Genomic DNA, 111132 nt, shown 5'->3' with positions numbered 1-111132 from the left:
AGAGCGCGTTGAGCTCTTCGAGCGCGCGCGCCTGTTGCTCCACCTGCAGCACGGCCACGGCACAGGCGGGCGGCGATTTTTCGCTCGCCAGGAAGACGAAGCGGCGCGGCGCGGAGGCTTCCCCGGGCCAGTCGATCAGCACGCCCATGCTCTCGGGGCGGCTGGGCGGTGCGTCGGTGTCGAGCATGAGCACGGTGTGGGCCTCCAGCCCTTTGGCGCCGTGGATGGTGAGCAGGCGCACGGCGCCTTTCGTATTGACCGGCGTGGCCTTGATGCCGCCGGCCTTGAGCGCGCGCACCAGGCGGTAAGGCGTGAGGAAACGCCCGCCGTCCTGCGCCAGCGACTGCGCGAGCAGATCGCGCAGCTGCGCCAGCACGCCGCTGCGCTGGCTGGCGGGCACCGCCTGCGCGAAACGCGCCAGCACGTCGCCGTGGTCGTAGAGGGCCGAGAGCGCGTCGTGCGGCGGCAGGCTTCGCACCCAGCCCTGGTACAGCGCCAAGCGCGCGGCGGTGTCGCGCAGCAGGCCCGCCTGTTCCGGCGCGGGCGCCTGCCCGGGCAACTGCAGCAGATCAACCTGTTCGGCCGACGGCAGGCCGGCGAGGCGCTGGAGCACGTCCCACCACGAGGGGCGCACCGGCGCGGTCGCGGCATCGGTGGAGGTGTCGGCCCGCAGCGTCCAGCGCTGGCGCAGACGCGCCAGCTGGGCCAGCGCGTCGTCGCTCCAGCCGAACAGCGGTGACTTGAGGGCGCGCGCCAGGCTCAGGTCGTGGCGCGGCGAGACCAGCGCGTCCAGCAGCGCCACCACGTCCTGCACCGCGGGCGCTTCGCACAGGTCGAGCTTTTCGGGCTGCTCGCTGGCGATGCCGCGCTCGCGCAGCGCCTCGAACATCCAGGCCAGGCGCTCGCGCCGGCGCGAGAGCACCATCACCTGTTCGGGTTTCAGATGCCCCGCTTCAATCTCAGCCACCACCCAGTCAGCCGCCTGGCGCGCTTCCAGCGCGGACATGGTGTCTTCGGGCAAGACACGCGGCGTGGTGAGGCTGTCGCGCCAGGCCGGCTCGTTGCCCCCTGCGGCGTCGCGCTCGCGCAGACTGCGTGGCAGCTGGGGCAGCGCCAGCACGGCGCCCGCCTCGTGGCTTTCGGTGGTGTGGGCGCGGTAGTCGCTGCCGTATTCACCGGCTTGCACGGCCGACAGCATGGCGCTGTTGAGCGCCTGCACCACGCCCTGCGCACAGCGGCGCGTGTGATCGCAACTGAGCAGCGCACCCGCGAGGCCCTGCACCACAAAAGCCTGCGCCGCCTTGAACACCTGCGGCTCGGCGCGGCGGAAGCGGTAGATCGACTGTTTGGGGTCGCCGACCAGGAACACGCAGGGCGCCTCGCCCGACCCGGCGCCGGCGTAGGCCGAAAGCCAGCCGTAGAGCGCCTGCCATTGCAGCGGGTTGGTGTCCTGGAATTCGTCGATCAGCACGTGGCGCACGCGGGCGTCGAGCCGCTGCTGCAGCCAGCCCGAGAGCTCGGCGTCGCCCAGCAGGCGCTGCGCGGCGCCTTCGACGTCGTTCATGTCGACCCAGCCGCGCTCGCGCTTGAGATCGGCGTACGCGGCCAGCAGCACGCGGTTGAGGCGCGCCAGGCGCTGGTGGTGCAACCACGCAGCGTGCTGGCGGCGTGCATTGCACAGGTCCTGCAGCTCGGGCTCGGCTTCCTGTGCGGCGGCGAACTTGGTGAGGTTGGTGTTGAGTCGGTCTTCGCTGGCGACGAAAAAGCCCTTGCGCAGCAGGGCCAGGCGGCGGGCCATCAGCGCTGGTTCGTCGGCGAGTTCAAACGCATCCACCACCGCGTTGGCCGCCGTCTTGGGCGTCTTGTTGGCCTCGCCGCCGAGCAGCTTCGCCCAAGCCAGCCAGCGCTCGCGGGTGCCGGGCTGCAGCAGGGCCAGTTCGGGGACAGCCAAGCCGGTCCAGCCGGGGTACAGGGCCGCAAACGGCTGCACCGATGCTTCGACCACCCCTGCAGCGTCCGCCAGCTTGAACTCCACACGTTTCTGCAACGCCTTTTCCAGCGCCTTGAGGGTCTGGTGGCGGCCGTGTTCGGCCACCGCGTCGAGGAAGTCCTGTTTGTCCTCGGCGCTGGCGGCCAGCGCGGCGTAAAAGCGCGGCCAGACCAGGGCCACGGCGGGCGCATCGTCTTCCAGCAGCTCGTACTGGGCCGGCAGCTGCAGTTCCTGCAGCACCGCCAGCGGCGCGCCGCGCAGCAGCGCCGCGAACCAGCTGTGAAAGGTGCGCACCTGCACCGGCCGGCCCAGCGCCGTCATCCGCGCGTGCAGGCTCCGTGCCTCGGGCAGGCGGCGCAACGCTTCGGTGTCCGACAGCCCGCGCGCGCGCAGTTCGCCGGCCAGTTCGCCGTCGGGCAGGCGGCTCCAGCGGCGCAGCTCGGCGTTGAGCCGGTCGCGCATTTCACCGGCGGCTTTCTTGGTGAAGGTGATGGCGAGGATGTCCTGCGGTGCGCAGCCGTCGAGCAGCGCGCGCAGGATGCGCGAGACCAGCATCCAGGTCTTGCCGGCGCCGGCACAGGCTTCCACCGCGATGCTGCGCGCGGGGTCGCAGGCCAGCGCGTAGAAGGCCTCGCGCGCCACCTGGCTGCCGTTGATGCGGTAGGCGGCTTCGGTCATGCAGCGCTCCAGAAGTCCTTGCGGCACAGGCCGCGCACAGCGCAGAAGTCGCACACCCGGCCCTCTCCCAGCGCGGGCATGGGCTGGCCGGCGGCCACGCGCGCCATGTCGTGCGCCAGGCCTTCGCGCAGCTGCTCGCGCGCCATCAGCACCTCGGGCTGCTCAATCAGCATGGTGGGTGCGTCCCTGGCCGTATCGCCGCGTTTGTCGGTGATGCTGAGGTAGGCGGCACGCAGGTTTTCGTCGGGCAGCAGCGCGGCATAGAACGCGAGCTGGGTGTCTTCCAGCGGCTCTTTCACACGCTCCAGCGTGCCGGGGCGGCCCTCGGTCTTGTAGTCGATCACGAAGGGAATCGCGCCTTCGGGGCTGTCCTGCACATCGACACGGTCGAGCTTGCCGTAGAGCTTCCAGGGCCCGGCCTGGGCGGTCAGCGCGGCCTCGGCTTGCTGGAAGCGCGGCCCTGCGCGATCAGGCGTTCCTTCAAAGCCGGCCAGCCAGTCCAGGTATCCCTCGCGCAGCGCTGGCCAGACCGCCTGGTAGGGCAGGAACCCGGCGCCGCCTTCGCCCGCGTTGAGGCCCATGCTATCGGCCGTGGCGTCGCCCAGTCGGTTCAGTTCGGCGCGGTCGGTCTCGCGGCCGGGCCGGCTGTCGCCGCGCTGTTCGTGAAAGGCCCGCAACACGGCGTGCAGCCAGTTGCCCATGTCGCGCTGGTCGGGTTCGGCTTCCAGCTCGGGCGCATCCACCAGCCGCAGCTGGCGCAATGCAAAGAAACGGTAGGGGCAGTCGCGCAGGTCCTGGTAGGCGCTGGCCGAGAGCGACTCGGGCAGCACGTCGCCCGCGGCCGGCTGGGGCCGTTGTTGCACCAGCGGCTGGAGCGTGCGCTGGCGGCGCGGATCGGCGCCGGCGTCCGCCCCGAAGCCGGGCAGCGCCTGCACCCAGGGGCTGGCCTGCAGGGTTTCGCCGCGCTCCTGCGTGCGCCACATCAGGTCGAGTTGCGGCAGCGCCAGCGTGGCCTGCCAGGCCTGTGCGGCGGCCAAGGCCAGGACTTCGCGCGTGGGCAAACCCAGGGCCTCGCGCTGAGCGGCCGCCCACTGGCCAGGCGGATCCGGACTGGGGTTGAGATGCAGTTCGTCGCAACCGGGCACGACGGTGGCGGCGAAAGCGCGGCCCAGCAGCTGCGCCATGGGCAGGATGACCACATCCGGCTCGCCCTCCCCGCGCGACATGAAGCTCGCGCCCTCGAGCACATCGCGCACCCAGGCGGTGAACCCCGACAACGACAGCTTGCTGCCAGAGCGCGCGGCGGTCCGGGCCGGGGTGGCGTCATCTGCTGCTGCGGTCGCGGCCAGCGCATCGGTCACCCGCACCAGTTCCTGCGCGGCACCTTCGCCCAGCCGCAAGGCCTGGATCATCTGCTGCCCCGCCGGGTCGCTGGTGAGGCTGTCCCACAGACCACATTGCGCCAGCGCAAGCGCCAGACCCTCCAGCCAGGCCACCAGCGGGCGCGCCGGCTGAAGCCCTTCGAGCAGGGCCGGCAGGCCCTCGGGCAAGGCGGGCATCAGGCGCGGCGACTGCAGCGCCGAGCGCCAGAGCGACACACCGGCTTCGCGCGCCAGCTGCTCCAGCGCCTGCACCTGGGCTTCGGGCCAGGCCGGACATTGTTTGAGCAGGTCGAGCACATCGTCCATGCGGGCACGTGCATCGGCCGCGCGCAGCAGGCTCATGAGCCGGGCGGCGGCGTGCGTGGTGGAGAGCTTCCAGCCGGTTTCGTCGCGCACGCCCAGGCCGGCGTGGTAGAGCATGGCGCTCACGCGGCGGGTGATCAGGCGGTCGTTGGCCACCAAGGCCACCGGCCGCTGCGCGGCGTTGACCCGCGCGATCACGCAGGCGGCCGCGCGCTGGGCTTCGTCTTCGGCATCGCCGCAGGCGTGCAGGACCGCGGACGGCATGGCCGGGTCCGCTTCGCCCAGGGGCAATGGCAGTTCGGCGCCCTGAGCACCCCAGTGCCGCGCCAGCGCCGAGGCCAGTGGGTCCTGCTGAAAACCCTGCAGCACGATCAACATCTGCGCACCCGACACCGAGCGGGCCAGCGGGCTCCACAGCACGTCGGTGGCGTAGGCGGACGTGCTGGCCCAGACCAGGGCCAGCGAACCCAGCATTGACTCCCAGTGCAGCGTCTGCACACCGGTTGCCAGCGCTTCGCGCAAAGGTTCGGCCCAGGCCGCGCGCTGGTCTGGTGGCACCGCAGCGGCGAGGGGTGCCAGCTGGCGCGCCGCCTCCACCAGCCGCGCCACCATCACGGCTCGCATCGAGGCATCGGGCCGTCCCTGCGCCACCCGGTCGATGAACGCGGCGGCCACCAGGCTGTCGCGGGCCATGTCCAGGCTCAGATCGGTGGGGCCGGGCAAGAATGGTTGCAACGACGCGGCCCAGTTGCGGGTGGATTCAAAGCGCGGCGAAAAACCACTGGGACAGGCCTCGGCCCAGGCGCGTCGCCCTGCGTCCATGAGCTGCGCGTAGGGCACCAGGACCAGTGCCCGTGACGGGTCGATACCCGTCTGGCGGATCAGGGCATCGATGCCATCGATCCAGACCCGCCATTGGTGGCGGGTCGGGTGTTCGCCTGCACCTGTGGGCTCCTGTGGACCCGGCCCCGGCTGCGCCCCTTGCGCCAGTCGGGCAGGCGCTGGTGGTGGTGTTCGGTTCGATGGCATCGGGTCGGGGGCGTTTCTGTCACAATTGAATGCTTGCAGCTGACGGCCAGTGCGCCAGCGCTTTGACTTTAACTCCCCCGTTCAACGTTCCTTAGGATGGACCATGGCCAGTGACCTGATCAAACACGTTTCTGACGCAACTTTCCAGGCCGATGTGCTTGAAGCCCAGGCACCGGTGCTGGTGGATTTCTGGGCCGAATGGTGCGGCCCCTGCAAGATGATCGCCCCGATCCTGGACGAAGTCGCAGGCTCCTACGACGGCAAGCTCAAGGTCGCCAAGATGAACGTCGACGACAACCGCGACGTGCCCGCCAAGTTCGGCATCCGTGGCATCCCCACGCTGATGCTGTTCAAGGATGGCCAGCTGGCCGCCACCAAAGTCGGTGCCATGAGCAAGGCCCAGCTCACCGCCTTCATCGACCAGCAACTCGCCTGATCGGTCAGCCGGAAGGACCGGCCCGGGTGCAACGCCCGGGCCCTGTTCTCAAGCGGCTTTTTTTCCTGTCATAATCCGGCCCAACAGCAGGCCCGACACAGCCCAGCCCCTCTCGACAGCGCCAGTCCGAATCCGGACGCCAGCGCCCCCTCCCCCGGTTTTTGACTCGACTCCCTCCCGGAGTGAATTCCATGCACCTCAACGAACTCAAGGCACTGCATGTGTCTGAAGTCCTCAAGCAGGCCGAAGCGCTTGAGATCGAAAACACCGGCCGCATGCGCAAGCAGGAGCTGATGTTCGCCATCATCAAGAAGCGCGCCAAGGGCGGCGAACTGGTGAACGCGGACGGCGTGCTCGAAGTCCTGCCCGACGGCTTCGGCTTCCTGCGCAACATGGACACGAGCTTCACCGCGTCCACCGACGACATCTACATCTCGCCGAGCCAGATCCGCCGCTTCAACCTGCACACCGGCGACATGATCGAGGGCGAGGTCCGCATCCCCAAGGATGGCGAGCGCTACTTCGCGCTGAACAAGCTCGACAAGATCAACGGCCTGCCTCCCGAGGACAACAAGCACAAGATCATGTTCGAGAACCTGACGCCGCTGTTCCCCAAGGAACAGATGCGCCTGGAACGCGACATCAAGACCGAAGAGAACATCACCGGCCGTGTCATCGACATCATCGCCCCCATCGGCCGCGGCCAGCGCGCGCTGATCGTGGCGCCGCCCAAGAGCGGCAAGACGGTGATGATGCAGCACATCTGCCACGCCATCACCGCCAACCACCCCGAGGTGGAGCTGCTGGTGCTGCTGGTGGACGAGCGACCGGAAGAAGTGACCGAAATGCAGCGCACGGTGCGCGGCGACGTGATCGCTTCGACGTTCGACGAACCGGCCGCGCGCCACGTGCACGTGGCCGAGATGGTGATCGAACGCGCCAAGCGCCTGGTCGAGCTGAAAAAAGACGTGGTGATCCTGCTCGACTCGATCACCCGCCTGGCCCGCGCCTACAACAACGTGCTGCCCTCCTCGGGCAAGGTGTTGAGCGGCGGCGTGGACTCCAACGCCCTGCAACGCCCCAAGCGTTTCTTCGGCGCGGCGCGCAAGATCGAAGAAGGTGGCTCGCTGACCATCATCGCCACCGCCCTGGTGGACACCGGCAGCCGCATGGACGAGGTGATCTTTGAAGAATTCAAGGGCACCGGCAACTGCGAAATCCACCTGGATCGCCGCCTGTACGAAAAGCGCGTGTTCCCCTCGATCCAGCTCAACCGCAGCGGCACCCGTCGCGAGGAGCTGCTGCTGGCGCCGGAGATCCTGCAGAAGACCCGCATCCTGCGCCAGTTCATGTACAACATGGACGAGATCGAAGCCATGGAAATGGTCTTGAAGAGCATGAAGGCGACGAAGAACAACTCGGAGTTCTTTGACATGATGCGACGGGGTGGATAACACCCCCCTGCGCCGCTGACGCGGCTTCCCCCCTCTGTTGCGCGCCTTCGGCGCTTCGAGGAGGGGACAACACCAGAGGCTCGGCAAAGCCGGTTCCTCGGTGTTCCTGGCTTAAGGCACTTCGCGCCGGCGGATTGGTTGGCTTTCCCGGCTATAATCGCAGGCTTTGCAACTTGCTGGCAAGTACGGGGAAATGGTTTTCCCGCGGCTGCCGCACCTGAACTCAAGGAAACGTCATGAAAGACGGCATTCACCCCAACTACCGCGAAATCTGTTTCGTGGACCTGTCCAACAACTTCCAGTTCGTGACGCGCTCCTGCGCCAACACGAAGGAAATGATCAAGCTGGAAGACGGCCGCGAACTGCCGCTGTTCAAGCTCGATACCTCCAGCGAGTCGCACCCCTTCTACACCGGAACGCAAAAGAGCGTGGACAACATGGGTGGCCGCGTCGAGCGCTTCCGCAACCGTTACGCCAAGCCCGCTGCCAAGTAAAGCTGGCTATGGACCGGACCTCAAGGTGTCCGGCCCCTGCCTCAGATTCTGCAAAAAAAGCAGCCGGTGAACCGGCTGCTTTTTTTTGCCCCGGATCTTTCGATACGTGACCCTGTTGCGACAAGCCCTCTGCCCTGACGGCCCTGTATATTCCCCGCAGTGAATCCAACAACCCCTGCCATTGTCACCCAGTCGGCCGTGCGTCGTCTGCCCAGGCTCGCACTCATCCTGTTCTGCCTCGCCTATGTGCTGCCGGGGTTTCTGGGACGTGAGCCCTGGAAAAATGCCGACGTTTCCGCGCTGGGCGCCATGCTGGAGATGGCTTCTGGAAACAGCAGTTGGTGGCAACCTCAGGTGCTGGGTGTGGCCGCCGATGTGGCCGGCCCCCTGCCTTACTGGCTCGGCGCGGTGTTCATCCGGTTCCTGCCCTTCCTGAACGCCGACAGCGCAGCCCGCATCCCGTTCGCCCTGCTCCTGGCCCTCACCCTGGTCTGCACCTGGTACGCGGTGTATCACCTGGCGCGCCAGAAGTCGGCTCAGCCGATTGCCTTTGCCTTCGGGGGTGAGGCCAACCCGGTCGACTATGCCCGCTCACTGGCCGATGCCGGCTTGCTGGCTCTCGTGGCCTGTCTGGGTCTGGCCCAGATGTCCCATGAAACCACACCCGATCTGGCCCGACTGGCCATGGTCAGTGCGCTGCTGATGGCCGCTGCGCGGCTGGCCCATGCGGATGACCGTCACCCCTGGCGCAGCATGTTGCTCTGGAGCCTCTCTGCGCTGGCACTGGTGCTCAGCGGTGCACCCTGGGTGGCGCTGAGCCTGGGTTCTGGTTTGCTGCTGGCCTTGCTGGTCATGGGCAGCCGACCCGGCGAAGCCCTTCACCCGCTGCTGCCCTCGGCTGCGGCTTTGCTGATCATGGCCGTCGGGCTGGGGGCGCTCACAGGCCAGATGAACTGGCCCGCACTGGGCCTGCCGGTGGGTTTCGACGACTGGCGCCGCTGGGGACGCCTGCTCGTGTGGTTCACCTGGCCGGCATGGCCCCTGGTGTTGTGGACCCTGTGGGGCTGGCGACGCCAACTGCTCAGTCCGCATGTGGCGCTGCCCCTGTGGGCGATGCTGGTGAGCGTGGTCAACAGCGCGATCAACGCCGATTTTGATCGCGCCTTGCTGCTGGCACTGCCCGCCATGGCCGCACTGGCCGCCTTCGCCCTCCCCACGCTGCGGCGCAGCGTTTCAGCGCTGATCGACTGGTTCACCCTGATCTTCTTCACCATCTGTGCCCTGGCGATCTGGGTGATCTGGCTGGCCATGCAAACCGGCATGCCGGCAAAACCCGCCGCGAACGTGGCGCGTCTCGCGCCCGGCTTCGTGCCCGAGTTTTCCCTGCTGCTTTTTCTGGCGGGCCTGCTGGCCACGGTGGCGTGGGTCTGGCTGGTGGTGTGGCGGGTCGGCAGAAACCGGCAGGCGATCTGGAAGAGCCTGGTGCTGCCCGCGGCGGGCGCCACCCTGTGCTGGTTGTTGCTGATGTCGCTGTGGCTGCCACTGCTGGACTTTGCACGCAGCTACGGACCCGTTTCGCGCAGCATCGCACGCCTGGTACCCACCGGCAGCTGCGTGCTGGCGGATGGGCTGTCCCAGGCACAGATCGCCGCGCTGCAGTACCAGGGGGGCCTCCAGCTGGTGCGCAGCACCGAGGACAGCAGCCGCCCCGCTCGCTGCCGCAGCATGGTGGTGTCGCCGGAGAGCCAACCCACGCTGGACCAGCGTGTGCAACTGACCCATTGGGCGTTCAGGGCCAGCGTCAGCCGCCTGAACGACCGCAAAGAACGCCTGCTGGTCTATCGACGCGTGGCCGACTGAACGGGTGGGTTCAGTTGACCGCGTGCTCGCGAACGCGCACCGGCGGCAGGGCAATGACAAAGGTGGAGCCCTGGCCCACAACACTGTGCACGTCGATCTGCCCGCCGTGGCGCTGGGCCACATGTTTCACGATGGCCAGACCCAGACCGGTGCCTCCCGTCTCGCGCGAGCGGCTGCGGTCCACGCGGTAAAAACGCTCGGTCAGGCGCGGGATGTGCTCGGCAGCGATGCCGGGGCCGGTATCGGTCACAAAGAACTCGCCCCAGCCATCTTCGCGCAAGCGCCAGCCCGCCTCGATCCGCCCGCCACCCGGCGTGTAGCGCACCGCATTGCTCAGCAGGTTGGACATCGCGCTCAGCAGTTCGGTCTTGGCGCCAGACACCCACAAATTGGTCGCCGTTGCCTGAACGATCTCATGGGGGGGGGCGGAAATGACCGCCGTCAGCCCACGCGCTTCCTGCAGCACGTGGCCCAGCAACTCGTCGCCATCGATCCATTCACCTGGCCCGGGCGCCGGGCTGCCCTCCAGGCGCGACAGTGTCAGCAGATCGCTCACCAGCGTCTGCATGCGGTGCGCCTGCTGGCTCATCAGCCCGAGGTAGGTGATGCGCTCGGACTCTTCCAGCGACAGGCTCTGCATGGTCTCGACGAAACCGCTGAGCACCGTCAGGGGGGTGCGGATCTCGTGCGAGACGTTGGCCACAAAGTCGCGGCGCATGGCTTCGGCCAGCTGCACCGCGGTCACATCGCGCGTGATCATGAGCTTGCGTTTTTTGCCGTAGGGGTGAATCTGCAGCGAAATCCGGGTGGGCTGTGACGGCCGGGGGCCCGGGCCGTCGATCTGGATTTCGTGGCCGAAATCACCCTCGGCGAGGTACGACATGAAGGCCGGTGCACGCACCATGTTGCGCACATACTGGCCCAGGTCGCGCTGCGGATCGAAGCCGAGGTGGTTGGCGGCCGTGAGGTTGGACCATTCGATGCGGCCCGCTGAATCGAGCAGCACCACCCCGTTGGGAGATGCCTGGATGGCAGCGAGAAAATCCTCCAGCCGGGCATCGCTGTTGCTGGCCTTCTTCTCCAGCTTCTTGATCAATTTGCGGTTGCGGTCCAGCAATTCGCCCCAGAGGCCCGAGAGGCCCGGTGTGCGGGCCACGTCGGCCTTGTTGAGCCAGTTGAGCAGACGGCGTGCACGCAGGCCATCGAACACGCTCCAGCCCAACGCACCGAGCAAGGCGCCCACGAACGACCAGCCCGCGGCGTCCTGCGTCCAGCCCCAGACCGCCCCCAGCGCCACCAGGAGCAGCAGTTCGACGGAGCGCCGGATCATGCGGCGGAAATGGAGGTGCCTTGCGCCGGACGTCCGGTGTTGTTGATGGCCGTGAGGCGGTAACCGGCGCCACGCACCGTCTCCACCATGCCGGCGGCCTCACCCAGTGATTCCCTCAAACGCTTGACATGCACGTCCACGGTTCGCTCCTCGATAAAGACATGGTCCCCCCATATCTTGTCGAGCAGCGTACCACGCGTGTGCACCCGTTCCGCGTGTTTCATGAGGTAGTGCAACAGCTTGAACTCGGTCGGTCCGACCTTGAGCTCCTGGCCCCGGAAGGTGATGCGGTAGGTGCCGGCGTCCAGCGCGAGTTCGCCCACCTGCACCGAGTCGTTGACGATCTCGGGCGCGCGGCGGCGCAGCACGGCACGGATGCGCGCGAGCAGTTCCTGCGTGGAGAAAGGCTTGGTGATGTAATCGTCCGCGCCCGCGTCGAGACCCTGCACCTTGTCTGACTCGTCGCTGCGCGCGGTGAGCATCAGGATCGGGACCGTCTTGGTTCGCTCATGCTTGCGCCACTGGCGTGCCAGCGTGGCGCCGCTCTCGCCAGGCAGCATCCAGTCGAGCAGGATCACATCGGGCAACACGGCGTCGACCTCACGCTGCGCCGCCGCGCCGTCGAACACAACCGTGGGCGCAAAACCGTTGTGGCGCAGGTTGACGGCGATCAGCTCGGCGATCGCCGGTTCGTCTTCCACGACCAGAACGCGTGGCAGTTTTCTCATGCTGAAGCTCTCGTGTTCATCCGACCACCGACTCCACTTTGTCCATGGGGGTGTGGCGCACGTCCTCGCCCATGACAACGAAGATGATCTGTTCGGCGATGTTCTTCGCATGGTCGCCCACGCGCTCCAGCGACTTGGCCAGGAACAGCAGGTTCAGGCTCGGTGAGATGGTGCGGGGGTCTTCCATCATGTAGGTGATCAGTTTGCGCAGAAAGCCGTCGTACTCCAGGTCGATGGCATTGTCGTCCTTCATGATGGACAGGGCCATGGCCGTATCCAGACGGGCGAAAGAGTCCAGCGTCTTGCGCAGCATGCCGGCGGCAAGATCGGCCGCCAGGCGCAGTTCCGACACGGGCAGGGAGCGCGGCGAGCCGCTTTCGATGATCAATTTGACCATGCGCGCGATGCGGGCCACTTCATCACCCGCACGCTCCAGATTCTGCGTCGTGCGCGAGATCGCCACCAGGAAACGCAGGTCGCGCGCCGTGGGCTGGCGTCGACCGATGGTGGAGATGATCTCGTGATCGATGTTCACTTCCATCTGGTTGATGCGGTTTTCGGCTTCGAGCACCTGCTCGGCCGTCTCCAGGCTCATGTGGATCAGCGCGTACACCGCCTGGTGCAGCTGGGACTCGACCAGACCGCCCATTTCCAGCACGTGGGTGGAGATGGAATTCAGCTCGGCGTCGAACTGGCTGGAGATGTGTTTGTCGCCCATGTAGGTCTCCTGAAAGGCGGCCTTGCGGCCAGCCTGCACCCCCGCAGGGGCAATGAATGAGAGAAAAAAGCGGGACGTTGATCAACCGAACCGGCCGGTGATGTAGTCCTCGGTCTCGGTCTTGGTCGGCTTGAAGAAGATCTGTTCGGTGGAGCCGAATTCGATCAGCTCGCCGAGGTACATGTAGGCGGTGTAGTCGCTGCAGCGCGCGGCCTGCTGCATGTTGTGGGTCACGATGGCGATGGTGTAGTCCTGCTTGAGTTCGTGCACCAGTTCCTCGACCTTGCCGGTCGAGATCGGGTCGAGTGCCGAGGTGGGCTCGTCGAGCAGCAGCACCGAGGGCTTCACCGCCACGCTGCGCGCGATGCACAGGCGCTGCTGCTGCCCGCCGGAGAGCGACAGGCCGCTCTGGTTGAGCTTGTCTTTCACCTCACCCCACAGCGCGGCCTTGGACAGTGCCCATTCGACGCGGTCGTCCATCTCGCTCTTGCTGAGATTTTCGTAGAGCTTCACGCCGAAGGCGATGTTGTCGTAGATCGACATCGGGAACGGCGTGGGCTTCTGGAACACCATGCCGATGCGCGCGCGCAGCAGGTTGATGTCCTGCTTGTCGTCAAGGATGTTCTGGCCGTAGAAGTTGATCTCGCCCTCGGCGCGCTGGCCGGGGTAGAGGCTGTACATGCGGTTCAAGGTGCGCAGCAGCGTGGACTTGCCGCAGCCCGAGGGGCCAATGAAGGCCGTGACCTTGCGTTCTTCAATGTTCATGTTGACCCCCTTGAGGCCCTGGAACTTGCCGTAGAAGAAGTTCAGGTTGCGCAGTTCGAGCGCATTCTTTGCAGATGAAGCGGTGTTCGTCATGGGTCAGATCCGGAATAGATGGAATGTGGCGTCAGGCGAGGCAGCGCCTCAGGTGGGGGTCTTTTCCCGCAGGAAGACGCGCGCCACGATGTTGAGCAGCAGCACCGAGAGCGTGATCAACAGCGCCCCACCCCAGGCGAGGCGGATCCAGTTGTCGTACGGGCTCATGGCGAACTGGAAGATCACCACCGGCAGGTTGGCCATGGGCCGGCTCATGTCGGTGCTGAAGAACTGGTTGTTGAGAGCGGTGAACAGCAGCGGTGCCGTTTCGCCACTGATGCGGGCCACAGCCAGCAGCAGGCCGGTCAGGACACCACTCTTGGCGGCGCGCAGCGTGACCAATGTGGCCACTTTCCAGCGCGGCGCGCCCAGGGCAAAGGCCGCTTCCCGCAGACTGCCAGGCACCAGGCGCAGCATGTTCTCGGTGGTGCGAACGACCACCGGCACCGCGATCAACGACAGCGCGAGGCTGCCCGCCCAGCCCGAAAAGGTGCCCAAGGTGGCCACCGCGATGGCGTACACGAACAGGCCCAGCACGATGGAAGGGGCCGACAGCATGATGTCGGTCACGAAGCGGGTCACCTCGGCGGTCTTGCTGGTGTCGCCGTATTCGGCCAGGTACACGCCGGCAAAGACGCCGATGGGCGTGGAGACCAGTACCGAGAAACCCACCATCAACAGGCTGCCCACGATGGCGTTGGCCAGACCGCCACCTTCGGTGCCCGGTGCGGGCGTGGACTGGGTGAACATGTTCCAGTCCAGCGCTGCAAAGCCGTTGCTGAACAGCACGAACAGGATCCACAGCAGCACCGTCAGGCCCAGGGCCATCGACCCCATCGAAAGGGCGAGGCCCACGTTGTTGGACCAGCGGCGCTGGCGATACAGGGATTGGTTGAAGTCCATGGTTTTGGCTTTCGGTGTGGGGTTCAGAGGCCCTTGGCCTTCTCGGCCCGCACCAGCATCCACTTGGCCAGGCCGAGCACGATGAAGGTGATGACAAACAGCAGGAAGCCCAGCGCGAACAGCGCAGAGATGTGGAAATCGGCGGCTTCACCGAACTCGTTGGCCAGCGTCGAGGCGATCGAGGTGCCGGGTGAGAACAGCGAGGTGGGCATGCGGTTGGCGTTGCCGATCACGAAGGTGACGGCCATGGTCTCGCCCAGCGCGCGCCCCAGGCCCAGCATGACGCCACCGATCACACCCTTCTGGGTGTACGGCAGCACCACCTTGCGCACCACTTCCCAGGTGGTGCAGCCCAGCCCGTAGGCCGATTCGCGCAGGATGGGTGGCACGATCTCGAACACATCGCGCATGACCGCGGCCACGAAGGGCAACACCATGAAGGCCAGCACGATGCCCGCGGCCAGGATGCCGAAGCCGTTGGTGCTGCCACCAAACAGGAAGCCGATCAGGGGCATGCCACCCAATACCTGCTGCATGGGCACCTGGGCGTAGTCGGCAAACAGCGGCGCAAAAACGAACAGACCGAACATGCCGTAGATGATGGACGGCACCGCCGCCAGCAACTCGACCGCCGTGCCCAGTGGGCGGCGCAGCCAGGTCGGGCAGGTTTCGGTCAGAAACAGGGCAATGCCAAAGGCCAGCGGTACGGCGATCAACATGGCGATGCCCGCACTGGCTAGGGTGCCGACGATCGCGATCGCGGCACCAAATTCTTCGTTGATGATGTCCCATTCCACGTACCAGATGAAGTTCGCACCGAACTTCTGGAACGCAGGCCAGGCATTGATGAACAGGGAAACGATGATGCCCATCAGGGCGATCAGCACCAGCAGCGAAAAAGACTGCGTGATGCGATGAAAAAAGACGTCCTGGAGCCGTTGCCGCCGGGCAATCGACACCATGCTGGCACTGCCCGTTTCATGGGACACAGGTTGCGGACTCATGGTAGTTCCCACGCTCATGTTGACTCCCGTCAGGATACTCTGGACACCTTCAATGCAGCATTCGCCGGCGGGCACAGCGCCAGCCGGCGAATGCAGCGAATCAGAAGCGCTTACTTGGCGATCTGGCTCCAGACCTTGCTGCGGATCTGGGCTGTCAGGGTGTCGGGCAGTGCCACGTAGTCGAGGTCGGAAGCCATCTGTTTGCCGCTCTTGAACGCCCAGTCAAAGAACTTGAGCGCTTCGGCCGAAGCCGCCTTGTCAGCGGGCTGCTTGTACATCAGGATGAACGAAGCAGTCGACACAGGCCAGCTCTCGGCACCCTTGGCGTTCACCATGGAGACGCCCATGCCTGGCACGCTGAACCAGTCGGCGCTGGCAGCGGCGGCGGCAAAGGCATTTTCGTCGGGGCTGACGTACTTGCCATCGGCGTTCTGCAGCTGCATGAAGTTCATCTTGTTCTTCTTCACGTAGGCGTATTCCACATAGCCCAGCGCGCCCTTGACGCGGTTCACGTTGGCGGCCACGCCTTCGTTGCCCTTGCCACCCACGGAAGAAGCGGCAGGCCACTTGACCGCGGCACCCTTGCCCACCTTGTCGGCCCAGTCCTTGCTAACAGCGGTCAGGTAGTCGGTCCAGTTGAAGGTGGTGCCCGAACCGTCGGCGCGGTGGACGATGGTGATGGAGGCGTCAGGCAGGGCCTTGCCGGGGTTCAGGGCCACCAGCTTGGCGTCGTTCCACTTGGTGATGTTGCCCAGGAACATGTCGGCCAGCACGGGGCCGGTCACGCGCAGTTCGCCCGGCTTGAAGCCTTCCAGGTTGATCACGGGCACGGTACCACCGATGATGGCCGGGAACTGGATCATGCCGTCCTTGTCCAGCTCTTCACCCTTGACCGGTGCATCCGAGGCACCGAAGGTCACGGTCTTGGCGCGGATCTGCTTCAGACCGCCCGAGGAGCCGATCGACTGGTAGTTCAGGCCGGTACCGGTTTCTTTCTTGTAGGCTTCGGCCCACTTGGCGTAGATCGGGAACGGGAACGTAGCGCCAGCGCCGGTGATGTCGGCAGCAAAGGCGTTGCCCATGGCCATGGTGGCCAGAGCGGCTGCTGCGACGGTCTTGAGAAGGGTGCGTTTCGTGTTCATGTGTGTCCTCAGGGTTGGGGAAAGAAAATCCACAACCGGGACTCTAGGGAGGCAATGTGACAAGCCTGTGACAGTCACAAAACCGTTTTGGAAACAGCACCTTGCCGCGCCACGCCACCGCTGAACGGCCCATCCCGACAGGAGCCGAGCATGGGCAGCGTCACGACGGGGGGTGTCAAAGCCGTTGATCCGCCTCAAACCAGGCTCAATGGCGGGTGACCGTGCGGTGCCAGATGTCGATAATGAATCGGGAACCCACACGAAAGAAGCCTATGGAACTCGTGTTGAAACTGTTGACCGGTGGCGCCGGCAGCCTGGCGGCCTACCTTGCCGCTCACGTGTTGCTGTGCCTGCTGCCCGCGTTCTTCATCGCGGGCGCCATGGCAGCCCTGATCCCCAAGGCCAGCATCACGCGCTGGCTGGGGCGCAGCACGCCTGCCTACGTTTCCTACCCCGCTGCTGCAGCGGCTGGCTCGTTGCTGGCGGTGTGCTCCTGCACCATCGTGCCGCTGTTCGCGGGCATTTACCGCAAGGGCGCCGGCATCGGCCCGGCCATGACCTTTCTCTTCTTTGCGCCGGCCGGCAACATCATGGCGCTGGCCTACACCGGCAGCATCCTCGGGCCCGAGTTTGCCGTTGCACGTGTGGTGTTCTGCCTGATGTTCGGCATCGGCATCGGCATCCTGATGGCGCTGGTGTTCTGGCGCGACGATGCGAGCCACGACGCACAGACCGACACGCTCTTTGCGGCCCAGGCCAGCATCGCCCCCGCGGCGCTGGGGGTGCTGCTGTCGCTGGTGGCCCTGCTGGTTGCAGGCACCTTGAAGCTGTGGCCGCTGACCACCACTGTGGGCACCTTCACTTTGCCTCTGCCCTGGGCCCTCCCATGGCAGGAAACCCTGTTCGGCTGGGTGCCCTTTGACGCCGCCAAAGGCGAAGAAGGTGTGAGCTTCCAGGGTTCGGTATTGATCGGCTTGCTGCTGCTGATCTCGGCCACCGCCTGGAAAGGCATGGAAGACATCATCGAAGGCGCCAACCACTGGACCTGGGTCGCGCTGGGCCTGGCCGCCACCACCCTGCTGGTGGCGGCGCTGCGGCTGACCCCCACGCCGGAAGGTCTGGAGATCGCCCTCACCGGCCGCGCCCTGGGCGTCGCGCTGACGCTCTGGACGGTGTGGTTTTACGCCCGGCAATTGCCCGCCGACGACTGGCGCAGCTGGTTGTGGGAAGCCTGGCGCTTCGTCAAGCAGATCTTCCTCGTGCTGGTGATCGGCGTCTTCGTGGTCGGCATGGTGCGGCAGCTCATTCGCCCCGAATGGATCGAATCGCTGGCCGGCAGCAACACCCTGATGGCCAACATGGTGGCGGTGGGTTTCGGCGTCTTCATGTACTTCCCCACGCTGGTCGAGGTGCCGGTGGCCCGCATGTTCCTGGACCTGGGCATGCACCCCGGCCCGCTGCTGGCCTACCTGATGGCCGACCCGGAACTCAGCCTGCAGAGCATGCTGATGGTGGCCGCGGTGATCGGGCGGACCAAGACAGCGGCCTACGTGGGCTGGGTGGCCTTGTTCAGTGTTTGCGCGGGCCTGATCTTTGGCGCCTGGATCGACGGTGCGGCCTGGACGTCACTGGCGCTCGTGATGGGCGCGTGTCTGGCCGGCCTGGCCGTGGCACTGGGCTGGTTGCGTCGGCGGCAGCGCATGGTTGTCGCCACCTGATCCCTTTCATGTTTTCAAAGGAGAAACACCATGTTGACCGTCAAGATCCTGGGTTCCGGCTGTGCCAACTGCAAGAAGCTCGAAGCCGTGGCCCGCGAAGCCGCCACCGCCAGCCACATCGAGGCCGAGTTCCTCAAGGTCACCGACATGCAGCAGATCATGGCCTACGACCTGCTGTCCACGCCGGGTCTGGTGGTCAATGAAAAGCTGGTCAGCAGCGGCCGCATTCCCACGGTGGCGGAAGTCCAGAAGTGGTTGTCCGCCTGACTTTGCGGTGACTCCAGCCCCTCAATGACGGTGGACGTGGCTCACAGGTCCCTGCTGCGCAGGGGACGTGTCCGACGCCGCATGCCAGTCGCCACAGGGCTCCGTGAACGGCACGTTCACCACCTGCAAGGTGGCATGGGTGATCTCGAAGCGTTCATGCAGCTGCTCCGTGGCCTCCTTCAGAAACCCGTCATCGGCATGCCCATGCGGCATCACCAGATGGGCCGTCATGGCCACCTGCGAGGTGTCCATGGCCCAGATGTGCAGGTCGTGCACGTGGTTGATGCCCGGCAGGGCCGCCAGGTAGTCGTGCACCGCCTGCGGGTCCACGCTGTCCGGCACGCCGTCAAACAGCAGATGCAAAGATTGCCGGAACAGATTCCAGGTGCCGATGAGAATCACGGCGGCGATCAGCAGGCTGACCACTGGGTCGAGCCACACCCAGCCCATCCACAAGGTGAGCGCGCCAGCCACCACCACGCCGGCAGACACCAGGGCATCGGCCGCCATGTGCAGGAAAGCGCCCCGGATGTTCAGGTCGCTCTCGCGTCCCCGCATGAACAGCAAGGCGGTCGCGGTGTTGACCACGATGCCCACGCCCGCCACCACCATGATGGTCACGCCCTGATTGCCGACCAGCGGGTCGGGTGACATCAGGCGCCCCGCAGCTTCCCAGACCAGCGCGCCCATGGCCACGAGCAGCAGCAGAGCATTGGCAAAAGCCGCCAGGATGCTGCCGCGCTTCCATCCATAGGTGTGGCGGGGGTTGGGTCGCAGCTTGCCGGCCAGCGCACCGCCCCAGGCCAGCACCAGTCCGGCGACATCGCTCAGATTGTGTCCGGCATCCGCCAGCAAGGCCAGCGAGTTGATTTTCCAGCCATAAAACGCCTCGATCGCCACAAAGACGATGTTGAGGCCGATGCCGATGGCAAAGGCTTTATTGAAATTGGCGGGGGCGTGGCTGTGGTCGTGTCCGGCGCTCATGGGGTTTTGCTTGCAAGTTTTTTGTTTTTTCAAGCGCGGCGCATCACGCCGCTCAGATCGGTACCCGGCGCCACCGTGTTGAACACCGTCCCGAACTTTTTGACGTTGTCATGCAGCAAATCAATGCGCCTGTCAGATTCATCGGTGTCCACCACGATTTCATAGCGGATGCTTTCCATCCTGGGCGGCACGTCCTGCCGAACCCCGTCAACGATCACCTGCACGCCGCGCAGCTCGAACTTGAGGATCGGCACAACACGCTCGATGCCCTTGATCATGCAGGCCGACAGCGCGGCCAGCAGCAGCTCGGCGGGATTGAAGGCATCCGGATTGCCGGCCATGTCGGTGTCCAGTGCAATTTCGGCGTTCTTGCAGTGCGAAAGGCTGCCGTGGGCATCCACGCGGCGCGAGGTCACGTGAAACGTCATCTTGTTGGAGGTTTCGGTCAAGTCATGCCTCCTGGTGAGCACAATGCCGTGGATGGGTCGGACAACGACCTGGCTTCAAAGCGCCGCCCTTTTCAGAGGGTACCCTTTTTGCATCCACAGAAGAATGCCACCGCGCGTGGGCTTGGCAAGGGAGCACCGCGACAAGTCCTGGCGAAGCTCCCGGCATTCGCCCGCAAGGCGGCGCCGCGCGCCCCTGCGGCTGGCTTCGTCCAGCGGGTTCGACACCCTCAGGCGCTGAACCACTGCTCGATCTTCTCGCGGCTGGGCACGCCACCGGCGTGCACCACCTGGCCATTGATCACCACGCCGGGCGTGCTCATGACGCCGTAGCCCATGATGTCACGCAGCTCTTCGACCTTCTCCAGCTGGACTTCAACGCCCTTGGCTTTCGCCACCTGATCGATCAGCGCGATGGTGTTCCTGCAGTTGGCGCAGCCGGTTCCGAGTACCTTGATGTCCATGATTCACTCCTGTTCCATTTCGAGATAGGTGAGGTTCGCGATCTGGGGCAACCAGACCTCCACGTGCTTGAGGTGCTTGTAGGGCGCAGCGTCGAAGCTCTTGATCGCCGCGCTCATATCGGTGCCCGCCTCCACCGCCTGGCCCATGTGGGCCCGCAGGGCCTTGAGCAGGTGGCCGGTGTCCTTCTGCGCCTGGGCCAGCGTGGTCACGCTGCCGTGGCCCGGCACCACCACCTTCGGGTTCAGCGCCTCCAGCGCTTCGAACGATTCCACCCAGGTTTTGGTCTTGCTCACCGGGTGCAGGCCCAGGATGCGGTCCACATAGACCACGTCGCCGGTGAACACCACACCGCTTTGCGGCAGCCAGACCATGCTGTCGCCCGGCGTGTGGCCGCCCTTGCGGTGCACGACTTCAATGGTGATCCCACCGAGTTCCAGCTTCGTGTTGGCGTCCTTCAGCCAGCGCGTGGGCAGGACCAGCTCGGTGCCGTCCATCTTTTCTTTCAGCACCGGCGCATTGGCCTTCAGGTGCTCGGGGCCGCGCGCCTTCATGTCGGCCTCAGCGTCGGCATGCGCCATGATGTTCGCGCCCTGCGCCTTGAAGTAGCCGTTGCCCAGCCAGCGGTGGTCCTGCCCGCCGGTGTTGATGACCCATTGGATGGGCTGCGCCGTGACCTTCTTCGCGGCTTCGGCGATCTGCTTCGCGCTCTGGAAGCTCGCGCCGCTGTCGATCAGCAGAGCCCCGGCTGGCGTGACCACCAGACCGATGTTGGCGTTGAGCGCTTCGTTTTCGTAGGTGCGGCCCTCGATGTCGCCCACGTGAGCGTACACGCCCGGTGCGACCGGTTTGAAAATCACCTCGACCGCATGGGCCGACCAGGCCAGGGTGGCCGCGAGGCCGGTCAGCAGCGAGCGCTTGAAGTGGTGGGATACGGTGTGGTGCATGTCGTTTTGTCTCCGTCGGGTTGATGAAAGCAGTTTCACAGGATGGCATTGAAAATGAAGCCCACGGCCAGGATGCCGGTGGACACGGTGCCCACAAAGATCGCGATCAGGCGCAGCTTGAGCACCTTGCGCAGGATGATCATCTCGGGCAGCGACAGCGCCACCACGCTCATCATGAAGGCCAGCGCGGTGCCCATGGCGGCACCTTTGGCGGTGAGGGCCTCGATCACGGGCAGGATGCCGGCGGTGTTGGCGTACATGGGCACGCCCATCACCACCGCCAGCGGCACCGACCACCACGAAGCGTCCTTGCCCATGAACGAGGCCAGGAACTCGGCCGGCACGAAGCCATGGATGCCCGCCCCCACCGCGATACCGCCGAGCACATAAGGCCAGACCTTGCCCACGATCTCGCGCACCGAGGCCAGGCCCGCGGCCATGCGGTCGCTCAGGCTCAGTTGCTGGGCCTCCACGTCAGAAGACACATGCGGCATCTCGCGCACCCAGTCTTCCAGGTGGCTTTCCAGCTTCATGGCGCCCATGATCAGCCCGGCCACGATGCCCAGCGCCATGCCGAAACCCAGGTACAGCAAGGCCACCTTCCAGCCAAACAGCGAGAAAAGGATGGTCAGCGCCACGGTGTCCACCATGGGCGCGGTGATCAGGAAGGAAAACGTCACCCCCAGCGGCACACCGGCCTGCACGAAACCGATGAACAGCGGCACCGAGGAGCAGGAACAAAACGGCGTGACCACGCCCAGCGCAGACGCCATGCCGTTGGCCACGCCGTGCGTGCGCCCGGCCAGCAGCGCACGGGTGCGCTCGGGGGTGAAATACGTGTTCACCATGCCCATGACAAACACCACCCCGGTCAGCAGCAACAGCACCTTGGGCGTGTCGTAGAAGAAGAACTGCAGGGCACTGCCCAGGTGGCTGGCCCGGTCCACGGGCAGCGCGGCGACGATGGCCTCGGAAAACGGGATCAGCAACTGGTACAGCCCCCACCAGAGGGCTGCAGCGATCAGCAGGAAAACCAGCGGCTGCCTCTTCGGCCAGCGGATCAGGTTGTTTGTGAGGGTGCTCATGCCTCGGAAGACGAGGCGGGTGCGCAAAAGATGCAGGCCGATGCGGAAAAAATTTTTCGCAACCGCTCAGACCAGCGCGGCGATGGCCTCCACGTCTTCGGCAAACATCTGGCCCTTCTCGGCCAGAATCAGCTTGCCGTCGCGCCCGCGCAGCAAGGTGATGGGCAGGCCCCGGGGTTTGGGGAAGGTCTTGCGCCAGTCCGGGCTGGCCCAGGCGGTCGGGAAGCTGTAACCTTTTTTCTTCAGATAGGCCACGGCGTCCTCGGGTTTTTTGTCGATGGACAGCGCCACCATCTGCAGCCCCCTGGCCTTCTGGCTCTGCCAGAGCTGGTCCATGCTCGGACTCTGCAGCGCGCAGAACGGGCAGGTGCTGGACCACCAGTACACCAGCAGCGGTTTCCCCGCACTGGCGGCTGGTTCATAGACCGAACCGTCCAGCAGGTTGATGCGTGGAAGGTTCAGAAGCGACCCCAGCGCGGGCAATGGCGGCGCCTTGGCCTCTTCTGCTGCCGCCGAAACGGGCTGGGCCAGCGCCGGCAGTCTCATGCCGGCGAGCAAGCTGGCGGCGCTACCGGCGCGCAGCCAATCGCGGCGAGTCCAGCGGCTGTTCGCGGTCACCGGGCTGGTCGAAGGAACGATGGCTTGAGGTTTCATGGGGTGTCGCAGGGTTTGGGTGATGCACACGCGGTGATCGCAGAGACTGGCACCGGACCCATCAAGGGCGCCCGGGGCACAAAATCGTCCACGCGTCCGCTGGGGTCGAACGATACCTGACAGCCCTGTGCCATCCGCTCGCGCATGCGCTGTCGGGCGCGCTGCACACGCGACTTGGCAGCCGGCAACGACAAGCCCTTGAGGCGCGCGAACTCGGCTTGCGACAAGCCCTGCAGGTCGCACAGTTCAATGGCCTCGCGGTCCCTGGCATCGAGTTCCGACAGAACGCGCGGCAAACAGGCCACCAGGGCATCGACCGTCTCCAGCTGCGCCGGCTCGTCCGATATGTCTTCCCAGTCCGGAGGCAAGGGTGCCAGCGGCTTGTGCGCCCTGAGCCGGTCGATCAGGGTGTTGCGGGTGATCTCGAACAGCCAGGCCCGCGGCTGCTCAACGGTCAGCAGGCGATCGCCCTGGCGCAGGGCCTTGATGAAGCTGTCCTGGAGGATGTCTTCCACCTCGCTCGCCACCGGCGAACGCGCGCGCAACCAGCCGCGCAGTTCGGGCTCGTGGCGGGTCCAGACAGACACAAGTTGTTTCATGGCATCGCTGTAAAACCGCTAGGGTACCGGGAAAGGACGCGGGGTTCAAACGGTGGTCGAAGCCCTGGCCATGGCGTCGGCGGTCGCGCCGGTATGCGTCACAATCCCGGCAACTCTACAGAACCCGAACCTCCAGACCCGCCACCTGAGCGGCTCTGACGCAACATGCAAAACGGAACCCTCCTCGCCGCGATCGATCTCGGCTCCAACAGCTTCCGGCTGGAAATCGGCCGTTTCCACTCCGGCCACATCGAACGCGTCGAATACATCAAGGAAACCGTGCGCCAGGGCAGCGGCCTGGACGAAAACAAGGTGTTGAGCGAAGCCGCCATGCAGCGCGGCTGGGACTGCCTGGCCCGCTTTGCCGAGCGCTTGCACGGCTTCAAAAAACAACAGGTCCGGGCCGTCGCCACGCAGACCCTGCGCGAGGCGAGAAACCGCGACGAGTTCATGCGCAAGGCCCAGTCCATCCTGGGCTTCGCCATCGAGGTGGTGTCGGGGCACGAAGAAGCGCGCCTGATCTACCAGGGCGTCTCGCGCCTGCTGCCGCAATCCGAAGAAAAACGCCTGGTGGTGGACATCGGCGGGCGCTCGACCGAGATGATCCTGGGTCAGGGTTACGAGGCACGCAAGATGGAGTCCTACCGGCTGGGCAGCGTTGCCTGGTCGACCAAGTATTTCCCCCGCGGGCAGCTCACGGCGGTGGCGTTCAAGACCGCCGAAGTCGCGGCCAAGGCCGTGCTCGACGAGGCACTCGACACCTTTCCGCCCTCCGAATGGATGGTGTCCTACGGGTCCTCGGGCACCGTGGGCTCGGTCGCCGACATCCTGGCGGCGAACGGATGGGCTTCGGGCGTGATCACCCGTTCCGGTCTGGACTGGCTGGTGGACAAGCTGATCAAGGCCGGCAACGTCGACAACCTGCGCCTCGAGGGCATGAAGGACGACCGCCGGGCCGTGCTCGGTGGCGGCGTGAGCGTGCTGCGCGCGATCTTCGACCTCTTCGACATCCAGCAGATGCTGCCCGCGCAAGGCGCCTTGCGCCAGGGTGCGCTCTACGACCTGATCGACCGCGAGTCCCACGAGGGCGACGTGCGCGAGCGCACGGTGCGCTGGCTGGCCGAGCGTTTCTCGATCGACGAAGCGCAGGCGCAGCGCGTGAGCACGGTGAGCACGGCCTTGTTTTCCCAGATCGCGGCCGCCGACACGCCCAACGAGCGGTATTCGCAAAAGCTCGCCTGGGCAGCCCGCCTGCACGAGATCGGCACGCACATCTCGCACGACCGCTCGTACCACCACGGCGCCTACATCCTGGACAACGTGGACGCACCGGGTTTTTCCTTTCCCGAACTGCACCGCATGAGCCAGCTGGTGCTCGGTCAGCGCGGCAAATTGCGCAAGCTGGAGCAGTCGCTGGAAGACGAGCTGTTCGCCAAGCAGCTCATGAGCCTGCGCCTGGCGGTGCTGCTGTGCCATGCCCGCCAGATGCCGGAGCACCAGTCGGTCAAGCTCAGCTACAAATCGGGCGCCTTCAAGCTGGCGACCAACCCGGGCTGGTCGCGTCGCTACCCGCAGTCGGCCTGGCTGCTGGGCGAAGAGGTGCTGGCCTGGCAGAAAACGGCCTGGAAGTTCAGCGCCGATCTGCGCTGACCCACAGGCCCATGCGCTGAAGCAGCTGCACTCCGTCTCCCCCGGTGCCGCGCAGGCACTGGCCGGATACCTGGCGCCGGGCTGAGGCTGGTGGATCCCGGGGCTCAAAAAAATCGGTCATTTTTTTGGTATAAACGGTATACACCGTTTCAATTTCAAGGAAATTTCATGGCATCCAAGAACACCGGCAAATCCAGCAAACTGGTCCGCGACAGCTTCACCATCCCCAAAGCCGAATACCTCACCATCGACGCGCTCAAGACCCGTGCCATTGCCATGGGCACCAGCGTCAAGAAGAGCGAACTCCTGCGCGCTGGCCTGATGGTGCTCAAAGGCATGAGCGATGCGGCCTACAAGACCGCCATCGCCGCCGTCCCCACCCTGAAGACCGGCCGCCCCAGCGCCGAAGCGCCATTGCCCAAGGCGGCTGACGTGCCGGTGAAAGCCTTGGTCAAAGCCAGACCGGTCGCCAAAGCACCGGTGAAAGCAGCCACGAAATCCGCGGTGAAACCCGTGGCCAAGCCTGCAGCGAAGAGCCCACCGGTTGCAGCGGCTGCGCCCAAAACGGTTGTGAAAAAAGCCACGGCGAAAAAAGCCACTGCGAAACAGGCCACTGCGAAAAAGGCCACAACACCGCCCGCGCGCAAGCCAGCGGTCAAGGCCCCGGTTCAAAAATCGAAGGCAGCTGCTGTGGTCAACACGGCCTCGCCGGCCCAGCCATCTGCTGCCGTTGCGGCCAAGCCGGCCAGCGCTCCCGCCGCCTGATGCGCCTGCGCCTCGGTCGAGGCGCAGTGTTCAGATCAGCTCGGGCGTCTGGACCGTGACCAGGACCGTCTGGAGGGTCCCATGGCGCTCGCGGTGGTGCAGCCACCAGATCGCCCCTTTTTTCATCGGGCAGTACTCTTCCGGCAAACCGAGCAGGCGCGCGATCACGCTGCCCAGCATGGGTTGATGACCCACCACCACCACCGGCGATTTGCCGCTGGGCCACTGCACCAGTTCCAGCAAAGCAAGCGGATCGCCGTCCGGAGCCAGTTCACTGCGCAGTTTGAGCTTGCGCCCCAGCGCAAGCGCGGTCTGTTCCGCGCGCACCGCGGGGCTGGAGTAGATACGGGCACCGTCGGGCAGCTGGCGGTCAAGCCAGGCGGCCATGCGCGCGGCCTGCTTGTCGCCCCTGGGGGTCAGGCGGCGAGCGAGATCGAGTTTGTCTCCCTGCTGGCCATGGACCAGATCCGGGTGTTCGTGGGCTTCAGCATGTCGCCAGAGAATCAGATCCATGCCTTGTGCCCTCCTGTGCTTTCAACCCTTGCTGCCGTAGCGCGTCATCAGGCTGGTCTGCGCTGACAGTGGCACCGCAGCACGGCCTTTGGCCCCGGTGAGTGCAATGGCAGGAATGTAACGACCATCCGGCTGCAGCAGCCAGGCGTCTTTGGTGTCGTGCAGGCAGGCCGAGAGGCACTCGTCCATGACGCGGTGGCGCAGTGCGCTGTCGGTCACGGGCCAGGCCAGCTCCACCCGCCTCAGCATGTTGCGGTTCATCCAGTCTGCGCTGGACAGCCAGAGTTCTTCGACCCCGTCGGTGCGGAAATAGAACACCCGCGAATGCTCCAGCAGCCGGCCAATCACCGAACGAACCCGCACGTTGTCGGTCACGCCCGGCACCTGTGCGGGCAGGATGCAGGCGCCGCGCACGATGAGGTCGATCCTGGCGCCCAGTTGCGAGGCCTGCGCCAGCGCCCGGGCCAGCGGCTCGTCGGTCAGCGCGTTCATCTTCAGGATGATGCGGGCTTCTTTGCCGGCCTTGGCGGCCGCGCCCACAGCCTCCACCTTGTCGATCATCGACTTGTGCAGGTGGAACGGGGCGATCAGCACCTTGTTCAGCTTGGGCAGCCGGTTCTGGCTGGCCAGGTGCAGGAAGACCTGCTCCAGATCGGCGGTGAGCGCGTCGTCGGCGGTGAGGTAGCTCAGGTCGGTGTAGAGCCGGGCGGTGCCGGGGTTGTAGTTGCCGGTGGAGAGGTGGGCGTAGCGTTTGAGCCGGCCGTCTTCCCGCCGCGTGATGAGCATCATCTTGGCGTGGGTCTTCAGGCCCACCACGCCGTACACCACCTGCGCGCCCACGGATTCGAGGCGTTCGGCGTAGTTGATGTTGGCCTCTTCGTCGAAGCGCGCCTTGAGCTCCACCACCGCGGTGACTTCCTTGCCCCGGCGCACCGCCTCGCGCAGCAGGTTCATCAACTCGGACTTGGCGCCCGTGCGGTAGATGGTCTGCTTGATCGCCAGCACGTCCGGATCTTCAACCGCTTCGCGCAGGAAGGCGAGCACCGCATCAAAACTCTCGTAGGGCTGGTGGATCAGCACATCGCCCTGTTGCAGCTGCTCAAAGTACGACTGGCCCGGCACCAGTTGCGCCGGCCAGCCGGCGTTGTAGCGTTCAAAGCGCAGCGCAGGCGCGTCAACCTGGTCGATCAGCTGGTTCAGGCGGACGAGATTCACCGGGCCAGGCACCCGGAACAGCGCCTCCTGCGGCAAGGCGAACTGCGCCAGCAGAAAACTGGCGAGGTATTCGGAGCAGCCGGCCGATATTTCCAGGCGCAGCGCTTCACCATAGTGACGTTGCTGCAGGCCTTTGCGCAGCGCGGTGCGCAGGTTTTTCACCTCTTCCTCGTCCACCGCGAGGTCGGAGTGGCGCGTGACGCGGAACTGCGAAAACTCGGTCACCTGCCGGCCCGGGAACAGGTCGGCCAGGTGCGAGCGGATCAGGCTGGAAATGGAGACAAAGTGGCTCTGCTTCGAGCCCTTGACCGGCGGCATGCGGAAAAACCGCGGCAGGATGCGCGGAACCTTGACGATGGCGATCTCGTTTTCGCGGCCAAAGGCGTCCTTGCCGGTGAGCCGCACGATGAAGTTGAGCGACTTGTTCGCCACCTGGGGAAACGGGTGAGCCGGGTCCAGGCCCACGGGCAACAGCAGGGGCTGCACTTCACGCTGGAAGAACTCCTTGACCCAGCGGCGCTGGCGCGGGTTGCGCTCGCCGTGGGCCACCAGCTTGATGCCCTTCTTCTCCAGCAGGGGCAGCAGCTCGTCGTTGTAGATGGCGTACTGCTGCGCCACGAGGGCGTGCACCTTGGCAGACAACTGCTCGTAGGTTTCAACGGTGTACAGCCCGCGCTGCTCATGGGTCTTGTGCGCGTTGAGCTGGGGCGCCATGCGCACCTCGAAAAATTCGTCGAGGTTGCTGGAGACGATGCTCAGATAGCGAAGGCGTTCCAGCAGGGGCACATCGGTCCGGCGTGCCCAGTCCATCACCCGCTCGTTGAAAGCCAGGATGCTGTGGTCTCGGTCCAGAAAAGTCAGGCGGGTCTGTGGGTTGCTGGCGCTCATGAATACCGTGGGTATCAGGGGATGCGGCAAGGTCCAGCCGGTCTTGGCTGGTGGCCATGCCACTTGATCTTGACGATTATTCAACAGCTGGATGACGTTTGTGTGACAGTCGAACGACATCGATGCCCGGCAAGGACCGCGCGGCAGCGGCGGCGTTCAGCGGCGACGGCCGGGGTTTGCGCTGCCGCGGCGGGAACAGCACCAGAAAAGAGACAAACAGGGCCGTGGCGCGGCCCCAGCCGAACTGCTGGGCGCGGGCGCGCGCCGCATGGCGCTTGACCTTCAGCGCCTCGAACCAGGCCTCGCGCAGATCGTCGCGCATCGCGCCGGCACCGGCCTCTCCCAACACCTGCAGAGGCCCGTCCACCGGATACGCCGCCACCGGCACACCGCAGGCCATGGCTTCGAGCATCACCTGCCCGAAGGTTTCATTGCGGCAGGGAAACACGAACACGTCGGCCGCGGCGTACACCTGCGCGAGTTCCTGGCGCGGCAACACGCCGAGCCAGTGCACATTGGGATAGCGCTCCTGCAGCGCGGTCAGCAACGGCCCCACGCCACACACCACCTTGCTGCCCGGCACGTCGAGCGAGAGGAACGCCTCGATGTTCTTTTCCGCGGCCACGCGCCCCACGAACAGGCTCACCGGCCTCGCCAGATGGCCCAGGGGTGGGCATTCGGTGGCCTCGGGGGCGAGCGCAAACAGGCGCGTGTCGACCCCGTGCGTCCATTCACGCAGGTTGTGAAAACCGCGCTGCGCCAGCATGTCGAGCACACCACGGGTCGGCACCATGACGCCGCTGCTGGGCCGGTGGAAACGGCGCAACAACGCATAGCTCCAGGACAGCGGCACGCGCAGCATCGTGTGCAATATCTCGGGGAACTTGGTGTGGAAGGCGGTGGTGAAAGGCAGTCCGCGTCGCAGGCAGTGGCTTCGCGCCGCCCAGCCCAGCGGGCCTTCGGTGGCGATGTGGATGGCGTCGGGGTTGGCCGCATTCACCATGCGCGCCAGTTGCCGGCCGGGGAACAGCGCCATCGCTATGCCCTGATACCCCGGGCACGGTCGGGTGCGGAACTGCCCGGGCTGGATCACCACCACTTCGTCGCCACGCGCCTGGAGCTGGCGCACCAGCTCCATCAGCGTGCTCACCACGCCATTGACCTGGGGCAACCAGGTGTCTGTCACAAGAACCAGTTTCATTGTTGTCTCCCTGGGTGTCTCTTTCAGGCTGTCTGGCGCAGCTGCGGCTCTGATGGCCGTTCAGCAATGGAAGGAATCCAGTGCACCAACTCCAGCCGGCCGTCCAGGTGCTCGACCAGCGCCGAGAGGCTTTCCACCCAGTCGCCATCGTTGCAGTAGAGCGTGCCGTCGATGTGGCGCATTTCCGGGCGGTGGATGTGCCCGCAGACCACGCCCTGGTAGCCCTTGTGACGCGCTTCGGCGGCCACGGCGCGCTCAAAATCGGTCACGTAGTTCAGCGCGCTCTTGACCTTGTGCTTGAGGTATTGCGAGAGCGACCAGTACGGCAGGCCCAGGCGCGCGCGCAACGAGTTCAGGTGGCGGTTCAGCCGCAGCGTGAACTCATAGAGGTTGTCGCCCACGTAAGCCAGCCACTTGGCGCACTGGATCACGCCGTCAAAGTGGTCTCCGTGCACGACCCACAGGCGCTGCCCGTCGGCCATGGTGTGAACGGCCTCGTTGCTGACCTCGATGCCGCCGAAGTTGTGGCCATGGAACTGGCGCGCGAACTCGTCGTGGTTGCCTGGCACGAACACCACCCGGCAGCCCTTGCGGGCACGCCGCAGCAGCTTCTGCACCACATCGTTGTGCGCCTGCGGCCAGAACCATTTGCGGCGCAGCTGCCAGCCGTCGATGATGTCGCCCACCAGATACAGGGTGTGGCTGGGATGGTGCTTCAGGAACTCCAGCAAGGCGCCGGCCTGACAGCCCGCCGTGCCCAGGTGCAGGTCGGAAATGAAAACGGCCCGGTAACGGGGCCGTTCTCCGCCATCGTTGGGATGCTCGTCGTTGGTTTCGAAGCCTGCAGACAGATTCCCCACCTGCCCCCAACCGCCCAGTGCTTCGAAGGCCGTGCGCATCTCAAGCGCCCAGGAAGTGCTTGCGGTAGCGCGCTGGCAGATCGGCGATGCGCATCATCATCGGCAGGTCGGCGGCGTTGAAGTCGGGATCCCAGGCGGGCGCGCCCAGCACCTTGGCGCCGAGGCGCAGATAACCTTTGATCAGCGCGGGCGGCTCCACGTCGAGCGTGTCGTCGAGCTGTTCGATCGGCAGCGGCAGGCGCGGGCGCACGTGGAATTCGATGGAGGCGAGGTGCTTCTCCTTCACCTGGCGCCAGATGCTGGCCGCCGCGTGGCCACCTCCCACCATGCCATGTTCGCCCTGGTGCTGCATGGGGATGCTGGCGCAACCGATCATGGTGTCGAGCTGGTTGCGCACCATGAATTCGGCCAGCGCACCCCACAGCGCCATGATCACGCCGCCGTGTCGGTGGTCGCGGTGCACGCAGCTGCGGCCCAGCTCCACCATGCGCTCGCGCACATTGCGCAGTCGGGTCAGGTCGAATTCGGTGTCGCTGTAGGTGCTGCCCACGCGCCGGGCCTGGGCCGGCGTGAGCACGCGGTAGGTGCCGATCACCTGGCGCGTCGCGCTGTCGCGAACCAGCAGATGTTCGCAAAAGTCATCGAACAGGTCCACGTCGTGACCGGGCACGGCCTTGGACAGGATGGCCCCCATCTCGACGGCAAACACCGCGTGCCTCAGTCGTTGCGCTTCACGAACCTCGTCCAGGTGGCGGGCCCACGAGACTTCGATACCGCCGGCCGCGGGAATTTCCGCCAACGGGTTGGCCACCAGGGGCCGAGACTGAGCAGGTGAGCCCGGATGAAGCAACCCCCGGGGCCGGCTCACCGGCGAGAGGTTCAGTGTGGGGGTGGGCAGTTCTCTCATGGCAGGCTCCTGGTGGATGCGCCCGTCGCAGGCGCTGTGGTCGGTGTGCTCGTGGTCATGAACCTGCATTCTTGGCATCACGCATGTCCCGTTCGTGGCAGTGGCATGAAGTTTTGATGACAACCCCTGACCCGTGTGGGCATGGAAAAAACAGGCGTCGGTTCCACGTTTCAAGTAATATTGAAATATGGAAATCACATCACCCTTGGAATCCCAGGCCCTGAGCGCGCTGGCCGCGCTCGCCCAGGTGCAGCGCCTGCGCGCCTTCCGTGCGCTGGTCGTGGCCGGCCCCGACGGCCTCACGCCCGGCGTCCTGGCCGAGCAGCTGGGGGTGTCGCCCAGCGCGCTCTCGTTCCACCTCAAGGAACTGGCTCACGCCGATCTGGTGAGTGCCGAGCCGCAGGGCCGCCACCTGATCTACCGCGCCAGCTTCGACCGCATGAACGCCCTGCTCGGATACCTCACCGAACACTGCTGCGCCGGTGAACCCTGCGAAATCCCGCTGGATGCCGGGTGCACCGGTTGCGGGACGGCGCCATGAACCTGGCCGACGCGATCAACCTCGGCTGTGCCTGCCAGACCTTGCAGCCCAACCGATTGCGCGAGCAGCTGGAAACCAGCCCGGCGCTCGGCGGTCTCAGCGCGCGGCTGGCCGAGAGCCACCCGCACCTGTTCTCGGCCAGCGCGGTGTTCCTCGACCCCAGGGTGCAGCAGCAGATCGCGATGGCCGTGCAGACGCTGGAACGTGTGATCGCCCTGCCCGCCTGGCACGCCCAGGCCCTGGCGCGCGCGAACCCGATCGCGGCGCTGGACTGGGGCCCGGCCGGCGTCTTCATGGGTTACGACTTCCACCTGGCATCCGACGGCCCCAAGCTGATCGAGATCAACAGCAACGCCGGCGGCGCCCTGCTCAACGCTGCGCTGGCGCGGGCGCACCGTGCCTGCTGCACAGGCTTCGAGCCCTTGTTTGACCCGGCGGACACGCTGCAACGGCTCGACGACGTGTTCGTTGCCATGTTCCGCGCCGAGTGGCAATCGCAGCGCGGCGACGCACCGCTGCGCAACGTGCTGATCGTGGACGACGCACCCGGCGAGCAGTACCTCGCGCCCGAGTTCGAAATGGTGCGTGCGCTGTTGGCCGCGAAGGGCCTGATCGCCGTGGTGGCCGATGCGCGCGAGCTGCAGTGGCGCGATGGCGCGCTCTGGCACCCGGCCCTGCCGGCCGGCATGCCGGTGGACCTGGTCTACAACCGCCTGACCGACTTCTACCTGCAGGACAGCAGCCACGACGCGCTGCAGCAGGCCTACCGCGCGGGCGCGGCCGTGGTCACGCCGCACCCCCGCACCCACGCGTTGTACGCCGACAAACGCAACCTGATCGCGCTGTCCGATGCCGCACTGCTCGAAGCCTGGGGCGTGAGTGAACCCGATCGCTCCGTGCTGCGCCAGGTGGTGCCCGCCACACAGCGCGTCACGGCCGAGAACGCCGATGACCTCTGGAGCCGGCGGCGCACGCTGTTCTTCAAACCCGCCGCCGGCTTCGGCGCGCGCGCCGCTTACCGCGGCGACAAGCTCACCCGGCGCGTGTGGGGCGAGATCCTGGCGGGGGACTACGTCGCCCAGACCACCGTACCGCCCAGCGAACGGCTGGTGTCTGTTGACGGCGAGACCACGCTGCTCAAGCTGGACCTGCGCGCCTACACCTACCGCGGCCAGGTGCAGCTGCTGGCCGCCCGCACCTGGTCGGGCCAGACCACCAACTTCCGAACCGAAGGCGGCGGCTTCTCACCGGTGGTGGTCCTGCCGGCCGCCACCACGCTCCCCGAAACCCTTCCCTTTCAAGCCTGACTGGAGATTCCGATGAAACGTTTTCACGTCCACCTGCACGTCAACGACCTGGACAAGAACATTGGCTTCTATTCCGCCCTGTTCAACCAGCCGCCCACCCGCACCGAAGGCGATTACGCCAAATGGATGCTGGAAGACCCACCCGTGAACTTCGCCATCTCCACCCGCGGCACCAGCACCGGCGTGGACCACCTGGGCATCCAGGTTTCGTCGGCCGACGAGCTCGGTGCGCTCAAGGCCCAGGCGCAGGCGGCCGACATGGCCCTGCTCGACGAAGGCGACACCACCTGCTGCTACGCGCGCAGCGACAAATACTGGATCACCGACCCGCAAGGCGTGGCCTGGGAGCAGTTCCACACGCTGGGCAACATCCCCGTGTTCAACGAAGCGGGCGCCGTGGTGGCAGCGGCCTGCTGCGCGCCAGCACCCGCAGCGGCCGCGGCCAGCGCCTGCTGCAGCCCGGCCGCGGCTCCGGCGTCAGCCGCCGGCTGCTGCGGGCGCTGATGGCCTGAATGGCCGCTGTGTGACATCCGACCCGATGTCACACATTCGTCATATGGACGCGGGACAATTCAACGTTTTTTGAAGCGTTCACACCCGATCCGATTCCCGATTTTTCCCCTTCACTGGACCTGTCAACATGAAAGTTGGTATCAACGGCATGGGCCGCATGGGCCGTCTGGCCCTGCGCGCCGCCTTCGGCGCGATCGAACGCGAAGCCATCGACCCGCGCAACGGCAACCGTCTGGACGTCGTGCACCTGAACGAAATCAAGGGCGGGTCTGCCGCCACCGCCCACCTTCTGGCCTTTGACACGGTGCAAGGCAAATGGCGCGCGGACATCGCCGCCGAGGGCAGGGATGCCATCCGCATCAACGAAAGGCGCCTGTCGTTCAGCGAACACGCCACCGCCGCCGACATTCCCTGGGGCGACCTGGGCGTGGATCTGGTGCTCGAATGCACCGGCAAGTTCCTCACACCTGAAACGATCCAGGGCCACCTGGAACGGGGCGCCAAGCGCGTGATCGTGGCGGCCCCGGTGAAGGTCGGCGACGTGCTGAACATCGTGGTCGGCGTCAACGAACATCTGTACAACCCGGCGCGCGACCGCATCGTGACCGCCGCCAGCTGCACCACCAACTGTCTGGCCCCGGTGGTCAAGGTGGTGCACGAAGCCATTGGCATCAAGCACGGCCAGATCACCACGCTGCACAACCCGACCAACACCAACCTGGTGGTGGACGCGCCCCACAAAGACCTGCGCCGAGCCCGCAGCGCCATGGTCAACCTCGCGCCCACGACGACAGGCAGCGCCACCGCCATCGCGCTGATCTACCCCGAACTCAAGGGCAAGCTCAACGGCCACGCGGTGCGTGTGCCCGCGCTCAACGCCTCGCTGACCGACTGCGTGTTCGAGCTCAACCGCGCGACCACGGCCGACGAAGTGAACGCCCTGTTCGAAGCCGCCGCCAACGGCCCGCTGGCCGGCATCCTGGGTTACGAGAGCCGCCCGCTGGTGAGCGCCGATTACGCGCGCGACACGCGCAGCTCCATCGTGGACGGCCTCTCGACCATGGTGACCGACGGCACCTTGCTCAAGGTCTATGCCTGGTACGACAACGAGATGGGCTACGCCACCCGCATGGTGGACCTGGCTTGTTACCTCGAAGCCCAGGGCATCTGAAGCCATGCAGGCCCAAGCATCAACACCGTTCGGGCTGAGCCTGTCGAAGCCCTCACCATGACCACCGTCTCTTCGGGCGCCAGCAGCGCCACCCGCAACTACGCCATCGTCACCGCCGCCTACTGGGGTTTCACGCTCACCGACGGCGCGTTGCGCATGCTGGTGCTGCTGCATTTCTACCGCCTGGGTTATTCGCCGTTCACGCTGGCCTTCCTGTTCCTGCTCTACGAAGCGGCGGGCGTGCTGGCCAACCTGATCGGCGGCTGGCTGGCCACGCGCTACGGCATCCAGCGCATGCTGACCGTGGGCCTGGTCACGCAGATCACCGGCTTCACCCTGCTCTCGCTGCTGAACCCGGCCTGGACGGCGGTCATGTCGGTGGCCTGGGTGGTGGTGGCGCAAGGCATCTGCGGCGTGGCGAAGGACCTGACCAAGACCGCCAGCAAGTCGGCCATCAAGATCACCGCCGACCAGGCGAAGAACCAGGGCTCGGGCCAGTTGTTCAAGTGGGTCGCCTGGTTCACCGGCAGCAAGAACGCCATGAAGGGCTTCGGCTTTTTCCTCGGCGGCCTGCTGCTCGATGCGCTGGGCTTCCAGCACGCGCTCTGGGCCATGGCGGGCTTGCTGGTGCTGGTGCTGGCGGGCGTGGTGGGCTTCGTGCCGCCACTGATGGGCAAGAGCAAGGCTTCTAAATCGGCCAAGGAGCTGTTCGCCAAGAACGCCGGCATCAACGCACTGGCCGCGGCGCGCGTGGCGCTGTTCGGCGCGCGCGACGTGTGGTTCGTGGTCGGTGTGCCGGTGTTCCTGTATTCGCAGGGCTGGACCTTCACCATGGTCGGCGGCTTCCTTGCGCTCTGGACCATCGGCTACGGCCTGGTGCAGGCACTCGCGCCCAACATCGTCAGGCGCAGTGCCGACGGCCTGAGCGCCGAGGTGCCGGCAGCACGCTGGTGGTCGCTGGCGCTGGCGCTGATCCCGGTGGGCATCGCTGCGGCCGTGCTGCTGGAAGCGCCGAATTTGCAGTGGTGGGTGGTCGGCGGCCTGGGCCTGTTCGGCTTCGCCTTCGCCGTCAACTCTTCGGTGCACTCCTACCTGATCCTGGCCTACGCCGGCAGCGAGAAAGCGGCCGAGGACGTGGGCTTCTATTACGCCGCCAACGCCCTGGGCCGCTTCTTCGGCACGCTGATGTCGGGCCTGCTCTACCAGTGGGGCGGCCTGCTCTACGCCCTGGTGGGCTCGGCGCTGATGCTGCTGGTGTGCTGGCTGCTGACGCTGGGTTTGCCCACACGCCTGGCGCTCCACGGATCTCCCTCACCCACGCCCTAGTTCCTGCATTCCCTCCATCGAAGGACACCCCCATGAACACCCCCAAGGTCTACAACGTGCTGTTCCTCTGCACCGGCAATTCGGCCCGCAGCATCATGGCCGAAGCCATTCTCAACGCGCAGTCGGCGGGCCGATTCCGCGGCCACAGCGCGGGCAGCCAGGCCGTGGGCAGCGTCAACCCCATGACCATCGATCTGCTGCAGCGCAACCACTACAAGACCGACAGCCTGCGCAGCAAGAACTGGGACGAGTTCGCCGCACCGGGTGCGCCGGTGATGGATTTCGTGTTCACGGTCTGCGACAAAGCCGCCGCAGAGGTCTGCCCGGTCTGGCCGGGCCAGCCGATATCGGCCCACTGGGGCGTGGCGGATCCGGCCGCCGTCACCGGCACCGAAGATCAGCGCCAGCGTGCGTTCAGCGACGCCTTCAGCGTGCTCTCGCGCCGCATCTCGCTCTTCATGTGCCTGCCCATCGAAAAGCTCAGCCGTCTGGCCCTGCAGAAAGAAGTGGCTGACATCGGCCGCGCAACGGACACCGCCCACGCCTGAAACCCATGAGCCTCCAGCATCCTGTTCACGTTCTCTTTCTCTGCAACCACAACACCGCCCGCAGCCTGATGGCCGAAGCGGTGCTCAACCACATGGATGGGCCCACCTTTCGCGCCCACTCGGCCGGTTGCCAACCCAGCCCGGACGGTACTGCGCACCCGCTGACATTGGAAGTGTTGCAAGCGGCCGGCATCCGCACCGATGGTCTGCGCAGCAAAAGCTGGGATCAGTTCGCGCTGCCCGAAGCGCCCCACATGGACCTGATCATCACGCTGTGTGACGACGCGGCAGCGGAAGTCTGCCCGGTCTGGCCAGGCCACCCCGCCACCGCGCACTGGAGCTATGAAGACCCGACGCTACTGACCTGCAGCCACGACGAACAGCTGTATGCCTTCAAGCAGGTCTTGCACGCGCTGCACCAGCGGCTGGAACTGCTCATGAACCTGCCCTTGCCCCAGCTTGACCGCCTGATGCTGGAGACCGAAGCCCGGCGCCTGGCCCAGGCCTGAGCCCTCACAATCACCGCATGGGACTCTTCGAACGCTACCTCACCGTCTGGGTCGGCCTGGGCATCCTCGCGGGTGTCGGCCTGGGCCTGCTGACGCCCGCCAGCTTCGCCGCGATCGCGGCGATTGAATTCGCGCACGTCAACCTGATCGTCGCCGTGCTGATCTGGATCATGATCTACCCGATGATGATCCAGATCGACTTCGCGGCCGTGCGCGACGTCGGCAAAAAGCCTCAGGGCCTGATCCTCACGGTGGTGATCAACTGGCTCATCAAGCCCTTCACCATGGCCGCTCTGGGCGTGCTGTTCTTCAAGTACCTGTTCGCGCCCTTCGTGGACCCGCAGTCCGCCAACGAATACATCGCCGGCATGATCCTGCTGGGTGTGGCGCCCTGCACCGCCATGGTCTTCGTCTGGAGCCAGCTCACCAAAGGCGACCCCAACTACACGCTGGTGCAGGTGTCGGTGAACGACCTCATCATGGTCTTCGCCTTTGCGCCGATTGCCGCTTTCCTGCTCGGCGTGACCGATCTGGCCGTACCCTGGCAGACGCTGCTGCTGTCCACCGTGCTCTATGTCGTGCTGCCGCTGGTGGCCGGCGTGCTCACGCGGCAATGGCTGCGCTCGCGCGGTGGCGAGGCGGCCGTGAGCGCGTTCGTGAAACTGCTCAAGCCCTGGTCCGTGGTGGGCCTGATTGCCACCGTGGTGCTGCTGTTCGGCTTCCAGGCCGAGACCATCGTGGCCCAGCCGCTGGTGATCGGGCTGATCGCCATCCCCCTGCTGATACAGACCTACGGCATCTTTGCCATCGGTTACGTGGGCGCGCGCTGGCTCAAATTGCCGCACAACATCGCTGCACCGGCCTGCCTGATCGGCACCTCGAACTTCTTCGAGCTGGCGGTAGCGGTCGCGATCTCGCTCTTCGGCCTGCACTCGGGCGCCGCGCTGGCCACGGTGGTCGGCGTGCTGGTGGAGGTGCCGGTGATGCTGTCGCTGGTGGCGCTGATCAACCGCACGCGGCACTGGTTCGAGCCCCAGGCGATCTGAGCAGCAGCATCGCGCTGCACCAGCATCCTCACTACAATTTGAACGACCTGCCGGTGGCCGCCTGCCCCGGCGGCCCCTTTCGGTGATGACCGTCTGCTTCGGTCGCTGCGATCACCGTCCAACCAGGAGAACCCCATGCACGCACCGCGCACCCTGCTGGTGACCAGCTTGCTGTCACTGTCCCTCTGGGGTTGCTCCAGCATTTCCCTCGAACCCACCGAGCCGCCAGTGCGCGAGGTGAAGTCCATCGACGGCCAGTCTGAAGGCGAGGTCACGGGCACCGCCGCACCCGGCAGCCGGTTTGCCCAGCTCCGGATCGGCATGGAGGCCCAGTCGGTCCGAAAGCGCATCGGCGAGGCCGACGCGATGTACTCCCACGACACCGGCAAGCGCTGGATCCCGTTTTACCTCGGCAGCGATGCCCGCCGCATCATCACCCACTACAAAGGCGAAGGCTGCCTGACCTTCACCGGCGGCACCGTCTGGGGCGGTGGCAACAACCAGCTGATCCGCATCGACAACGACCCGTCGGGCCGCTGCTACCAGCCGTGAGCGCGACGCGCTGACCACGGCCGGTGCGGCTCCGGCCTGCCAGAATACGGCGCTGTGACTTCCTCCCCCACCCCGATCCAGCCACTGCCCGCGAGGCCGCTGGCGCTGACCTGCCACCCCGCCACGCCCTGCCCGCTCGACCTGCAGCTGAGCGTGTCGCTGGCAGCGGCGGGCTCCGAGACGGGCGCCGGCTGGCTGCTGCACTACCGCATCACGGGCGACACCGCGGGTCTGCTCATCCCGCCCCCCGACACGCCCGGACCGGCCGATGGCCTGTGGCAGCACACCTGCTTTGAGGCCTTCGTCGCACGCACTGGCGAGCCTGCCTACCAGGAGTTCAATTTTTCGCCGTCGGGGCATTGGGCGGCCTACCGCTTCAGCGCCGAACGGGTGCGTGATCTGCCCGCCGAAGCGGCCGCAGCGCCCTTCGCGCCCGAGCTGGTGTTCGTGGAACAACCGCAGTCCCTCGATCTGCAGATCTGGCTGCCGCGGCCGCCAGCCGCGGCCAGCACGCCCCTGGTCCTGGGTCTGAGCGCCGTCCTGGAGACCCGCGACGGCCAGCTCAGCTACTGGGCCCTGCGCCACCCCGCCGCACGCCCCGACTTTCACCACCGCGCCGGTTTCGCGCATGTGCTCGACCTGCCACCGTTTCCCACAGCCCCTCTCAACCCCGCCTGACACCCCGCATGAAATTCGGCATTGAACGTTTTCTGGAAGACCCCGCCCTGCGTGCCCCGCTGGCCGGCCGACGGATCGCCCTGCTGGCCCACCCCGCCTCGGTCACCCGCGGCCTCACCCATTCGCTCGACGCGCTCGCCGCCCTGCCCGACGTGAAACTCACGGCCGCCTTCGGCCCGCAGCACGGCCTGCGCGGCGACAAGCAGGACAACATGGTCGAGTCGCCCGACTACCTCGACCCGCGTCTCGGCATCCCGGTGTTCAGCCTTTACGGCGAAGTGCGCCGCCCGACCGACGCCATGATGGACACGTTCGATGTGCTGCTGGTCGATCTGCAGGACCTGGGTTGCCGCATCTACACCTTCATCACCACGCTGCGTTACGTGCTCGAAGCCGCCGCGCAACACGGCAAGGCCATCTGGGTGCTCGACCGCCCCAACCCCGCGGGCCGCCCGGTGGAAGGCCTGACATTGCGCCCCGGCTGGGAAAGCTTCGTCGGCGCCGGCCCCATGCCCATGCGCCACGGCATGACCATGGGCGAGCTCGGCCACTGGTTCATTGCCACGCTGGGCCTGACCGTCGAATACCGCGTGATCACCATGGCCGGCTGGGCGCCCGACGCAGCGCCCGGTTTCGGCTGGCCCACCGAACGCACCTGGGTCAACCCCAGCCCCAACGCCGCCAACCTCTGGATGGCGCGTGCCTACGCCGGCACCGTGATGCTCGAAGGCACGACGCTCAGCGAAGGCCGCGGCACCACGCGCCCGCTGGAGCTGTTCGGTGCACCCGGTATCGACGCGCGGCGTCTGATCGCCGACATGCGCCGCACCGCACCGCAGTGGCTCAAAGGCTGTGTGCTGCGCGAGTGTTTCTTCGAGCCCACCTTCCACAAACACGCCGGCCAGCTCTGCGCCGGCGTGCAGATCCACGTGGAAGACCCGACGCATTACGACCACGCCACCTTCCAGCCCTGGCGACTGCAGGCACTGGCCTTCAAAGCCCTGCGGCTGCAGGCGCCCGACTACCCGCTGTGGCGCGACTTCGCCTACGAGTACGAACACGATCGCCTGGCCATCGACCTGATCAACGGCGGGCCGGCGTTGCGCGAATGGGTGGACGATCCGAAGTCAAAGCCCGAAGACCTTGATGCGATCACCAAACCGGACGAAGCGGGCTGGATAGAGACCCGGACACCCCACCTGCTCTACTGAGCGACGAGGAACTGCCTACCAGAATGCGGCGGAACCGGCTGTGCCGGGCCGCTCGCATCGCCCCCTTGAGGGGGTCGCGCGAAGCGCGGCGGGGGGGCAGTTCACAGCCACTTCTGCATGAACTGCGCCGTGCCCATGGCCGGGTCCAGCTGGTAACCGGCGTAGCCGATGCGCTGGTAGAGCTTGACCGCGGGCGCATTGCCCGACAGCACCTCCAACGTCATCTTCACCGCCCCGCGTTCGCGGGCGATGATCTCGGCCGTCGCCAGCATCTGCTCGGCAATGCCGCGCCCGCGGTGGCTGGTCAGCACCGTCACGTCGTGCACATTGACCAGCGGCTTGCATGCGAACGTCGAAAACCCCTCGATGCAGTTGACCAGGCCCACCGGTGCATCACCGTCGAATGCCAGCACGCTGTAGGCCTGCGGCCGCGCCGCGAGTTCGCCGACCAGGTGGGCTTTGGCAAAGTCGCTCAGGCCATCACCGCCGCCCGCTGGATCGCTGGCGTAGGCATCGAGCAGGGTTACCAGCGCAGCCGCATGCACAGGATGGGCGTAGTCGGCGCGCAGCACGCTGATGCTGGATACACCGGGCGCGTTCATGCCGGCACCTGCGATTTCACCGCGTTCACCAGCCGCTCGGCGCAGGCTTGCACCTGCTGGGGATCGCGCGCCTCGACCATCACGCGAAGCAGCGGCTCGGTGCCGCTGGCGCGGATCAGCACACGCCCCGTGTCCCCCAGCTCGGCCTCGACCGCTTTCGTCTCATCGGCCAGCAGGGTGTTGGTTTTCCAGTCCTGCCCGGGCTGCAGTCGCACATTGATCAAGGTCTGCGGAAACAGGGTCACATCGGCCAGCAGCTGCGCCATGGTCTTGCCGCTGCCGGCGCAGGCCTGCAACACCTGCAGCGCCGACACCAGGCCGTCGCCGGTGGTGTGTTTGTCCAGCACCAGCAAGTGCCCCGAGCCTTCACCGCCGAGGATCCAGCCGTGGCGCTCCAGCTCTTCGAGCACGTACCGGTCGCCCACCTTGGCGCGCACGAACCTGACCCCGCGTTTACGGAACGCCACCTCGACCGCCATGTTGGTCATCAGCGTGCCCACCACGCCGGGCACGTCCACGTCGCGCGCGATGCGGTCGGCCGCGATCAGGTACAGCAGCTCGTCGCCGTTGTACAGGCGCCCGCTGGCGTCCACCAGTTGCAGCCGGTCCGCATCGCCGTCGAGGGCCACGCCATAGTGGGCTCCGCTCACCCGCACGGCATCGACCAGTGCCTGCGGATGGGTCGCACCCACTTCGTGGTTGATGTTCAGCCCGTCAGGGGCGCAGCCGATGCGCACCACCTCGGCGCCCAACTCGTGGAACACCGCGGGCGCGATCTGGTAGGCCGCGCCGTGGGCGGCATCAACCACAATCTTCAGGCCCTTGAGCGTGAGGTCGTTGGAGAAGGTGCTCTTGCAGAACTCGATGTAGCGGCCCGCCGCGTCGTCCATGCGTCGCGCCTTGCCCAGGTTGCGCGAGTCGGCCCAGACCGGGTCCTTGTCCAGCTCGGCCTCGACGGCGTGCTCCCAGTCGTCCGGGAGCTTGTTGCCCTGCGCGCTGAAGAATTTGATGCCGTTGTCATCGAACGGGTTGTGGCTCGCCGAGATCACCACACCCAGGCTCGCGCGCTGTGCGCGGGTCAGGTAGGCCACGGCCGGTGTCGGCACAGGACCGAGCAAGACCACGTCCACCCCGGCGGAGTTGAAGCCGGACTCCAGCGCGCTTTCCAGCATGTAGCCCGAGATGCGCGTGTCCTTGCCGATCAGCACCGTGGGGTGCGCCTCGTCGCGCTTGAGCACGCGGCCCACGGCGTGGGCCAGCTTGAGAACAAAATCGGGCGTGATCGGGGCCTGGCCGACGGTGCCGCGGATGCCGTCGGTGCCAAAGTATTTACGGGTCATGGGTTCGATTTTAGGGGGCCGCACGGGACGGCCCTGTATGAGCTGCATCGCCCATGAAATCAGCCGCGCGACAGCACAGGCGCTTCCATCGGCTGCGACAGCGCCGCGTGGTACCGGGCACCTGGGTCTTCGCGGGAAACCACCGCATCGCCGGACTGACCACGGTCCAGCGCCGCCGCTTCGCTCCAGTGACTCTGCTCACTGCGACCCAAGGCCACGTTGACATCAAACTCCCGCAGGGGCGGGTAGGCCTGCCGCATGGCAATGGTGTTGCCGTCCTTGCTCAGGTAATAGGACTGAACATCCCCTTGACCCGCGTGTCGTGTGTGTTCTTTGGCCGCTGCGGCGGCCAAAGTGTTGACCTGAGCGTCGTTCATGCCCAGCTGTCCCAGTCGCGCCCCCAACTGCGCCTTGAACTGCCGGGCCGCCTCGCGTTGAGCCGGGGAACCGGTTTCGTTGTCGCTGATGAGGTGCTGCAGAAACGAGCGATCTGGCGGTGGATTCGATTTCTCGGCATTCAGCGGGCTAACCGGGACCGGATCAACCAGTTGCTGGATGTCCAGCTTGTTGCGCGCCGGCTGGAGCCGACCTTCGAAGTGGTTCTCGATAGCGCCGTTGTGCTCGGGCGAAACCACAGTGCCATCGTGTGTGGTCACCATCAGGGCGATGGATGTTGAAGCCCGCATGCTTCAGTGCACCCCACGTGAAATCGACGCAGCTGTTGGTCGCGCCGTTGTACTCGCCACGAAAGTAGCGCCAGTCCTCCTCAATGGCAGCATCACCGAACTGCTTGAGCTTGGCGTACTGCTCGGCAGTGATCTCCATCGTACGGGAGTAGTGGGGACTTTGATACGCCTCGGTATCCGTGTCATAGCCCTTTCCCGGACCGCTCGAAGCGCCATGCTCCTTGGGCGCAAAGCCATAACTGTTCTTGACCTCGCCGTCGGACACCTGGTCCAGCGGCATGGGGATTTTCAACGGCGCCCGCAGCACGTCCCCTGTCGCGGCCTCTGCGCCACTCGCAACCGCTTGGCTGGGTGTTCCACACCCGAGCAGATTCCATGTGAGCATGCCCATCAAGAGCGCCTTCAGCCAGTGGTGTGTTGGCGTCGTTTTCATGCGTTTGTCCTCTCCTAGTCGCTCTTGCCAGTGGTCTTGTCAAACTTCCACTTCTCGAAGCGCACCGTCGCACCCGTCGGCCGCGCACCACGCTCTTCGTCCAGGCCGTTGAACACAATGCTGTTGACCTTGACCCGGATCGCCGTGTTGCGACCCCAGCGCTTCTCGGGGCTGTTGTTCGTCCCGTCGAACTGCTTTACAAACAGGCCTTTGACCTGATCGTTCGACATCGCTGCCACATACTCCCAGTCGTGCTCATTGATGGTGTCGTAGTCGTACCCCTCGCGGGCTTGTACAAACCGCGCCACATGGCTGCGGTTCAGCGCCTCGCTCGCGTAAATGCCCGTCGCGGCCACGTTGTCGCGCAGCGGCGAAATCGTGCTCGTGCTGCGCTTCAAGTCCACCGTCACCAGATACGGCACCTTCTCCTTGAGCGGCAGCATGTAGGCAATGCCACCCGCCATGAGGACCGTCAACGCCATCGAACCCATCGCCACGATCCATGCCCGGCGCTCGCTGCGCTTGACCATGGAAATCACGTTCGACTCGAAGTCCATCGACTTCTTGAGAATCACCTGCGAAGCCTCTGAGAGCTCCCGCTTGAACAATGCCATATCAGCCCTGAAAACCTTGTTGATCCATACCCGCCTTACCTGACTCCGACGGCCCGCTCAGGGCATCCGGGTCACCAGCAGCGACTTGTTGGCCGATACCTGGATACGCAGCTTCTGGGCCGCGTAGCTGCGACGCACCGTGTTGAGCGCACGCTGCAGGTTGTTGTCCTTGATGGAGGCCAGGCCACTCACCAGCGTCAGGTCGCTCGGGTACTGCCAGTCCAGCGCACCGCCGTGCTCCTTGGCCCAGCGCTCCAGCATGTTGCGCAACGTCGCGTCGGTCGGCAGCATCTGGAATTTGATGAGCTCCGCCTCTTCTTTGAGCGGGATTTCCTGCGGCTCCGAATCGAGCGTGTTGACGGGCTTCCAGTTGTCGGCGATGTCGATGGCCTTGGGCACCGCACACGCCTGGAGGAGGCCCAGCACGAGCACGCCTGCCGCCGCGCAAGCCATTCGATCCCTGGTTTTCATTGTTTTCGTCTTGGTCATGTTGTATTCACGGATTTAAAAACGCCTTTTCCCGACATCAAGGGATTCCTGAAATGCCGTATTACCCGTAGGGCAGCGGCGGACGCGCGGGCTGCGCTTCGTTTCTGGCCACGGGCACCTTGTCTGCGCCGTGGACGCCTGTGTCTGATTCGGATACACGAAGATCGCCACCACGGCCCGCACTGCCTGCAAGTGCAGCATCGTTGCCAGGCGCTGTGTACACACCCCGCTTTTCGTCCAAGGTCATGTCTTGCGCATGGCGGCCCGCAGGGCTTCCTGTTGGCGGGTTGCCCATCGACTCGTTGCGACGCAGCTCGCCCGACTGCTCCATCGCATACTGGTTTTGGCGAGCAGACCGAAAGCCAGTGGACCCACTGTCATTGGCCAACAACCCTCTCGATCCAGACAAATTCTGAGACCCCGTGGACCCATCGCCAGGGGAGCCCGCCTCCGAGTTGAGGCGCGCAATGGCCGTTTGTGCGCTGTAAACGCCCCCATTGCTGGAGCCGCTGTATCCCGATTGGATCAGCGACTGGGAACCACCGATCAGACCCGGCGCTTGATTGGGCTGTCCCCCAGCAATACCTGCTTGTCCGCCGGCCCCGCTGTTTTGCGGCTGGGTTTGTGCCAATGCGGCAACGCCGGTTCCAGCACCCAGCCCCTTGGCGGCACCCAAACTGCCCGCCACAGCGCCAGCGCCTGCAAACCCGAACGCCCCGGCGGCAAAGCCGGCGCCTGCGCCGAAAAATTGCATGATGGTGTGGGGAATTGCCATGATGATGGCCGACATCAATGTTCCCAGAGCCGCCAATCGCAACGAGCTGCCTGAAATATCGAACAAGCCGGTTCCGCTCAAGATGCCGCCGTAATAAGCAATGACCACCGCCCCCCCGTAAATGGCGGTTGCTTTCAACACCAACGCACCAATCAGGGTCAACGTTGCCATCGAGAACAAGGCACCAAGAATGAATTTGGCCCAAGACCAAAACAGTGCCGTGGTTTGCTGAAACAGCAGGAAGAAGATGAACAGCGGCGCCAACATGATGGCCAAAGTGACCGACAGTTCGGTCAACATCAACAACACCGCCACCAGCATCGCCGGACCGCTTTGCCCGATCAAGCCGACGGTCGTTGTGATGGCATTCGGATCCTTCCCGTTGTCAACGACCTTCATCGACTCGGTGATCGAATTGAGCAGCGAGGTGATGCCCAGATTCAGGTCCACGAGCGTCGTGATGTCGGTACCGTTGGCCACGGCTTGTGAGATCAGGTTTTTGAAATCACCCACCCAATCCACAATCACCGGCGAATTGGCGGCGACAAGGCCCACCAGCGACAAGATCAAGACCATCTTGCCCGTCTGTATGAACAAGGGCACGATGGGGTTTCGATTCGCACCCGTGATGATCTGAAACCCCTGATAAGAGACCCAGATGGTCATGATCACGGTTGACATCACCCCCAGCGCCATCGCGAGCTTTTGTGCGACCAGCTCCCTGTACGGACCCTGGATGATGTCGTCCATGATGTATTCACGCACGGAGCAATAGAAAAACGCATCATTGAGCACCGTCAACAAATCCGCCCCAGCCCCTGCCCCTGTGATGCCGCCCAGCCCAAACGTGGCTCCGGCAGCCAACACCCCCGCAGCGGAACAAGCAGGCATCAGAAACCTCCAGAAAATAACAATGTCACTGTCACGGTCGTTTGCTCGGACAACATCAAGAAGGAGGCATGACAAAAGGCACCGAGGGCTTGCGCAGCACTCCTTTGCCCGCATCGAACCGACCTGTGTCGCGCTCCCGTTTGGCCTCGACCATCTGCATTTCGTAGGTCTTTTCACGCTGCTTGTAGCCGTCCATCAAAACCTGCAATTGCATCGCGTCGGTCTGCAACAGCGATTGTTGTGCCTGGAGCTCGAAGTGGTAGCGCTGCATCTGGCCTGATTTGTCTTTGACACCACGCGACGCATTCACCAAGCTGACGATCTGCTCACGCCGCTTGTTCAGCACCTTGAGCATGTCCTGGCTTTGTTTGAGCGTTTGCAAACGCAAATTTCTCAAGCCCGCACAGGCGTTGTAGTGCTTGAGAAATTTTGGATCGTTGGAGCCGCAATCCTGCTCGGTGCCAATGTACTTGTCTGAATTGTCTACCGTGATGGTTTCAAATTTGGTGTCCAAGCCTTTTAAGATGGCCTGGTTGGAACCGTTGCCAAGAGTGATGTCTTGGCCGGAAGACGAGCTGGAGATGGTGCTTTTAAAATCACCATTAATTTTGTCATGGCCATTCTCCAGTTTCAAGACTTCATTTACTTTATACAACTCTTTGTATACAGCTTCGTCGTATACGGCCCATTGAGCCATTGAGAATCCTGGAGCCAAAAAAACAAAAAGCACCATCAATTTTTTCATTACTACCATCCTCCAAAGGCAGATCAACCAAACTTCAAGTGAAGTCTTTTCGTAGGGTTGCGACTGGGGAAGTTAATCTGTCCCAACGCACATAGGTTGTCGTTTGAGTCACATCCCCGATTCCGACATGTAGTTGCTGACCATTTCCATCGCTCCAAAACAACCCACCAACACCAGTTGAGACAGTGCTGATTTCACTGGGTTCACGTCCAATAACGCGGGTAACTTGAGCAACACTCATCCCCTCAACCACCCTGTCGTACGCCGCCCGAAGGTCAATGCCTTCAGAATCGTCACCACCGCCCCCCCCGCCACAAGCCGTCAACGCCAAAGCAGCCGTGCCGCCCAACGCCAACCGCTCCAGCACCCGTCGGCGGTTCAACAAAATGAAGGAATCTTGGGAAATGTGTGTCATGGTTTTTTTCCTGCCTTAGGGTTCGCGCGGAGCGCAACATTGATGAATGGCCAAGCACGGAGCACGGTATGTGCTTCGTCTGTGCTTACCTCGCCTGGAAACCGGACAAGCATAGTCAATATTTGAATCCAAAAGACTTATCAACTGTCAGATCTGACAATGGATTGTTCTCAGTTTGTAAGCTCATTCCATAGAATATTAGGTACAGAGCACTAAGCCGATTGGCGTGCGCTGCGGTCTGGCGGTGCAGCCGACGCACACACTCGGTGATGCTTGTTCCGCAGCCGCTCACCCAGCGCCGCCTGGCGCCTCAGAACCAGGAAGTCGGATTGCCCAAGCCATGCCATTCGCCGCCGGCTCTTTCACAGTTCTTCTTGGACTTGCGCCATTCAGACAACGGTTGCGGTGTGTAGTGGTAGTGGTTGCTCAAGCTTCCCTTGCCACTTCGGGCATCTGTGCAAACACCCAGCGCCTTGGGTGGGCACCTGGGCACCAGGGCCGAATCGACCTTCATGGGGGTCATTTGAACCAGGCAGGCGTTTTGAAGCTCCGAAGCACTTTCACCCTCCGATGCAGCGCTTTCCCAGCAACTCAGCAAGGGCAACGATGGACGGGTGATGTCCATGTTGCCTTTTTGCAAACAGGAAACCTGCGGCACGGCGGCTTGGCCGGGCTGGGGCATTTTGAGCTCAACGCCTTCGGGCAGCTCCGTCAGCTCTGGCGGCTCCGGGACTTCGGGCATTTGCCCCGGTTGGGGGGTGCTGGACGGGTCCGGCAGGCCGGTAAAGCCGTCTGGACTTGCCAACACCAGCACCAAACAGGCGAACAAAGGTGCCCATTGACGGACAGAACAAGAGAAACGCATAGACCCTCCCTGGGTAGCTTCTGAAATCTATTTTTTGGCGATCTGGAAATACGTCTGAACCCCAATACGTCGCCGACGAAGGGGCTATGCCTGATCACTCCTCCATGAGGTGCTGGCATTTCTCCAGCCCGTCTGGGCTGCCGGGTGATCCTTTGGTGTCAAAAGGCATCTTCCCGGGGCTTTTCCAGGTGCCGGGCTTGAGGCCATGGGGGCAAACCTTTTCATACGTGCTGGTCCACTCGGGGTTGAAGCAATAGTTGCTGACGATCTTCCAGGTGCCTGCGATCGGGTTGACACCCACCCAGCAATGGGGGGGGTATCCGTAGGCGCAAAAGGAAAACACGTCCTGTCCAGCAGGCAGGTCGTTGTTGAAGTAGGCGTTGCCCGTGCTCGTTCCGGCCGGCGCCAGCCCCCCGCACTTGGACTGCCCCGCAGCGGCAAAGGCCGATGACCCTGCCATCAACAACGCCAAACTCAGTATCCACAACCTTGTTTTCCTCATTCAAGACTCCCTGTATGTCCCGCGTTCAGACTTCGTAACGAACCGACTCCGTCGGCGCGTGCCGCAAGAATTCATTGCTGGAGACCATGGCTGCCTTGCGGTGGGTTCGCAAACCTTTGCGCCGTGCGTGGAACTCTGGCAACCAGGTGTCGGGTTGGTTGGGTGTCGGGTGCTCACTCAGCAGTTCGCTGAGAATTTCCACGTTGTCGCTCGAACCGGACAGCACCGCCAACTCATCGTCCATGCCATTCAGATTGAGCTGGCACAACACGGCGTTGTGGCCTTGTTTGACCAGGAAGCAGCGGCTGCGCTCGTCCAGCCCAACCACCAGCTCAAACTCAGCCTGCGTCAGTTTGAGACCTTCGAGGTAGTCCTTGGCGTCTGCATTGGGGTTGGGCAGAAGAATGAGCGTCGCGGTCTGCTCGATCAATGCGGCGGAGATGTCGCTGTTCAGGGCATCTTGCGGACTCTGAGTTGCAAAGATGCCCAGGCCGTTCTGCTTGCGGATGGTCTTCTGCTTGTTCTTGGCAAAGTCTTTCAACCCGCCCTTGCCTTCCAGCACTTTCCAGAACTCGTCCATCACGTAGATGAACGGCCGACCATCGATCAGGCTCTCCATGCGGTGGAGCAGATACTGGATGATGGGTTCGCGGGTTTTGCTGTCTTCGATGATCTCGGTGTAGTCAAAACCAATGATGTTGGAACCCGCGAAATCGATGTTGTCCCTGGGGTTGTCAAACACCCAGGCCGCCGGGCCCCCTTTGCACCAGACCGAGATGCATTCGAAGAGACTGTTTTCTCCCATGTTGGGCAGGCTCTTCTGCAGATTGGTCATGGTGCGCAAGTGCGGCGGCGTATCGAGAATGGCACGCACGGCGCGGATCAGGTCTTCCTGCTCGGACGGTGAATACTTGTCCTTTCCACACAGGGTCTGCACCAGTTCAACCAGGAACTGTTCGTTCTCTGGCGTGTTCTCGCATTGCAGGGGGTTGAACCCGGTTGGGCGCCCTTTTTCGAGTGTGAAGTAGCGGCCTCCGCAAGCCCGGATAAAGATCTCCGCGCCACGATCTTTGTCAAAAAAGAAAATCGTGGGCTCTGGCTGGATTTTCTGCACCTGCGCGAGCAGGAAATTGATTAGCGCGGTCTTGCCGGTGCCCGACTTGCCAATGACCATGGTGTTTGCAATGGCCTTTTCGCCGAGAGAATATTCGTGGTGCTTGGTGGCGTGAAAATTGAAATGGTAGGCCTGATTGTTCAGCGTTTGCAAAATGCTGACGGATGGGCCCCAGGGGTTGAAATGGGGTTTGCCGGTGGCAAAGTTGTGCAATGGGCACAAACCCAGGAAATTGAGCGAACTCAAGTTGGCAATTCTCGGCCGGAAGCGCCAATTACAGGGAAGCTGGGCATAAAAAGCAGCGGGAATCGCCACATCTTCCTTTACTGTCACGAAGCTCGCGCCCGACAACTGAGCCCGCGCTTGAGAAATGTTGTTGTACAACTCCTCTTGGCCCGATGCAAAGACAGCCATATTGAAATGGTATTGCCCCAGAACAAAGTTCCCGGAAGCCAGTTGATCCATCGCATAATCCAGCTCCACGATCTGGCTCACCGCTTTGTCTTCAGAAGACAACATGGCACCCTTGGTCCGCTCCAGCGCCTTCATGGAGCCGTAACGACTCATTGGGGTAAAGGAGTGCGTGACGATGTACTCAAACTCCAGGTACTTCAAGCCATTCAGAATGCCTGGCCAAGAGCTGTCTGCATATTCCTTGATATTGAGAATTGCGCCGTAGTAGTTTTCACCGTTGGCCGTGCGAATCGCAAAATCACCACTGCCGGTTGAGAACATGTGTTTGCTCGTGGGCAAGTAGTCGTAGATCGGAGCTGGCAACACCGGTACCGGCTCATCTACGTGGTTGACCAGATATCCGAAAAATTCCAGATTTTCGGAGAACACCTGTTTGTGGACACTTTCGTACAAGCCCAGTCGGTACGGTGAATAGTCCTGCAGCAGAGCCTCAACATTGCCCACCAGTTCGTATATCTTTTCGAGATAGGCCTTCTCTTCGCGGCGAAGTACTTCCACATCTCTTGAAATGGCCGCAAAACGCTTTCCACTGACCACCGGACGATAGATCATCGTCAGATACAGCTCGTTCTGCATCAGGCGCTTGCTGGACAGGCGCTCCATGTAGCTCTCGTGAAGCGCCTGGCTGAACCGGTGCGGGTAACTGGCATCGGTCTTGATCGGCCGGCGCCGACGCACGTCGTGTGCCCAGAAAGCGATGTTCTCAAAGTCCGGCGCGCGGAGACTTTGCAGCAGACTGTTGAACGTCTTGTGACGGTGCTCCAGCTCCCAGTCCTCCCGGCCCACGAACGGAAACCCGCTCAGGAGCCAGGTGATCATGTAGTCCCCCTCTCGCGACTTCACCACGTGGGTATCCACATGGGTGCTGAAAGGGATGAAATTGCTGTAGTCGGCGTCGGGAGAAAACATATCTGGATTAGAGTCAGCTACCAATGAATTGGATCACGATTGCCATAGCAATTCAAACTTCATAACCACGCACTTTGCTTGCATTCCTAGCATACTTTGATGGTCCGAATACCCAGGCACCAATATTTTCCTGTTGATTTTTTGGAGAAAACCTAAAAGCCAGATTCAACCCGATCAGGCGAAAAATCATTTCATCCTTTTTCGTCATGAAACGCATGATGAAAATACTGATGGGAATCAACAACAAAAGATACAATGAAAAATACATAGACAATAAAAGCGGTAACCCTGCACCCACGAGAAATGGCACATACGGAACACCCAAAATCATCGCAGGGCGGGTGCACCCCCGGAACAAGACATCTTTTTTCAAATCAAATCCAATAAGTACTTGCTCAAGGAATATGCAACCAAAAATCAGCAAGCAGTTGCACCACCAGTCCACCCCGCGGTAAACCAACCGGCGATAGCTGCCGCTCCACCGATCAAAAGGCCGCCAATAAGGACGGGGGCAACATCGGAAAGTCGTTTGTGAGCGAACGCAATTTGATACCCGGCAAACACAATCGCAACGGTAACCACCAACACCGAAACGGCCTTCAACAAGGTTTCAAAGTTTTGAAAAAACAGCACCACGTTGTCACAAGCCCCCTTAAAGCCACCGGTGCCACCCGGAGCCGCCTGTGCATACACATCAGCGGAAAGCATCATCACCACGAAAAAAAACACCAGCGAAAGCACTGTTTTGCTTTCGATTTCCTGTTGGTTAAATTTCCAATTCACGGTTTACTCCTGATTAAAAAACGAAAGACTTGTCTGAAGATGATGGTTTGCTCTGCAACCCGGGACTGACGTCACCGACCCGTGAGGGACCGTCAACAGCGTTTTCAGGTTTCCCTGAAGACTCGGAGGCGTGCAACAAGCTGCCGCCTTTTCGGGGGGCCACGGCGTTGGTTGCACTGAATTTTTGAGGCTTGCTTGTGCCACCTGCTCCAGGTGCCAAAGGGACATTCAAATCGGGCAATGGAAGTTGTTCTGCGGGCAAGCTCGCACTGGCGGACGGCAGCAATCGCGTTTGGTAGGGATCGCCATTGACGCCCACCAATTGGGTCGGGATGTTGTTCAGGCCGCCCGATGACGGCTTTGTCGCGCCCACCATGACGGCGCCCGGTCCAGGGACGGGTATGGCAGGACGGCTTTCTGCTGTTTCGATGCCGGTGCCGCTGGTTGGCAATCGCTGCGAGGGCGCCTGGGCGTTGGCCAGCGCCGCCGCCGTCACGGACAACGGCGTCGAAGGCTGGTATTTGCGGATGTTGTACGGCTCTGGATAAACAGTGGCCTGCCCGGAGACTGCTGCGGTTGCCGCACTTGCGCTGCCCAGGGGCACGTTGTCGTCCCGGGCTGGTTTTCGCGGGTTGTTGCTGTAGGGAATGATCCTGACCGGTTCGGCTTGTGCCACAAGGGCAAACTGAACCTTGCGCATGGACGCAAAGATCTTCTGTACGTAGCCGTGTTCAAACCCGGTAGCGAAGTTGCCTGAGTAGTAGCAGCTGAACGCCTTGCCCCAGTCCTGGGCGCGGTCATAGCACTCGCGGAGAATGCGGGAACCCGCCTTGAGGTTCGAGCAAACATCGAACGCTTCAGCGTAGGTATTCAAGCCGTATTTCGCCAGGTTGTAGCGATTGACCTGAGCAATACCGACCGAGAAGTTGTAGCCTTCTTCTTTCAGCTGCCGAACCGCCGCCAGTGCCTCTACAAGGCTTTTGGGCTGACTGGCAAGATACCCACCCACGACGCCGATGGCGAAAGGATTGCGTGACGACTCCACGTGGACCACGTGCAGCATCACTTCATGGGGTACCGACAGATCGGGGCAATCCAGCATGGGAACCAGCAACGGCAACGCACCGCGCCCTGAATCAGCGCACTGCCGCGCAGGTGTCGGCAATGATGACCAGAGCGAACGCCGGGGTGCGGCCGTTTCCTCCTGAAATCAGTTTTATTGCTGGTTATTGTAACTTGTGTATTATATAAATCCGATCAACAAGCAAATTTCAAACACTTTAGTTGTATCATATTGTAAACTACAACTTGAGGATGATTCAGAAAAGCGGTGCTTTTGAGGCCTGCATGGCGGCCCACACCGCCAACACATCGCCGGTTTCCCGCACATCGTGTACTCGAACCACACGTCCTCCCCTGTCCACGGCCAACAAGGCCGCCGCCACGCTGGCCGACACGCGCTCGGCAGGCACTTCGCGCCCGGTCACCGCACCCAGCGAGGACTTGCGCGACCAGCCGGCCAGCAGGGGGTAGCCCTCGACGAGCAACTCCTGCTGGCGTGCGAGCAGGCTGAAGTTTTGCTCGACAGTCTTGCCGAATCCGATGCCGGGATCGAGAACGATGCGCTCGGCAGCCACATTCAGGGTGCGAAGTGCATCCACACGTTGCCGCAGGAAGGCCACCACCAGCGGCACCACGTCCCCCTGCATGGGCGCGACCTGCATGGTCTGCGGATCGCGGTGCATGTGCATCAGGCACACGCCACAGCGCGGGTGCGATGCGACCACCTTCAAAGCATCGCCCTGACGCAGCGCCCAGATGTCGTTGATGATGTCGGCCCCTTCGTCCAGAACTGCCCGCATGACCTCGGGTTTGTAGGTGTCCACGGACAATGGCACTCCAAGCTTCGCAGCTTCGCGAACCACGGGCAACACGCGCGCCAGTTCCTCATCCAGTGGCACCGCCGGGCTGCCCGGTCGGGTGGATTCGCCACCGATGTCGAGGATGTGCGCCCCATCTTTCAGCAACTGCTCGCAGTGCGCCAGCGCGGCTCGCGTGCCGGCATGTTGGCCGCCGTCTGAAAAGGAGTCAGGCGTGACGTTGACGATGCCCATGATCTTGGGCTGGGTCAGGTCGATGTCGAAACGGGAAGTTTGCCAGTGCATGAATGGGACCCGGAAAAAGCAACGGGGCCAGAGGCCCCGTTAGGTGAATGCAGGTGACGACCTGCGATATCAGGCCGCTGTTGGCGCCGGATCGGTGTTCACAGCGGGTGTTCCACCACTGCCACCACCACCCCCCACCGAGGGATTGCGCGGCGTCCAGTCCTTGGGTGGACGGGGCGGCTTGCCGGCCATGATGTCGTCGAGTTGGTCGGCGTCGATGGTCTCCCACTCGAGCAGGGCCTTGGCCATGGCGTGCATCTTGTCGCTGTTTTCTTCGATCAGGTCACGCGCCAGTTTGTATTGCTGGTCGATGATGCGGCGCACCTCAGCGTCCACCTTCTGCATCGTCGACTCGCTCATGTTGGTCGTTTTGGTCACCGAGCGACCCAGAAACACCTCGCCTTCATTTTCGGCATACACCATGGGACCCAGCGCATCGGTCATGCCATAGCGCATCACCATGTCGCGCGCGATCGTGGTGGCGCGCTCGAAGTCGTTGGAAGCGCCGGTCGTCATCTGGTGCATGAACACCTCTTCGGCGATGCGGCCACCAAAGAGCATGCTGATCTGGTTCAGCATGTAGTCCTTGTCGTAGCTGTAGCGGTCCTGTGCCGGCAGGCTCATGGTCACACCCAGAGCGCGGCCGCGCGGGATGATGGTGACCTTGTGCACCGGGTCGCACTTGGGCAGCAGCTTGCCGATCAGCGCGTGGCCCGACTCGTGGTAGGCCGTGTTGCGACGCTCTTCCTCGGGCATCACCATGCTCTTGCGCTCAGGGCCCATGAAGATCTTGTCCTTGGCCTTCTCGAAGTCCTGCATCTCGACCACGCGGGCATTGCGGCGTGCGGCCATCAGGGCGGCTTCGTTGCACAGGTTGGCCAGGTCGGCACCGCTCATGCCAGGCGTGCCCCGTGCGATGACGCTCGGATTCACGTCTGTACCCAAAGGCACCTTGCGCATGTGCACGTGAAGGATCTGTTCGCGGCCGCGGATATCGGGCAGCGTGACATACACCTGACGGTCAAAACGGCCCGGGCGCAGCAAGGCAGCGTCCAGGATGTCGGGGCGGTTCGTGGCAGCCACCACGATCACACCCAGGTTGGTCTCGAAACCATCCATCTCGACCAGCATCTGGTTCAGGGTCTGCTCGCGCTCGTCGTTACCACCGCCCAAGCCGGCGCCACGCTGGCGGCCGACCGCGTCGATTTCGTCGATGAAGATGATGCAGGGAGCGTTCTTCTTGGCGTTTTCGAACATGTCGCGCACGCGGGCCGCGCCCACGCCGACAAACATTTCCACGAAGTCGGAACCCGAGATGCTGAAGAACGGCACCTTGGCTTCGCCTGCAATGCCCTTGGCCAGCAGCGTCTTGCCAGTGCCCGGAGGGCCGACCAGCAACAGGCCGCGCGGAATGCGTCCACCCAGTTTCTGGAACTTGGCAGGGTCCTTCAGGAAGTCCACGACTTCCTTCACCTCTTCCTTGGCCTCGTCGCAGCCAGCGACATCGGCAAAGGTCACGGTGTTGTTGTTCTCGTCCAGCATGCGGGCCTTGCTTTTGCCGAAGCTGAATGCCCCGCCTTTGCCGCCACCCTGCATCTGCCGCATGAAGTAGATCCACACGCCGATCAGCAGCAGCATCGGGCCCCAGCTGACCAGCAAGGTCATGAGCAGCGAGCCTTCTTCGCGCGGACGCACGTCGAATTTCACGTTGTTGTTGATCAGGTCGCCCACCAGTCCGCGGTCCAGATAGGTCGCGGTGGTGCGGATGCGACGGTCGTCCTGGGTAACGGCCACGATCTCCGTGCCGCCCTGACCTTCCTGGATGGTGGCGCTCTTGATGCGCTGGGCCTTGACCTCATCGAGGAACTCGGAGTACCCCATGTAGCCGGCGCTCGCGGTCGCGCGACCGTCGAACTGCTTGAAGACGGTGAAAAGCACCATGGCGATAACCATCCACACGGCGATTTTCGAGAACCACTGGTTGTTCAAGTGCAGCTCCTGGCTAGAACATTGTCGTAAATACGCATATTGAGCCCATTTTAGGACTTTCAAGAAGACCTGCCATTGACAAATGACTTGGTCATGTCAATCGCATGGTTGGATTTTTTGTATCCGCGCGGTGTCTTCAGGTGCGCACCTGAGGTTTCAGACCCAGACCCACCAGAAAGGTTTCAGAAGATTTGTCGCGGGAAGCTTTGGGCTTGATGGCCTTCACCACGCGAAAGGTCTGGCGAAACAGGGCGACTGTGGGGTCGTAGGCCCCGCCATGGAAGAGTTTGACCACCAGCGCGCCGTCGGGTTTGAGGTGATGCACGCTGAAATCCACCGCCAGTTCGATCAGGTCGGTGATGCGCGCGGCATCGGACAATCCGATGCCCGACAGATTGGGCGCCATGTCGGAAACCACCACATCCACAGCCTCCACGCCCCGGTCGATCAAGGCCTGCTCCAGCGACGCCAGCACCTCGGGTTCGCGGAAGTCGCCCAGGATGAAATGAACGCCTTCCACCGCATCCATGGGCAACATGTCGAGCGCGATGATCTGACCATGGAGTTCGCCCACCGCTGCACCCTGCGGGCTCAGGCGGCGCCGCACGTACTGGCTCCAGGCGCCTGGCGCCGAGCCCAGGTCGACCACGCAGTGGCCGGGGTGGATCAGGCTCAGGGTTTCGTCAATTTCCTTGAGCTTGTAGGCGGCCCGCGCGCGGTAGCCGTCTCTTTTCGCCAGCTTCACATAAGGATCGTTGACGTGCTGGTTGAGCCAGGCCTTGTTGACCTTCTTGCTCTGGGTCTTGACTTTCATGCCCATAAAGGTCTTTTCAGTTCTGTGTAAACGATAATTGTCCCATGCCCCAGATCACACTCACTCCCGCCCAGCGCAAAGTCCACCGCGCTGATGCCCACCACCTCGATCCCGTCGTCCTCGTTGGCGGCGATGGACTGAGCCCGTCCGTCAAGAAAGAAATCGACAACGCCCTGAAGGCCCACGGCCTGATCAAGGTGCGCGTGTTCAGCGACGACCGTGCCGCGCGAGAGCTCATGCTCAAGACGCTGGCCGACGAACTCGACGCCGCACCGATCCAGCACATCGGCAAACTGCTGGTGCTGTGGCGCCCGATGCCCGAGAAAGAAAAAACGACGGACGAAGAGCGCATGCCGGGACCGCGCGACGTCAAGGTGCTCAAGTTCAGCAAACGGGGCGGTCAGCGTCCCGAAGTCAAGGTGGTGCGCGTCCTGGGCAACCAGCGCCTCACACCCGGCGGCCAGGTCAAGCGCGCCAAGGTCATGAAAAAGAGCATCAAGAAGAGCGCCCAGTGAGCCGATGCCCGGCCACCAGCGGCTTGAACTTCCCTTGTCGCGCACCATCTGAGACCGCATGAACCTTCAAACTGCGCCCGGCGCCACCCTGCCCCTGCTGGATTTCTCCGATTTGCCGCGTTTTGACGCCATCGCGCCGGACCAGGTGGCTCCGGCGCTGGACGTCTTGCTGACCGACGCCAACCGCGCGCTGGAGCAGGTCACGGCAGACACGTTCCCGGCTGAATGGGCAGCCATCGCCGGCACGCTGGACGTGGCCACCGAGCGCCTTTCGCGCGCCTGGGGCGCCGTCAGCCACCTCAACAGCGTGGCCGACACGCCCGAGTTGCGCGCCGCCTACAACGACGCCCTGCCCAAGGTCACCGAATTCTGGACCCGGCTCGGCTCGGACGAACGCCTCTACGCCAAGTACAAGGCCATGGACCAGGCCAGCCTGAACACCGAGCAGGCCCAGGCGCACAAGAACGCCATGCGCAGCTTTGTGCTCGGCGGCGCGGAACTGCAGGGCGAGGCGAAGGCCCGTTTTGCCTGGTTGCAGGAGCGTCAGGCCGAGCTGGGGCAAAAATTCAGCGAAAACGCACTGGACGCGACCGACGCGTTTTCACTGATCGTCTCCACCGAAGAGCTGGCGGGTGTTCCGGCCGACGTGTTGCAGGCCACGGCCGCTGCAGCCCAGGCAGAAGGCCAGACGGGTCACAAGCTGACCCTCAAGATGCCTTGTTATTTGCCGGTCATGCAGTTCGCCCACAGCAGCGCGCTGCGCGAACAGCTCTACCGGGCCTACGTCACGCGGGCCAGCGACCAGGCAGCCGCGGAGGCGCTCAAGTTCGACAACACCGCCATCATGGCCGAACTGCTGGCCCTGCGCCATGAAGAAGCGCAGTTGCTGGGCTACCGGCATTTTGGCGACGTGTCGCTGGTGCCCAAGATGGCCGAATCACCCGAACAGGTGATCCAGTTCCTGCGCGATCTGGCGGGCAAGGCGCGCCCGTATGCCGACAAAGACCTGGCGGACCTGCGTGAATTTGCCGCCAGCGAACTCGGCCTGACCGACCCGCAGGCCTGGGACTGGCCCTACATCGGCGAAAAGCTCAAGGAGGCGCGCTACGCCTTCAGTGAGCAGGAAGTCAAACCCTATTTCACCGCGCCCAAGGTGCTCGCCGGGCTGTTCCAGATCGTTGAAACGCTGTTCGAAGTGGCCATTCGCCGCGACACGGCGCCGGTCTGGCACCCCGGCGTGGAGTTCTACCGCATCGAACGCACTTCGCCGGCCGGCGCCCAGCTTGTGGGCCAGTTCTACCTCGACCCAGCCGCCCGCACGGGCAAACGTGGCGGAGCCTGGATGGACGATGTGCGCGCCCGCTGGTTGCGCCCGGACACCGGCGCGCTGCAGACACCGGTGGCACATCTGGTGTGCAACTTCGCTGAAGGCGTCGAAGTCGACGGCGTAAAAAAACCGCCGCTGCTGACGCACGACGACGTCATCACCCTCTTCCACGAGTTCGGCCACGGCCTGCACCACATGCTGACCCAGGTGAACGAGCGCGAAGTCTCGGGCATCAGCGGCGTGGAGTGGGACGCGGTGGAGTTGCCCAGCCAGTTCATGGAAAACTTCTGCTGGGAATGGGACGTGCTCAAACACATGACGGCCCATGTGGACACCGGTGAGCCGCTGCCTCGCGCCTTGTTCGACAAGATGCTGGCGGCCAAGAACTACCAGAGTGGTCTGCAGACGCTGCGGCAGGTGGAGTTTTCGCTGTTCGACATGCTGCTGCACAGCCAGCTCCAGCCCGTCACCGGTGGCGACGCCATCCTGGCGCTGCAGCAACAGGTGCGCGATGAAGTGGCCGTCCTGCAGCCGCCCGCCTACAGCCGCACGCCCCACACCTTCAGCCACATCTTCGCGGGCGGTTATTCTGCCGGCTACTACAGCTACAAGTGGGCCGAAGTGCTGTCGGCCGATGCCTACGCAGCCTTCGAAGAAGCGGCCCAGAAGAATGGGCACAGCACGCTGGATGTGGAAACGGGTCGACGCTACCGTGAGGCGATCCTGGAAGCCGGTGGCAGCCGTCCGGCCATGGCGTCTTTCAAGGCGTTCCGCGGGCGGGAGCCGGGCATTGATGCCTTGCTGCGTCACCAGGGCATGGCCTGACAGCGAACGCCCTCCTGAATGTGGTTTGGAACCTGCTTTTGCCAGAAGGATTTGACATGACCATCACCCCTTCCCCTGCTTTCCCGATGCACAAGCTGATGCGCGCGGCGGTGGTCGGCATAGCGCTCGGCGCACTCGCAACCTCCTGGGCCTCGGCCCAAGGCGTCTACCGCGTCGTGGGACCCGATGGCAAGGTGACCTATTCGGACCAGCCGCCACCAGCCAGCGCCAAGGCTTCCGTCGTGGACGGAGCCTCCGCCAGCGCCGCAGCGGCAAGCAACCCACAACTGCCGCTGGAACTGCGCCAGGCGGTCAGCCGCTATCCGGTCACCCTCTACACCACGACCGATTGCGCGCCCTGCAACACCGGACGCAACCTGCTCAATGCGCGCGGCGTGCCTTACACAGAAAAAACAGTCACCTCCGCCGAGGACGTAGCGGCACTGAAACGCCTGAGTGGAGAATCGTCGATGCCCTTCCTCAGCATCGGCGGGCAACAACTCAAGGGGTTCTCGGAAACCGATTGGACGCAGTACCTGGACGCAGCGGGCTACCCCAAGCAGTCCGTCCTGCCGACCAACTTCCGCCGACCCGCTGCGACGGCGCTGGTGGCGACACAACCCGCGCAGGCTGCGGCAGCGAGGCCAAACGTGGCTCCGGCCAGGCCCCCTGTGCAACCGGCTGAGACACCGGTGACAGCGCCGACCGAGAATCCGGCCGGCATCCGTTTCTGAACGGTTCTGGAGCTGAGACTCAGAACGTCAGCGTCTTCACGCCGCTGCTGGTACCCAGCAGGCAGACGCTGGCCTTCTGGTGAGCGAACACACCCACGGTGACAATCCCTGGCCACTGATTGACTTCGCTCTCGAAGGCCAGCGGGTCGGCTATCTGCAGGCCGGTCACGTCCAGAATGTGCTGGCCGTTGTCGGTCACCAGCGGAGCGCCGTCCTTGAGCCGAAGGTGAGCCTTGCCGCCGAGGGCGGCAAACTGGCGGATCAGTCGGGCCGTGGCCATTGGGATCACCTCCACCGGCAGCGGAAAAGCACCCAGGGCCTTCACCATCTTCGACTCATCGGCGATGCAGACAAACTGGCGCGACTGGGCGGCCACGATCTTTTCGCGCGTGAGCGCGGCACCGCCGCCCTTGATCATGTAGCCTTGCGCATCGATTTCGTCGGCACCATCGATGTAGACCGACAGTTCGGCCACCTCGTTGGCTTCGAAAACCGGGATGCCCAGCGCTTTCAGCCGGGCCGTGGAGGCTACCGAGCTTGACACCGCGCCCGGAATCTGGTCCTTCATGGTGGCGAGCGCATCGATGAACTTGTTGACCGTGGAGCCGGTGCCCACCCCGACGATGTCACCAGGGGTCACGTATTGCAGGGCGGCCTGGCCCACGAGGGTTTTGAGTTCGTCTTGGGTCATTTGAGACAATCAGCGGTTACAAAGAATCTGCCCATTATCCAATGTCCCTTCTGCCCTACGCTGTCGCGCGCCCCTTCCTATTTGGTCTGGACCCCGAGGCCGCCCACGAACTCACACTGCACAGCATCGCGAAGCTGCAGCATTCCCCGTTGACTTGCCTCTACGGCAACCACCGGGTGGACGATCCCGTCACCCTCGCCGGCCTGCACTTTCCCAACCGGGTCGGCCTGGCTGCCGGGCTGGACAAGAACGCTGCGTGCATCGACGGACTGGCCGCCATGGGCTTTGGCTTTGTCGAGGTGGGTACCGTGACACCCAAGGCGCAGCCTGGCAACCCCAAGCCGCGCATGTTCCGTCTGCCCACCGCCAACGCACTGATCAACCGGCTGGGCTTCAACAACGATGGCCTGGATGCCTTCATCGCCAATGTGCAGCGCGCCCGCTTTCGCGGCAAGGGCGGCGCCCATCCGATGCTGCTGGGCCTGAACATCGGCAAGAACGCCAGCACGCCGATCGAGCGCGCCACCGATGACTACCTGAGCTGCCTGGAGGGTGTTTACCCGCACGCTGACTACGTCACGGTCAACATTTCCAGTCCGAACACCCAGAACCTGCGCAGCCTGCAAAGCGACGAAGCTCTGGATGCGCTGCTCGGCGCCGTCGCTGAACGGCGCGAAACCCTGGCCCAGCAAACGGGTCGGCGCATCCCCATCTTCGTCAAGATCGCTCCCGATCTGGACGACACGCAGATTGAGGTGATTGCCACCACATTGATGCGTTACGGCACCGACAGCGCGGGGCAGGCCAACAACGCCTTTGGCGTGATCGCCACCAACACGACCCTCAGCCGCGAAGCCGTGGCTGGACTGCCCCACGCCAACGAAGCGGGCGGGCTCTCGGGCGCGCCAGTGCTGGCGTCCAGCAACCGCGTGATCCGGCGCCTGCGGGCCTGCCTGGGCAAGAGCTTCCCCATCATCGGTGTGGGCGGCATCCTCTGTGGTGCCGATGCCGTGAGCAAGATCCAGGCGGGGGCCAACGTGGTCCAGATCTACACCGGACTGATCTACAAGGGGCCGTCCCTGGTCCGGGAAGCAGCCATGGCGATCAAGGCACTCCGCAGCACATGACCGGCAAGCCCGGAACAACCGCGACCGGGCTCACAGCATGGCGGCCACGTGCTCGCCGATGGCCAGACAACTGGTCAGCCCCGGTGATTCGATCCCCAGCAGATTGACCAGCCCCGGAACGCCGTGCACATCCGGACCATCGATGCGGAAATCGGCCGCCGGCTCGTCGGGACCGCTGATCTTCGGTCGCATGCCCGCATAGCCTGGTAAAAGCGCTCCGTCGGGCAGGCTTGGCCAGTACTGCCGCACGGCCGTGTAGAAGCCTTTCGCGTCAGCCGGGTTCACCAGCAGGTCATCGGGATCGTCGGTCCACTGCACGTCCGGACCAAATTTGGCCTGCCCGCCGAGATCGATGGTCAGGTGCACACCCAGTCCGGCCAGGTGCGCCACGGGATCCGGGGCGGGATAAATCAGCCGTTCGAAGGGCGAACGCCCGCTCAGCGTGAAATAGCTGCCCTTGGCGAACCAAGCCTTCGGCACATGGCATGCCGGCAAGCCCTGCGTGCGCCGCGCCAGATCGCAGGCCCGCAGACCTGCGGCATTGACCACGCCACGTGCGAGCAAGACGGTTCCATCCAGCATCAGGACCTGAATCCCCGACGTCTTGAACCGCAGAGCGTCCACCTCACTGTGACAGGCCACCAGGCCACCCGCGTTTTCGAGATCCCCCTGCAGGCTCAGCATGAGGCCATGGCTGTCCACGATGCCGGTTGACGGAGAGCTCAGGGCGGCCAGGCACTCCAGCTCCGGCTCCATTGCCCGTGCCTCCACCCTGGTGAGCAGACGCAGGTCCCGCACGCCATTGCGTTCGGCCTTGTCCTGGATGGCGGGCAAGGCCTCTACCTGAGAGACCGTATTGGCCACGATCAGCTTGCCGCAACGCCGGTGGGCGATCCCGCGTTCGGCGCAGTAGGCGTAGAGCGTCTGCCGGCCATGCACGCACAAAAGGGCCTTGAGGGAGCCCTGCGGGTAGTAAATGCCAGCGTGGATCACCTCGCTGTTGCGCGAACTCGTGCCGGTGCCGATGGCCGCCTCACGCTCCAGCACCATCACCTCGCGCCCGGCCAGCGCCAGCGAACGGGCCACAGCCAGCCCGACCACGCCTGCGCCAATCACCACCACATCCACCTGTTCCATGCAGCCAACTCCTGACAAAGATGTGAAATTGACCCATGCTGGCACAGATTGACATCTGTACCCTTGAAACACACCGGTGCAAGTCGATCAAGCGCTGCGTGCGCTTGATGCCTGATTCCACAAGACTTGCCTTTTCTTCCCGGAAAGGTTGTCAGCCTCTGGCACGACGGGTCACATTGAAAAAAAGGCCCTGCAGATGCGAACACCGCAGGGCCTGTCTCCTCGGCTCCGTCAAACGTTCAGGCCGGGCTTCCTGCCAGCTTCGCAAAAGCGCTCACCACCTCGGGCGGCGCCTGCACCAGCTCGATCAGCACGCCCTCGCCCGCGATCGGGAACTCGTCGTTCGCCTTCGGGTGCAGGAAGGTGATGTCGAAACCCGCAGCGCCCTTGCGGATGCCGCCCGGCGCAAAGCGCACACCGTGGGCTGTGAGCCACTGCACCGCCACCGGCAGGTCGTCGATCCACAGGCCGATGTGGTTCAGCGGCGTGGCATGCACCGCGGGCTTCTTCTCCGGGTCCATTGGCTGCATCAGATCGACCTCGACCTTGAACGGGCCGCTGCCGATGGCGCAGATGTCCTCATCCACGTTTTCGCGCTCGCTCTGGAAGGTGCCGGTCACCTCCAGCCCTAGCATGTCGACCCAGAGCTTCTGCAGGCGCTGCTTGTCGGGTCCGCCGATGGCGATCTGCTGGATGCCCAGCACCTTGAAGGGACGTTGTTGTGGTTCCATGAATCAGTGAATACCGTTGTTGAGTGAATGGGGAGCCCGCTCCAGCGTCCAGACGGTGGCCGGTGGCAGGTTGGCCCAGACGGACGCCGCGCGCCGCCAGCGCCAGCCGGGCGGAATGCCGTCAAACGGGCGCAGATGCGGCGACGCGTAGGTGTACTGGACCAGTCGGGAGTCGGGCTGGCGCGAGACCAGCGCCAGCATGGCGTCGATGCACAGGCGCGCCTCGTGCGCCGGCATGGACAACAGGGGCAGTGACGACACCAGGGTCACCGGCACGTCGGCCCCGATGACCAGCCGGTCGACACGAGAAGCACAGTGGTTGAGCACCTCGACCTCGGGAAAAGCGATGCGCAGCAGGTCGGCGAAGTCGGCGTCGAGCTCGTAGACCACAAAGCGGTCCAGGGCCTGCGCAGCGATTGCCAGCCTGCGGGTGATGGCCCCGGTGCCTGCGCCCACCTCGATCAGCACCCGGGGTGCACCACGCAGCGCCTCGTCGCAGACCGCCTGGGCCAGTGCACGGGACGCGGGAGCAATCGCACCCACGCGCCGCGGATTGCGCAGACAGCCCAGAGCGAAAGCCAGACCATGGTCCATGCGAGACCCCTCGAAGCCAACGGGAATCGAAGGGTATCCCATTTCCACCGGGCTTGTCTGTGTGCCAGTGTGTTCGGCCGGGATCAGCCGAACTCGACGATCGGCTGGTCGACCACCAGCGATTCGCCCTTGGCGGCCAGCACCTTGGAGACCACGCCATCGGCCGCAGCGAACAGCACGTTTTCCATCTTCATGGCCTCGATCACCGCCACGCGTTCGCCGGCCTGCACCTTCTGGCCCACCTGCACCGCCACGTCGACCAGCAGGCCGGGCATGGGCGAAAGCACGTACCGGCTCATGTCCGGCGGCGCCTTGAACGGCATCAGCCGGTGCAGCTCGGCCATGCGGGCGGACACCACCACGGTTTCGATGCGCGTGCCGTTGTGCTGCACCACGAGGGCCAGCGGGTTGCGCAGCGTGCCACGCTCCACCTGGGCGGTGAAGGGCTGACCGTTGCACGCGCCGGTGATGCAGACGTCGTTCAGGCGCGAGGGGCTGCTGATGGCAAAGCGCTTGCCCTCCACCGTGACCACCGCGGAACCGACCTGCCCCACCACCTCGTCCACGTGCACCGCCGTGTAGCGGTTTTCGCCGCCGGTCCCCAGCGTGATCACGCTGAAATCGTGGCCGACCTTGACGCCGTAACCCGGCAACTGGCCCGTCAGACCCGCTGCGCGCTCGCGCGACTTGCGGCGCACGAAAGCGGCCAGCGCCACCAGGAAATCGGCGTCGTCGTGCGGCACGTCTTCGGCACGGAAACCATGGGCGTAGTGCTCGGCGATGAAGCCGGTGTTGAAGTCACCCGACACGAACTTCGGGTGCGCCAGCAGCGCGGCCTGGAACGGGATGTTGCTGCTGATGCCGCGGATCACGAAGCCGTTGAGCGCCTCGCGCATCTTGACAATGGCTTCATTGCGGTCCTTGCCGTGCACGATGAGCTTGGCGATCATCGAGTCGTAGTACATCGGGATCTCGCCGCCATCGACCACGCCGGTGTCCACGCGCACGCCGAACAGGTCGGCGGTGTTGGCCTGGTGCATGGTCTGCGCCGGCGGCTGGAAGCGCACCAGCCGGCCGGTGCTGGGCAGGAAGTTGCGGAACGGGTCTTCGGCGTTGATACGACACTCGATGGCCCAGCCGTTGCGCTGCACCTGGTCCTGCGTGATCGGCAACTGCTCGCCCGCGGCGACGCGGATCATCAGCTCCACCAGATCGACGCCGGTGATGCACTCCGTCACCGGGTGCTCCACCTGCAGGCGGGTGTTCATCTCCAGAAAGTAGAAGTCCTGGTCCTTGCCGACCACGAACTCCACCGTGCCCGCGCTCTGGTACTTCACCGCCTTGGCCAGCGCCACGGCCTGCTCGCCCATGGCCTTGCGCGTGGCGTCGGAGATGAAGGGCGACGGCGCCTCTTCGATCACTTTCTGGTGGCGGCGCTGGATCGAGCATTCCCGCTCGTTCAAATAGATCACGTTGCCGTGCGAATCGCCCAGCACCTGGATCTCGATGTGGCGCGGCTCCAGCACGTATTTTTCGATGAACACACGGTCGTCACCGAAGCTGTTGCGGGCTTCGTTGCGGCAGCTGGTGAAACCTTCGAACGCCTCTTTGTCGTTGAAGGCCACGCGCAGACCTTTGCCGCCGCCGCCGGCCGAGGCCTTGATCATCACGGGGTAGCCGATGTCCTTGGCGATTTCCACCGCACGCTCTGCGGTTTCGATGGCGTCGTTCCAGCCCGGGATGGTGTTGACCTTGGCTTCGTTGGCCAGCTTCTTGGAGGCGATCTTGTCGCCCATGGCCGCAATGGAGAAATGGCGCGGACCAATGAAGGCGATGCCCTCGTCTTCACAGCGTTTGGCGAAGGCTTCGTTTTCCGACAGGAAGCCGTAGCCGGGGTGGATGGCCTGTGCGCCGGTGGCCTTGGCCGCGGCGATGATCTTGTCGGCGACGAGGTAGGACTCGCGCGACGCGGCCGGGCCGATCAGCACAGCCTCGTCAGCGAGCTGAACGTGGCGCGCTTCCTTGTCGGCTTCGGAATACACCGCCACGGTGGCGATGCCCATCTTCTTCGCGGTGGCGATCACGCGGCAGGCGATTTCGCCACGGTTGGCAATGAGAATTTTGGTGAACATTTCAGTCTCCTAGACGAGAGCAAGTGTGTTGTTTGTTCGGTGAGTGGGTGCTGAGCCCGCCATGGGCACGGCGTGCCTGCCTCCGCTCATGTCCCCCGCCGACCTGCGGTCGGCTCCTCCTTGACTTCGCTGCAACAGGCACACCGTGCCCATGGCTGCGAAGGAGGTGAGGACGAAACCGGCCGAACACGCGTCACTCGGAATCGGGTGGTGCGGGCGTTTTGCGGAGGTAAAGGAGGAGCGCGCAGCGCGGGGGACACGGAGCAAAACGTCCGCGCCGCCCGATTCAGCGTCAGAGAAAACCATGGCACGCACAAAAGAAATCACAGCGGAATGTTGCCGTGCTTGCGCCACGGGTTTTCCAGCTTCTTGTCCTTCAGCATCACCAGCGAACGGCAGATGCGCTTGCGGGTCTCGTGCGGCAGGATCACGTCGTCGATGAAACCGCGTGCACCGGCCACGAAGGGGTTGGCGAAGCGGGCCTTGTATTCGGCCTCGCGCCCGGCCAGCTTGGCCGGGTCTTTCTTCTCTTCGCGGAAGATGATTTCAACCGCGCCCTTGGCGCCCATCACCGCGATCTCGGCGTTGGGCCAGGCAAAGTTCACGTCGCCGCGCAGGTGTTTGGAGCTCATCACGTCGTAGGCACCGCCGTAGGCCTTGCGCGTGATCACGGTGATCTTGGGCACCGTGCACTCGGCGTAGGCGTAGAGCAACTTGGCGCCGTGCTTGATGATGCCGCCGTACTCCTGCGAAGTACCGGGCATGAAGCCGGGCACGTCCACGAAGGTGATCACCGGGATGTTGAACGCATCGCAGAAGCGCACGAAGCGCGCCGCCTTGATCGAGCTCTTGATGTCCAGGCAACCCGCCAGCACCAGCGGCTGGTTGGCCACGATGCCCACCGTCTGGCCGTCCATGCGGGCGAAGCCGATCAGGATGTTCTTCGCGTACTCGGGCTGCAGCTCGAAGAAGTCGCCGTCGTCCACCGTCTTGACGATCAGTTCCTTCATGTCGTAAGGCTTGTTCGGGTTGTCCGGCACCAGCGTGTCCAGGCTCAGCTCCATGCGGTCGATCGGGTCGCCGCTGGGGCGCACGGGCGCCTTTTCGCGGTTCGAGAGCGGCAGGTAGTTGTAGAGCCGGCGCAGCATCAGCAGCGCCTCGACGTCGTTCTCGAACGCGAGGTCGGCCACACCGCTCTTGGTCGTGTGCGTCACAGCGCCGCCCAGTTCTTCGGCGGTCACTTCTTCGTGCGTCACGGTCTTCACCACTTCGGGGCCGGTGACGAACATGTAGCTCGAATCCTTGACCATGAAGATGAAGTCGGTCATGGCGGGCGAATACACCGCACCGCCGGCCGAGGGGCCCATGATCATGCTGATCTGCGGTACCACGCCGCTGGCCATCACGTTGCGCTGGAACACGTCGGCATACCCGCCGAGCGAGGCCACGCCTTCCTGGATGCGGGCGCCGCCCGAATCGTTCAGGCCGATCACCGGCGCGCCGACCTTCATGGCCTGGTCCATCACCTTGCAGATCTTCTCGGCGTGCGCTTCGGAAAGCGCGCCACCGAAGACCGTGAAGTCCTGGCTGAAGACGAACACCAGGCGGCCGTTGATCATGCCGTAGCCCGTGACCACGCCGTCGCCGGGGATCTTGTTGTCCTGCATGCCGAAGTCGGTGCAGCGGTGTTCGACGAACATGTCCCACTCTTCGAACGTGCCCTCGTCAAGCAGCACTTCCAGCCGCTCGCGCGCGGTCAGCTTGCCCTTGGCGTGCTGCGCGTCGATGCGCTTCTGCCCGCCGCCAAGGCGGGCTGCGGCGCGCTTTTGCTCCAGTTGGTCCAGGATTTCTTGCATGCGTTTTCTCCAGAAAAATCGGTTCGGATTCAGTCAAACAGTTCAAGCAACTGGCGGGCGGCGGTCGACGCCGGCAGTTCACCGGCCAGCACCCGGCGGGTGGTGTCGTCGAGCCGCGCGCGGATCTGCGGGTGTTCACGGAAGCGTTGTTTCAGGCCGGCGTCGATGCGCTCCCACATCCAGGCGCCCGCCTGGTGCTGGCGGCGCGCGGCGAGCCGGCCGTTGGCGGTCTGCACCGTGCGGAATCGGGACACTTCGGCCCAGAAGCTGTCCACGCCCTGGTTGTGCAGCGCGCTGATCTGGATCACTTGCGGGTGCCAGATGTTGTGATCATGGTGAGCATGCTCGGGGTGACCGTGCAAACCGAGCAGGCGCAATGAAGAGGTGATCTGCGCGCGGGCGCGGGTGGCGGCGTCGGGGTCGATGTCGGCCTTGTTGATGACCACCAGGTCGGCCAGCTCCATCACGCCCTTCTTGATCGCCTGCAGGTCGTCGCCTGCGTTCGGCAGTTGCAGCAGGCAGAACATGTCGGTCATGTTGGCCACGGCGGTCTCAGACTGGCCCACACCCACGGTCTCCACCATCACGATGTCGTAGCCCGCGGCTTCGCAGACCAGCATGGCCTCGCGCGTCTTCTCGGCCACGCCCCCCAGCGTGCCGCTGCTCGGGCTTGGGCGGATGTAGGCCTTCTCGTGCACGCTCAGGTGCTCCATGCGGGTCTTGTCGCCCAGGATGGAGCCACCCGAGACGGTGGACGAGGGGTCGATGGTCAGCACCGCCACGCGGTGGCCCAGCGCAATCAGGAACAGGCCCAGCGCTTCGATGAAGGTGCTCTTGCCCACGCCGGGCACACCGCTGATGCCGAGCCGGAACGACTGGCCGGTGTGCGGCAGCAGCGCTGTCAGCAACGCATCGCCCAGCGCACGGTGGTCGGCGCGGGTCGATTCCAGCAGCGTGATGGCCTTGGCCATGGCGCGACGCTGTACGGCGCCGGTGCCGGTCAGCACACCGGCCTGCAACTCGGCAGGAATCACGCAAGCGCCTTCTTGATCTGCTCCAGCACGTCCTTCGCGCTGGCGGGAATGGGCGTGCCGGGGCCATAGATGCCCTTGACGCCAGCCTCGTACAGCATCTCGTAGTCCTGGCGCGGGATCACGCCGCCCACGAACACGATGATGTCGTCGGCGCCCTGCTTCTTCAACTCGGCAATGATGGCCGGCACGAGGGTCTTGTGACCGGCGGCGAGCGTGGACACGCCGACGGCGTGCACGTCGTTCTCGATCGCCTGGCGGGCGCATTCTTCGGGCGTCTGGAACAGCGGGCCCATGTCCACGTCGAAGCCCAGGTCGGCGAAGGCCGTGGCCACCACCTTGGCGCCGCGGTCGTGGCCGTCCTGGCCGAGTTTGCTGATCATCACGCGCGGACGGCGACCTTGCGCGGTGGCAAAGTCGTTGATCTCTGTCTTCAAGGCATCCCAGCCTTCGGCGGAATCGTAAGCAGCAGCGTACACACCGGTCACCTTTTGTGTATCGGCGCGGTGGCGCCCAAAAACTTTCTCCAGTGCATCGCTCACCTCGCCCACGGTGGCGCGCAGGCGCATAGCCTGGATGCACAGGTCCAGCAGGTTGCCCTGGCCGGATTCGGCGGAAGCCGTCAGCGCGTTGAGCGCCGCTTCCACCTTGGCTGCGTCACGATTGGCCTTGATCTGTTTCAGTCGAGCAATCTGGCCGTCGCGCACCGCCACGTTGTCGATGTCGCGTGCCTCGATGGCGTCTTCGGTCTTGAGCTTGTATTTGTTGACGCCAACGATCACGTCCTTGCCCGAGTCGATGCGCGCCTGCTTCTCGGCCGCCGCCGCTTCGATCTTCAGCTTGGCCCAGCCGCTGTCCACGGCCTTGGTCATGCCGCCCATGGCTTCGACCTCTTCGATGATGGCCCAGGCCTTGTCGGCCATTTCCTGCGTGAGCGACTCCATCATGTAAGAGCCGGCCCAGGGGTCGACCACGCTGGTGATGTGGGTCTCTTCCTGGATCACCAGCTGCGTGTTGCGGGCGATGCGCGAACTGGTGTCGGTGGGCAGTGCAATGGCTTCATCGAAGGCATTGGTGTGCAGGCTCTGGGTGCCGCCGAACACCGCCGCCATGGCTTCGATGGTGGTGCGCACCACGTTGTTGTACGGGTCCTGCTCGGTCAGCGACCAGCCGGAGGTCTGGCAGTGCGTGCGCAGCATCAGGCTCTTGGGGTTCTTGGCGTCGAAGCCCTTCATGATGCGCGTCCACAGCAGACGGGCCGCGCGCATCTTGGCGATTTCCAGGTAGAAGTTCATGCCGATCGCCCAGAAGAAACTCAGGCGCCCGGCAAAACCGTCCACGTCCATGCCCTTGGCGATGGCGGTCTTCACATACTCCTTGCCGTCGGCCAGGGTGAAGGCCAGTTCCAGCGCCTGGTTGGCGCCCGCTTCCTGCATGTGGTAACCCGAGATCGAGATCGAGTTGAACTTCGGCATGTGCTGGGCCGTGTACTCGATGATGTCGCCGATGATCTTCATCGACGGCTCGGGCGGGTAGATGTAGGTGTTGCGAACCATGAACTCTTTCAGAATGTCGTTCTGAATCGTTCCGGACAGTTTGTCCTGCGAGACGCCCTGCTCTTCGGCCGCGATCACATAGCCGGCCAGCACCGGCAGCACGGCGCCGTTCATGGTCATGGAGACCGACACCTTGTCGAGCGGAATCTGGTCGAACAGGACCTTCATGTCCTCGACCGAGTCGATCGCCACGCCGGCCTTGCCCACGTCGCCGGTCACCCGCGGGTGGTCGCTGTCATAGCCCCGGTGCGTGGCCAGGTCGAATGCGACCGACACACCCTGCCCGCCCGCAGCCAGCGCCTTGCGGTAGAAGGCATTGGATTCTTCGGCGGTGGAAAACCCGGCGTACTGGCGGATCGTCCATGGGCGCACCGCGTACATGGTGGCCTGCGGGCCGCGGATGAAGGGCTCGAAACCCGGCAGCGTGTTGGCGTACGGCAGGTTTGCCGTGTCTTCTGCCGTGTACAGCGGCTTGACGCTGATGCCGTCGGGCGTCAACCAGTTCAGCGCGTTCACGTCACCGCCGGGCGCGGACTTCTGGGCCGCCTTGGTCCAGGCTTCGAGGGTGGCGGGGGCAAATTCGGGCTGTTTGTGGCTCATGGCAGGCAGGTACTTGTAACAACTGAAGGGAGACTCGGGGGCGTCGGCGATTTTATATCATTCATAATTATTGATGCAAAATATTCCTGCGGACTTACAATCAGCAGCCCGTCACACACCGTTTTCCCAACCACTCGCCCCATGTCCGCCCTGTCCCTCGCCCCCCGCGCCCTGTATGAAGAAGTCGCCGAGCTGCTGCGCCAGCGCATCTTCAGCCGCGAACTGGAGCCCGGCAGCTGGATCGACGAGCTCAAGATCGCCGAGGAATACGGCATCAGTCGCACGCCGCTGCGCGAAGCGCTGAAGGTGCTGGCGGCCGAAGGCCTGGTGACCATGAAGGTGCGCCGCGGTGCCTACGTGACAGAAGTGTCCGACAAGGACCTGGCCGACGTCTACCACCTGCTGGCGCTGCTGGAGTCGGACGCTGCGGGCGTGGTGGCGCAGCGCGCGAGCGACGCCGAACTCGCCGAGCTCCAGGGGCTGCACGCCGAGCTCGAAGCCGCCGCCGACGACCGCAACCGCTTCTTCGCCCTGAACGAGCGCTTTCACATGCGCCTGCTCGAAATCGCCAGCAACCGCTGGCGGGAGCAGATGGTGGCCGACCTGCGCAAGGTCATGAAGCTGAACCGCCACAACTCGCTGTTCAAGACCGGGCGCATCGACGAGTCGCTCGCCGAACACCGCGCCATCATGACCGCCCTGCTCGCGCGCAACGCCGCGCTGACCCAGCAGCGCATGCACGAGCACTTCCAGAACGGGCTCGAAGCCGCGACCTGACACAACCCGGCCTTCTGCGGCCGGCTCACTGGTAAATTCCGGGCCAGGCCCTGCCCGTCAAACACCGGGCGGGGGTATGTGATCCGACAAGTCCCAGGAGTCCCCATGTCCGTTGCCCATCTGGCCCAACCCGGCATTCTTGAACCCATTCCGGCCCAGGGCCGCTACCTGTCCTGCCAGTTGCGCGTGGGCGCCGAGCCCCGGACGGTGCTGCGCCGACTGGGCAGCCAGGCCGATGGGCTGTCCACCGTGGTGGCGCTGGGCGCTTCGCTGGTGCGCGAACTTGGCGCGGATATTCCCGGGCTCAAGACCTTCTGCGGCATTGATGGCGCCCTCATCAAACTGCCCGCCACCCCGACCGACCTGCTGGTCTGGCTGCGCGGCACCGACCGTGGCCATCTGCTGATCCGCAGCCGTCACATTGAAACCCTGCTCGCACCCGCCTTCGACGTGACCGACATCACCGATGCCTTCAACCACGACAACGGCAGAGACCTCACCGGCTACGAAGACGGCACCGAAAACCCCGAGGGTGAAAAGGCCCTGGCCGCGGCCTTTCTGCCCGAAAGTGCGGGCCTGCTGGCGGGCAGCAGTTTTGTGGCAGTGCAGCGCTGGCGCCACCACATGAGTCGCTTTGAGGCCATGCCCCGCGAACAGCAGGACCACACCTTCGGCCGCACCCACGACACCAACGAAGAAATCGACGATGCACCCGAATCGGCCCATGTGAAGCGCACCGCGCAGGAAAGCTTTGATCCCGAGGCCTTTGTGCTGCGCCGTTCCATGCCCTGGGCCGAGGGCAATGAAGGTGGCCTCGTTTTCACCGCGTTTGGCCACTCGTTCGACGCCTACGAGGCCCTGTTGCGCCGCATGTCGGGCGCTGAAGATGGTTTGACCGACGCCCTGTTCACCTTCACCGAACCCGAAACCGGCGCCTATTTCTGGTGCCCGCCTGTGAAAGAAGGGCTCATCGACCTGCGCGCAGTGGGCGTATAAACACTGGTCGGAGCACAGAAGAAGTGAGGCCCACTGTGCTTCGACGCCATACACCATAGGGTATATACCAAGACACCTGTACCTCATGTGCGCTCAATATAAGCAATTGCGGATTTAATAATTCTTATCCCACCCAACCATCGCGACGGAGATATACCCATGGCTCGAATCGTCATTCTCGGCGCCGGTCTCGGCGGCATGCCCATGGCCTATGAAATGAAGGCACTGGCCCGGCCCGGCGACACGGTCACGGTCATCAGCGAAGCACCCAAGTTCCATTTCGTCCCGTCCAACCCCTGGGTGGCGGTGAACTGGCGCACCCGAAAAGACATCGAGGTCGACATCGCCCCGGCGCTGGCCAAAAAAGGTATCGAGTCCATCATCCAGCGCGCCAAACGCGTCCACCCGGACGCCAACCAGGTCGAACTGGAAGACGGCAGCCGGGTGGACTACGACTACCTCGTCATCGCCACCGGCCCCAAGCTCGCGTTTGACGAGGTCGAGGGCCTGGGTCCGTTTGGCGGCCACACGCAGTCGATCTGCCACGTCAGCCACGCCGAGACCACCAAGACAGCCTGGGACGCGTTCGTGCAGGCGCCCGGCCCGATCGTGGTCGGTGCCGTGCAAGGCGCTTCGTGCTTCGGCCCGGCCTACGAGTTCGCGATGATCATGGACACCGACCTGCGCAAGCGCAAGATCCGCGACAAGGTGCCCATGACCTTCGTGACCTCCGAGCCCTACATCGGCCACCTGGGCCTGGGCGGCGTGGGCGATTCCAAGGGCATGCTCGAATCGGCCATGCGCCAGCGCCACATCAAGTGGATCTGCAACGCCAAGACCACCAAGGTGGAAGCGGGCCAGATGTTCGTCACCGAGCACGACGACCAGGGCAAGCCCATCAAGGACCACGTGCTGCCCTTCAAGCACTCCATGATGCTGCCCGCCTTCAAGGGCGTGGACGCGGTGTTCGGCATCGAAGGCCTGACCAACCCGCGTGGCTTCATCACCATCGACGAGCACCAGCGCAACGCCAAGTTCAAGAACATCTTCAGCATCGGTGTCTGTGTCGCGATTCCGCCGGTGGAGGTCACCCCCATCCCCTGCGGCACGCCCAAGACCGGCTACATGATCGAGTCCATGGTCACGGCGACGGCGCACAACATCCGCGAACTGCTCGACGGCCAGGAGCCCACGCACAAGGCCACCTGGAACACGGTCTGCCTGGCCGACTTCGGCGACACCGGCGCGGCCTTCGTGGCCCTGCCGCAGATCCCGCCGCGCAACGTGAGCTGGTTCAGCGAAGGCAAGTGGGTGCACCTGGCCAAGGTCGCGTTCGAGAAGTACTTCATGCGCAAGATGCAGAAGGGCACGTCCGAGCCGATCTACGAAAAGCTCATCATGGACTTCATCGGCATCACCAAGCTCAAGGGCAAACAAGGCCCTTGATCCAGCTGCGAAGCGCGGTGGCACGCACCCTCAGTGCGGCGCGGGTTCCGCCTCCCAGCGCTGCACAACCTTGCCGTGGCTGTCCACGCTTTCGAGCTGCACCTTGAAGCCCCACAGGCGGGACACGTGCTTGAGCACCTCCCGGACGTCGTCGCTCAGGGGCCGGTCGTGCTGGCGGCTGTGGCGCAAGGTGAGCGAACGGTCGCCGCGAACGGCCACATTCCAGACCTGGATGTTGGGCTCCCGTTCGCTCAGGTCGTGTTGTCGCGCCAGCGCTTCGCGAACCCGTCGATAGCCCGCCTCGTCGTGGATGGCGACCACTTCCAGTTCCAGTTCTGCCGCGTCATCGACGATGGAAAACAGCCGCATCTCGCGCATGAGCCGCGGTGACAGAAATTGCCCGATGAAGCTCTCGTCGCGGTAGTTCCGCATCGCGTGATGCAGTGTCGATCGCCAGTCGCTGCCCGCCAGATCGGGAAACCACTGCCGGTCTTCCAGCGTGGGGTTTTCGCAGATGCGCTTGAGATCGCTGAACATGGCGAAGCCCAGCGCATACGGGTTGACACCGCTGTAACCCGGGTGCCCCACCGGCAGCTGGCAGACCACGTTGGTGTGCGAGCGCAGGAACTCGATCATGAAACCGTCGGTCAGGCGGCCCTCGTCGTACAGGGCGTTGAGCAAGGTGTAGTGCCAGAACGTGGCCCATCCTTCGTTCATCACCTGGGTCTGGCGCTGCGGGTAAAAATACTGCGCCACCTTGCGCACGATGCGCACCACCTCGCGCTGCCAGGGTTCCAGCAGCGGCGCGTGTTTCTCGATGAAGTACAGCAGGTTCTCCTCGGGCTCGGGCGGGAAACGCCGGCTGGACTTTTCCACCTGCTTGTCCGACCCCTTGGGCAGGGTGCGCCAGAGGTCGTTGACCTGCTGCTGCAGATAGGCCTCGCGGTCCTTGCGCCGCACCTCTTCCTCCGCCAGCGAAGGCTTTTGCGAACGCCGGTAGCGGTCCACGCCCTGGCTCATGAGCGCATGGCACGAATCCAGCAACGCCTCCACCGCTTCGATGCCATGCAGCTCCTCGCACTCCGTGACATAGTTTCGGGCATAGACTAGGTAGTCGATGATGGACTCGGCGTCGGTCCACATGCGGAACAGGTAGTTGCCCTTGAAGAACGAGTTGTGGCCGTAGCAGGCGTGCGCGATCACCAGCGCCTGCATGGTCATGGTGTTCTCTTCCATCAGGTAGGCGATGCAGGGATCGGAGTTGATCACGATCTCGTAGGCCAGCCCCATCTGACCGCGCCGGTAGTGTTTCTCGGTCGCGATGAACTGCTTTCCGAAGGACCAGTGGCGGTAGTTGACCGGCATGCCCACCGAAGCGTAGGCATCGATCATCTGTTCGGCGGTGATGACCTCCAGTTGCACCGGGTAGGTGTCCAGTCCGAAGTCGCGCGCCACGCGCGCAATCTCTGCGTGGTAGGTCTCGATGAGTTCAAAGGTCCAGTCCGATGGACAGGGCAAGGGCTGCCGGTCCCGGCCCGCGGGAGCGGGAGCGGGATCGCCGCCAATCTCGGGCACCGGTTCCAGCGGGACATCGTCGGCGTGCATCATGAGGTACCTGCCTTCCTGAACAGCTCGCGAAACACCGGGTAGATGTCGGCGGCATCGGTGATCCGGCGCATGGCAAAGTTCGGCTCGTTCCGGCGCACCTGGTCGTACTCTTCCCAGAGGTTCTGCTCGTCGCCGGCGACCTGCACATAGGCGTAGTAGCGCACCAGGGGCAGCAGCTTCTGCTGCAACAGATCACGGCACAGCGCCGAATCCTTGTACCAGTTTTCACCGTCCGAGGCCTGGGCGCCGTAGATGTTCCAGTCGCCCGGCGGATAGCGCGCCTGGATGACCTCGTGCATCAGCGTCAGCGCGCTGGAGACCACCGTGCCCCCGCTTTCGGTCGCCTGGAAGAACTCGGTTTCCCCCACCTCGGCGGCCTGCGTGTGGTGGCGGATGAACACCACGTCGGTGCGTTCGTAGTGCCGTTGCAGGAACAGGTAGAGCAGGATGAAGAAGCGCTTGGCAATGTCCTTGCGCTCCTCATCCATCGAGCCCGACACATCCATCAGGCAGAACATCACCGCCTTGGCGGTCGGCTGCGGAATGCGCACCCGGTTGCGAAACCGCAGATCCAGCGGATCGAGAAACGGAATCCGGCGCACCCGGCGCATCAAGGCCTCGATGCGCTGCTGGAGCGCATGGATTTCCTCGCGCGGCGTGCTGTCCAGCCGCTCGGCTTTGGCCAGCGCGTCCTGCAGTTCGCGCAGGTGCTGCCGCAGTTCACCGCCCATGGCAATGCGCCGCCCCAGCGAAGTGCGCATCGAGCGCACCACGTGCAGACTCGCCGGGTTGCCAGCCGACACGTAGCCCGCGCGCTGCGACTTCCATTCGGGTGCATCGGGCAACAACTGCGTGCGCACCAGGTGCGGCAAGGCCAGGTCGTCAAAGAAGATCTGCATGAACTCGTCGCGCGTGATGCGGAAAACAAAATCGTCTTCCCCGCCACCGTCCTGACTGCCCCGTCCGCCTCCGCCCGCGCCACCCGATGGTGGCCGACCGACACGGTCGCCCCGCACGTACTCGCGGTTGCCCGGGTGCACCGTCTCGCGCACCCCGCCTTGGCCGTGGCCAAACACCGGCTCGGACACATCGCGCCGGGGCAGCGTGATGTCTTCGCCCTGCTCGATGTCCCGGATGCTGCGGCCGGAGACGGCCTTCTTCACCGCGTCGCGGATCTGGTCGCGATAACGGCGCAAAAAGCGCTCGCGGTTGCCGATGGACTTGTTCTTGCCCGACAGCCGGCGATCGACGATCTGCTGCAGCATGGAGACCCGCCTTTCTGGTTTTCGGGACAACGGCCCCGGGCGCTCAGGAGCTCTTGCGCACGCGCAGGTACCAGTCGCACAGAAGGCGCACCTGGCGCGTGGTGTAGCCCTTGTCGACCATGCGGTTGACAAAGTCTTCGTGTTTCTTCTGTTCGTCGGCGCTGGCCTTGGCGTTGAACGAGATCACCGGCAACAGGTCTTCGGTGTTGGAGAACATCTTCTTCTCGATCACCGCGCGCAGCTTTTCGTAGCTGGTCCACAGCGGGTTCTTGCCCGCGTTGTTGGCCCGTGCGCGCAGCACGAAGTTGACGATCTCGTTGCGAAAGTCTTTCGGGTTGCTGATGCCGGCGGGCTTTTCGATCTTCTCCAGCTCGGCGTTGAGCGAAGACCGGTCGAAGATCTCGCCGGTGTCGGTGTCACGGAACTCCTGGTCCTGGATCCAGAAGTCGGCGTAGGTCACATAGCGGTCGAAGATGTTCTGGCCGTACTCGGAGTACGACTCCAGGTAGGCGGTCTGGATTTCCTTGCCGATGAACTCGGCGTAGCGCACCGCCAGCGTCTCCTTGATGAAGGCCAGGTACTTCTGCTCGGTCTCGGCCGGGAACTGCTCGCGCTCGATCTGCTGCTCCAGCACATACATCAGGTGTACCGGGTTGGCCGCCACCTCGGTGCTGTCGAAGTTGAACACCCGCGAGAGGATCTTGAACGCGAAGCGCGTGGAGATGCCGCTCATGCCCTCGTCCACGCCCGCGTAGTCGCGGTACTCCTGGTAGCTCTTGGCCTTGGGATCGGTGTCTTTGAGATTCTCGCCGTCGTAGACCAGCAGTTTGCTGAAGATGCTGGAGTTTTCGGGCTCCTTCAGGCGGGTGTAGACCGCAAACTGCGCCAGCATCTTCAGCGTACCTGGGGAACAGACGGCCTGCGACAGCGACGAGTTGCGGATCAGCTTCTCGTAGATCTTGATTTCTTCCGTCACCCGCAGGCAGTACGGCACTTTGACGATGTAGATGCGGTCGAGGAAGGCTTCGTTGTTCTTGTTGTTGCGGAAGGCCTTCCACTCGCTCTCGTTGGAGTGCGCCATCACGATACCGTCGAACGGGATTGCGCCGAAACCTTCGGTGCCTTTGAAGTTGCCTTCCTGGGTCGCGGTCAGCAGCGGGTGCAGCACCTTGATCGGTGCCTTGAACATCTCCACGAACTCCAGCAAGCCCTGGTTGGCCAGGCACAAGCCACCCGAGTAACTGTAGGCGTCGGTGTCGTCCTGGGCAAAGGTTTCGAGACGACGGATGTCGATCTTGCCGACCAGCGAAGAAATGTCCTGGTTGTTCTCGTCGCCCGGCTCGGTCTTGGCGATCGCGATCTGCCGCAACACCGAGGGAAAGCGCTTGACCACCCGGAAGCGCCGGATGTCGCCGCCATACTCTTCCAGCCGCTTGACAGCCCAGGGCGACATGACACGCTCCAGATAGCGTGGCGCGATGCCGTATTGCGTGTGCAGCAGTTCGCCGTCTTCGGCCGCGTTGAACAGGCCCAGCGGCGATTCGTTGACCGGCGAATCCTTGAGCGCGTAGAACGGCACCTGCTGCATGAGCTGCTTCAGGCGCTCGGCAATCGAGGACTTGCCGCCGCCCACGGGCCCGAGCAGGTAGAGGATCTGCTTGCGCTCCTCCAGCCCCTGGGCCCCGTGGCGGAAATAGGAGACCACCTGCTCGATCGGTTCTTCCAGCCCGTAGAAGTCCCGAAACGCGGGGTAGATCTTGATGACCTTGTTGCCGAAGATGCGCGAGAGGCGCTGGTCGTGCCGGGTGTCGAGCAACTCCGGCTCGCCGATGGCCACCAGCATGCGCTCGGGCGCTGTGGCATACACCAGCGGATCGCGCTTGCAGGCATCCAGGTATTCCTCGATCGAGAGCTCGTCTTCACGCGTCTGCTCGTATCGGGTCAGGAAATGACGGACGGCATCCATACGACCTCCTAGTCTGGAGCGCACTCATGCAAATCCACCAACCCCGACCCGCTCCCCGCCAGGGCTGGCGCCAGCCGGATACCCTCGTCCCACCTGGCCCCGGACCCGCGCCACCCGAAACAGGTGTCTTCTACAGATCCTGAGCGTGTGAGGATGCCGGTCCGGAAAAGTTCAGATCACACCTCAGCGAATGCACCTTCCTTGTTCGTGTTCACATGGTTCTGCGCCATGGCCCAGACTTCCCGCGCTGGCAAGGGTTTCAACCGGTGGTCGCTCCACACCTGGCGCCACTTGCGCGCGCCGTGCAAACCATGGCGCAAACCCAGCATGTGGCTGGCGATGGAATACCAGGGCGCGCCGTCTTCAGCAGCAGCACGCTCCATGTATTCCACCATCGCCAGCTCGACCGCTTCGCGCGTCATCATGGATCCTTCGGTTGGCGCCCCAAAAAAGCGGGCATCCCATTCGGACATGAGCCAGGGATTGTGGTACGCCTCGCGCCCGATCATCACGCCGTCGATCTGCTCCAGATGGCCAGCAATCTGCTCATGGGTGGTGATACCACCGTTGACGGCAATGGTCAACGCCGGGAAGTCACGCTTGAGCTGGTAGGCCAGCTCGTAACGCAGTGGCGGAATCTCGCGGTTCTCCTTCGGCGACAGGCCCTTCAGCCAGGCGTTGCGTGCGTGCACGATGAACACCTTGCAACCCGCATCGGCCACGGTGCCGACAAAATCGCGAACGAAGTCGTAGCTCTCCACCCGGTCGATGCCGATGCGGTGCTTCACCGTGACCGGGATGTCCACCACGTCCACCATGGCCTTCACCCCGTCGGCCACCAGCTTCGGTTCACCCATGAGGCAAGCGCCGAAAGCGCCGCGCAGCACCCGCTCGCTGGGGCACCCGCAGTTGAGGTTGATCTCGTCGTAACCACGCTGTTCACCCAGCCGCGCGCAAGTGGCCAGATCGGCCGGCTCGCTGCCGCCGAGCTGCAATGCCACCGAATGCTCTTCTTCATTGAAGTGCAGGTGCTGCGCCGCATTGCCGTGGATCAGGGCACCGGTGGTCACCATTTCGGTGTAGAGCAGCGTGTGGCGTGTGAGCAAGCGGTGGAAGTAGCGGCAATGGCGATCCGTCCAACCCATCATGGGGGCGACGGACAAACGCCAGGGCGAAGGTGCAAGGGAAGAAACAGACATGCGCCGATTATCCCAGCGCCCACAAAAAACCCCGCCGAAGCGGGGTCGATGAGCAAGATGCCTTGCTCAGGGCACAGCGGATCCGGCTCCGCCGGTCCGCCAGTGCCGCCCCCTGGGGGGTGACGGGCGAAGCCCGGCGCAGGGGGAGCCATTACCCCATGTGCAAACCACCGTTCACCGAGAAGTCGGCGCCCGTGGCATAGCCGCCTTCTTCGCTGGCCAGCCAGGCGATGATGGAGGCGATTTCGCTCGGCTTGCCCAGGCGCTTGACCGGCACCGTGGCAACAATCTTTTCCAGCACGTCGGGACGGATGGCGTTGACCATGTCGGTGCCGATGTAGCCCGGGCTCACGGTGTTGACCGTCACACCCTTGGTGGCCAGTTCCTGCGCCAGTGCCATCGAGAAACCGTGCATGCCGGCCTTGGCGGCCGAGTAGTTGGTCTGGCCAGCCTGACCCTTTTCACCGTTCACCGACGAGATGTTGACGATGCGGCCCCAGCCCTTTTCGACCATGTCGGGCACGACCTGCTTGGTCACGTTGAACATGGAGTTCAGGTTGGTTTCGATCACGGCCGACCAGTCTTCTCGGGACATCTTCAGGAACATGCGGTCCTTGGTGATGCCGGCGTTGTTGACCAGCACGTCGATGCTGCCGTGTTCGGCCTTGGTCTTGGTGAAGGCCTCGACGGTGGAATCCCAGTCACCCACATTGCCCACCGACGCGTAGAAGCTGTAGCCCAGGGCCTTCTGCTCGTCCAGCCACTTGGTGAAATCGCGCGTGGGGCCACATCCAGCAATGACCTTGAAACCCTCCTTGTGCAGGCGCTGGCAGATGGCGGTACCGATGCCGCCCATGCCGCCGGTGACGTACGCTACTTTTTGACTCATGTTGTTTGCTCCTCTAGGTGTTGCCGATGTGGCGGAAAAAATGTGATCGAAGAAAGTGTCTTTGCCAAGGGGTGCGGTGGAACCGACTTCGCCGGGCCACTCGCACCGCCCCCTGGGGGTGACGCCGCAGGCGGCGCGGAGGGTACTTACCGCTCCACCGCCAGAGAGACGCCCATGCCGCCGCCGATGCACAGCGCGGCCAGGCCCTTCTTGGCACCGCTGCGCTGCATTTCATGCAACAGTGTCACCAGGATGCGGCAGCCGGACGCACCGATGGGGTGACCGATGGCGATGGCACCCCCGTTCACGTTGACCTTGGCCGGGTCGATGTCCAGCGCCATGTTGACGGCGCAGGCCTGTGCAGCAAAAGCTTCGTTGAGTTCGAACACGTCCACGTCAGACGCCTTCCAGCCCGCGCGGGCCAGGGCCTTCTGCGAGGCGGGCACCGGGCCCATGCCCATGGTGGCGGGGTCCAGACCGCTGGTGCCGAAAGCGGCGATACGCGCCAGCGGCGTCAGACCCAGGGCGGCGGCTTTCTTGGCCGTCATCACCATCACGGCGGCAGCACCGTCGTTGATGCCCGATGCGTTGCCTGCGGTCACGGAACCCGCCTTGTCAAAGGCGGGGCGCAGACCGGCCAGCACCTCGGCGGTGGTCTTGGCGTTGATGAACTCGTCGCTGTTGAACACAACCGGGTCGCCCTTGCGCTGCGGGATGCTCACGCCGACGATCTCGTCCTTGAACTTGCCGGCGGCCTGTGCAGCAGCGGCCTTCGCCTGGCTGCCAGCGGCCAGCGCGTCCTGCATTTCGCGGGTGATGCCGTGGGCCTTGGCCACGTTCTCGGCGGTGATGCCCATGTGGTACTGGTTGTACACGTCCCACAGGCCGTCCACGATCATGGTGTCGGTCATCTTCCAGTCGCCCATGCGCTGGCCGTCGCGGCTGCCGTTCAAGACGTGCGGGCTGGCGCTCATGTTTTCCTGGCCACCGGCGATCACGATCTCGCTGTCGCCCCAGGCCACGGCCTGCGCGGCCAGCATCACGGCCTTCAGGCCCGAGCCGCAGACGGCGTTGATGGTCAGTGCTGGTGTTTCCTTGGCCACGCCGGCTTTCATCATGGCCTGACGCGCCGGGTTCTGGCCACAGCCAGCGGCCAGCACCTGGCCCATGATCACCTCACCAATGGCGTCGACCGGCAGACCGGTGCGGGCCAGCAGCTCCTTGATGACGATGCTGCCCAGCTCGGTGGCCGGGGTTTTGGCGAGCGAGCCGCCGAACTTGCCCACGGCGGTGCGGGCGGCTGAAACGATGACGATGTCTTCCACGGGTTGTCTCCTCAGGGGTCAAAAAATCGGTTGCGAAAATTCAGGCCTTGGCTTTGACGTAGCGGCCCGGCGCCGGCTCGATGGCGGCGTAGGTCTTGCCTTTGCCATAGGTCTTGGGCGCAGCAATTTGCTTGCCAGCGAGCGGCTTGAGCCAGTTGGCCCAGTCGGTCCACCAGCTGCCTTTGTGCTCGGTGGCGCCCTCGATCCAGTCGTTGACGTCGGCCGGGAACCTGGTGGCGTTGCTCACCCAGTGGCTGCGCTTGCCGGCAGCGGGCGGATTGATCACGCCAGCGATGTGACCGGAAGCGCCCATGACGAAACGCTTCTTGCCGGGGAACACCTGCGTGCTCGCATACGCACCGCCGATGGGCACGATGTGGTCTTCGCGCGAGCCGTAGATGTAGACCGGCAGCTTGACCTGGCGGAAGTCGATCTTCTCGCCGCAGACTTCGGTCTTGCCGGGCTTGACGAGGTTGTTTTCGAGGTAGGTCTGGCGCAGGTACCAAGCGTAGTACGGGCCCGGCAGGTTGGTCGCGTCCGAGTTCCAGTACAGCAGGTCGAACGGCGGCGGCGATTCGCCCTTCAGGTAGTTGCCCACCACGTAGTTCCAGACCAGATCGTTCGGGCGCAGGAAGCTGAAGGTGGTCGCCAGATCGCGGCCTGACATGAGGCCGCCCTGGCCAAACTGCATTTCGCGCATCTTCACGAAAGGCTCGTCGATGAACACATCGAGGATGCCGGTGTCGGTGAAGTCGATCAGCGTGGTGAGGAAGGTGGCGCTGTGGACCGGCTCTTCGCCGCGGGCTGCCAGCACGGCGAGCGCGTTGCTCAGCATGGTGCCGCCGACGCAGAAGCCCAGGGCGTTGATGGTTTCGGCGCCGGTGATGTCCTGGGTGACGCCAATCGCCTTGATGACCGCGTCTTCGATGTAGTCGTCCCAGGTCTTGTGCGCGAGCGACTCGTCCGGGTTGCGCCAGCTCACCACGAAGGTGCGATGGCCCTGCTCCACGCAATAGCGGATCAGCGAGTTCGCGGGCTGCAGATCAAGGATGTAGAACTTGTTGATGCAGGGTGGCACCAGCAGGAACGGGCGCTCGTAGACCTTGGCGGTGAGCGGCTTGTATTCGATCAGCTGGAACAGCTCGTTCTCGAACACCACGGCGCCTTCGGTGGTGGCGACGTTCTTGCCCACCTCGAACACGCTCTCGTCCGTCATGGACACATGGCCCTGCTTCATGTCGTGCAGCAGGTTGGCCACGCCCTTGGCGATGCTCTCGCCTTTGGACTCCAATGCCATCTTCTGCGCTTCGGCGTTGAAGGCCAGGAAGTTGCTGGGTGCGCTGGCGTCGATCCACTGCTGCACCGCAAAGCGCACACGCGTCCTGGTCTTGGCATCGCCCTCCACCGCGTCGGCCAGCGCCATCAGCGTGCGGGCATTCAGCAGGTAGGCCGCGGCCGAGAACGCGGCCACCGGGTTGCTGGCCCAGGCTTCGGAGGCGAAGCGGCGGTCGGTCTGCGGTTTGGCGTCGAGACCTTGGTTCCACAGGCCCGCCACATCTTTCATGTAGGTGTTCTGGATTTCAAGCAGCTTGGCCGGATCGAAGTGGACCTTCTGGCCGGCGGCCTGGTTGAACATGTCGCCCATGCCGGCCATGCCCATCCCCGCGCCCACCTGCGGCATGGCCATGCCAAAAGGATGGGCCGCGCCGCTCTGGGGCATGAAAGCCTTGAAAGCCGCGAACGGGTCTGTAGCGGCCTGTGGAGTCGCCTGTGCGGCAGCGCCCGGAAAGGCCTGCGCAGCTTGCGTCCACTGGGCAACGAGGTTTTGCTGAAACTGCTGCGCAGCTTCCAGCCAGGGCTGTTGGGGCGTTTTCCCAGATGTCATGCTTGTCTCCAATGGTTATTACCAGCGGGCTTATTATCGGTTCCTCTGGGGAGGAATTCCGGGTTTTCCCTAGTGTCAGTGTGCCGGCTTCCAGCAAGCTGACAATAAACCCCCGCGTGGTCAGGAACGTTGTGTATCTGGTGGTGATCGGTTGGTTTTATGTGGTGCTCATGATGGCGGTGGCCGAAGCGTCGAACACGACAGGCACCGTGCTCGGAGCCATTGTGACCTTCTTTCTTTACGGTTTGATGCCGATCGCATTGGTGGTTTACCTGATGCGCACGCCCCAGCGCCGCAAAGAGATCAAGGCACGCGAAGCCGCCGAGGACCTCGCGCACAAGTTGCGCGCCACAGAGAATGCAGTACCTGCGTCAGATCCGCCAGATGCAGGCCGCCATGCGTCCGGTGCTGCCCAGACGGACAGCATCCCGGCGGTGGGAAAAGAAACGTAAGGCTTGTGTCGCGGTACACCAGACCGGGGTGCCGTCGTTGCCGTAAATGCGGTGGATGCCCATGGCGCTCAGCCGCAACCGGGCCAGCATCGACAGGTTCGCGAAATACTTCTCATCACCCACCAGATGCGGGTCGAAGGCGCGTTGGGCCGCCGGATCGCTCTGCACAAAAGCAGCCCGCACCTCAGGCCCCACCTCAAACGCATCGGGCCCGATGCATGGCCCCAGCCAGACCAGCATGTCAGCGATGACGCGGTCCCGATCGGCCGAGGCGTCCATCTGCTGAACCGCCTGCACAAAGGCGGCGACCGTGGCCTCCAGCACCCCTTGGCCATCAGCCCCTCCCGCCAGTCCACGCCAGCCGGCGTGGGCGGCCGCCACCACGCTGCCCGCACTGTTCGTGAACAGCACCGGCAGGCAGTCCGCGACCATGATCGTGCAGGCCACACCGGGCAACGTGCTCAGGCAGGCATCGGCCTCACCCCCATCGGGCGTCCGGGTATCGAGTGTGGCCACGGCCACGCCGTGCACCTGCTTCAGGAACACCGGTCGCACACCGGTGGCGCCGGCCAGACGCGCCCGGTTGGTGGCGACCGCAACCGGGTCGTCCTGCACATGGTCACCGAGGTTGAAGCGGTCAAACGGCGGCGCCGACACGCCGCCCGAGCGGGTGGTGAACACCGCATGCACCCCGGCCGGCGACGGCCAGTCGGGCACCAGCCAGTCTTGCGGTGTGGGCATCAGGCTTCGAAGTCCGGGCAGGCAGAGGGCTGGGCCTGCTGAAAAGCCGGCAACGCCATGCAGGCGTCGAAAGCGGCCATGGTGCGTGGCAGGCCGTCCAACGGGGTGTTGAAACGTTGCCCGTTGAAGATCTGCGGCACCAGACAACAGTCGGCCAGCGTGGGCGTGTCGCCGTAACAGAAGCGCGAAGCCGGCTGTTGGGCCAGTTGCCGTTCAAAGGTCTCCAGTCCGCTGCGCACCCAGTGGCGGTACCAGGTGTTCCTGGCATCTTCGTCCAGCTTCAGCGTGCCCGAGAGGTACTTGAGCACGCGCAGGTTGTTGATGGGGTGGATCTCGCAGGCGATCGATTGCGCCAGCGCCCGCACATGGGCACGCGCCAGCGCGTCGCGCGGCACCAGGGCGGGCTCGGGATGGATGTCGTCCAGGTACTCGATGATCGCCATGGACTGCGACAAACGTGTGCCGTCGTCCAGTTCCAGCAGTGGGACCAGACCATCGGCCGCGATATCGCCGTACGCGGCTTGCCGGTGTTCACCCTTGGCCAGGTGCACCGGCAGGTATTCATAGGGCAGCCCCTTGATTGCCAGCGCGATGCGCACGCGGAACGAGGCCGAGGAGCGGAAGTAGTTGTAGAGCTTCATGGAAGCCAAGGATAAACCGGGCGCCTGGCGCTGTCCGGTCGTGCGAAGTCGCCCCCATCGGGCAGGCGGACTTCGCAAACGGCTGAGAGCCAGAGAGTCTTTCTCTCAGGCTTTCAGCGGGGTGTTACCCGGCTGTTCAGCGCGCCGGGACGATGACCAGCGTGTCGCCCTGGGTTGTTGCCCCACGGGCACCCGTGTTGCCGGTCGCGCCAGTGGCACCGGTATAGCCGGTGGCACCGGTGGCACCGGTGTAGCCGGTCGCTCCGGTGTCACCGGTGGCGCCCGTACCGCCCGTGGCGCCGGTGTAGCCGGTGGTTCCCGTGGCGCCGGTCGCACCCGTGGCGCCGGTGGCACCGGTCGGGCCTGCAGGCAGCGAGAAGCAGGCGGTGAGCGCCAGTGTGGTCGCGGCGACGGCGATGATTTTGATGGAATGCATGATGGTTCCTTGGTGGCTTACGAGGACCACCCTCACTTGAAGAGCAGCCCTGCAGAGTTGATCAGCCCTCTGACACAGACTTTGAGCGTCGGCAGATCAGGCCATCGCCACGTTTGAGCGGAAATTCGGCCTGGTGGCCTGGAGCTTCCGTCCCGGTGCAGCTTAGACAGGCCATTCGCGCCAGTCGGTGCGCTGGCGCGCTTAGGGTGTGTTCACAGAAGCGCCACCCCCGCGACTGCTTGGGAGCCTGGCTCCCTGCCCTGGGTCAACTCCGTGAATCAGGCTTCCGGGGGGTGTCCAGCATGCGGCCGAGCAGGTCCATCGGCAGCGGGAACACGATGGTCGACGCGCGGTCACCGGCCACCTGGGTCATGGTCTGCAGGTAGCGCAGCTGCATGGCCTCGGGCTGCTGCGACAGCATCTGTGCGGCTTCGAGCAAGGACACGGCGGCCTGCTTCTCGCCTTCGGCGTGGATCACCTTGGCGCGCCGCTCGCGTTCGGCTTCGGCCTGGCGCGCGATGGCGCGCACCATGGACTCGTTCAGGTCGATGTGCTTGATCTCGACGTTGGTCACCTTGATGCCCCAGGCACCCGTCTGCGCGTCCAGGATCTGCTGTACATCGAGGTTCAGCCGCTCGCGCTCGGCCAGCATTTCGTCGAGCTCGTGTTTGCCCAGCACCACGCGCAACGTGGTCTGCGCGAGCTGGCTGGTGGCCATGAGGTAGTTCTCCACCTGGATGATGGCCTTGTCGGGCGCCACCACGCGGAAGAACACCACCGCGTTCACCTTGACCGACACGTTGTCGCGCGAGATCACGTCCTGCGGCTCCACGTCCATGGTGACCACGCGCAGATCGACCCGCACCATCTGCTGCAGGCCGGGAATCACGATCACCAGGCCGGGGCCCTTGACCTTCCAGAACCGGCCCAGCTGGAACACCACGCCGCGTTCGTACTCACGCAGGATGCGAAAAGACGAGGCCAGCAGGATCAGCACAACAGGCACGAGGATCGCGCCAATCCCCAGGTTGAAATCGAACATCGTGGGTGCCTCCTTCAGGTGGATGGTTGGGATGCAGAAGTGTTTCCGGTATCGGGCTGGACATGCAGCAGCAGGTCGTAGCCTGTTGAGCCTTCGCCCTTCGGGCTGCGCTGCGCGCTGGCTTGGGAGCGGCCCGGCACTTCGCCCAGGCCCACCACGCGCACGTGTTGCCCGGGCAGCAGGGGCGCGTCCGAGCGCACCTGCCAGCGCTCGCCATGCACCTCCGCCCAGACCTCATCGCCCTGGACCAGCAATACCTCGCCGAGCGCACCGATCATGTGTTCGCCGCCGCTGACCACCGGCGCGCGGCGCGCCCGCAACGCCATGCCACCGCCCAGCAACACCGCGGCCCCGGCCGTGACGGCGATGCCGAAAATCAACGGCAAGGGCACGCCCATGCCGGGCACATCACTGTCGAACAGCAGCAGTCCGCCCGCAACGAACGCCACGATGCCACCCACGCCGAGCACACCAAAAGACGGGGAAAGCAGTTCCGCGGCCAGCAACGCAAAGCCCAGCAGGATCAGCGCGAGCGCCGCGTAGTTCACCGGCAGCAGCTGCAACGCAAACATGGCCAGCAGCAGACAGACCGCGCCCACGGTGCCGGGCAGGCCAAAGCCCGGTGACGAAAATTCGAACATCAGGCCGTAGATCCCGATCATCAGCAGGATCAAGGCCAGACTCGGGTTGGCGATCACGCCCAGCAGGCGGTGGCGCCAGTCGGGCGGCTGGGCCAGGGTGGTCAGGCCGCGCGTCTGCAGGCGCAGCTCGCCGCCGGCCATGCGCACGGTGCGCCCGTCGATCTGCGCCAGCAGGTCGGCGATGTCCAGGGCCACCACGTCCACGACCTTCTCGCGCAAGGCTTCGGTCGCGCTCAGGCTCGCGGCCTCGCGCACCGCGCGTTCGGCCCACTGCGGATTGCGTCCGTGCTGCAGGGCCAGACCGCGAATGAAAGCGGCTGCGTCGTTGACCTGCTTGGCGGTCATGGCGTCGGCGGGCGATGCGGGCGCTGGCGTATCCGGTGTGCCCTTGGGCGCCGGGGTGGCGGGGTCGGGTCGCTCCCGGGGTGCCTGCGGTGTCCCCGGCATGCCGATGGCCACGGGCGTGGCGGCGCCCAGCGTGGTGACCGGGGCCATGGCAGCGATGTGGCTGGCGTAGAGGATGTAGGTGCCGGCGCTGGCAGCCCGCGCGCCCTGGGGCGTCACGTAGGTGGCCACCGGAACGGGTGAGGCCAGGATGGCCTGGATGATCTGGCGCATCGAGGTGTCGAGTCCGCCGGGCGTGTCCAGCTCCAGCACCACCAGCGGAGCACCCTGTTGCCGGGCATGCTGCAAGCCCCGCACGATGTAGTCCATGCTGGCGGGGCCGATGGCACCCTGCACCGTGAGGACCACCACCGGTTCTGCCCGCGCACCGGTCACCATGAGGGACCACAACAGCACGCCCCACATGCACCAGCCGCGGAGGCTGAAGCGACCCATGGCATGACCTGTTTTCATTGCAGCTCCACAGAGATACCGCTCTCACTGTATGCCTCCTGACGGCAACCACGCAAGCGACCAGCAGCACATCCCTTGATGGGAAGCGGACGTCACCGCCCGGTGACAAACCGATGGGCCCGCCCGCCGCGGCAACGGTCTACCGCGTCAGGTACGCCACCAGCCCTTGCAGGGTGAACAGTTGGGGATAGTCGCTCTCGGGGATGGACACACCGCTGCCCTGGCTCAGGCCGATGATGAAATTGAGGAAGTCCATGGAATCGAGGTCCAGGGTTTCGCGCAGGTCTTCGTGATCGGCGACGGTGCTCAGGTCCGCTTCGGGCGCGATGCCGGCCAGCACGTCGGCGGCCAGCTGTCGGATGTCGGCAGAGTTCATGGGGTGCTTCCATTCAGAGTGTTTCGGGTGTTTGCAAGGCGCGGTGGATGGCCACCAGCAGCTGGCCGCCGAGGTGGCCGTCGCTGGCGCGGTGATCGGCCGCCAGACTGGCGTTCACGATCGGGCGAGGCAGCACCTGCCCATCCACCACCCAGGGCTGCGGCAGCACGCGCCCGAAGCCGACGATGGCCACCTGCGGCGGGTAGATGACGCCCCACACGCTCTCGGCGCCCCGGTCGCCCAGGCTGGAGACGGTGATGGTCGGATCGGTGAGTTCGGAGCTGCGCAGACCACCAGCCCGTGCCCGCTGCACCAGGTCGCGCAGCGCGGTCATGAGCTCGGGCAGGGTTTTCTGGTCGGCGTGGTGGATGGCCGGCGCCACCAGGCCACCACCGCGCAGCGCAATCGCCCAGCCGATGTGGATGCCGTCGCCAGGGCGGAACTGCCCGCTCTCGTAAAAGCCGTTGAGCTGCGGCACATCGCGCAAAGCGAGCGCCGTCGCCTTGAGCAGCAGCACCGCGCTCAGCAGCCTGTCTTGCGGCAGGCGATCGCGGTTCCATTCATCCAGCCAGGCCTGGGCCACAGCGAAATCCACCGTTTCAGCCAGGTAGTAGTGCGGGATCTCGCGTTTGGAGCGGCTCATCGCCGCCGCGATCGCCTGGCGCATCTGGACGGCATCGAAGCCGACCGGCTTCACCCGTTGCGGTGCCACCGCCTGCACGGCCGCTGCTTGGGGTTGTGACGCCGCGCGCTCGACATCGGCCAAGGTGACCGAGCCGTCAATGCCGGTGCCGCACAAGGCTTCTGGCTGCAGCCCGACCGTTTGCGCACGACGGCGCGCTGCAGGGCTGACGCGGGCACGCTGCGGCGTCGCGGCCGGGATCGCAGGCAGGGCCAGCACCGCTGCGGAGGCCTCAACAGGTGCGTCCGCGACCGGCGATGGGATCGCAGACGGCGCGGCTCGCGAGACGAGCGGCGCAGGCGGCACTGAGGCGCCGTCCTCTCCGGCCACCGCCACCCGCGCCAGCACCGCGCCCACCGGCAGGCTTTTGCCCAAGGGCGCGAGTTCACCGATCACGCCGTCGAGAAAAATCTCGACGTCGATGGCACCTTTGTGGGTTTCCACCACCGCGACCACATCCCCCGGCTTCACGCGGGCACCCGGCTCGACGAGCCACTGCACCACGGTGCCGGTCTCCATGTCGGCGCCCAGGGAAGGCATGAGAAATTCGGCCATCCACCCTACCCCACCTTCACCAGACTGCGCACCGCGGCCAGGATGTCGGGCACCTGCGGCAGGCTGGCGGTCTCCATGTGTTCGGCGTAGGGCACCGGCACCTCTCGGGCGCACACACGGCGCACCGGCGCGTCAAGCTCGTAGAGCGCGTCTTCGGCCAGCCGGGCCGCGATTTCGGCCGAAATCGAGCCGCTCTTCCAGCCCTCGTCCACGACCACGCAGTGGTGCGTGCGCGAGACCGATTCGATCACCGTGGCTGTGTCCAGAGGGCGCAGGACCCGCAGGTCGATCACCTCGGCCTCGATGCCCTCGCCCGCCAGCTGCTGCGCCGCGGCCAGGCACTTGGGCAGGCTGTTGCCGTAGCTCACCAGGCTGACATCCTTGCCCAGGCGGCGCACACGCGCGTGTTCAATGTCCACCGCGGTGACGGCCGGGTCCAGCTCGCCCTCGGCGTTGTAGAGCACGATGTGTTCGAAGATCAGCACCGGGCTGGGGTCGGCCAGTGCGGCGGCCAGCATGTGGCGCGCATCTTCCACCGTGCCGGGCACCAGCACCTTGAGCCCCGGGATGTGGGCGAACCAGCCTTCCAGGCTGTGCGAGTGCTGCGCCGCCAGCTGCCGCCCGCCACCGGTGGCCATGCGGATCACCAGCGGCACGGCGAACTGACCGCCCGACATGTGCGGGATGGTGGCGGCGTTGTTCATGATCTGGTCCAGCGCGAGCAGGCTGAAGTTGCAGGTCATGATCTCGACGATGGGTCGCAGACCGGCCAGAGCGGCCCCCACGCCAGCGCCCACAAAGCCGACTTCGGCCAGCGGCGTGTCCACGATGCGAGCGGGACCGAACTCTTCCAGCAGGCCCTTGGTCACGGCGTAGCAGCCACCGTATTTGCCCACGTCCTCGCCCATCACGAAGCAGCGGGCATCGGCCAGCAGCGCGTCGCGGATCGCCTGGCGGCAGGCTTCGCGGTAGGTCATGCGGATCGGGGTGGTGGCGTTCATGATGCCGTCTCCTGCACCACCGAGTCCATCAGCACGAAGCGCTCCAGCTGGTCCACCGGCTCCAGCGTGCCGGCCTCGGCAAACGCCACCGCGGCGTCGATCTCGGTCAGGATGCCGGTATCGATCGCCGCTGCCTCGTCCGGGGTCAGCAGGTGGTTGCCCTCCATCCAGTGGCGCAAGCGCTCGATCGGATCGCGCTGGCGCCAGTCTTCGATCTCGCCCCGTGTGCGGTAGGCCTGGGTGTCGAACATCGAATGCGCGCGGAAGCGGTAGGTGCGGCACTCCAGGAAATACGGGCCGAGGCCGGCGCGCACATGCTCCACGGCGCGCCGCGCGGCGGCGGCCATCTGGACCGGGTCCATCGCATCGACCTGCGCGGAGGCCATGCGGTAGGCGTCGGCCTTGCGGTACACCTCGGTCTGCGACTCCGAATCGGCCAGCGGAACACCCATGGCGTAGAGGTTGTTTTCACACACGAACAGCACCGGCAGCTTCCAGATGGCCGCCAGGTTCATGCTCTCGTGAAAGGCCCCTTCGGCCACCGCGCCCTCGCCAAAGAAACAGGCCGTCACCGCGCCCGGCCGCAGCTGTTTGTCGGCCATGGCGATGCCCACGGCCAGCGGCAGGCCGCCGCCGACGATGGCGTTGCCGCCGAAGAAGCGGTGCTCACGGTGAAACAGGTGCATGGAACCGCCGCGCCCGCGACAACAACCTTCGACCTTGCCCAGCATCTCGGCCATGAGTGGCGCCATCGGCACGCCGCGCGCCAGCGCATGGCCGTGCTCGCGGTAGGTGGCCAACACCGCGTCGCGCGGCTCCAGCGCATCCATCACCCCCACGGCCACCGCCTCCTCGCCGTCGTAAAGGTGCAGGAAACCGCGGATCTTCTGCGCCTGGTAGAGCTCGACGCACTTGGCTTCAAAGCGGCGGATGCGCAGCATCTCGCGGTACAGGTGGTGCAGGTGGGTGCGATCCAAGTGGATCTTGTCGGTCATGGTGCACCCTTCTTCTCATCGCTTTCCAGCGTGGACAGATCACCCTCGGGAAGACCCAGTTCGCGCGCCCTGAGCAGCCGGCGCATGATCTTGCCGCTGCGGGTCTTGGGCAGGTTGTCGCGGAACTCGATCTGCTTGGGCGCCACCGCAGCGCCCAGCCGCTTGCGCGCATGGCCCAGCAGCTCGCGGCGCAGGGCCTCGCCGGCTTCGAAGCCGGGCTTGAGCGCCACGAAGGCCTTCACCACCTCGCCCGCCATCGGGTCGGGAATGCCGATCACGCCCGCCTCGGCGACCGCCGGGTGCTCCATCAGCGCGCTCTCGACCTCGAACGGCCCGATCAGGTGACCGGCGGATTTGATGACGTCGTCGGCCCGGCCGACGAACCAGTAGTAGCCGTCGGCGTCGCGGTGCGCCAGGTCGCCGGTGAGGTACCAGCCGTCGGCGAAACACTTGCGGTAGCGCTCGTCCTCGTGCAGGTAGCCGCGCATCATCGACGGCCAGGGCGTCTTGAGCGCCAGCTCGCCGTCCACATCGGGTGCTTCGATGGGTTCCACGTGCCCGTCCGCCAGGCGGCGCACCACCGCGGCGGTGATGCCGGGCAAGGGCTTGCCCATGGAGCCGGGCTTGATGTCCATGGCCGCGTAGTTGGAGACCATGATGCCGCCGGTTTCGGTCTGCCACCAGTTGTCGTGGAAGGGCCGGCCAAACGCCTTGAGGCCCCAGACCACGGCCTCGGGGTTGAGTGGTTCGCCCACACTGGCCATGAAGCGCAGCGCCGAGAGGTCGACACCCTGCAAGGCCTCGGCGCCGAGCTTCATCATCATGCGGATGGCGGTGGGCGCGGTGTACCAGACGGTTATGCGCTCGCGCTCCAGCACGCCGTACCAGGTCTGCGGATCAAACTCGGCCTCGACCACCACGTTGGTCACGCCACACACCAGCGGCGCGATGATGCCGTAGCTGGTGCCGGTGACCCAGCCCGGGTCGGCCGTGCACCAGAACACATCGTCGTCGTGCAGATCGAGTGCGTAGCGGCCCGTCACCGCATGCGCGAGCACGGCCCCGTGCACGTGCACCGCACCCTTGGGACGGCCGGTGGTGCCGCTGGTGAAGTGCAGCAGGGCCATGGACTCGGGATCGGTGTGCCCGATCGTGTACTGCGTGGACGCCGGCGACACGAGCACACCCCAGGGGTGCACGCCGGCTTCGTCAGCCGGCGCCGCACCGACCACGATCACATGCTTGAGGCCGGGCAGGCGTTCCCGCACATCCCTGATTTTTCTTTGGTAGAGCTCGGGGGTCGTCACCAGCACGCGCGCGTCGCCCATCTCGGCCCGCGTGACGATGGGCTCGGGTCCGAAAGCTGAAAACAGCGGCGTCACCACACAACGCGCCTTGAGCGCACCCAGCACCGCCACATACAGTTCAGGCAGGCGTCCCATCAACACAAACACCCGCTCGCCGGGCATCACACCCAAGTCGTGCAGCGCGTTGGCGAACTGGTTGGTGGACCGTGCGAGCTCGGCGTAGGTGAATTCCTGGCGTTCACCGCTCTTGCCGATCCAGCGGATCGCGACCTTGTCGCCATGGCCATGCAGCAGGTGCCGGTCCACCGCTTCGTGCGCGATGTTCAGGCCAGCGCCGCCCGGCAAACCATCCAGCCACGCGCGAGCGGCTTCCCAGGTGAATTGCGCCACGGCCGCGGCATGGTCCAGCAGGTGCGGCGCAGGCACCAGCGATGAAGGCTGCTTCTGAAGCGTTGTGTTCACCGTTGTCTCCGGTTAGCAGGAACCGGTAGCGTCTGCTGCGGTGGCTCGCCACCGCAGCGGTATCGACCCGGCTCGTTGACTGAAAACAAATGGTCCTCCCACACGGTGCCACCTGTCCAGCCGAATGTACGTCTTCTTGACCCGAATCAAAAACCAGCCAAAGACACCGGCCAGGGGCCGGCCGCGGTCACCTGCTCAGGTCGGTCGAGCCTGCAGTGCGCACAGCACTTCGGCCACCGCCGGCACGATGCTGACCGCGTTGCTGGCGTGGGGAATGCTGTCGGTGCTCCAGATCTGGCCGGCACCGGCTTCGCGGATCAGCCGGACCGCGCCGTCGGCAAACAGCGCGTGCGTGACCGCCACGTCCACCGACGCCGCGCCTGCCTCGCCCAGCAACCGGGTCGCCTGCGCGAGGGTATGGCCGGAACTGGCCACGTCGTCCATCAGCACCACGGCGCGCCCGGCAAACGGCAGGTCGGGCAGCTCGATGTCCACCTCCCGGTCTCCATGTCGCAGCTTGCGGCACACGCCGTGCGCCCAGCCGTGGCGCGCAGCGGCCTGCGCCACCCACTGCAACGACTCTTCGTCCGGGCCGATCAGCAGCACGTCGGGGCGCTGCGTCGCGATGTGGTCGGCCAGCAGCGGCGCACCGCTGAGCACGATGGCATCTTTCACGGGTATGGCCTCTTCCAGCGTCGCCACGCGGTGAAGGTGCGGGTCCACCGTGATCACGGCGTCAAACAGACCGGCCAGGAAGCGGCCGATCACGCGCTGGCTCACCGCTTCGCCGGGGTTGAACGCGATGTCCTGCCGCATGTAGGCCAGGTAGGGCGCCACCAGCGTGAGGTGCACGGCGCCGAGCTGGTGCGCGGTGCGCGCGACCAGCAGGATCTCGACCAGCTTCTCGTTCGGCTGGTGCAGGCCGCGCCAGAACACCACGCGCGGAGGCAGGCTCTCGGGCAGTCGCAGGCGCAACTCGCCGTCCGGAAAGCGGTGGCGCTGAATGACGGCCAGCGTCAGACCCGCCGCAGCGGCAACCGCCTGGGCGATGGTCTGCTCATCGTCAAAACACAGCAGGCAGCCAGCAGAAAGGTCGGGTTGCATCAGAACTCCACAAACACATGGGGCACCTGGTCGGCGTGCCCGAGGCTGAAACCGTTGAAGCGCAGACAGGCCTGGCGGGCGAATTCGAGGTCGGCCGGGTAGCTGGCGTGCACGCGGTAGAGCGTTTCGCCCGCCCGCACCTCGTCGCCCAGCTTTCGCAGCAGGTCCACGCCCGCGCCCTGCACCTTGGGGGCACCGGCCAGGCGGGCAATCTGAGCGATCTGCAGGTTGTCGATGCCGGTCACCACGCCGGCCTGCGCCGCGGTCACTTCGAGCGTGAGCGCGCCCAGCGCCGGGTGCTGGTGATCAAAGTCGCGCGAGCCTTGGGCCTCGATGATGGCCTGCATCTGCGCCAGCGCGCGGCCCGAGTCGAGGATGTCGCGCGCGATGCGAAAGCCGTCGCCACCGCGCACGTCCGGGCTGCATTCGATCAGGCGCCCGGCCAGGCGCAGCGATTTCTGCCGCAGGTCGTTCGGCGCATCGGGGTGGTTCTCCAGCACCCGCATCACGTCGCGCGCCTCCAGCACCGGCCCCACCCCCTGCCCCACGGGCTGTCGGCCATCGGTGATCACCACGTCCAGCGACAGGTGCAGGCGCTGCGCCACGTACTCGAACAACCGGCGCAGGCGCTGCGCCTCGGGCATGGAGCGCACCTTGGCCGTGGGGCCGATGGGAATGTCCAGCACCAGGTGGGTGGCGCCGGCCGCGATCTTCTTGGACAGGATGGACGCCACCATCTGCCCCGGCGAATCGAGCGCCAGCGGCCGCTCCACGGAGATCAGCACGTCGTCAGCCGGTGACAGGTTGGCCGTGCCGCCCCAGGCCAGACAGCCCTTGTGGGTGCGCACAATCTCCGTCAACCGGTCGAACGGCAGTTCCACGTTGGCCAGCACCTCCATGGTGTCGGCCGTGCCCGCGGGCGAGGTGATGGCGCGTGACGATGTCTTGGGAAACACCAGCCCGTAGGCAGCGACGATGGGCACCACCAGCATGGACGTGCGGTTGCCCGGGATGCCGCCGATGCAGTGTTTGTCCACCACCAGCGGCTCGTGCCAGTCCAGCTTGCGGCCGCTGGCCACCATGGCTTCGGTCAGGAAAAACACCTCTTCGCGGTCCAGCTCGCTGCGGTTGCTGGCGACCACGAAAGCGGTGAGCTCGATCTTGGAATAGCGGTGCTGGGCGATATCACCCACGATGGCGTGGAAATCGGCGCGCGTGAGGCGCTCGCCGTTGATCTTGCGGAAAAGCGCAGGGATCGATTCCGCCGGCTCGGCCTGCGACACCGAGGCCGGGTGGCCGTCAGGCACATCCAGCTGGGCGAAGGCGTCTTCCGACACGCCGAGCTGGTTGCAGCCGACGATGGACGCGTCGTCCACCACGTTGAGCGTGGCCAGGATGCGCCTGCCGTTGGCGCGGACTTCCACCTTGGACAGGGCCTGAAAACCCTCGGCCCGGTAGACCGCGCAGTCGCGGTGCAGGTAGGCGACGTTCTCGCGGTAGGTGTCGATGGCCACGCGGCGCAGCATCAGGCTGCCGCGGCCGGGGGTCTCTTGTTCGGGTTGGGCGCTCATGCCCGGCACGATACACCGCCGAAAGCCCGGAGCGATAGCACACAGCGCTCCCGCTGCAGTTTTCCACGGCTCCGGAGCGCCACCCCGAATCATGAAGCGGTGCCCTGGGACTAACTTCCCCTTCGGCGCTAAATGTCTTCATTCGGGATGCGGTGGAACCGGCTTCGCCGGGCCACTCGCATCGCCCCCTGGGGGGTGGCGGCCCGCAGGGCCGGCGCGGGGGGAGCCGTGTTCAGCCGACCACGAGCCGCATCCCGGGCATGAACCGCTCGGACTCGACACGACGCTCCAGCGCCAGCCGCATGTTCATCTGCGCCACCTCGGTGTGTTCAACCGCAAGCGCCTGCGCGCGCGCGCCCTCGCCTCGGCGCAGCGCGTCACACAACATGTGGTGCTGCCGGTGGGCGTAGAGCATCCAGTCGCGGTCCAGCGCCACCGTGCCTTGCATGGGCAACATGGCGGAGGCAGGGGCGAACGGCAGTTTGTCGTTGAGCGCCACGGCGCGTTGCAGCGCCCGGTTGCCGCAGGCGTCCAGGATCATCGCGTGGAAGCGGTCGTTCATGGCCGCGTAGGCGGCGTAGCTTTCGATCGTGAGCGGGCAGTCGGCAAGCAGCCGGTCGCCTTCGTCCAGACAGGCCTGCAGATCGCCCTGCAGCTGGCGCGACACGCCGTGTTCGGCCACCAGGCGCGCCGCCATGCCTTCCAGATGGCCCCGCACGGCGATCGCGTCGGTGACTTCCCGGGCGGTGAACTGGCGCACCAGGTACTTGCCGGTGTCGTTGGCCTCGACCAGCCCTTCCTGCTCCAGCGTGACCAGCGCGGCGCGCACCGGCGTGCGCGATGCCCCCAGGCGCTCGGCCAGTTGTTGCTCAGCCAGTCGCTGGCCGGGCGCGAACTCGCCGCTCAGGATCAGGTCGCGCAGTTGCATCAAAACGGTTTCTTGCAGGCTCATGCCGCAAACTGTACACTGAATCAACAAAACGGGATACCGTTTAGCCACCACCCGCCGAACAGCCCACAGGAGACCCCGCATGAAAGCCGAACAGAACCAGCGCATCACCCAGGTCGGGCCAGGCACACCGGGCGGTGAGCTGCTGCGCCGCTACTGGCAACCGGTGGCGCTGCTCGACGAGTTCAACCCGGCGCTGGACCCGGCCATGGGTGTTCGCCCGGTGAAGGCGGTGCGTGTGCTGGGGCAGGACTTCGTGTTGTTCAGGAACGCGCAGGGGGCGTTCGGCCTGCTCGACCGCGACTGCCCGCACCGCGGTGCCGACCTCGCGTTCGGCCGCAACGAAGGCGACGGCCTGCGCTGCCCCTTCCACGGCTGGAAGTTCGACGTCAGCGGCCAGTGCACCGAGACGCCGGCCGAACCCGCCGGCAGCACGCTGTGCAGCCGCATCCAGCAGCGCAGCTACCCGTTGATCGAAAAAGCGGGCGCGCTGTTCGGCTGGTTCGGCCCGGAAGGCAGCACGCCACCGCCCTTCCCCGCGCTGGACTGTTTTGAAGCACCGGCCACGCACAGCTTCGTGTTCAAGGGCCTGTGGCACTGCAACTGGCTGCAGGCCTTCGAGGTCGGCATCGACCCGGCGCACGCTTCGTACCTGCACCGCTTCTTCAACGACGCCTCGCTCGAAGGCAGCTACGGCAAACAGTTCCGCGGCGCCAGCGTGGGCGAGGTGGGCGGCGAGCGCTGGCCCATGACCAAGGTGATGCGCGAATTCGGCCAGCCCCAGATCAGCTTCACCCAGCAGCCCTATGGCCTGCAGCTGACCGCCCTGCGCCCCATGACCGACGCGCTCACCCACGTGCGCATCACCAACGCGGTGTTCCCGCAGACCTTCGTGATCCCGCTCTCCGAAACCATGACGATCACGCAGATGCACGTGCCGGTGGACGACACGCGCAATCACTGGTTCGCCTTCTTCACCAGTTTCGACCAACCGGTGGACAAGGACACCATGCGCAACCAGCGCCTGGAAGCCGTCACCCTGCCCGACTACATCCCCAAGTCCGGCCGCCACAACAACTGGGGCTTCAACGCGGAAGAGCAGCAGAACCGCACCTACCTGGGCATGGGCGAGGACGACATCAACGTGCACGACCAGTGGGCCTGCGAGAGCATGGGCGCCATCCAGGACCGCACGCGCGAACACCTGGGCACGACCGACAAGGTGATCATGGCGAACCGGCGCATGCTGTTGCAGGCCATGGACACCGTGGAACAAGGCGGCACACCACCCGGCATCGCCGACCCGGCGCTGGCGCCCAACATCACCGGCCCCGACACCGTGGACGGCATCGCCCCCGCCGAGGACTGGCAAACCTGGTGGCAAGACGCGGTGCGCGCCAAGCGCGCAAGCGCGCCCTGGCAGAACACCGCGGTGCAACCCGCGTCCGAAACGGCCGGCGCGAAATGACCCGCTTCGCCGAACGCTGCGGCCTGCACGACGCAGCCCGTGAAGCCGCTTGCCAGGAGACCGCCCGGCTCATCGAAGCCAGCGGCGTCCAGCGCGTACGCCTGGGCTGGTGCGACACCCACGGCATGCTGCGTGGCAAGACGCTGATGGCCCGCGCCGCGATCCAGGCGCTGCGCGATGGTGTCGGCATGGTCGGCACGATGATGCTCAAGGACACGGCCGACCGCACGGCCTGGAAGGTGTTCGAGCCCGACGGCACCAGCGATCTGCCCGGCTTTGCCGGCGCCGCCAACCTGATGCTGCTGCCCGACCCCGCGAGCTTCACCGTGCTGCCCTGGAGCGAGGGCACCGGCTGGCTGCGCTGCCAGCCCTGGTTCCTGAACGCCACCCCGGTGTCCCTGGACAGCCGCCGCGTGCTGCAGCAGGCATTGGCACGGCTGGGGGACACGGGCTACGGCCTCAAGACCGGGCTCGAAGTCGAATTCCACATCTACCGCATCACCGACACCGCGCCGCAACTCGACCCCGAACGCGCCGACTGGCCCGGTTTGCCGCCGCAGGTGGACATGATCCACCCCGGCTACAACCTGCAGTCCGAAGCCATGATCGACATGGCTGACGAACCGCTGGCCATCGTGATGCACACGGCGCAGGCGCTGGGCCTGCCGCTGCAGTCGCTGGAAATCGAACTCGGCCCCAGCCAGGTGGAAGCCGTGTTCGACGCCACCGACGCGCTCACCGCGGCCGACCAGATGGTTCTGTTCCGCAACGGCGTGCGCCAGGCGCTGCGCCGCGCCGGCTACCACGCCACCTTCATGTGCCGCCCGCCGTTTCCCCACATCATGTCCAGCGGCTGGCACCTGCACCAGTCGCTCGTGGACCTCGCCACCGGCCGCAACGCCTGCGTGCGAGAAACGCCCGCACCCGGCAGCGGCCGCGCCGAAGCGCGCCACACGCTGTCGGACGCGGGCGCCCACTGGCTCGCCGGCCTGCTGGCGCACGCCCAGGGCATGACGGCGCTGTGCACGCCCACCGTCAACGGCTTCGGCCGCTTCCGCCCGAACGCGCTCGCGCCCCAGAGCGTGATCTGGGGCCAGGACAACCGCGGTGCCATGCTGCGCGTGGTCGGCGGGCCGGGCGACCGTGCCACCCGCATCGAAAACCGCATCGGCGAACCGGCGGCCAACCCCTACCTGTACATGGCGGCGCAGATCCACGCCGGGCTCGACGGTCTGCTTCGCGAGCTGGCACCGCCGCTCGCCTGCGAAACACCCTACGCAGCCGAGCACCCCAAAATCCCCAGCACCCTCGGCGATGCACTGGGTTGCCTGCGTGCGGATACCGCGCTGATCGCCGGTCTGGGCGACGATGTCGTGCACCACTTCTGTCGTATCAAACAACACGAGATCGACCGCCAGGCCGAGGCCAAGGACAAGACCGACTTCGACCGCCGAGAGTACTTCAGCAGAATCTAGGAAATCCTTTCACCCATGATCCACATCCGTTTCATCGCCGCCGACCAGTCGGTACAGGACATCCAGGGAAAACCGGGCCAGAGCGTCATGGAGGCCGCCGTCGCCGCGAACGTGAGCGGCATCGCCGCCGACTGTGGCGGCACGCTCACCTGCGCCACCTGCCATGTGATCGTCGATCCCGCCTGGGCCGACCGGCTCCCCGCGCCCGGCAACGACGAACAGGGCATGCTCGAATTCACGGCCTCGCCGCGCGCTCCGGGCAGCCGGCTGAGCTGCCAGATCGTGCTCACGCCAGCACTCGACGGCATCGAACTGCGCCTGCCGGCTTCCCAATATTGAGCGTACATGGCTTGCCTATACTGGGCGTTTCAACCCATGCAACCCGCTGCCTGCCGGCAGCCAGGACACCCGCCATGAGCTATGTTTTCACCCCGCCGCCCGTCGTTTCCGTGCCCGTGGTCGGCCGCGCCGAACGCTTCCCGGTCCACCGCATCTACTGCGTGGGCCGCAACTACGAAGAACATGCAAAAGAAATGGGCTTCACCGGCCGCGAGCCGCCGTTCTTCTTTCTCAAACCGGCCGACGCCATCGTGGTCGCCGAAGCCGGCAAAACCGCCGTCATTCCCTACCCCAGCCTCACGTCGAACCTGCACCATGAGATCGAGCTCGTGGTCGCCATCGGCCAGGGTGGGCGTGGCATCCGTGCCGAAGACGCAGCGAAGCACATCTTTGGCTACGCGGTCGGCCTGGACATGACGCGTCGCGACCTGCAGACCGAGATGAAAAAGCAGGGCCGCCCCTGGTGCATCGGCAAGGGCTATGACCAGTCCGCACCCATCGGCCCCATCACCCCCGCGGCCGAGGCGGGCGACATCGGCAACGCCGCGATCTGGGTGCAGGTCAACGGCAGCGACCGCCAGCGCAGCAACGTGAGCAAACTCATCTGGAACATCGCCGAAACCATCGAACACCTGTCCAATGCCTGGGAACTGCAGCCGGGCGACCTGATCTACACCGGCACGCCCGAAGGCGTGGCCGCGGTGGTCAAGGGCGACACCATGAGCGGTGGGGTGGACGGCCTGACCAGCATCAGCGTCAAGGTGGCCTGAAAAAGACGTCAGGGTTAACCAGCAGGGTTGAATACCTACAATTCAACCATCGTGAACTGATTTCACAAAATTAAATCACACAAACCCAGGCGGAATGTCCGCGTTGCGGGTTTGACCTCTGTCCCGCAGCGCAACAAAACGTTTACCGTCACTGGGTCATCAGCCGTCGGCCACCCCATTTCCCCCTACAACACAGGAGAACATCCCATGATCCAGCGCAGAACCCTGCTTCAGTCCGGCGCCGCCGTGGCCTTCGGCGCCCCGGCGCTTGTCGGCTTTGCCCAGCAGACCGTCACCCTCAAGTTCCACACGTTCATGTCGCCGCAGTCCAATGTGTGGCTCAACATGCACAAGGCCTGGATGGACAAAGTCACCAAAGACTCGGGCGGCCGCATCAAGTTCGAGGCCTACCCTGCCATGCAGCTCGGTGGTTCGCCGGTGCAGCTGTACGACCAGGCCAAGGACGGCGTGGTCGACATCGTCTGGACCCTGCCGGGCAACACGCCGGGCCGCTTCCCGCGCATCGAAGTGTTCGAGCTGCCGTTCATGATGAACAACGCCGAAGCCACGTCCAAGGCTTACTGGGAATACGTGCAGACCGTTGCCCAGGACGAGTTCAAGGATGTGCACCCCATCGCCCTGCAGGTGCACGGGCCCGGCATGTTCCACATGCGCGACAAGCAGATCAAAACCGCCGAAGACCTCAAGGGTTCCAAGGTGCGCGGCCCGACCCGCCAGATCACCAAGATGCTCGGCTACCTCGGCGCTTCGCCCGTGGGCATGCCGCTGCCGCAGATTCCCGACGCGCTTTCCAAAGGTGTCATCAACGGCTGCGTGATCCCCTGGGAAGTGGTGCCGGCCGTCAAGGTGCAGGAACTGGCCAAGTTCCACAGCGAGTTCGACCCGGCGGGCGGCGCGCTGTACACCACGACTTTCATCCTGGCCATGAACAAGGCCAAGTACAACGCGCTGCCAGCCGACCTCAAGGCCGTCATCGACAAGAACTCCGGCATGGAAACCTCGGCCTGGCTGGGCAAGGTGCAGCAGGGTGGCGACGCGCCCGGCCGCGAGTCGGCCGTCAAGCTGGGCAACAGCATCTACACCATCCCCGCCGCAGAAGCCCAGGAATTCAAGCGCAAGGCGCGCCTGGTCGAAGTGGAATGGATGCAGGACATGGACAAGCGAGGCTTCAACGGCAAGCAACTGCTGGACACCGCCAAGTCGCTGATCGCCAAACACGGCAAGACCACCAAGGGCTGACCGCCTCCAGCGCCGGGTGCCTTGCACCCCGGTGTCTTGAAGGGCTCCGCAAGGAGCCCTTTTTCATTTCCCCTACACTTTGCAGCATGCACCGCAGCCCCATCCAACACTGCAGAGAATGCGGCGCCGCCGTCACCTACCGACTCCCCGACGACGGTGACACCAAACCCCGCGCCATCTGCACCGTCTGCCACACCGTCCACTATGAAAACCCGCTCAATGTGGTGGGCACCGTGCCGGTGTGGGGCGAGACGGGTGAATACGTGCTGCTCTGCCTGCGCAACATCGAACCGCGCCGTGGCAAATGGACCCTGCCCGCCGGCTTCATGGAACTGGGCGAAACCACGGCCGAAGGCGCGCTGCGTGAAACCGACGAAGAGGCCGGCGCGCAGATCGTGCTGGGCGAACTCTTCACGCTCATGAACGTGGCGCGTGTGGGCCAGGTCCACCTGTACTACCGCGCCCGCCTGCTCAGCGAGCACTTCAACCCCGGCTTCGAAACCATCGAGGCCCGGCTGTTCACCGAAGACCAGATCCCCTGGGACGAGATCGCGTTCCGCACCGTGCGGGAAACGCTGGAGCACTACTTTGCCGACCGCCGGCGCGGGCAGTTCGGCTTCCATGCCTTCGACATCGCCTGAGGGCTGACGGCGCTGGCGATGCAGGGCGGGTCAGGAACGCCGCTGGCGCAACGGCGCCAGCAGATCGCTCAGGCCGTTGTGGTCGATCTCGTGCATCAGTTGCAACAGGCGGCCGACATCACCCTTCGGAAAGCCCTCGCGCGCAAACCAGTTCAGGTAGTTGCCCGGCAGGTCGGCGATGGGCGTGCCCTTGTGTTTGCCGAAGGGCATCTCGGTTGTGATCAGGCGTTCCAGGTCCTCAGCCTTCATCGCTCGGCGCCTCCGCCGTCCAGCCAGGCCCGCACCGCGGTGTGAAACTGGACGGGCTTCTGAAACATCAGCCAGTGCCCGGCGTCAAAGCCCTGCACCTGGCTGCCCGGCGTCGTGCCCAGGGCCGCGAGCCAGCGCGGTGAATGGAACATGAAAGGCTTGCGCCGACCGAAGCAGAACAGCGTGGGGATCTGCGGGCCGAACACCTTGTCCACCCGCGCCACGCCGCGCAGGCCGCCGTACGAGCCGAACCACTGCATGGCGTAGGGATAGTTCATCTGCCAGCCCATGCGCTCGGGCGGGGTGCGGCAACCGATGGTGCGCGCCATGAAGCGCGTCATGCGGTCGGCCAGGCCCGGCAGCCAGCCCCCGAGCTTCCAGGCCACAGCCAGCCAGAGCTGGTAGCCCGCGATCATCAGCTTTTCCTTGGTCTTGAGCGACTTGAGGTAGGCGCCCGAATTGGTGTCGCCAATGTCGGTACCCACCACCCGCACCACGCGCTGCGGGTTTCGTGCCGCGTACTCGTAGCCGAAGAAACAGCCCCAGTCGTGCAGCAGCAGCGTCACCGGCTCGTCCGGGCTCACCGCGTCCACCACGGCAGCCACCAGTTCGCACATCTCATGCACCGACACGGGGCGAGGCGGCTTCGAGAGGTCGAAGCCCGGCAGCGAGAAGCGCACGCAGCGGTAACTGTCGCTCAGCGCCCGCACCGCGCCGTCCCACAGCGCCAGCGTGTCGGGCCAGCCGTGCAGCATCACCACCGTGGGGCCGTGGCCCTCGATCTGCACCGTCAGTCCCTGCACATCGAGGGTTGGGGTCATGGCTTGATGTCCGTCAAATGAAGTGGCGGCGATGGTAGCGCGCGCCAGGGCCTGGCGGTGTCTTGCACGATACTCCCCGGCCATGCACCGAACCATCTTCACCACCCCGGTGGTCAACGCCCTGCTGCGCGGCTTTTCGCTGGCTTTCCTGAAAATGACCGGCTGGACGGTCGAAGGCAGCCTGCCACCGCAGGCGACCCGGAGCGTGTTCATCGCCGCGCCCCACACCAGCAACTGGGACCTGCCCTACACCCTCATGGTGGCCTTCGCCCTGCGCCTGAACCCCTACTGGATGGGCAAGCAAAGCATCTTCAAAGCCCCGTTTGGCGGCCTGATGCGCTGGCTCGGCGGCATCCCGGTGAACCGCGCTCAATCCAGCAACCTGGTGGCCGCTTCGGCCGACGCCATCCGCGCCGCCGACGGACCGCTGCAACTCATCGTGCCGCCCGAAGGCACGCGCAGCAAGACGCGCTACTGGAAGACCGGCTTCTACTACATCGCCCGCACAGCCCAGGTGCCCATCGTCATGGCCTACATGGACTACGCCACCAAACGCAGCGGCCTGGGCCCGCTGTTCCTGCCCACCGGCGACATCGAGGCCGACATGGCCGCGATCAAGGCGTTTTACGCGCCTTTCAAGGGCAAGAACGCGGCGCAGTTTGAAGCCGAGCCGATCGAGTGAGCCTGCAGGTCAACCCGCCTGTTCCGCGCAACGCTCCATGCGCTCACGCCGCTCCTGGCGGAAATTCGGCACCGCCAGGCGCACACCGTCCAGGTCGGTGAAAGGCGTGGTCCGGCTATTTCATTTTTGATTGGAGCTGGATCGTCTCGCCCGCCACCATGAAACGCCCGCGCCCGCGGTGGTGCAAGGTGCGCGCGTCCTTGTGCGCCGGGTCCACCCAGGCCTTCACCACCTCCAGCACAAACAGACCGTACTTCGCCACCATGCCCGTGTCCACCACGCGGCACTCCAGGCTGGCAAAACACTCCTTGATCAACGGTGCGCCCACCACTTTGGCCGGCACCGGCGTGAGCCCGAAGCGCTCGAACTTGTCCACGTTGCGGCCCGATGAATTGCCACACGCCACCACCTGCTCCGCGATCTCCACCGAGGGGATGTTGATCACGCACTCGTGCGACGCCTTGAGCAAGCCATACGAATGGTTGCGCGGGCTGACCACGCAGCCCACCAGCGGCGGCTCGAACTCCAGCATCAGGTGCCACGATTGCACCATCACATCCGTCTGCCCGCCGCTCGCCGTGGTCAGCAGCACCACCGGGCCGGGTTCGAGCAGGGTGTAGGCCTTGGCGAGCGGGAACGATCTTTTGGCCATAGGTGGGCTCCCGTTGCGCAGATTCAGGATGTCGCGCCGAACGCCTCGTGGAAGAGCACCGTGCCGTGCGGCAAGGCATCGGTGAACGGCAGCACCATGAAGTATTCCGGCGGAATGTCCGGGTAGACCAATTGCGGTTGATTGCGGAAGCCGAAACGCCTGTAGTAGCCCGGATCGCCCACCAGCATGATGCCCGCCGCACCCTGCTCGCGCAGCGCCTGCAGCGCGGCCTGCATCAGCGCCGATCCGATGCCCTGCCCTTGGCGAACCGGCAACACCGAAATCGGCCCCAGCCCATGCCAGCCCGGCGTGCCGTCGGCAATGACCACCGGCGAGGTCGCCACATGCCCGACCAGTTCGCCACCCTGCTCCGCCACCAGCGACAGACTCATCGCACCGGCGCGGCGCAGCGCGTTGACGATGAAGGCCTCGGTGTGGCTGGTGTGGGGTGCGTTCAGGAAGGCGGCCGTGGTGAGGGCCGCGATGGCGTCTGCATCGGCGGGCGTTTCGGGCCGGATCATGGTGTAGAGCCGGTCAGGGTCTTTGGGTTTTGGGCGCTGAAGAAGTGGGAGTCAACAGATCAAACCGCTGCGCCCAACCGCCCCACCCCCTCTTCAATCTTCTCCACCCCCACCGTCGCAAACGAGAGGCGCAGGGTCGCGTGGTCGGGGTTCGTGGCGTAGAACGGCGCGCCGGGCACGAAGGCCACGCCTTTTTCAATCGCGCGCTTCGCCAGTTCGCCACCGTCGGCCACCTTGCCGCCCGCACCGGTGAGGCGGGCCCAGACGAACAGGCCGCCCTGGGGTTGCACGAACTCGATGGCGTCGCCCAGCTCGCGACGCAGGGCGTTGCCCATGGCGGTGGCGCGTTCGGCGTAGACGGCGCGCACCTTGGCGAGCGTGGCGGGCATGCGGCCGGCTTTCAGGTACTGCGCAGCGGTGGCCTGGGCAAAGGTGCTGGTGTGGGCGTCGCTGAACTGTTTGCACATGGTCGCCTTGGCCAGCAGCTCGGCCGAGCCGACCATCCAGCCCACGCGCAGGCCGGGGCTCAGCACCTTGCTCAGGGAACCGCAGTGCACCAGCAACTCGCGGCTGCCGGGCACGCTGGCGCTGAGGGCCAGCAGGCTCGGGGGTGGCGCTTCGCCGAAGTAGAGATCGCCGTACGGGTCGTCTTCCACGATCAGCGTGTTGTGCTTCACCGCCATTTCCAGCACGCGCTGGCGCCGCTCCAGGCTGAGCATGGCGCCGCTGGGGTTGCCGAAGGTGGGGATGAGATAGACGAATTTGGGCTTGTGTTCTTCGATCAGCTGCTCCAGCTCGTCGGTCTTCACGCCGTTGCCGTCCACCGGTGCGCTGATGAGCTGCGCGCCGTAGAGACGGAAACACTGGATAGTGGCGAGGAAGGTGGGGCCCTCGACGATGACCTTGTCGCCGGGCGACACGAGCGTCTTGCCCAGCAGGTCCAGCGCCTGCTGGCTGCCGGTGGTGACGATGAGGTCGTTGGCCGTCACACCCTGGTTGCCCTTGCTGGTCATGAACGCGGCGAGCTGTTCGCGCAGCGGGTTGTAACCCTCGGTAGCGCCGTATTGCAGGGCGCCGCCAGGTTCTTCGGTCAGTGCGGCGTTGACGGCTTCGCGGATGCCGTCCACGTCGAACATGGCGCTGTCGGGAAAGCCGCCGGCAAAGCTGATGATGCCGGGCTTGCCCAGCAGCTTGAAGAGTTCGCGGATGGCGGAGGTTTCGACGTTGTTGAGGCGGTCGGCGAATTGCAGAGGCATGGCTGTGTCTCGGTGTCTGGAATGGGAAGCACATAAGATAGCAGACGCCCCGCCACTTCACCCGATCTGCCCATGCCCTCCATCCGCTCTCTGATCGCTGCCCTGGCTCTGTGCCTGACGCTCGGTCAGAGCGCCTGGGCGCAAGACCTCGACGAGGCCAAGCGGGCCGACATCGAGCAACTGCTGGAGCTCACCCAGACCCTGAGCAACGCGCGCGCCAACATGAACACCGTGTTGCAGCAACTGGTGCAGCAACTGCGCCAGAAACAGCCCAAGTTGACGGAAGAGCACCTCCAGATCGTCGCCGAGGCCCACGAAGCGGTGTTTGATGAAAACATCGGCGTGTTCAAGGTGCTGATGGTGCACCTGTACCACAAGCATTTCAGCGCCGAGGACATCCGGCAACTGCTGGTGTTCTACGCGTCGGACACCGGCCGCAAGCTCACCCTCGTCACGCCCGCGCTCAACCGGGAATCGTTCGAGATCGGCGTGCAGTTCGGCCGCCTGCTCGGGCCCAAGGTGGAACAGCGGGTCAGGGAACGGCTCGCGTCCAAGGGCGTCACCCTGTAAACCCGCATCAGCCCATGAAACCCGCCGCCATCGAAGCTTTTTTTTCAACCCTCCAGGCCGCCAATCCGCACCCGGTGACCGAGCTGGAATACACCAGCGTGTTCGAGTTGCTGACGGCGGTGCTGCTCTCGGCCCAGGCCACCGACGTGGGCGTGAACAAGGCAACGCGCAAACTGTTTCCCGTGGCGAACACACCGCAGAAAATCCTGGCGCTCGGGCAAGAGGGCCTGGAGAGTTACATCAAGACCATCGGCCTGTACCGCAGCAAGGCCAAGCATCTGATGCAGACCTGCCAGATGTTGGTGGATCAACACGGCGGCGAGGTGCCACGCACCCGCGAGGCCCTCGAAGCCCTGCCCGGCGTGGGCCGCAAGACCGCCAACGTGGTGCTCAACGTGGCCTTCGGCCAGCCCACGATGGCGGTGGACACGCACATCTTCCGCGTCAGCAACCGCACCGGTCTGGCCCCCGGCAAGACGCCGCTGGCGGTCGAGCAGCAGCTGATGAAGCGCGTGCCGCCCGCCTACGCGGTGGACTCACACCACTGGCTGATCCTGCTCGGGCGTTATGTGTGCCAGGCGCGCAAGCCGCTGTGCCACCGCTGCGCGGTGTCGGCGTATTGCGACTTCAAGCCGAAGACGGCCGGTTAAGGCGACATCCAGCCCTGCACCACGGGCAGCTTCGTCGCGATCTCGGTGGCGGCGTGCAGCAGCAGCCCCACCAGCGCCCCCACCAGCGTGCCGTTGATGCGGATGAACTGCAGGTCGCGGCCGATGTGGTCTTCCAGCACGCGGCTCATGTCGTGCGCGTCCCAGGCCTCCACCCGCTGCGCCACGAAGCCGACGATGTTGTCGCGGCTGCCCTCCAGCGCACGCAGCAGCACCTGCTGCGCCTGGGCATTGAGCCAGTCGCGCAGCGTGGCGTCG

Annotated in this window: 109 protein-coding genes (2 of these 109 only partly in view); 36 read left to right on the top strand and 73 right to left on the bottom strand. The window is 64.7% G+C overall.

Features of this window, described 5'->3' with window-relative positions; all coding sequences use genetic code 11:
* Together AC0GNO_RS03005 and AC0GNO_RS03000 are read right to left on the bottom strand one after the other, a co-directional pair.
* Nucleotides 1-2668, bottom strand: partial view of a UvrD-helicase domain-containing protein gene (locus AC0GNO_RS03005; protein WP_472902889.1) — the 5' portion only. The gene continues 740 nt to the left of window position 1, outside the view; only the first 2668 of its 3408 coding nucleotides appear in the window; the start codon lies at nt 2666-2668; its stop codon lies off the left edge, out of view.
* Nucleotides 2665-5382, bottom strand: coding sequence for a PD-(D/E)XK nuclease family protein (locus tag AC0GNO_RS03000; protein ID WP_472902888.1), 2718 nt, complete (start codon nt 5380-5382; stop codon nt 2665-2667). The genes AC0GNO_RS03005 and AC0GNO_RS03000 overlap by 4 nt, the downstream gene beginning before the upstream one ends.
* A gap of 103 nt (nt 5383-5485) precedes the next feature.
* On the opposite strand from AC0GNO_RS03000, the gene trxA reads away from it, so the two are divergent.
* The 4 genes from trxA (at nt 5486) to AC0GNO_RS02980 (ending at nt 9626) form a co-directional block, all read left to right on the top strand.
* Complete coding sequence (trxA, locus tag AC0GNO_RS02995; protein ID WP_177134020.1) at nt 5486-5818, top strand: thioredoxin TrxA; 333 nt, start codon at nt 5486-5488, stop codon at nt 5816-5818.
* Between the two features lie 191 nt (nt 5819-6009).
* A complete protein-coding gene (rho, locus tag AC0GNO_RS02990) occupies nt 6010-7272 on the top strand; it encodes a transcription termination factor Rho (RefSeq protein ID WP_177134018.1) in 1263 nt (420 codons plus the stop codon).
* A 236-nt stretch (nt 7273-7508) separates the two neighbouring features.
* Nucleotides 7509-7766 carry a type B 50S ribosomal protein L31 gene (locus tag AC0GNO_RS02985; RefSeq protein ID WP_226466904.1) on the top strand — a complete coding sequence of 86 codons (258 nt, stop codon included), beginning with the start codon at nt 7509-7511 and terminating at the stop codon, nt 7764-7766.
* A 159-nt stretch (nt 7767-7925) separates the two neighbouring features.
* Nucleotides 7926-9626: a hypothetical protein gene (locus AC0GNO_RS02980; protein ID WP_472889294.1), complete on the top strand. Its 1701-nt coding sequence runs from the start codon at nt 7926-7928 to the stop codon at nt 9624-9626.
* Between the two features lie 10 nt (nt 9627-9636).
* On the opposite strand, the gene phoR is transcribed toward AC0GNO_RS02980, so the two are convergent.
* From phoR to pstS, 7 genes are all read right to left on the bottom strand, one after another.
* Complete coding sequence (gene phoR / locus AC0GNO_RS02975) at nt 9637-10956, bottom strand: phosphate regulon sensor histidine kinase PhoR (RefSeq protein WP_472902887.1); 1320 nt, start codon at nt 10954-10956, stop codon at nt 9637-9639.
* Entirely contained in the window at nt 10953-11684 is a 732-nt protein-coding gene (phoB, locus tag AC0GNO_RS02970; protein ID WP_305361674.1) for a phosphate regulon transcriptional regulator PhoB, read from the bottom strand. The genes phoR and phoB overlap by 4 nt, the downstream gene beginning before the upstream one ends.
* A 16-nt stretch (nt 11685-11700) precedes the next feature.
* Nucleotides 11701-12402 (bottom strand): phosphate signaling complex protein PhoU, encoded by a 702-nt coding sequence (phoU, locus tag AC0GNO_RS02965; RefSeq protein ID WP_472889297.1) that lies wholly within the window; start codon nt 12400-12402, stop codon nt 11701-11703.
* 81 nt (nt 12403-12483) lie between these two features.
* Entirely contained in the window at nt 12484-13260 is a 777-nt protein-coding gene (gene pstB, locus AC0GNO_RS02960) for a phosphate ABC transporter ATP-binding protein PstB (RefSeq protein ID WP_472902886.1), read from the bottom strand.
* 48 nt (nt 13261-13308) lie between these two features.
* The gene (gene pstA / locus AC0GNO_RS02955) at nt 13309-14163 is read right to left on the bottom strand and encodes a phosphate ABC transporter permease PstA (protein ID WP_472889299.1); all 855 of its coding nucleotides are present in this window, start codon (nt 14161-14163) and stop codon (nt 13309-13311) included.
* A gap of 23 nt (nt 14164-14186) precedes the next feature.
* Nucleotides 14187-15167: a phosphate ABC transporter permease subunit PstC gene (gene pstC / locus AC0GNO_RS02950; protein WP_305723218.1), complete on the bottom strand. Its 981-nt coding sequence runs from the start codon at nt 15165-15167 to the stop codon at nt 14187-14189.
* Nucleotides 15168-15277: 110 nt separating this feature from the next.
* Entirely contained in the window at nt 15278-16309 is a 1032-nt protein-coding gene (gene pstS, locus AC0GNO_RS02945) for a phosphate ABC transporter substrate-binding protein PstS (protein ID WP_472889300.1), read from the bottom strand.
* 272 nt (nt 16310-16581) lie between these two features.
* On the opposite strand from pstS, the gene AC0GNO_RS02940 reads away from it, so the two are divergent.
* Both AC0GNO_RS02940 and AC0GNO_RS02935 read left to right on the top strand, forming a co-directional pair.
* Entirely contained in the window at nt 16582-18027 is a 1446-nt protein-coding gene (locus AC0GNO_RS02940) for a permease (RefSeq protein ID WP_472902885.1), read from the top strand.
* A gap of 30 nt (nt 18028-18057) precedes the next feature.
* A complete protein-coding gene (locus tag AC0GNO_RS02935) occupies nt 18058-18294 on the top strand; it encodes a thioredoxin family protein (protein ID WP_210827456.1) in 237 nt (78 codons plus the stop codon).
* Between the two features lie 21 nt (nt 18295-18315).
* On the opposite strand, the gene AC0GNO_RS02930 is transcribed toward AC0GNO_RS02935, so the two are convergent.
* The 7 genes from AC0GNO_RS02930 to AC0GNO_RS02900 all read right to left on the bottom strand — a co-directional run bounded on the left by AC0GNO_RS02930 (nt 18316) and on the right by AC0GNO_RS02900 (nt 23471).
* Nucleotides 18316-19278 carry a cation diffusion facilitator family transporter gene (locus tag AC0GNO_RS02930; protein WP_472902884.1) on the bottom strand — a complete coding sequence of 321 codons (963 nt, stop codon included), beginning with the start codon at nt 19276-19278 and terminating at the stop codon, nt 18316-18318.
* A 29-nt stretch (nt 19279-19307) separates the two neighbouring features.
* Nucleotides 19308-19706, bottom strand: coding sequence for an OsmC family protein (locus tag AC0GNO_RS02925; RefSeq protein WP_472889331.1), 399 nt, complete (start codon nt 19704-19706; stop codon nt 19308-19310).
* A gap of 248 nt (nt 19707-19954) precedes the next feature.
* Nucleotides 19955-20188 (bottom strand): thioredoxin family protein, encoded by a 234-nt coding sequence (locus AC0GNO_RS02920; RefSeq protein WP_472889302.1) that lies wholly within the window; start codon nt 20186-20188, stop codon nt 19955-19957.
* Nucleotides 20189-20191: 3 nt separating this feature from the next.
* A complete protein-coding gene (locus AC0GNO_RS02915; protein WP_472902883.1) occupies nt 20192-21133 on the bottom strand; it encodes an MBL fold metallo-hydrolase in 942 nt (313 codons plus the stop codon).
* A gap of 35 nt (nt 21134-21168) precedes the next feature.
* The gene (locus AC0GNO_RS02910; RefSeq protein ID WP_472902882.1) at nt 21169-22218 is read right to left on the bottom strand and encodes a permease; all 1050 of its coding nucleotides are present in this window, start codon (nt 22216-22218) and stop codon (nt 21169-21171) included.
* A 66-nt stretch (nt 22219-22284) separates the two neighbouring features.
* Complete coding sequence (locus AC0GNO_RS02905) at nt 22285-22872, bottom strand: TlpA family protein disulfide reductase (RefSeq protein ID WP_472902881.1); 588 nt, start codon at nt 22870-22872, stop codon at nt 22285-22287.
* Nucleotides 22869-23471, bottom strand: a complete 603-nt coding sequence (locus AC0GNO_RS02900; protein ID WP_472902880.1) for a sigma-70 family RNA polymerase sigma factor — start codon at nt 23469-23471, stop codon at nt 22869-22871. The genes AC0GNO_RS02905 and AC0GNO_RS02900 overlap by 4 nt, the downstream gene beginning before the upstream one ends.
* Nucleotides 23472-23636: 165 nt before the next feature.
* On the opposite strand from AC0GNO_RS02900, the gene AC0GNO_RS02895 reads away from it, so the two are divergent.
* Complete coding sequence (locus AC0GNO_RS02895) at nt 23637-25121, top strand: Ppx/GppA phosphatase family protein (protein ID WP_472902879.1); 1485 nt, start codon at nt 23637-23639, stop codon at nt 25119-25121.
* A 168-nt stretch (nt 25122-25289) separates the two neighbouring features.
* The gene (locus AC0GNO_RS02890; protein WP_472902878.1) at nt 25290-25886 is read left to right on the top strand and encodes a hypothetical protein; all 597 of its coding nucleotides are present in this window, start codon (nt 25290-25292) and stop codon (nt 25884-25886) included.
* Between the two features lie 30 nt (nt 25887-25916).
* Here the strand turns inward: AC0GNO_RS02890 and AC0GNO_RS02885 are convergent, their stop codons facing one another.
* From AC0GNO_RS02885 to AC0GNO_RS02865, 5 genes are all read right to left on the bottom strand, one after another.
* Complete coding sequence (locus tag AC0GNO_RS02885; protein ID WP_472889309.1) at nt 25917-26399, bottom strand: SixA phosphatase family protein; 483 nt, start codon at nt 26397-26399, stop codon at nt 25917-25919.
* A gap of 21 nt (nt 26400-26420) precedes the next feature.
* Entirely contained in the window at nt 26421-28502 is a 2082-nt protein-coding gene (gene ppk1, locus AC0GNO_RS02880) for a polyphosphate kinase 1 (protein ID WP_472902877.1), read from the bottom strand.
* Nucleotides 28503-28578: 76 nt separating this feature from the next.
* Nucleotides 28579-29703 (bottom strand): glycosyltransferase family 4 protein, encoded by a 1125-nt coding sequence (locus tag AC0GNO_RS02875; protein WP_472902876.1) that lies wholly within the window; start codon nt 29701-29703, stop codon nt 28579-28581.
* Nucleotides 29704-29726: 23 nt separating this feature from the next.
* Nucleotides 29727-30602, bottom strand: a complete 876-nt coding sequence (locus AC0GNO_RS02870) for a UDP-2,3-diacylglucosamine diphosphatase (protein ID WP_472902875.1) — start codon at nt 30600-30602, stop codon at nt 29727-29729.
* A 1-nt stretch (nt 30603) separates the two neighbouring features.
* Nucleotides 30604-31470, bottom strand: coding sequence for a GNAT family N-acetyltransferase (locus tag AC0GNO_RS02865; RefSeq protein ID WP_472889313.1), 867 nt, complete (start codon nt 31468-31470; stop codon nt 30604-30606).
* A gap of 187 nt (nt 31471-31657) precedes the next feature.
* Between AC0GNO_RS02865 and AC0GNO_RS02860 the strand changes: the two genes are divergently transcribed.
* The 11 genes from AC0GNO_RS02860 to AC0GNO_RS02810 all read left to right on the top strand — a co-directional run bounded on the left by AC0GNO_RS02860 (nt 31658) and on the right by AC0GNO_RS02810 (nt 40872).
* On the top strand, nt 31658-32011 hold the full coding sequence (locus AC0GNO_RS02860; protein ID WP_472902874.1) for an ArsR/SmtB family transcription factor: 354 nt from the start codon (nt 31658-31660) through the stop codon (nt 32009-32011).
* A complete protein-coding gene (locus AC0GNO_RS02855) occupies nt 32008-33318 on the top strand; it encodes a hypothetical protein (protein WP_472902873.1) in 1311 nt (436 codons plus the stop codon). Before AC0GNO_RS02860 ends, AC0GNO_RS02855 begins: the two co-directional genes overlap by 4 nt.
* 12 nt (nt 33319-33330) lie before the next feature.
* Entirely contained in the window at nt 33331-33822 is a 492-nt protein-coding gene (locus AC0GNO_RS02850; protein WP_472902872.1) for an ArsI/CadI family heavy metal resistance metalloenzyme, read from the top strand.
* Between the two features lie 136 nt (nt 33823-33958).
* A complete protein-coding gene (locus tag AC0GNO_RS02845) occupies nt 33959-35002 on the top strand; it encodes an ArsJ-associated glyceraldehyde-3-phosphate dehydrogenase (protein ID WP_472902871.1) in 1044 nt (347 codons plus the stop codon).
* Between the two features lie 57 nt (nt 35003-35059).
* Nucleotides 35060-36328 carry an organoarsenical effux MFS transporter ArsJ gene (arsJ, locus tag AC0GNO_RS02840; protein ID WP_472902870.1) on the top strand — a complete coding sequence of 423 codons (1269 nt, stop codon included), beginning with the start codon at nt 35060-35062 and terminating at the stop codon, nt 36326-36328.
* 32 nt (nt 36329-36360) lie between these two features.
* Nucleotides 36361-36876, top strand: a complete 516-nt coding sequence (locus AC0GNO_RS02835; RefSeq protein ID WP_472902869.1) for an arsenate reductase ArsC — start codon at nt 36361-36363, stop codon at nt 36874-36876.
* A 5-nt stretch (nt 36877-36881) separates the two neighbouring features.
* Nucleotides 36882-37385, top strand: a complete 504-nt coding sequence (locus tag AC0GNO_RS02830) for an arsenate reductase ArsC (RefSeq protein ID WP_472902868.1) — start codon at nt 36882-36884, stop codon at nt 37383-37385.
* A gap of 17 nt (nt 37386-37402) precedes the next feature.
* Entirely contained in the window at nt 37403-38431 is a 1029-nt protein-coding gene (arsB, locus tag AC0GNO_RS02825; RefSeq protein WP_472889319.1) for an ACR3 family arsenite efflux transporter, read from the top strand.
* Between the two features lie 135 nt (nt 38432-38566).
* Nucleotides 38567-38983 carry a hypothetical protein gene (locus AC0GNO_RS02820; protein WP_472889320.1) on the top strand — a complete coding sequence of 139 codons (417 nt, stop codon included), beginning with the start codon at nt 38567-38569 and terminating at the stop codon, nt 38981-38983.
* Between the two features lie 54 nt (nt 38984-39037).
* Nucleotides 39038-39661 (top strand): DOMON-like domain-containing protein, encoded by a 624-nt coding sequence (locus AC0GNO_RS02815; protein WP_472902867.1) that lies wholly within the window; start codon nt 39038-39040, stop codon nt 39659-39661.
* A gap of 8 nt (nt 39662-39669) precedes the next feature.
* Entirely contained in the window at nt 39670-40872 is a 1203-nt protein-coding gene (locus AC0GNO_RS02810; RefSeq protein WP_472902866.1) for an exo-beta-N-acetylmuramidase NamZ family protein, read from the top strand.
* A 101-nt stretch (nt 40873-40973) separates the two neighbouring features.
* On the opposite strand, the gene AC0GNO_RS02805 is transcribed toward AC0GNO_RS02810, so the two are convergent.
* The 18 genes from AC0GNO_RS02805 to AC0GNO_RS02720 form a co-directional block, all read right to left on the bottom strand.
* A complete protein-coding gene (locus AC0GNO_RS02805) occupies nt 40974-41474 on the bottom strand; it encodes a GNAT family N-acetyltransferase (protein WP_472902865.1) in 501 nt (166 codons plus the stop codon).
* The gene (glmM, locus tag AC0GNO_RS02800) at nt 41471-42814 is read right to left on the bottom strand and encodes a phosphoglucosamine mutase (protein ID WP_472902864.1); all 1344 of its coding nucleotides are present in this window, start codon (nt 42812-42814) and stop codon (nt 41471-41473) included. The genes AC0GNO_RS02805 and glmM overlap by 4 nt, the downstream gene beginning before the upstream one ends.
* Before the next feature lie 59 nt (nt 42815-42873).
* A complete protein-coding gene (locus AC0GNO_RS02795) occupies nt 42874-43470 on the bottom strand; it encodes a hypothetical protein (protein WP_472902863.1) in 597 nt (198 codons plus the stop codon).
* Nucleotides 43355-43933 carry a hypothetical protein gene (locus AC0GNO_RS02790; RefSeq protein WP_472902862.1) on the bottom strand — a complete coding sequence of 193 codons (579 nt, stop codon included), beginning with the start codon at nt 43931-43933 and terminating at the stop codon, nt 43355-43357. Before AC0GNO_RS02790 ends, AC0GNO_RS02795 begins: the two co-directional genes overlap by 116 nt.
* 14 nt (nt 43934-43947) lie before the next feature.
* Nucleotides 43948-44547 carry a VirB8 family type IV secretion system protein gene (locus AC0GNO_RS02785; RefSeq protein ID WP_472902861.1) on the bottom strand — a complete coding sequence of 200 codons (600 nt, stop codon included), beginning with the start codon at nt 44545-44547 and terminating at the stop codon, nt 43948-43950.
* Between the two features lie 57 nt (nt 44548-44604).
* A complete protein-coding gene (locus AC0GNO_RS02780) occupies nt 44605-44973 on the bottom strand; it encodes a TcpQ domain-containing protein (RefSeq protein WP_472902860.1) in 369 nt (122 codons plus the stop codon).
* Between the two features lie 124 nt (nt 44974-45097).
* Nucleotides 45098-46561: a TrbL/VirB6 family protein gene (locus AC0GNO_RS02775; protein ID WP_472902859.1), complete on the bottom strand. Its 1464-nt coding sequence runs from the start codon at nt 46559-46561 to the stop codon at nt 45098-45100.
* A gap of 196 nt (nt 46562-46757) precedes the next feature.
* Nucleotides 46758-47447 carry a hypothetical protein gene (locus AC0GNO_RS02770; protein ID WP_472902858.1) on the bottom strand — a complete coding sequence of 230 codons (690 nt, stop codon included), beginning with the start codon at nt 47445-47447 and terminating at the stop codon, nt 46758-46760.
* 34 nt (nt 47448-47481) lie between these two features.
* Complete coding sequence (locus AC0GNO_RS02765; RefSeq protein ID WP_472902857.1) at nt 47482-47862, bottom strand: hypothetical protein; 381 nt, start codon at nt 47860-47862, stop codon at nt 47482-47484.
* Between the two features lie 310 nt (nt 47863-48172).
* Nucleotides 48173-48691: a hypothetical protein gene (locus AC0GNO_RS02760; RefSeq protein WP_472902856.1), complete on the bottom strand. Its 519-nt coding sequence runs from the start codon at nt 48689-48691 to the stop codon at nt 48173-48175.
* A 130-nt stretch (nt 48692-48821) separates the two neighbouring features.
* Nucleotides 48822-49187 carry a hypothetical protein gene (locus AC0GNO_RS02755; RefSeq protein WP_472902855.1) on the bottom strand — a complete coding sequence of 122 codons (366 nt, stop codon included), beginning with the start codon at nt 49185-49187 and terminating at the stop codon, nt 48822-48824.
* Nucleotides 49188-49254: 67 nt separating this feature from the next.
* A complete protein-coding gene (locus AC0GNO_RS02750) occupies nt 49255-51726 on the bottom strand; it encodes a VirB4 family type IV secretion/conjugal transfer ATPase (RefSeq protein WP_472902854.1) in 2472 nt (823 codons plus the stop codon).
* Nucleotides 51727-51778: 52 nt separating this feature from the next.
* Nucleotides 51779-52150, bottom strand: coding sequence for a VirB3 family type IV secretion system protein (locus AC0GNO_RS02745; RefSeq protein ID WP_472902853.1), 372 nt, complete (start codon nt 52148-52150; stop codon nt 51779-51781).
* Nucleotides 52144-52509, bottom strand: coding sequence for a TrbC/VirB2 family protein (locus AC0GNO_RS02740; RefSeq protein WP_472890605.1), 366 nt, complete (start codon nt 52507-52509; stop codon nt 52144-52146). The genes AC0GNO_RS02745 and AC0GNO_RS02740 overlap by 7 nt, the downstream gene beginning before the upstream one ends.
* Before the next feature lie 13 nt (nt 52510-52522).
* On the bottom strand, nt 52523-53611 hold the full coding sequence (locus tag AC0GNO_RS02735; RefSeq protein ID WP_472902852.1) for a lytic transglycosylase domain-containing protein: 1089 nt from the start codon (nt 53609-53611) through the stop codon (nt 52523-52525).
* Between the two features lie 217 nt (nt 53612-53828).
* Nucleotides 53829-54674, bottom strand: a complete 846-nt coding sequence (gene folP, locus AC0GNO_RS02730) for a dihydropteroate synthase (protein WP_472902851.1) — start codon at nt 54672-54674, stop codon at nt 53829-53831.
* Nucleotides 54675-54743: 69 nt separating this feature from the next.
* Nucleotides 54744-56663 (bottom strand): ATP-dependent zinc metalloprotease FtsH, encoded by a 1920-nt coding sequence (gene ftsH, locus AC0GNO_RS02725; protein WP_472887120.1) that lies wholly within the window; start codon nt 56661-56663, stop codon nt 54744-54746.
* Nucleotides 56664-56799: 136 nt separating this feature from the next.
* The gene (locus AC0GNO_RS02720; RefSeq protein WP_472887121.1) at nt 56800-57477 is read right to left on the bottom strand and encodes an RlmE family RNA methyltransferase; all 678 of its coding nucleotides are present in this window, start codon (nt 57475-57477) and stop codon (nt 56800-56802) included.
* Between the two features lie 44 nt (nt 57478-57521).
* Here AC0GNO_RS02720 and AC0GNO_RS02715 point away from each other — a divergent pair, with 44 nt between their 5' ends.
* From AC0GNO_RS02715 to AC0GNO_RS02705, 3 genes are read left to right on the top strand one after another with little or no spacing between them, the layout of a single operon-like run.
* A complete protein-coding gene (locus tag AC0GNO_RS02715) occupies nt 57522-57992 on the top strand; it encodes a YhbY family RNA-binding protein (RefSeq protein ID WP_226462021.1) in 471 nt (156 codons plus the stop codon).
* Nucleotides 57993-58050: 58 nt separating this feature from the next.
* Nucleotides 58051-60144, top strand: a complete 2094-nt coding sequence (locus AC0GNO_RS02710; protein ID WP_472902850.1) for a M3 family metallopeptidase — start codon at nt 58051-58053, stop codon at nt 60142-60144.
* Between the two features lie 56 nt (nt 60145-60200).
* Nucleotides 60201-60878, top strand: coding sequence for a glutaredoxin domain-containing protein (locus tag AC0GNO_RS02705; RefSeq protein ID WP_472887123.1), 678 nt, complete (start codon nt 60201-60203; stop codon nt 60876-60878).
* A gap of 19 nt (nt 60879-60897) precedes the next feature.
* Here AC0GNO_RS02705 and rpiA read toward each other — a convergent pair whose 3' ends face one another.
* Entirely contained in the window at nt 60898-61569 is a 672-nt protein-coding gene (rpiA, locus tag AC0GNO_RS02700; protein ID WP_472902849.1) for a ribose-5-phosphate isomerase RpiA, read from the bottom strand.
* A gap of 41 nt (nt 61570-61610) precedes the next feature.
* Between rpiA and AC0GNO_RS02695 the strand changes: the two genes are divergently transcribed.
* Entirely contained in the window at nt 61611-62696 is a 1086-nt protein-coding gene (locus tag AC0GNO_RS02695; RefSeq protein WP_472902848.1) for a quinone-dependent dihydroorotate dehydrogenase, read from the top strand.
* Nucleotides 62697-62726: 30 nt separating this feature from the next.
* Here the strand turns inward: AC0GNO_RS02695 and AC0GNO_RS02690 are convergent, their stop codons facing one another.
* The 7 genes from AC0GNO_RS02690 to scpA all read right to left on the bottom strand — a co-directional run bounded on the left by AC0GNO_RS02690 (nt 62727) and on the right by scpA (nt 72333).
* Nucleotides 62727-63833, bottom strand: coding sequence for an NAD(P)/FAD-dependent oxidoreductase (locus AC0GNO_RS02690; protein WP_472902847.1), 1107 nt, complete (start codon nt 63831-63833; stop codon nt 62727-62729).
* A gap of 239 nt (nt 63834-64072) precedes the next feature.
* Nucleotides 64073-64564, bottom strand: a complete 492-nt coding sequence (locus AC0GNO_RS02685) for a VOC family protein (protein WP_472887127.1) — start codon at nt 64562-64564, stop codon at nt 64073-64075.
* A 3-nt stretch (nt 64565-64567) separates the two neighbouring features.
* Nucleotides 64568-65158: a class I SAM-dependent methyltransferase gene (locus AC0GNO_RS02680; protein ID WP_472902846.1), complete on the bottom strand. Its 591-nt coding sequence runs from the start codon at nt 65156-65158 to the stop codon at nt 64568-64570.
* Between the two features lie 83 nt (nt 65159-65241).
* Nucleotides 65242-67290: an acetyl-CoA carboxylase biotin carboxylase subunit gene (locus AC0GNO_RS02675; protein WP_472902845.1), complete on the bottom strand. Its 2049-nt coding sequence runs from the start codon at nt 67288-67290 to the stop codon at nt 65242-65244.
* A 323-nt stretch (nt 67291-67613) separates the two neighbouring features.
* Nucleotides 67614-69146, bottom strand: a complete 1533-nt coding sequence (locus AC0GNO_RS02670; protein ID WP_472887130.1) for an acyl-CoA carboxylase subunit beta — start codon at nt 69144-69146, stop codon at nt 67614-67616.
* 29 nt (nt 69147-69175) lie between these two features.
* Nucleotides 69176-70180, bottom strand: coding sequence for a methylmalonyl Co-A mutase-associated GTPase MeaB (gene meaB / locus AC0GNO_RS02665; protein WP_472902844.1), 1005 nt, complete (start codon nt 70178-70180; stop codon nt 69176-69178).
* Nucleotides 70177-72333 (bottom strand): methylmalonyl-CoA mutase, encoded by a 2157-nt coding sequence (gene scpA / locus AC0GNO_RS02660; RefSeq protein ID WP_472902843.1) that lies wholly within the window; start codon nt 72331-72333, stop codon nt 70177-70179. Before scpA ends, meaB begins: the two co-directional genes overlap by 4 nt.
* A gap of 141 nt (nt 72334-72474) precedes the next feature.
* Between scpA and AC0GNO_RS02655 the strand changes: the two genes are divergently transcribed.
* From AC0GNO_RS02655 to AC0GNO_RS02645, 3 genes are all read left to right on the top strand, one after another.
* Nucleotides 72475-73110, top strand: a complete 636-nt coding sequence (locus AC0GNO_RS02655) for a GntR family transcriptional regulator (protein ID WP_210825163.1) — start codon at nt 72475-72477, stop codon at nt 73108-73110.
* Nucleotides 73111-73215: 105 nt separating this feature from the next.
* Entirely contained in the window at nt 73216-74106 is an 891-nt protein-coding gene (locus AC0GNO_RS02650; protein ID WP_472902842.1) for a Dyp-type peroxidase, read from the top strand.
* A gap of 159 nt (nt 74107-74265) precedes the next feature.
* Nucleotides 74266-75552: an NAD(P)/FAD-dependent oxidoreductase gene (locus AC0GNO_RS02645; protein ID WP_472887135.1), complete on the top strand. Its 1287-nt coding sequence runs from the start codon at nt 74266-74268 to the stop codon at nt 75550-75552.
* A gap of 30 nt (nt 75553-75582) precedes the next feature.
* Here AC0GNO_RS02645 and AC0GNO_RS02640 read toward each other — a convergent pair whose 3' ends face one another.
* From AC0GNO_RS02640 to phaC, 7 genes are all read right to left on the bottom strand, one after another.
* Complete coding sequence (locus tag AC0GNO_RS02640) at nt 75583-77160, bottom strand: SpoVR family protein (RefSeq protein WP_472902841.1); 1578 nt, start codon at nt 77158-77160, stop codon at nt 75583-75585.
* Nucleotides 77157-78425: a YeaH/YhbH family protein gene (locus AC0GNO_RS02635; protein WP_472887137.1), complete on the bottom strand. Its 1269-nt coding sequence runs from the start codon at nt 78423-78425 to the stop codon at nt 77157-77159. Before AC0GNO_RS02635 ends, AC0GNO_RS02640 begins: the two co-directional genes overlap by 4 nt.
* Before the next feature lie 43 nt (nt 78426-78468).
* Nucleotides 78469-80391 (bottom strand): PrkA family serine protein kinase, encoded by a 1923-nt coding sequence (locus AC0GNO_RS02630; protein WP_472887138.1) that lies wholly within the window; start codon nt 80389-80391, stop codon nt 78469-78471.
* Nucleotides 80392-80567: 176 nt separating this feature from the next.
* Nucleotides 80568-81590 carry a tRNA dihydrouridine(20/20a) synthase DusA gene (gene dusA / locus AC0GNO_RS02625; protein WP_472887139.1) on the bottom strand — a complete coding sequence of 341 codons (1023 nt, stop codon included), beginning with the start codon at nt 81588-81590 and terminating at the stop codon, nt 80568-80570.
* A gap of 151 nt (nt 81591-81741) precedes the next feature.
* Complete coding sequence (gene phbB / locus AC0GNO_RS02620) at nt 81742-82479, bottom strand: acetoacetyl-CoA reductase (protein ID WP_472887140.1); 738 nt, start codon at nt 82477-82479, stop codon at nt 81742-81744.
* A gap of 146 nt (nt 82480-82625) precedes the next feature.
* The gene (locus AC0GNO_RS02615) at nt 82626-83804 is read right to left on the bottom strand and encodes an acetyl-CoA C-acetyltransferase (protein WP_291186120.1); all 1179 of its coding nucleotides are present in this window, start codon (nt 83802-83804) and stop codon (nt 82626-82628) included.
* A 40-nt stretch (nt 83805-83844) separates the two neighbouring features.
* Nucleotides 83845-85464 (bottom strand): class I poly(R)-hydroxyalkanoic acid synthase, encoded by a 1620-nt coding sequence (gene phaC / locus AC0GNO_RS02610; protein ID WP_472902989.1) that lies wholly within the window; start codon nt 85462-85464, stop codon nt 83845-83847.
* Between the two features lie 236 nt (nt 85465-85700).
* On the opposite strand from phaC, the gene AC0GNO_RS02605 reads away from it, so the two are divergent.
* On the top strand, nt 85701-86141 hold the full coding sequence (locus tag AC0GNO_RS02605) for a hypothetical protein (protein ID WP_472902840.1): 441 nt from the start codon (nt 85701-85703) through the stop codon (nt 86139-86141).
* Here AC0GNO_RS02605 and pgeF read toward each other — a convergent pair.
* The 13 genes from pgeF to AC0GNO_RS02540 form a co-directional block, all read right to left on the bottom strand.
* The gene (gene pgeF / locus AC0GNO_RS02600; protein WP_472902839.1) at nt 86061-86882 is read right to left on the bottom strand and encodes a peptidoglycan editing factor PgeF; all 822 of its coding nucleotides are present in this window, start codon (nt 86880-86882) and stop codon (nt 86061-86063) included. The two genes, AC0GNO_RS02605 and pgeF, sit on opposite strands and share 81 nt — an antisense overlap.
* Nucleotides 86882-87523, bottom strand: coding sequence for a maleylacetoacetate isomerase (gene maiA / locus AC0GNO_RS02595; RefSeq protein WP_472902838.1), 642 nt, complete (start codon nt 87521-87523; stop codon nt 86882-86884). Before maiA ends, pgeF begins: the two co-directional genes overlap by 1 nt.
* Nucleotides 87524-87659: 136 nt before the next feature.
* Nucleotides 87660-87959 carry a collagen-like protein gene (locus tag AC0GNO_RS02590; protein WP_472902837.1) on the bottom strand — a complete coding sequence of 100 codons (300 nt, stop codon included), beginning with the start codon at nt 87957-87959 and terminating at the stop codon, nt 87660-87662.
* Nucleotides 87960-88224: 265 nt separating this feature from the next.
* A complete protein-coding gene (locus AC0GNO_RS02585) occupies nt 88225-89001 on the bottom strand; it encodes a slipin family protein (protein WP_472902836.1) in 777 nt (258 codons plus the stop codon).
* Between the two features lie 14 nt (nt 89002-89015).
* Nucleotides 89016-90500, bottom strand: a complete 1485-nt coding sequence (locus tag AC0GNO_RS02580; RefSeq protein ID WP_472902835.1) for an NfeD family protein — start codon at nt 90498-90500, stop codon at nt 89016-89018.
* Between the two features lie 139 nt (nt 90501-90639).
* Nucleotides 90640-90876, bottom strand: coding sequence for an acyl carrier protein (locus AC0GNO_RS02575; RefSeq protein ID WP_472887148.1), 237 nt, complete (start codon nt 90874-90876; stop codon nt 90640-90642).
* 13 nt (nt 90877-90889) lie between these two features.
* Complete coding sequence (locus AC0GNO_RS02570) at nt 90890-92113, bottom strand: dihydrolipoamide acetyltransferase family protein (RefSeq protein WP_472902834.1); 1224 nt, start codon at nt 92111-92113, stop codon at nt 90890-90892.
* A gap of 5 nt (nt 92114-92118) precedes the next feature.
* Complete coding sequence (locus AC0GNO_RS02565; protein WP_472902833.1) at nt 92119-93114, bottom strand: alpha-ketoacid dehydrogenase subunit beta; 996 nt, start codon at nt 93112-93114, stop codon at nt 92119-92121.
* Nucleotides 93111-94109, bottom strand: coding sequence for a pyruvate dehydrogenase (acetyl-transferring) E1 component subunit alpha (gene pdhA, locus AC0GNO_RS02560; protein WP_472902832.1), 999 nt, complete (start codon nt 94107-94109; stop codon nt 93111-93113). Before pdhA ends, AC0GNO_RS02565 begins: the two co-directional genes overlap by 4 nt.
* Nucleotides 94106-95878, bottom strand: a complete 1773-nt coding sequence (acsA, locus tag AC0GNO_RS02555) for an acetate--CoA ligase (RefSeq protein ID WP_472902831.1) — start codon at nt 95876-95878, stop codon at nt 94106-94108. Before acsA ends, pdhA begins: the two co-directional genes overlap by 4 nt.
* A gap of 195 nt (nt 95879-96073) precedes the next feature.
* Complete coding sequence (locus AC0GNO_RS02550) at nt 96074-96982, bottom strand: ribose-phosphate diphosphokinase (protein ID WP_472902830.1); 909 nt, start codon at nt 96980-96982, stop codon at nt 96074-96076.
* The gene (locus tag AC0GNO_RS02545; RefSeq protein ID WP_472902829.1) at nt 96982-98553 is read right to left on the bottom strand and encodes a thymidine phosphorylase family protein; all 1572 of its coding nucleotides are present in this window, start codon (nt 98551-98553) and stop codon (nt 96982-96984) included. Before AC0GNO_RS02545 ends, AC0GNO_RS02550 begins: the two co-directional genes overlap by 1 nt.
* A 232-nt stretch (nt 98554-98785) precedes the next feature.
* Entirely contained in the window at nt 98786-99505 is a 720-nt protein-coding gene (locus tag AC0GNO_RS02540) for a GntR family transcriptional regulator (RefSeq protein ID WP_472902828.1), read from the bottom strand.
* A gap of 79 nt (nt 99506-99584) precedes the next feature.
* Between AC0GNO_RS02540 and AC0GNO_RS02535 the strand changes: the two genes are divergently transcribed.
* The 6 genes from AC0GNO_RS02535 to AC0GNO_RS02510 all read left to right on the top strand — a co-directional run bounded on the left by AC0GNO_RS02535 (nt 99585) and on the right by AC0GNO_RS02510 (nt 105455).
* A complete protein-coding gene (locus AC0GNO_RS02535) occupies nt 99585-100970 on the top strand; it encodes a Rieske 2Fe-2S domain-containing protein (RefSeq protein ID WP_472902827.1) in 1386 nt (461 codons plus the stop codon).
* Nucleotides 100967-102445, top strand: coding sequence for a glutamine synthetase family protein (locus AC0GNO_RS02530; RefSeq protein WP_472902826.1), 1479 nt, complete (start codon nt 100967-100969; stop codon nt 102443-102445). Before AC0GNO_RS02535 ends, AC0GNO_RS02530 begins: the two co-directional genes overlap by 4 nt.
* Before the next feature lie 15 nt (nt 102446-102460).
* On the top strand, nt 102461-102784 hold the full coding sequence (locus tag AC0GNO_RS02525) for a 2Fe-2S iron-sulfur cluster-binding protein (RefSeq protein WP_472887158.1): 324 nt from the start codon (nt 102461-102463) through the stop codon (nt 102782-102784).
* Between the two features lie 74 nt (nt 102785-102858).
* The gene (locus AC0GNO_RS02520) at nt 102859-103554 is read left to right on the top strand and encodes a fumarylacetoacetate hydrolase family protein (protein WP_472902825.1); all 696 of its coding nucleotides are present in this window, start codon (nt 102859-102861) and stop codon (nt 103552-103554) included.
* A 207-nt stretch (nt 103555-103761) separates the two neighbouring features.
* Nucleotides 103762-104814 (top strand): TRAP transporter substrate-binding protein, encoded by a 1053-nt coding sequence (locus AC0GNO_RS02515; protein ID WP_472887160.1) that lies wholly within the window; start codon nt 103762-103764, stop codon nt 104812-104814.
* An 86-nt stretch (nt 104815-104900) separates the two neighbouring features.
* Nucleotides 104901-105455: an NUDIX hydrolase gene (locus AC0GNO_RS02510; protein ID WP_472887161.1), complete on the top strand. Its 555-nt coding sequence runs from the start codon at nt 104901-104903 to the stop codon at nt 105453-105455.
* 30 nt (nt 105456-105485) lie between these two features.
* Here AC0GNO_RS02510 and AC0GNO_RS02505 read toward each other — a convergent pair whose 3' ends face one another.
* Both AC0GNO_RS02505 and AC0GNO_RS02500 read right to left on the bottom strand, forming a co-directional pair.
* Nucleotides 105486-105704: a DUF3820 family protein gene (locus AC0GNO_RS02505; protein ID WP_472887162.1), complete on the bottom strand. Its 219-nt coding sequence runs from the start codon at nt 105702-105704 to the stop codon at nt 105486-105488.
* Complete coding sequence (locus AC0GNO_RS02500) at nt 105701-106525, bottom strand: alpha/beta fold hydrolase (protein WP_472902824.1); 825 nt, start codon at nt 106523-106525, stop codon at nt 105701-105703. The genes AC0GNO_RS02505 and AC0GNO_RS02500 overlap by 4 nt, the downstream gene beginning before the upstream one ends.
* 82 nt (nt 106526-106607) lie before the next feature.
* Here AC0GNO_RS02500 and AC0GNO_RS02495 point away from each other — a divergent pair, with 82 nt between their 5' ends.
* The gene (locus AC0GNO_RS02495; RefSeq protein ID WP_472902823.1) at nt 106608-107207 is read left to right on the top strand and encodes a lysophospholipid acyltransferase family protein; all 600 of its coding nucleotides are present in this window, start codon (nt 106608-106610) and stop codon (nt 107205-107207) included.
* Between the two features lie 115 nt (nt 107208-107322).
* On the opposite strand, the gene AC0GNO_RS02490 is transcribed toward AC0GNO_RS02495, so the two are convergent.
* The 3 genes from AC0GNO_RS02490 to AC0GNO_RS02480 are packed head-to-tail and all read right to left on the bottom strand — an operon-like array spanning nt 107323 to nt 109630.
* Nucleotides 107323-107859, bottom strand: a complete 537-nt coding sequence (locus AC0GNO_RS02490) for a flavin reductase family protein (protein ID WP_472902822.1) — start codon at nt 107857-107859, stop codon at nt 107323-107325.
* A 23-nt stretch (nt 107860-107882) separates the two neighbouring features.
* Complete coding sequence (locus AC0GNO_RS02485) at nt 107883-108380, bottom strand: GNAT family N-acetyltransferase (protein WP_472902821.1); 498 nt, start codon at nt 108378-108380, stop codon at nt 107883-107885.
* Between the two features lie 59 nt (nt 108381-108439).
* Complete coding sequence (locus tag AC0GNO_RS02480) at nt 108440-109630, bottom strand: aminotransferase-like domain-containing protein (RefSeq protein WP_472902988.1); 1191 nt, start codon at nt 109628-109630, stop codon at nt 108440-108442.
* Between the two features lie 78 nt (nt 109631-109708).
* Between AC0GNO_RS02480 and AC0GNO_RS02475 the strand changes: the two genes are divergently transcribed.
* A complete protein-coding gene (locus AC0GNO_RS02475) occupies nt 109709-110206 on the top strand; it encodes a DUF2059 domain-containing protein (RefSeq protein ID WP_472902820.1) in 498 nt (165 codons plus the stop codon).
* Nucleotides 110207-110220: 14 nt separating this feature from the next.
* Nucleotides 110221-110856: an endonuclease III gene (gene nth / locus AC0GNO_RS02470; RefSeq protein ID WP_472902819.1), complete on the top strand. Its 636-nt coding sequence runs from the start codon at nt 110221-110223 to the stop codon at nt 110854-110856.
* On the opposite strand, the gene AC0GNO_RS02465 is transcribed toward nth, so the two are convergent.
* On the bottom strand, nt 110853-111132 hold the 3' end of the coding sequence (locus tag AC0GNO_RS02465) for a DUF445 domain-containing protein (protein WP_472902818.1). Its footprint extends 1001 nt past the window's final position; the window shows 280 of its 1281 coding nt (coding positions 1002-1281); its start codon lies off the right edge, out of view; its stop codon occupies nt 110853-110855. The genes nth and AC0GNO_RS02465 overlap by 4 nt on opposite strands.

Source organism: Hydrogenophaga sp. L310 (assembly GCF_055703065.1).
This window is presented reverse-complemented; position numbering and strand designations above follow the sequence as displayed.

What these genes read in the sequence shown, in the direction of transcription:
- AC0GNO_RS03000 (WP_472902888.1), bottom strand. Translation starts at nt 5,382, where the DNA reads ATGCCATCGAACCGAACACCACCACCAGCGCCTGCCCGACTGGCGCAA.
- trxA (WP_177134020.1), top strand. Translation starts at nt 5,486, where the DNA reads ATGGCCAGTGACCTGATCAAACACGTTTCTGACGCAACTTTCCAGGCC.
- rho (WP_177134018.1), top strand. Translation starts at nt 6,010, where the DNA reads ATGCACCTCAACGAACTCAAGGCACTGCATGTGTCTGAAGTCCTCAAG.
- AC0GNO_RS02985 (WP_226466904.1), top strand. Translation starts at nt 7,509, where the DNA reads ATGAAAGACGGCATTCACCCCAACTACCGCGAAATCTGTTTCGTGGAC.
- phoR (WP_472902887.1), bottom strand. Translation starts at nt 10,956, where the DNA reads ATGATCCGGCGCTCCGTCGAACTGCTGCTCCTGGTGGCGCTGGGGGCG.
- phoB (WP_305361674.1), bottom strand. Translation starts at nt 11,684, where the DNA reads ATGAGAAAACTGCCACGCGTTCTGGTCGTGGAAGACGAACCGGCGATC.
- phoU (WP_472889297.1), bottom strand. Translation starts at nt 12,402, where the DNA reads ATGGGCGACAAACACATCTCCAGCCAGTTCGACGCCGAGCTGAATTCC.
- pstB (WP_472902886.1), bottom strand. Translation starts at nt 13,260, where the DNA reads ATGACGAACACCGCTTCATCTGCAAAGAATGCGCTCGAACTGCGCAAC.
- pstA (WP_472889299.1), bottom strand. Translation starts at nt 14,163, where the DNA reads ATGGACTTCAACCAATCCCTGTATCGCCAGCGCCGCTGGTCCAACAAC.
- pstC (WP_305723218.1), bottom strand. Translation starts at nt 15,167, where the DNA reads ATGAGTCCGCAACCTGTGTCCCATGAAACGGGCAGTGCCAGCATGGTG.
- pstS (WP_472889300.1), bottom strand. Translation starts at nt 16,309, where the DNA reads ATGAACACGAAACGCACCCTTCTCAAGACCGTCGCAGCAGCCGCTCTG.
- AC0GNO_RS02940 (WP_472902885.1), top strand. Translation starts at nt 16,582, where the DNA reads ATGGAACTCGTGTTGAAACTGTTGACCGGTGGCGCCGGCAGCCTGGCG.
- AC0GNO_RS02935 (WP_210827456.1), top strand. Translation starts at nt 18,058, where the DNA reads ATGTTGACCGTCAAGATCCTGGGTTCCGGCTGTGCCAACTGCAAGAAG.
- AC0GNO_RS02930 (WP_472902884.1), bottom strand. Translation starts at nt 19,278, where the DNA reads ATGAGCGCCGGACACGACCACAGCCACGCCCCCGCCAATTTCAATAAA.
- AC0GNO_RS02925 (WP_472889331.1), bottom strand. Translation starts at nt 19,706, where the DNA reads ATGACGTTTCACGTGACCTCGCGCCGCGTGGATGCCCACGGCAGCCTT.
- AC0GNO_RS02920 (WP_472889302.1), bottom strand. Translation starts at nt 20,188, where the DNA reads ATGGACATCAAGGTACTCGGAACCGGCTGCGCCAACTGCAGGAACACC.
- AC0GNO_RS02915 (WP_472902883.1), bottom strand. Translation starts at nt 21,133, where the DNA reads ATGCACCACACCGTATCCCACCACTTCAAGCGCTCGCTGCTGACCGGC.
- AC0GNO_RS02910 (WP_472902882.1), bottom strand. Translation starts at nt 22,218, where the DNA reads ATGAGCACCCTCACAAACAACCTGATCCGCTGGCCGAAGAGGCAGCCG.
- AC0GNO_RS02905 (WP_472902881.1), bottom strand. Translation starts at nt 22,872, where the DNA reads ATGAAACCTCAAGCCATCGTTCCTTCGACCAGCCCGGTGACCGCGAAC.
- AC0GNO_RS02900 (WP_472902880.1), bottom strand. Translation starts at nt 23,471, where the DNA reads ATGAAACAACTTGTGTCTGTCTGGACCCGCCACGAGCCCGAACTGCGC.
- AC0GNO_RS02895 (WP_472902879.1), top strand. Translation starts at nt 23,637, where the DNA reads ATGCAAAACGGAACCCTCCTCGCCGCGATCGATCTCGGCTCCAACAGC.
- AC0GNO_RS02890 (WP_472902878.1), top strand. Translation starts at nt 25,290, where the DNA reads ATGGCATCCAAGAACACCGGCAAATCCAGCAAACTGGTCCGCGACAGC.
- AC0GNO_RS02885 (WP_472889309.1), bottom strand. Translation starts at nt 26,399, where the DNA reads ATGGATCTGATTCTCTGGCGACATGCTGAAGCCCACGAACACCCGGAT.
- ppk1 (WP_472902877.1), bottom strand. Translation starts at nt 28,502, where the DNA reads ATGAGCGCCAGCAACCCACAGACCCGCCTGACTTTTCTGGACCGAGAC.
- AC0GNO_RS02875 (WP_472902876.1), bottom strand. Translation starts at nt 29,703, where the DNA reads ATGAAACTGGTTCTTGTGACAGACACCTGGTTGCCCCAGGTCAATGGC.
- AC0GNO_RS02870 (WP_472902875.1), bottom strand. Translation starts at nt 30,602, where the DNA reads ATGCGCACGGCCTTCGAAGCACTGGGCGGTTGGGGGCAGGTGGGGAAT.
- AC0GNO_RS02865 (WP_472889313.1), bottom strand. Translation starts at nt 31,470, where the DNA reads ATGAGAGAACTGCCCACCCCCACACTGAACCTCTCGCCGGTGAGCCGG.
- AC0GNO_RS02860 (WP_472902874.1), top strand. Translation starts at nt 31,658, where the DNA reads ATGGAAATCACATCACCCTTGGAATCCCAGGCCCTGAGCGCGCTGGCC.
- AC0GNO_RS02855 (WP_472902873.1), top strand. Translation starts at nt 32,008, where the DNA reads ATGAACCTGGCCGACGCGATCAACCTCGGCTGTGCCTGCCAGACCTTG.
- AC0GNO_RS02850 (WP_472902872.1), top strand. Translation starts at nt 33,331, where the DNA reads ATGAAACGTTTTCACGTCCACCTGCACGTCAACGACCTGGACAAGAAC.
- AC0GNO_RS02845 (WP_472902871.1), top strand. Translation starts at nt 33,959, where the DNA reads ATGAAAGTTGGTATCAACGGCATGGGCCGCATGGGCCGTCTGGCCCTG.
- arsJ (WP_472902870.1), top strand. Translation starts at nt 35,060, where the DNA reads ATGACCACCGTCTCTTCGGGCGCCAGCAGCGCCACCCGCAACTACGCC.
- AC0GNO_RS02835 (WP_472902869.1), top strand. Translation starts at nt 36,361, where the DNA reads ATGAACACCCCCAAGGTCTACAACGTGCTGTTCCTCTGCACCGGCAAT.
- AC0GNO_RS02830 (WP_472902868.1), top strand. Translation starts at nt 36,882, where the DNA reads ATGAGCCTCCAGCATCCTGTTCACGTTCTCTTTCTCTGCAACCACAAC.
- arsB (WP_472889319.1), top strand. Translation starts at nt 37,403, where the DNA reads ATGGGACTCTTCGAACGCTACCTCACCGTCTGGGTCGGCCTGGGCATC.
- AC0GNO_RS02820 (WP_472889320.1), top strand. Translation starts at nt 38,567, where the DNA reads ATGCACGCACCGCGCACCCTGCTGGTGACCAGCTTGCTGTCACTGTCC.
- AC0GNO_RS02810 (WP_472902866.1), top strand. Translation starts at nt 39,670, where the DNA reads ATGAAATTCGGCATTGAACGTTTTCTGGAAGACCCCGCCCTGCGTGCC.
- AC0GNO_RS02805 (WP_472902865.1), bottom strand. Translation starts at nt 41,474, where the DNA reads ATGAACGCGCCCGGTGTATCCAGCATCAGCGTGCTGCGCGCCGACTAC.
- glmM (WP_472902864.1), bottom strand. Translation starts at nt 42,814, where the DNA reads ATGACCCGTAAATACTTTGGCACCGACGGCATCCGCGGCACCGTCGGC.
- AC0GNO_RS02790 (WP_472902862.1), bottom strand. Translation starts at nt 43,933, where the DNA reads ATGAAAACGACGCCAACACACCACTGGCTGAAGGCGCTCTTGATGGGC.
- AC0GNO_RS02785 (WP_472902861.1), bottom strand. Translation starts at nt 44,547, where the DNA reads ATGGCATTGTTCAAGCGGGAGCTCTCAGAGGCTTCGCAGGTGATTCTC.
- AC0GNO_RS02775 (WP_472902859.1), bottom strand. Translation starts at nt 46,561, where the DNA reads ATGGACGACATCATCCAGGGTCCGTACAGGGAGCTGGTCGCACAAAAG.
- AC0GNO_RS02770 (WP_472902858.1), bottom strand. Translation starts at nt 47,447, where the DNA reads ATGAAAAAATTGATGGTGCTTTTTGTTTTTTTGGCTCCAGGATTCTCA.
- AC0GNO_RS02765 (WP_472902857.1), bottom strand. Translation starts at nt 47,862, where the DNA reads ATGACACACATTTCCCAAGATTCCTTCATTTTGTTGAACCGCCGACGG.
- AC0GNO_RS02755 (WP_472902855.1), bottom strand. Translation starts at nt 49,187, where the DNA reads ATGGCAGGGTCATCGGCCTTTGCCGCTGCGGGGCAGTCCAAGTGCGGG.
- AC0GNO_RS02750 (WP_472902854.1), bottom strand. Translation starts at nt 51,726, where the DNA reads ATGTTTTCTCCCGACGCCGACTACAGCAATTTCATCCCTTTCAGCACC.
- AC0GNO_RS02735 (WP_472902852.1), bottom strand. Translation starts at nt 53,611, where the DNA reads ATGCTGGATTGCCCCGATCTGTCGGTACCCCATGAAGTGATGCTGCAC.
- folP (WP_472902851.1), bottom strand. Translation starts at nt 54,674, where the DNA reads ATGCACTGGCAAACTTCCCGTTTCGACATCGACCTGACCCAGCCCAAG.
- AC0GNO_RS02720 (WP_472887121.1), bottom strand. Translation starts at nt 57,477, where the DNA reads ATGAAAGTCAAGACCCAGAGCAAGAAGGTCAACAAGGCCTGGCTCAAC.
- AC0GNO_RS02715 (WP_226462021.1), top strand. Translation starts at nt 57,522, where the DNA reads ATGCCCCAGATCACACTCACTCCCGCCCAGCGCAAAGTCCACCGCGCT.
- AC0GNO_RS02710 (WP_472902850.1), top strand. Translation starts at nt 58,051, where the DNA reads ATGAACCTTCAAACTGCGCCCGGCGCCACCCTGCCCCTGCTGGATTTC.
- AC0GNO_RS02705 (WP_472887123.1), top strand. Translation starts at nt 60,201, where the DNA reads ATGACCATCACCCCTTCCCCTGCTTTCCCGATGCACAAGCTGATGCGC.
- rpiA (WP_472902849.1), bottom strand. Translation starts at nt 61,569, where the DNA reads ATGACCCAAGACGAACTCAAAACCCTCGTGGGCCAGGCCGCCCTGCAA.
- AC0GNO_RS02695 (WP_472902848.1), top strand. Translation starts at nt 61,611, where the DNA reads ATGTCCCTTCTGCCCTACGCTGTCGCGCGCCCCTTCCTATTTGGTCTG.
- AC0GNO_RS02690 (WP_472902847.1), bottom strand. Translation starts at nt 63,833, where the DNA reads ATGGAACAGGTGGATGTGGTGGTGATTGGCGCAGGCGTGGTCGGGCTG.
- AC0GNO_RS02685 (WP_472887127.1), bottom strand. Translation starts at nt 64,564, where the DNA reads ATGGAACCACAACAACGTCCCTTCAAGGTGCTGGGCATCCAGCAGATC.
- AC0GNO_RS02680 (WP_472902846.1), bottom strand. Translation starts at nt 65,158, where the DNA reads ATGGACCATGGTCTGGCTTTCGCTCTGGGCTGTCTGCGCAATCCGCGG.
- AC0GNO_RS02675 (WP_472902845.1), bottom strand. Translation starts at nt 67,290, where the DNA reads ATGTTCACCAAAATTCTCATTGCCAACCGTGGCGAAATCGCCTGCCGC.
- AC0GNO_RS02670 (WP_472887130.1), bottom strand. Translation starts at nt 69,146, where the DNA reads ATGCAAGAAATCCTGGACCAACTGGAGCAAAAGCGCGCCGCAGCCCGC.
- scpA (WP_472902843.1), bottom strand. Translation starts at nt 72,333, where the DNA reads ATGAGCCACAAACAGCCCGAATTTGCCCCCGCCACCCTCGAAGCCTGG.
- AC0GNO_RS02655 (WP_210825163.1), top strand. Translation starts at nt 72,475, where the DNA reads ATGTCCGCCCTGTCCCTCGCCCCCCGCGCCCTGTATGAAGAAGTCGCC.
- AC0GNO_RS02650 (WP_472902842.1), top strand. Translation starts at nt 73,216, where the DNA reads ATGTCCGTTGCCCATCTGGCCCAACCCGGCATTCTTGAACCCATTCCG.
- AC0GNO_RS02645 (WP_472887135.1), top strand. Translation starts at nt 74,266, where the DNA reads ATGGCTCGAATCGTCATTCTCGGCGCCGGTCTCGGCGGCATGCCCATG.
- AC0GNO_RS02640 (WP_472902841.1), bottom strand. Translation starts at nt 77,160, where the DNA reads ATGATGCACGCCGACGATGTCCCGCTGGAACCGGTGCCCGAGATTGGC.
- AC0GNO_RS02635 (WP_472887137.1), bottom strand. Translation starts at nt 78,425, where the DNA reads ATGCTGCAGCAGATCGTCGATCGCCGGCTGTCGGGCAAGAACAAGTCC.
- AC0GNO_RS02630 (WP_472887138.1), bottom strand. Translation starts at nt 80,391, where the DNA reads ATGGATGCCGTCCGTCATTTCCTGACCCGATACGAGCAGACGCGTGAA.
- dusA (WP_472887139.1), bottom strand. Translation starts at nt 81,590, where the DNA reads ATGTCTGTTTCTTCCCTTGCACCTTCGCCCTGGCGTTTGTCCGTCGCC.
- phbB (WP_472887140.1), bottom strand. Translation starts at nt 82,479, where the DNA reads ATGAGTCAAAAAGTAGCGTACGTCACCGGCGGCATGGGCGGCATCGGT.
- phaC (WP_472902989.1), bottom strand. Translation starts at nt 85,464, where the DNA reads ATGGGCATGGCCGGCATGGGCGACATGTTCAACCAGGCCGCCGGCCAG.
- AC0GNO_RS02605 (WP_472902840.1), top strand. Translation starts at nt 85,701, where the DNA reads ATGGTTATTACCAGCGGGCTTATTATCGGTTCCTCTGGGGAGGAATTC.
- pgeF (WP_472902839.1), bottom strand. Translation starts at nt 86,882, where the DNA reads ATGCCCACACCGCAAGACTGGCTGGTGCCCGACTGGCCGTCGCCGGCC.
- maiA (WP_472902838.1), bottom strand. Translation starts at nt 87,523, where the DNA reads ATGAAGCTCTACAACTACTTCCGCTCCTCGGCCTCGTTCCGCGTGCGC.
- AC0GNO_RS02590 (WP_472902837.1), bottom strand. Translation starts at nt 87,959, where the DNA reads ATGCATTCCATCAAAATCATCGCCGTCGCCGCGACCACACTGGCGCTC.
- AC0GNO_RS02585 (WP_472902836.1), bottom strand. Translation starts at nt 89,001, where the DNA reads ATGTTCGATTTCAACCTGGGGATTGGCGCGATCCTCGTGCCTGTTGTG.
- AC0GNO_RS02580 (WP_472902835.1), bottom strand. Translation starts at nt 90,500, where the DNA reads ATGAAAACAGGTCATGCCATGGGTCGCTTCAGCCTCCGCGGCTGGTGC.
- AC0GNO_RS02575 (WP_472887148.1), bottom strand. Translation starts at nt 90,876, where the DNA reads ATGAACTCTGCCGACATCCGACAGCTGGCCGCCGACGTGCTGGCCGGC.
- AC0GNO_RS02570 (WP_472902834.1), bottom strand. Translation starts at nt 92,113, where the DNA reads ATGGCCGAATTTCTCATGCCTTCCCTGGGCGCCGACATGGAGACCGGC.
- AC0GNO_RS02565 (WP_472902833.1), bottom strand. Translation starts at nt 93,114, where the DNA reads ATGAACGCCACCACCCCGATCCGCATGACCTACCGCGAAGCCTGCCGC.
- pdhA (WP_472902832.1), bottom strand. Translation starts at nt 94,109, where the DNA reads ATGACCGACAAGATCCACTTGGATCGCACCCACCTGCACCACCTGTAC.
- AC0GNO_RS02550 (WP_472902830.1), bottom strand. Translation starts at nt 96,982, where the DNA reads ATGCAACCCGACCTTTCTGCTGGCTGCCTGCTGTGTTTTGACGATGAG.
- AC0GNO_RS02545 (WP_472902829.1), bottom strand. Translation starts at nt 98,553, where the DNA reads ATGAGCGCCCAACCCGAACAAGAGACCCCCGGCCGCGGCAGCCTGATG.
- AC0GNO_RS02540 (WP_472902828.1), bottom strand. Translation starts at nt 99,505, where the DNA reads ATGAGCCTGCAAGAAACCGTTTTGATGCAACTGCGCGACCTGATCCTG.
- AC0GNO_RS02535 (WP_472902827.1), top strand. Translation starts at nt 99,585, where the DNA reads ATGAAAGCCGAACAGAACCAGCGCATCACCCAGGTCGGGCCAGGCACA.
- AC0GNO_RS02530 (WP_472902826.1), top strand. Translation starts at nt 100,967, where the DNA reads ATGACCCGCTTCGCCGAACGCTGCGGCCTGCACGACGCAGCCCGTGAA.
- AC0GNO_RS02525 (WP_472887158.1), top strand. Translation starts at nt 102,461, where the DNA reads ATGATCCACATCCGTTTCATCGCCGCCGACCAGTCGGTACAGGACATC.
- AC0GNO_RS02520 (WP_472902825.1), top strand. Translation starts at nt 102,859, where the DNA reads ATGAGCTATGTTTTCACCCCGCCGCCCGTCGTTTCCGTGCCCGTGGTC.
- AC0GNO_RS02515 (WP_472887160.1), top strand. Translation starts at nt 103,762, where the DNA reads ATGATCCAGCGCAGAACCCTGCTTCAGTCCGGCGCCGCCGTGGCCTTC.
- AC0GNO_RS02510 (WP_472887161.1), top strand. Translation starts at nt 104,901, where the DNA reads ATGCACCGCAGCCCCATCCAACACTGCAGAGAATGCGGCGCCGCCGTC.
- AC0GNO_RS02505 (WP_472887162.1), bottom strand. Translation starts at nt 105,704, where the DNA reads ATGAAGGCTGAGGACCTGGAACGCCTGATCACAACCGAGATGCCCTTC.
- AC0GNO_RS02500 (WP_472902824.1), bottom strand. Translation starts at nt 106,525, where the DNA reads ATGACCCCAACCCTCGATGTGCAGGGACTGACGGTGCAGATCGAGGGC.
- AC0GNO_RS02495 (WP_472902823.1), top strand. Translation starts at nt 106,608, where the DNA reads ATGCACCGAACCATCTTCACCACCCCGGTGGTCAACGCCCTGCTGCGC.
- AC0GNO_RS02490 (WP_472902822.1), bottom strand. Translation starts at nt 107,859, where the DNA reads ATGGCCAAAAGATCGTTCCCGCTCGCCAAGGCCTACACCCTGCTCGAA.
- AC0GNO_RS02485 (WP_472902821.1), bottom strand. Translation starts at nt 108,380, where the DNA reads ATGATCCGGCCCGAAACGCCCGCCGATGCAGACGCCATCGCGGCCCTC.
- AC0GNO_RS02475 (WP_472902820.1), top strand. Translation starts at nt 109,709, where the DNA reads ATGCCCTCCATCCGCTCTCTGATCGCTGCCCTGGCTCTGTGCCTGACG.
- nth (WP_472902819.1), top strand. Translation starts at nt 110,221, where the DNA reads ATGAAACCCGCCGCCATCGAAGCTTTTTTTTCAACCCTCCAGGCCGCC.